Genomic DNA, 115,343 nt, shown 5'->3' with positions numbered 1-115,343 from the left:
TCAGGAACCGGTCCAGTTGGGCTTCCGGCAGCGGGTAGGTGCCTTCCTGTTCTATCGGGTTCTGGGTCGCCATGACCAGGAACAGCCGGTCCAGCGGGAAGGTGCGCATGCCGACGCTGATCTGGCGTTCACCCATGGCCTCAAGCAGCGCCGATTGCACCTTAGCGGGTGCCCGGTTGATTTCATCGGCAAGGACCAGGTTATGGAAAATCGGGCCGCGCTGGAATTCGAACTGCCCCGTCTCCGGTCGGTAGATTTCACTGCCGGTGACATCCGATGGCAGCAGGTCCGGTGTAAACTGGATCCGGTGAAAATCGCCGTCCAGGTGGTCGGCAAGGGCTTTGATGGCTGTGGTCTTGGCGAGTCCCGGAGCACCTTCAACGAGCAGGTGGCCATCGGCGAGCAGAGCGATCAGCAGACGATCCACAAGTTTTTCCTGCCCGATTATCCGTTTGGCTAACTGCTCCCGTAACTCACCGAACGTATGCTGTAACGACATTGGAAATGACTGCTCTCTCTGTCTGGGGGATTCTCCGGAGAAACCCGTATCGTGCGTAGGTAGTTGCCGAAGTTTTGGCGTCTGGCCGGCAAAAATCAAGGGTTTGACTATGCTTATGTGACGATACGCCGATTACGTTTATTTCACACTAACTGAGGTCGACCATGAATGCGCTGACAGTGGCCAGCAAGGATCAGTTCTTTGAACAGTTGGCTGACGCTTTCGCAAAGAAGATTACCAAAACCGAAGCCAAAAAAATCAGCGAGTTTGCCAAGCAACATTACGCGCATATTCCCCTTGAGGAACTGGTCAGCCGACGATTTGCCGATACCTACGGCGCCGTACTGGCGGCCTGGCAATTCCTCCAGAAGCGGTCCGCCGAAGAAACGCCGGTTGCCGTGTTCAATCCGGATCTGGAGAGCGACGGCTGGCAGTCGACCCATACCGTGGTTTTTATTCTGCATCCGAACATTCCCTTTCTGATCGATTCCCTGCGAATTGCCATCAACCAGCGGGAAATCGGTACCCACTCCATCCAGCATTCAATCCTGCAAGTGGAGAGGCAGAACGATGGCAAACTGAAAAAGCTGCATACCAGCAAAAAGACGGCGTCTGGCGCCGCCTACGAGGCCTTCATCGTTCTTGAGATTGATCGCCACAGCAACCCGGAGGACCTGAGGGAGCTGGAGGGCACCCTGCAGAACGTGCTGCATGAGGTCCGGATTGCGGTGGGCGATTTCCCGGTGGTCACTGAAAAGGTAAACGAAATCATCGGAGAGCTGGACAGTACTACCGCGGGTATCAATGACGAGCAGAAGGAGGAAGCCCGGGCGTTCCTGGAATGGCTGGCCCGGGATCATTTTACGTTTCTCGGCTATGACGAGTACGACTTCGCCAAGGATAAAAGCGGTATGGTCGTCCGGCGGGTGGAGAACTCCGAGCTGGGTATTTTGCGGGTTAACAATGAGCGCCCGGACCGGGTTCGCCTGAACGAACTACCGCAGCGCACCCGCCATGAGATGACCCGAAGCGACGATATTTTTATCTTCGCCAAATCGGCTCAACGTTCCCGGGTGCACCGTCCGGCCTACCCGGACTACATTGCGGTCAAGAAGTTCAACAGCAAGGGTGAGGTTGTCGGTGAGCGTCGTTTCCTGGGTCTTTACACGGCCCGGGTTTACAACGAACGGCCCGATGAGATTCCCCTGCTGCGGCGCAAGTTTCAGAGCGTGATGAAACGGTCCGGATTTCTTCGTGATGACTACGCCGGCAAGGAGCTGGAGCAGATCCTGACCCTGTACCCCCGGGACGAACTGTTCCAGATCGAGCCCGACGAGTTGCTCAAGGTGGCGAAGAGTATCCTTTACATCCAGGAGCGTCGCCGCATAGAGCTGTTCATGCGGGAGGATGTATACGGGCAGTTCGTCACCTGCCTGGCGTTCTTCCCCAGGGACATCTACAACACGGAACTGCGGCTGAAGGTCGAGCAGGTGTTGGTTGACCGGCTGGATGCTGAAGACGTGGAATTTGTGACGCACTTTTCCGAATCGGTACTGGCCCGTGTCCAGTTCACCATCCGGGTGCCTCAGGTCGAGAACCGGCAGCTTCCAACAGCGGAGATCCGGGAAAAAGTCATCGAACTTGCCCAATCCTGGCGGGACGGCCTTTCCGAAGCGCTGAACGAGGCCTGGGGCGAAGAGCAGGGCAACGAGCTTTATCGCCTGTGGGCTGGCGGTTTCCCGGCCAGTTACACCGACATGTTCTCACCCCGGCGCGCCGCGATTGATCTGGAACATATTGCGGCATCCGCGAACAACCAGGACCTGGCCATGAGTTTCTACAGGGCCCTGGAAGAGGATGAGAGTACGCTCCATTTCAAGCTCTTCTACCCGGACGAGCCTTTGCCGCTGTCGGATGTCATGCCGATATTCGATAATCTGGGTTTCCGGGTGATCGGTGAGCATCCCTTCGAGGTAACTGACCGGCACAACAAGACGGTCTGGATCCACGACTTCACCCTCAAGGCCCACACCGGCAACGTGGTGGATATTCACCGGATCCGGCCAATCTTTGAGGACCTCTTCCGCCGGGTCTGGTTCGGTGAGGCGGAGAATGATGCCTTCAACCGGATGCTGCTGTCGTCCTACATGAGCTGGCGGGAAATCGCTCTGTTGCGAACCTATGCCCGGTACATGCGCCAGATCCGGTTCTCCAACAGTCAGACCTTTATTTCCAACACCCTGGTGAACCATGTTGATCTGACCCGTTTGTTGCTGGAGTTCTTCGAGATCCGGTTCAACCCGGAGCGCTATCAGAGCCCTGGCAAAAGTCAGGCGGCCCAGCAGAAGCTGGAGATCGAGTTCAATGCCGGCCTCGAGAATGTTGATAATCTCAGTGAAGACCGTGTGCTTCGGCTTTACCTGGAGCTCATCCAGGCCACCCTGCGCACCAACTACTACCAGCTCGACGAAGCCGGAGGACCCAAGCCCTACATCAGTGTGAAGTTCGATCCCTCGCAGATTCCGGACATGCCGCTGCCCATGCCGATGTTCGAGATTTTCGTCTACTCACCAAGGGTTGAGGGGGTTCATCTTCGGGGCGGCAAAGTTGCCCGGGGTGGCTTGCGCTGGTCCGACCGCTTCGAGGATTACCGCACCGAGATCCTGGGGCTGGTAAAGGCCCAGCAGGTCAAGAACGCGGTCATCGTGCCTGTCGGCGCGAAGGGCGGGTTTGTTGCCAAGCGACTGCCCGATCCGTCAGACCGGGAGGCCTTTCAGGCGGAGGGTATCGAAGCCTATAAAACCTTCATCCGGGGTTTGCTGGATATCACCGACAATCTGGTGGATGCAGGGATTCAGTCGCCGGAACGGGTTATCCGTCACGATGAAGATGATCATTATCTGGTTGTCGCCGCGGACAAAGGTACTGCAACCTTCTCGGATATTGCCAACGGCCTGGCGGCAGAGTATGGCTTCTGGATGGGGGATGCCTTCGCGTCCGGTGGCAGTAATGGCTACGATCACAAGAAAATGGGTATTACCGCCCGGGGCGCCTGGGTTTCGGTGGAGCGCCATTTCCGGGAGATGGGGATCAACCCGGCCCTGGACGAATTTACCGCCATCGGTATCGGCGACATGGGTGGCGACGTTTTCGGCAACGGAATGTTGTGCTCAGAGAAAACCCGGTTAGTGGCTGCCTTCAACCACATTCATATCTTTATTGACCCGGCTCCGGACCCGGAGAGGAGTTACAAGGAGCGCAAGCGCCTGTTCGGGCTGCCTCGTTCCGCGTGGACCGATTACGACAGCAAGCTCATCTCCAAGGGGGGCGGGGTGTTCAGCCGGAATGCCAAGTCTATCCCGGTCAGCCCGGAGATGAAGAAGCTGTTGGGCATCAAATCCGACCGGGTGCCGCCAAACATGCTGATTTCACACATTCTCAAAGCCCAGGTCGACCTGCTTTGGGTGGGTGGTATCGGCACCTATGTGAAGGGCGCCAGCGAAACCCAAAGTGACGTGGGCGACAAGGCCAATGACGGATTGCGGATCAACGGCTCGGAACTGCGTTGCAAGGTGGTCGGCGAGGGCGGCAACCTTGGGCTGACCCAGCTCGGCCGGATTGAATTCGCGCTCCGGGGCGGGCGTCTCAATACCGACTTTATCGATAACTCCGGTGGCGTGGACTGTTCCGACCATGAGGTCAACATGAAGATCCTGCTCAACCGGGCCGTTGCCATGGGTGACCTCACCAACAAGCAACGCAATGTCATGCTTGAGGAGATGACCGATGATGTTGCCGAGCTTGTTCTCAAGAATAACTACCGCCAGACCCAGGCGATCAGTATTGCCAGTGAGGATGCGGCGAGCCGTCTGGAGGAGTACCGCCGGCTGATGAATACCTTCGAGAACGAGGGTAAGCTCAACCGTTCCCTGGAGTTCCTGCCCGATGACGAGACCCTGTCCGAGCGCAAGCTGGACAAAAAAGGGCTGACTCGGCCGGAATTGTCGGTTCTGATCTCTTATGTAAAAGGGGATCTGAAACAGACCCTGATTGACAGCACATTGCCGGACGATCCATTGCTCGCCGGTGAAATGTACAAGGTGTTTCCCCGTGATCTGACCCAGAAATTCTCGAAGGAACTGGGAGAGCATCAGCTACGTCGTGAAATCATCGCCACCCAGATTGCCAATGACATGGTCAACCACATGGGTATTACCTTTGTGGAGCGCCTGAACCAGTCAACCGGTGCCGATGCAGCGTCCATTGCGCTGGCCTGGATCATTTCCCGGGATGTGTTCCGCATTGATAACTGGTGGGACAGGATTGAGGATCTGGATTTTCATGTGCCGGCGCAGCTTCAGATGGAGCTTATGCAGGACCTGATGAGGTTGATGCGGCGCTCGGTTCGCTGGCTGTTGCGCAACCGCCGAGCCGAACTGAGCATCCAGAACCATATGGAGCGTTTCGCCGACAGCGTCTGGGCCATTACCGCAGGACTGCCGGAATATCTTGGCGATCAGGCCCGGACCACCTGGGAAAAACGGCACCAGGCCCTGGTGGATGCGGGCCTGCCGTCAGAATTGGCGTCCGTTGTGTCCGGTACCGGGCACCTGTACTCGTCCCTGGGTATCATCGAGGCACAGGAAGCAACCGGCATGCCCCTGAAGACCGTAGCCAACCTCTATTATGAGCTGGGTGATCGTCTGGATCTCAACTGGTTTGCCAATGCTATTGCTTCATTGACACCCGCCTCCCACTGGCAGGCTCTGGCCAGGGAGAGTTTTCGGGAGGACCTCGACTGGCAACAGCGCGCGCTGACCACCGGCGTACTCAAGCTTGCCGGGAAACCGGAAGACGTGCCCGCCTGTGTCGAGAACTGGCTCGAGCGGCACCACCAGATGATTGGTCGGTGGAAGTCCATGCTGTCGGAACTCAAGGGAGTCAGGGAACCGGAGTACGCCATGTTCTCGGTGGCGCTTCGCGAATTGCTGGATCTGGCCCAGAGCACCATGCACCAGCCACACGCAGAGGTGGACCTTCAGACCAACTGAGTATTGCTTTGGCAACCGCATTCCCGTTCAATCGGCAATCGGAAATTATTTAACGGAGCGGGATAATGGGTCAGCTTGACCATCTTCTGGAAAAAAACCGGGCCTGGGCGGATGGCATCAAGGCCCAGGATCCGCAGTTTTTTCATCGCCTGTCCAATCAGCAGGCGCCGGAATACCTCTGGATTGGCTGTGCGGACAGCCGTGTGCCGGCCAACCAGATTGTCGACCTTCTGCCCGGTGAGCTGTTTGTTCATCGGAACGTGGCCAACGTGGTTGTCCATACCGACTTCAACTGCCTGTCGGTGCTTCAGTTTGCGATCGAAGTGCTGAAAGTGAAGCACGTGCTCGTGGTCGGTCATTACGGCTGTGGCGGCGTGAGAGCCGCGTTGCTCAACGAGGGTTTTGGGCTGATCAGCAACTGGCTCCGACACGTTCAGGATGTCCGTGACCGGCATCAGCAAGTGCTGGATGCCGTGTCGAGCGTCCAGGACCGGGTGGACAGGTTGTGCGAGCTGAATGTTGTCGAGCAGGTCGGGCACGTTTGCCAGAACAACATTGTCCAGGAAGCCTGGAAACGCGGCCAGCCTCTCACTGTCCATGGCTTTGTCTATGATGTGGCCGACGGGATTCTCCGGGATATGGGGTTGTCGGTATCCAGCGAGGAAGATCACGAACGGGTCCGGCAGAACAGTATCGACGAGCTGATCCAGCGGCCGGTGCGGTCCGGGCGTCAGAAAACCGTCCAGTAAAGAATGTAAAATTGCGTCAAAGAATCGTGATGAGCGTCACTTTCTGACCCTCGGCGTCATCACAGTTGGTCACCTTCCGCTTTGATAGAGTAGATCGTGCAGTAAGCGAGGAGGTGGACCATGAAAGAACTGATGCAGAAAGCCCTGACGGCACTGAACCAGCGTAAACAGATGGCGGTCGGCTCGGAGCAGCGTGACCGGGGGCAGAAAGTGTCTGAAAACAGTCAGCCTGAAGACTGGGGTATGTCTCCTGAAGATGCCCTGCGGGTCGGTACTGTTGCCCGCTATAAATGACCCATCTGCCCAGGGCCTTTGTTTTCTGAAAGCCCTCAGAGCCTCACCTTTATAGGGGAGACTCGAGGGCGCATTCCGGTTAGAGTATCCCGTTTTCGAATAACCCACGCGGGATCAACCACGCAATGTCACTCCCAAATTCCCATGAAGCCCTTTTGCGGAACCGTCATCTCTTGCAGGGGCGGGTCGCCCTGCTGGGCGTAATCGCTGGCGAACTGCTGGCTGATCTGCCCATCGCTGGCATGGCCATGAGCGAGAATGCTGGCGTATGCGCCGGTCTTGCCGTGCGGGAAAAGTGGCAGGTCTGCTTCGGCTACGACGATCCGGCGCTGGTGGCCGGTAGCTTTGACACTCTGGTTGTGTTCCTGCCCAAGGCCCGGGCCGAGCTCGATCTTCGCCTTGCCCTGGCGCGGTGGCTCGCTTTTCCGGGTGCGCGGTTGGTGCTGGTGGGTGAAAAGAAGGAAGGCATTGCCGGTGCCGTCAAACAACTGAAGGCCGTGGCACCAGAGGCGACCAAGACCGACAGCGCCAGGCACTGTCAGGTGTGGTGTGCGGATGCTATTGAACCTCTGCCGGAGTTTACGCTTGAATCGTGGATGACCTGGACGCACATTGACTGCAAGTCGGTGGGCATTGACGTTGCCGGGCTGCCGGGCATTTTCAGTCTCGGTGAACTGGACGAGGGCACACGCCGATTGCTTGAAACCCTGGATGATTACCCGCCAGGAGCCGGCCCCATACTCGATTTTGCCTGTGGCGCCGGGGTTCTCGGTGCCTGGCTTCACCGCTGGTGCGAGCGGCAGGGCCATCCTCCCGTCACAGTGGACGGAGTCGACGTGCAATCCCAGGCAGTCATCTGCGCCAGGGCTACGTATCGGCGCAACGGGGTTTCGGGGCGTATATTGGCCTCGGATGGCCTCCCGGCGGGTGAGGGCACCTGGCCCGTCATTCTCAGCAATCCCCCCTTTCACAGCGGTGTCAGAACCGACCTGTCGATGACCGAGCGCTTTCTTCGGGAGGTGGTGCGCCATCTTGCACCGGGCGGTGAAGTGCGGCTGGTGGCAAACAGTTTCCTGCCATACGAGCCTCTGATGAAACGTTGCATAGGGCCGGTGGAGCGGCTGCAGGAAGACCGCCGCTTTACCGTGTACCGTGCTTTTCGCCGATCCTGAACGAAAAAAGCCCCTGGGGTGAGGGGCAAGAGGTTCGCGTCCAGAACAACGGAGCCAACCGGAAAAGGGATGTTCAGCGTGAACACCTACAACGTTAGGGTTAATTTCTAGAATAAACAGCCTAGAATGGCGCTTTTGTGACAAAAAGCCCCCGGGATGCCCGAAATGACAACTGCCGAACTGGTTTTTTCTCAAGGTACGCTGATCCTGAGCCGGCCGGGAGCCACCGATCCTACGCTTCGTGCCTGGGATGCGGCAGACGAGCTCCTGCTGGAGGAGGCTTTGAGTGCTGCCAGCGCCGTTAAAAAGCCTCGGGTGCTGGTGGTGGATGATCAGTTCGGCGCTCTTTCACTGGGGCTTGCCGCCGTGTCGCCAACCGTGGTTGCAGACAGCGCTGTGTTGCCGCCGGCTCTCTCGGAAAACAGCTCCCTGAATCCCGCCTTTACGGTATTGGGCCCTGTTCACAGCTGGATCAATCCGCCTCGGGGGCCGTTCGATCTGGTGGTGTTGAGAATACCGCGTCAGGCCGACTATCTGGCCTGGCTTCTGCGCTGGCTCAACGGTGTGATGGCCGATTCCGGGGTGCTGCTTGCGGGCGGAATGATCAAGCATCTGCCGGCCAAAAGTGTCGACGTGTTTGCCGAAACGGTGCAGACCGAGCAAGTGCTGCCGGCGCGGAAAAAGGCCCGGGTGATCCGTTGCCGCAAAGGCGTTGCGAATCTGGAAGATTGGTCAGGTACCTGGAAGGGATATACATTGGCCGGCCAGAATGGTGCTGTGGAGGTGGAGGCTTTGCCGGCGGTGTTTGCCCGGGAAAAGCTGGATATCGGGAGTCGCTTGCTTTTGCCCCATGTGGCCAAAGCCGTGTCGACGGCCGGTGCAGACAACTCCGTTCTCGATCTGGCTTGTGGCAACGGCGTGCTGGGGCTGGCGGCATTGGCTGCCAGGCAGGAACAGCCTGTGATGTTCAGCGACGTTTCAAGCCAGGCGGTGCTGAGTGCCCGTCATAATGCAGACATTGCCTTCCCGGACGCGCGGTTAATGTTCGCCCACAACGATGGCATTGATCCGGGCTCCGGTTCCTTCGATCTGATTCTTCTGAATCCGCCGTTCCACGAGGGTGGTGTCGTGGGCGATCACATTGCCTTGCGGTTGTTTGAACAGGCCTCTCGGCATCTGAAGCCTGCAGGCCGGTTGCTGATGGTCGGGAATCGGCATCTCGGCTATCACCGAAGCCTCCGCCGGTATTTCTCATCAGTGGAACAGTTGGATGCCAGCCCGAAATTCGTGGTGTTCCGGGCCAGCAACCGCTGACGCAACAGGCGGGTTACAGGGTTGGCGCCGGCCGGTCGTATCCCAGCCGTGCCAGGGTGTCCACAATGGTCTGGGTCTGACTGTCAATTTCAATGTTCACCCGCTGGCCCTCGGCGGCTGTGCCAAAGGTCGTGGCCCTCAGGGTTTCCGGAATGAGGTGGATGTTGAACCGGTTGCCCCGAACGTCGCCGATGGTCAGGCTGGCGCCGTTGATGGCAATGTAGCCCTTGGGAAAGAGGTAACGCGTCCACTCGTCGGGCACTTCAAACCACAGGGTGACATTGTTTTCCGGTCGCAGAATCTCGACGATCTTTGCCGTCGTGTGGATATGGCCCGAAAGCAGGTGGCCGCCAATTTCATCCCCGATCCGGGCCGCGCGCTCGAAATTCACCTGGTCTCCGGCTTTCAGGTCCCCCAGCGTCGTCAGTCTCAGGGTTTCCTGCATGGCATCGAAATAGAGCACGCTGTCTTCCTGGCGCGTCACGGTCAGACAGGTACCGTTGATCGCGACCGATGCGCCAATGGAAACGCCGTCCGCTTTGTTGGCAGGGAGCCGGATGGCAAAGGTGCTCAGACCGGGCCTGGCAGTGACGTCTTCAATGGTTGCAATGCCCTGAACAATGCCTGTGAACATAAGCCGGACCTCGTTATGTGTGGTGTGAGGGTGCCTTTCTGGCAGGTGCGCCAAGGATAGCGAGCGGACTGGCCGATGCCAAGGTGGAGGAGAGGGGAATTCAAGTATCTGACGTGACGGTCGATACTCTTAAAAACCCCGGAACCCGGACAATCTGTCATGGCGGAAAATCAGAGCAAGGCTACCCAGGCTAGCGAGCCAACGCAGGCCCCAGTGCTGCGGCCTGGCCGTGCGGCGGATCCTGTACCGGCGCCCGTAGCTGCTGATGGGGGGAATTCAGCGACGGTGCCAGCCAGGCAGGCTGAGGAAAATGCGGCAACCGGACCGGCTTCGGAGGCCGGTTCCGGGCCCGGTGCCACAGCGGGTAGCGGGGAAAACCAGAGCGAGGAAAACCAGGTTGCCGGGAGCGGCAAGCCCGAGAAAGTTTTGGCGGAATCCCGGCAACGTAAGCTCCGGCTGATGCTGCGCCAGTGTGACCGGGTACTGTTGATGGACTTCGATTTGCTGGCGATGAACGGTTGGCCGGACAACTTCGCGATGGCTGAGGCTCGCCGTAGCAGGGACCTTTGGCTGTTCAGTGCCTTGATTGCAGCGGCTATTTTTCTAAGCGGCTTAACCGGATTTGTGCCGGCCTGGATTGCCGGTGGCGGCTTCGGGGCCTTCGTGATCATACTTCTGCTCGGAATACCTGCGGTAAGGCGAGTCTACACAAACAAACCCTCGTATCTCGACCTGGTCATAACCCGCCAGCGGATGCTGCGGGAAGCACGGCAGCACGTCGCCCACCTGGAAGGCTCGGATGGCCTGATCTGGCAATGTGCGCGGATGGCTGATTTTAACCCTGCGCTTAAAAATACCCGGTTCAGTCATCTGCTGCGGTTGTCTGAAAACCGGATTCTTTCCCGTCAGCTGACGCGCCGGGAACACGTGCGTCTCTACCTGATCTATCTGATGGAAGCCGAGAAGGCGTACAGTCGGGTTCAAAAGGCTTTTTTCGAAGGCAATCAGCAGGCAATTGACCGGGGCTGGGAAGACGTGGCAGCGGCGCCAGAGCCCAGAGCTTGACATAACTGCGCTTCAAACGTATGTTTCAAACAGACGTTTGCTAGAGGCATTGATAACAAAATGGCGCAGTCTGATACCGTTGACCGGATTCTTGATGCAGCCGAAGAGCTGTTCGCCGACCGGGGTTTTTCGGAAACCTCGCTCCGAATGATTACCAGTAAGGCTAAAGTAAATCTTGCCGCTGTCAATTACCACTTTGGTTCGAAGAACGCCCTGATTCATGCCGTATTCGCGCGCTTCCTGACGCCGTTCTCAGCAACACTCGAAAATGCCTTTGACGAGCTTGAAGAACGCTGCGATGGGAAACCGCCCACACTGAATCAAACACTCTGGGCGCTCACCGAAAGCGCTGTGCGCATGCCTCAGCGTAACGAGAAGGGGATTTCCATCTTCATGCGCTTGCTCGGGCTTGCCTACACCCAGTCCCAGGGGCATTTGCGTAAATTCCTTGAGCAGGAATACAGCGAGCCCTTCAGTCGCTTCATGCGTCTGCTCAAGGAAGCGACGCCTCAACTCTCCTCGGTGGACCGTTACTGGCGGATCCAGTTCATGCTTGGAGCAACCGCGTTTACCATGTCCAGTAGCGATGCCCTTCGAGACATCCTGCAGAACAAGTTGGGTGTTGAAACCACCGTCCAGGAAATCGCTGCCCGACTGGTTCCGTTCCTCGCCGCCGGCATGCAGGCGGAAGACGCCATGCTGATCCCGCCAGCTGGCAGCAAGGTCTCGGTTGCCTGAGTTCCTCTCTCTCGGTTAGGCTTCCCCCTCAACCTTTCGGGGAGCCTGGCCGCTTTTGATTGATCCTGCATCCGTTCGCATTAACATTGATCTGACCCACCAGAGTCTTCAGCTTGAAACCACAGAAGGCCAGCTTCTTGCCGCCTATCCGATTTCCACGGGGCTCAACGGGCCTGGTGAAAACGATGGCAGTGGCTGCACCCCTCGGGGAAAGCATTATATTCGGGCCAGTATTGGTGCCGGATTCCCGGTCGGGACGGTATTTCGCGCCCGGCGTCCCACAGGCGAGACCTACAGTGCTGAACTTGCCCGGAAGCATCCGGACCGAGACTGGATACTGACCCGGATTCTGTGGCTGTGTGGCCGTGAATGGGGCAGAAACCGTGGCCCGGGTGTCGATACTTTCCGCCGCTTCATATACATTCACGGCACGCCGGACAGCGAGCCCATGGGTGTGCCGCTGTCTCACGGTTGTATCCGCATGCGTAATGCAGACATTGTTGCCCTGTTTGATCGCGTTGGGCCGGGAACGGCCGTTTTCATTCGTTAAACCTTTTGTGCAGAGGGATCCGATGATTGGGGATTTCATGGCCATTGTGAATGGCTGGATCGAAAATTTCGGACTGTTGTCTGAAGCCTGGCGCGTTGGCATTGTTGTATTTGCGCTGGTTTTTGGAACCGCCACAGTGGCGTATATCGCCAGCCATATCGTTGTTGCCCTTGAGCGTAAATTCAGCCAGACCAATAACCTCTGGGACGATGCCCTGCTCCACGCGGCCCGCAAACCGATCGTGGCGTTTGTATGGCTGCAGGGGGTCTACTGGGCTGCAGAGGTGGCTCATCATTATTCGGAAGCAGAGATCTTCAAGGTCAACGATTCGCTTCTGCAGCTCGGGTTTGTCTTCGTTCTGGTGTGGGCGGTCCTGAGACTGATCAAGGAAGCAGAGGCGATACTGGTTTCGCCTCTCAAGATGAAGCAGCCCATGGACTACACCACCGTAAACGCGGTGAGCAAGTTGCTCCGGGCTGTCGTTATTATTACCGCTACGCTGACTGCGATGCAGTCTCTGGGCTACAGTATTTCCGGGGTTCTGGCCTTCGGCGGCGTGGGTGGTATTGCCGTCGGGTTTGCCGCCAAGGATCTGCTGGCCAACTTTTTCGGCGGCTTTATCATCCATCTCGACCGGCCGTTCAAAGTGGGGGACTGGGTGCGCTCGCCGGACAGGAACATCGAGGGAACTGTTGAGCATATCGGCTGGCGTCTGACCACCATCCGTACCTTCGACAAACGCCCGCTCTATGTCCCGAATGCTGCGTTTACCACCATTGCAGTGGAGAACCCCTCCCGCATGACCAACCGCAGGATCTACGAAACGATTGGCATCCGGTATGCCGATGTCGGGCAGATGGCCACCATCGTTGCGGACATCAAGGCCATGTTGCAAGGGCATGAAGAGATTGACAGTGACGAAACCCTGATTGTGAACTTCCTGGCGTTCAACGCGTCATCGCTGGATATCATGGTTTATACCTTTACCAGGACCACCCAATGGGTCCGGTTCCACGAAGTGAAACAGGATGTGCTGCTAAAAATCAGCGACATCATAGAGGGCTATGGTGCCGAGGTTGCCTTCCCGACCCGAACTCTGCATCTTCCGGACGGTGTTCGGTTAGCGGGAGCGCAGGCGGAGGAATCCTCGGATCAGGACACCGGATCCTCCGCCGAGAAAAGCGCTGAGAAATCGAAGAATCGCCAGACGGTCGGAGATGTAGAAGATTCAGGAGATGCAGAATGATGTCACCGGAGAAGATTCACCCTGTTGGCATAATCGGCGGCACTGGCCTGACGACCCTGTCAGGCCTTGAGATAACGGGCGAGCAGGAGGTGAGGACGCCGTGGGGCATGCCCTCCGCGCCACTGGTGGAAGGACGCCTGGGTGACCAGCCGGTGATCTTCCTGTCGCGTCACGGCAACCCACACCGCATTCCGCCTCACCAGGTGAACTATCGGGCCAATCTTCGGGCCCTGTATGATGCCGGCGTAAGGACGGTGGTTGGTGTCAACGCCGTGGGCGGCATTCATCCGGACATGGGGCCCGCACACGTGGTCATACCCGACCAGATTATCGATTATACCTGGGGGCGTGCCAGTACCTTCTTCGAAGGCGACCTGGAGTCGGTAACCCACATTGACTTTACGTGGCCATATGATGAGAGCGCACGTCAGATTCTCATTGATGCCGCCGGCGCTGAAAACGTGCCATTCTCAGGCTTCGGCGTGTACGGAGCGACCCAGGGGCCGAGGCTTGAAACGTCGGCCGAGATCATCCGTATGGAGCGGGATGGCTGCGATCTGGTGGGGATGACCGGTATGCCGGAGGCGGCACTGGCGGCCGAGCTCGGGATGCGCTACGTCTGTCTCGGGCTGGTCGTAAACTGGGCGGCCGGCAAGTCCGACCACATCATTACCATGGAAGAGATCGAGGCGGCCATTGAGCAGGGGATGTCCGGCGTAAAGCGGATTCTCGAGGTTTCAATGGCCGGCCTGGGTGTGCTTACTCCGTCGCCTCAATCTTCTTGAAGAACACCAGTACACCGATGGTGGGGGAATCCAGAAAGTGGATTTCCTCACTCCGCATACGTCGCGTTTCGCGAATCCAGGTCAGCAGTTCCAGCGGCGCGGATTCCACGCTCAGGGGTAACGGTTGATCTGGCGAGTCGCCGGTGGTCGCCGAGCCGGAAGTTGAATCCGGGGAGTCAGGCTCTGGAGCTTCCGATGGCGTTGCCACGGCAATATCCGCTTCGATATCGGCAACCGGCTGTTCGATTTCGTCCCCCCGCTGCCAATGGTTCAGGTGAACGTCAACATGCAGGTAGCGTTGACGGTCGATGGTGATGTGGCCCTCGACCGAGCGGGTGCTGGCGTCGTCAATCCAGTCTCCGGCCTCGACCCGCAGGGGCGTTCCCTCGTAATCCGGTGGAAATGCTTCGTACCAGCCCGCAGCGACCAGCACCCGATACTTTCCACTGCGCTCAAGCCTTGTGGCTGCGCTGGCAAGATGGAGGTCTTCCTGGGGCGCCAGGTCCAGAGTGGTTTCCGTGGTGCCACCCTGGCCGACAGACCAGAGAATCTCCTCCGTTTCGGTGGCTTCGTCCACGGTCCGGTCAGACATCCGTTCGTTGATGGCTTCCGGCTCGATGATCCGCTCAAGAATGATAATCTCGGCCCGGTAATAGTCGTCGGGAACCGGCGCGCCCGGTTCAAGGGGCAGTTTGTCGCGGTCGGGCTGCTGGGCTGCGCCCGTGACTGAAAAGCTCAGCAGGAGGGCTGCCAGGATGGCCCGTGTCGGGTATCGGCACCAGCGAATTCCATCAATCTGCAAGGGTCGTACTCCACATGTTGATCGGCCGTTCATGAGCCGGACGCGTCGCTTTTTGCAGGCTCCAGCTCGCCAAGCATCCGGGAAATGCCGTCGAGTTTACCACCGGTTGTGGCATCCTTCAGCCGAAAACGGAAGCTGTTGGCGCCTTCAAGGCGATACTGGTCCGGTGCGGATTGCACTTTTTTAACCAGGACCAGCGGGTCCACCGGTGTCGAGCTGCCGAACTCGAGGCGCGCCCATTCCTTGCCGGCATCGACTTTTACAATGCCCAGGGCCTCCGCCTGAAGCCGCAGTTCCGTCTGTCGGATCAGATTTTTGGCCGGATCCGGTAATAATCCGAAGCGGTCAATCATCTCAACCTGAAGTTCTTTTAATGCTTCCCTGTTGTCGACACTGGCAATCCGCTTGTAAAGCATCAGTCGGTTATGGACATCGGGCAGATAGTCCTCGGGTATCAGTGCCGGGATTCTCAGGTTCATCTCGGTGCCATGGCTCAGGGGCAGGTCGGCATTGGGCGTCCGGCCCTCTCGGATGGCCTTGACGGCTTCGTCCAGCAGTTGCATGTAGAGGGTAAAGCCGATGCTTTCTATCTGGCCGCTCTGCTCTTCTCCGAGCAGCTCTCCCGCGCCCCGGATTTCCAGATCGTGGGTGGCCAGCATAAAGCCCGCCCCCAGATCCTGGGCTTCCGAAATGGCGTCCAGGCGCTTTTTCGCGTCAGACGTTATGGATTTCGGTGGTGGCGTCAGCAGGTAGGCGTAGGCCTGATGGTGTGATCGGCCCACCCGGCCCCGCAGCTGGTGCAGCTGGGCCAGGCCGAACTTGTCTGCCCGCTCGATAATAATGGTGTTGGCACTGGGGATGTCGATACCGGTTTCAATGATGGTCGTGCACACCAGTACGTTGAAACGTTTGTGGTAGAAATCCGACATGATCCTTTCCAGATCCCGCTCCCGCATCTGGCCGTGGGCCACACCCACTCGGGCTTCCGGAATCAGGTTGCGAAGATCCTGGGCGGTTTTTTCAATGGTCGCAACGTCATTGTGAAGGAAGTACACCTGCCCGCCCCTGAGGATCTCCCGGAGAATGGCTTCCTTGACCATGGCGTTGTCCCGCTGGCGGACAAAGGTTTTAACTGAAAGGCGTCGGGCCGGCGGTGTCGCAATGATGGACAGGTCCCTCAGGTGGCCCATGGCCATGTTCAGAGTTCGCGGAATTGGCGTCGCGGTCAGGTTCAGCATGTCGACTTCCGCACGAAGCGCCTTGAGTTTCTCTTTCTGCTGAACGCCGAAACGATGCTCCTCGTCAATGATGACCAGTCCGAGGTTCTTGAACCGGATATCGCCCTGCAGAAGCTTATGGGTGCCGATGACGATGTCGGCCTTGCCGTTTTCCACAGCTTCCAGGGCTTTGCTGGTCTGGCCAGCGGTGCGGAATCGGCTGAGCAGCTCTACCTGGACCGGCGTGTCCGAAAAGCGGTCCCGGAAGGATTCGTAGTGCTGCTGGGCAAGCAGGGTGGTTGGGACCAGCACGGCCACCTGTTTGCCGGACCAGGTCGCCATGAAGGCGGCCCGCATGGCCACTTCGGTTTTCCCGAAACCGACATCACCACAGACCAGGCGATCCATCGGGCGTTCGCTGGTCATGTCTTCAAAGACCGACTGGATGGCAACCTGCTGGTCGGGGGTTTCCTCGAACGGGAAGCCGGCGGCGAACGCCCGGTAGGCCTCTTTCGGATCCTCGAAGCTGAAGCCCTTGCGCGCTTCCCGGCGGGCATAGACGTCGAGCAGTTCGGCGGCGGTATCGCGGATCTTTTCCAGGGCTTTCTGTTTTGCCGTGTTCCAGCGATCGGTTCCAAGTTTGTGCAGCGGAGCGTGTTCGGTGTCGTTGCCGGCATAGCGGGAGATCAGGTGCAGGCTGGATACCGGCACATAGAGCTTGGAACCGCCGGCGTACTCAAGCATCAGGAACTCGCTGGCTTCGCCTTCAACGGTGATGGTTTCCAGGCCCAGGTAGCGGCCTACGCCATGGTCAATGTGAACCACGGGTGCCCCGATTCGCAATTCTGAAAGGTCCCGGAAACCGGCATCGTCGGTTTCGGTCGGCTTTTCCCGTCGGCGTCGTTGCAGAACCCGCTCGCCGAAAAGCGCCGTTTCGGTAATCAGTGCGATGGAATGTTCCGGAAGCACCAGGCCCTGCTCCATGGGAGCAATGGTAATGGCCAGTGGTGTCTGTTTGTCTTCAAGGAAGGCCTGCCAGCCGGGCAGGGTTTTCAAGGCAAGGCCCTGCTCGCCAAGGTTCTCCATGAGGGCCTCGCGCCGGCCGGAGGATTCGGCGCAGATCAGAACATGGCCATCGAAATCGGCGAGAAACCGCTTGAGGCGGCCGGCAGGATCAGCAGCCCGGCCGTCCATGGCGATGTCTGGCAGGGTTTGCGTCGGGCAATTGACCGATCCGGCGGCATCCGATGTATCGGTGGAGAGCGTTACCCTCGGGAAGCCCTTCAGGTGTCTGAACAGTTCTTCCTGCTGCAGGAACAGTCGGGTAGGCGGCAGGATTGGCCGGAGGCGATCGTGGCGGCGGTCTTCGTAGCGGTTCCGGGTTTCGCTGTCAAAATGGCTGACGGCATCGTTCAATCCGTCGGCCGTAAAAACATGGGTTGCCTCTGGCAGGTAGTCGAACAGCGTCGCCGTCTCGTCAAAAAACAGGGGCAGGTAGTACTCGATGCCGGGCGGGGTTATGCCGTGAGTCACATCCTGATAGATCGGTGTGTCCTTGTCGGCATCGGGGAACTGCTCGAACCAGCGGCTACGGAACCCGGAGCGCGCTTCCTTGTGCCATGGGAATTCGTAAGCGGGCAACAGCTCGATGCGTTCGATCCGGTCTATCGAACGTTGGGTTTCGGGATCGAAGGTCCGGAGGGTCTCGATCTCATCATCGAACAGGTCAATCCGGTATGGCTGGTTGGCGCCCATGGGAAAAATATCGAGTATGGCGCCCCGGACTGCATATTCGCCGTGTTCGTAGACATTTTCCGTGTGCCGGTAACCCGCCGCCTCCAATTGCATTCGCCAGCTGTCGATCTCCAGGGACTGGCCGACTTCCAGAAGCAGGGTGTTGCCCTGCAGGTAATTAACCGGCGGCAGTCTGTGCATCAGGGTTCGTGCCGGCACCACCAGCACGCCACGGCTGGTTGCGGGTAACCGGTGCAGCGTACGGATTCGCCGCGAGATGATATCCTGGTGTGGCGAAAACAGGTCGTAGGGCAGGGTTTCCCAGTCTGGCAATGAGAGCAGTTCCAGACCGTCTTCGCTGATTGCCGGGCCATCTTCCTCGGGAGGCAACCCCAGGAAGAAGCGCATGGCCTGCTCCAGCCGGATGGCGTCGTCGGTGCTTCGGGTAATGACCAGCGTCAGCCCCTTGTGGGCCCGGGCGCTCTCACAAATGGCCAGCGCGTCACTGCTACCGTGCAGCTGGCCCCATCTTTTGTGGTCGGCCGGCCGAGACGGGAACGCCGGGGCGATGATGGATTGGGGCGACGGGCGTGTGGTTGAACCTTGGCTCATGGGCAGTCTGGTTCTCCTGCTGTGGATATCCGGGCCGGGAGGCGGCGAGGCGCGTATTCTAACGCCCGCAGGTGATGCTGTCATGACGGTGATCCCGAGGGGCTGTTTCCGGGGAAAAGCCAAACCGGTTTGATACGAAGGTCATGGCCGCCGGTATTTGCGGTCGGCTGGATTAAGTTGGATAATGTGCGCCCAAATTTCCAAGTGCCAACTGCAGAGGTCCAAGCGTGAGTCACGAACAGATCAATCAGCACCTGTCCAACTGGACAGAAAGAGAATCCACCGCGGAAGCCATGATTCCGCTGATCGGCCGCCTCTACCGCAAGAACAATGTGGTTACTTCTGTCTATGGCCGCGCCATCATCAACCAGTCCGTTATTGACATCATTCGCGCCCATCGTTTCGTGCGCCAGGTTGAAGACAGCGAGCTCTCTGTTCACGACACCCTGCCGATCCTGCAGGCCATGGACACGCTTGATCTTGGTCGGGCCCATGTGGACATCGGCAAGCTTGCGGTCAAATTCAAGGAAGAAGGCGGCGATCTGACCGAATTCCTGAAGCGCGAAATCGGACCGGTAGTGGGGCAGTATGCTTCCCAGTCTGAAGAAGACGCCCATAACGACACCAAGGATGTGGTTCTGTACGGTTTTGGCCGTATCGGCCGTCTCCTGGCGCGTATCCTGATCGAGAAGGCCGGAGGTGGTAACAATCTGCGCCTCCGCGCGATTGTGGTTCGCCAGGGTGGTGCAGAGAACGATCTTGAGAAGCGTGCCAGTCTGTTGCGCCGCGATTCGGTCCATGGGCCGTTCGATGGCACCATCACGGTTGATGAGAAGGAATCTGCTCTGATCGCCAACGGCAACTACATCAAGGTGATCTACTCCGATGGGCCGGACAAGGTGGATTACACCGAGTACGGCATCAACAACGCCATCGTGATCGACAACACCGGTAAGTGGCGTGACGAAGCAGGCCTTGGGCTGCACCTGAAATCGAAAGGCGTCAGCCGCGTTATCCTGACTGCGCCGGGCAAAGGTGATATCAAGAACATCGTTTACGGCATTAACAATGACTGGATTACTGACGAAGACAAGATCCTGTCAGCTGCCTCCTGTACCACCAATGCCATCACGCCTGTGCTGAAGGCGATCGAGGATGAGTATGGTATTGAGGACGGTCACGTTGAGACGGTCCACTCCTACACAAACGACCAGAACCTGATTGATAACTATCACAAGGGCAGTCGCCGCGGACGCAGTGCCGCCCTGAACATGGTAATTACCGAGACAGGTGCAGCCAAGGCCGTGGCCAAGGCGCTCCCGGTTCTGAAAGGCAAGCTCACAGGTAACGCCATTCGCGTGCCAACGCCGAACGTTTCCATGGCGATTCTGAATCTCAATCTCAAGAACGAGGTTGATGTAGCGGGTGTGAATGACTATCTGCGGGATATGGCTCTGCACTCAGAATTGCAGAAGCAGATCGACTTCGTGAATTCCCCGGAAGTGGTCTCCACCGACTTCGTCGGTTCGCGTCACGCCGGTGTGGTTGATGCCCAGGCCACCATTGCCAGCGGCAAGCGGCTGATCCTGTACGTTTGGTACGACAACGAATTCGGCTACAGTGCCCAGGTGATTCGAGTGGTCAATCAGATGGCCGGCGTAAATTACCCGATCTTCCCCAAACGTGCGAGAGACTGATCGAATCGTACCGATTCGTTGAGGTTTCAGTCTTAAAAACCCCGGCAGCCGTCGCTGTCGGGGTTTTTTGCTTTTATGCCCGCGGGCTCGTGTGGTTTACGTTCGGGCACAATCCGATTCCGGTTTCTGGTGGAAATAGAATTCCTTAATCTCTATAATTGGCGCGATTTTGGGTACGTCTGGCATTCCGTTTCTCATAATTTTTCTGGGCCGCAGGTGTCGGGCGTTACGAATCCATTGATAAGTTTCTGATGATTGGATGAGGCTAATGATCAAGATCAAAAAAGGCCTGGATCTTCCCATCAGCGGCGCTCCCGAACAGACCATTACAGACGGCAAACCCGTTCGCCATGTGGCGTTGATCGGTTTTGACTACATCGGCATGAAGCCGACGATGGCTGTGAAAGAGGGGGACCGTGTCAAGCGCGGTACGCTGCTGTTCACGGACAAGAAGACCGAAGGCGTTCGTTATACTTCACCCGCCGCGGGCGTTGTGAAAGAGATTAACCGTGGTGAGCGTCGGGTATTCCAGTCGATCGTTATCGAAATCGATGGCGATGAGGCGGAGACCTTTGCACGTTACAGCGAAGCGGATCTTGCCGGCCTGGAACGCCAGCAGGTGGTTGATAATCTGGTGGAGTCCGGGTTGTGGACAGCGTTCAAGACGCGCCCCTACAGCAAGGTTCCCGAGATTGATTCTGCTCCCCACTCCATTTTTGTGTCGGTCATGGATACCAATCCGCTGGCGGCGGATCCGACTGTAATCATCGGCGAGAATAGCCAGGCGTTCGAAAAAGGCCTGACCATTCTCACCAAGTTGACGTCCGGCAAGGTGTTCGTTACCGGCAAGCCCGGCTCCAACGTGGCGGTTCCCAAGTCCGACGCTGTCGAAGTGCACCAGTTTGATGGTGTGCATCCGGCCGGTAACGTGGGTACCCACATCCACCATCTGGATCCGGTCTCCGGCAGCAAGACTGTCTGGAGCATCAACTACCAGGACGTTATTGATATCGCCAGGCTGTTCGAAACCGGTGAAGTGCCGGTTGAGCGGATCGTGGCGATCGGTGGCCCCAAAGCCCTCAAGCCCCGCCTTGTGCGAACCCGTCTGGGTGCCAGTCTTCCGGAACTTTTGGACGGTGAAGTTGCCACAGACTGCGAAGTGCGCGCGATTTCCGGCTCCGTTTTCGGTGGTCGCCGTGGCGATGGCCCCTGTGCTTACCTTGGCCGGTTTGCGAACCAGGTATCCGTTCTGGAGGAAGGTCATAAGCGTGAGTTCATGGGCTGGCTGTCGCCGGGTCCGAACAAGTTCTCTGTGCTGAACATCTATCTGTCCAAACTGGCTGGTGGCAAGCTGTTCAATTTCACCACCACCACCAACGGCAGTGAACGCGCGATGGTTCCGGTCGGTGCCTACGAGCAGATCATGCCCCTGGACATTCTTCCCACTCAGTTGCTGCGCTCCCTGATTGTCGGCGACACAGAGATGGCACAGAAGCTTGGTGCGCTGGAGCTTGATGAAGAAGATCTGGCGCTGTGCACCTTCGTGTGCCCGGGCAAATATGAATACGGTCCGATTCTCCGCGAGAACCTGACCCGAATCGAGATCGAGGGCTAATACGATGGCTATCAGACAGTTTCTCGATGGAATCGAGCATCACTTTGAAAAGGGTGGCAAGTACGAGCGCTGGTATGCGCTCTACGAAGCCGTGGACACCATTTTCTACACACCCGGCAAAGTAACGTCGACAACGGCTCATGTGCGTGACGGGGTAGATCTCAAGCGCATCATGATCACCGTGTGGATGTGTACCTTCCCGGCGATGTTCTTCGGTATGTGGAACATCGGTTATCAGGCCAACAGTTTCCTGGCGTCCAATCCGGATGCCATGGTCGCTGACGGAGGCCTGCGGACAGCCTTTATTCAGGCACTTGCCGTAACCGGAGCAGGCGCGGGCGCCTGGGATAACTTCGTTTATGGAATGGCCTACTTTGTACCCATCTACTTCGTGACCTTCGTGGTCGGCGGTTTCTGGGAAGTGCTGTTTGCTACCGTGCGCCGCCACGAGGTTAACGAGGGCTTCTTCGTTACGTCGGTGCTGTTCGCGCTGATTTGCCCGCCGACCATTCCGCTCTGGCAGGTCGCCCTGGGCATTACCTTCGGTGTGGTCATCGGTAAGGAAGTGTTTGGCGGTACCGGCAAGAACTTCCTGAACCCGGCCCTGACTGGCCGCGCGTTCCTGTACTTTGCCTACCCGGCGCAGATTTCCGGTGACACGGTCTGGACGGCCGTCGATGGCTTCAGCGGCGCCACGGCTCTGAGCTGGGCCGCCAGCGGTGGCCTGGAAGCCCTGGAAGCACAGATCGGCTGGATGAACGCCTTTGTGGGCACGATTCAGGGTTCCATGGGTGAGACCTCAACGGTCGCTGTGCTCATTGGTGGCCTGATCCTGCTGGCCATGAAGATTGCCAGCTACCGGATTGTCGGTGGCGTGTTGATTGGCATGATTGGAATGTCCCTGTTGTTGAACGTCATTGGTTCTGAAACCAACCCGATGTTCGCGGTGCCTGCTCACTGGCACCTGGTTATGGGTGGTTTCGCCTTCGGCATGATGTTCATGGCGACAGATCCTGTCTCCGCTGCGATGACCAATACCGGCCGTTGGTGCTTCGGCATCCTGGTTGGGGTGATGACGGTTCTGATCCGGGTGGTCAACCCGGCTTTCCCGGAAGGCATCATGCTGGCCATCCTGTTCGCTAACCTGTTTGCGCCGCTGATGGACCATTACGTGGTTCAGGCCAACATCAAACGGAGGCTTGCTCGTGGCTAAAGCTAAAGAAACCGTCTCCCGTACGCTGGTTGTTGCGCTGGTGTTGAGTATTGTGTTCTCGGTAGTGGTATCCACTGCCGCCGTAATGCTTCGTCCGGCCCAGATTCAGAACCAGAACCTGGATATCAAGACCAACATCCTTTCTGCTGCCGGCATGCTTGAGTCCGGCTCCAGTGCCGAGCAGATCGAAGAGGCGTTCTCGCGGTTCGATGTCCGGTTGGTGGATCTCGATACCGGTGAATTCGTCGAGCCTTCTGCCGTGGGCGTCGAGGATCCCATGAAGTACGACATGTACAAGGCAGCTTCGGATCCCCAGATGTCGACTAACATTCCCTCTTCGGAAGACAAGGCCGGCATCAAGCGTCGCCCTAATATCGCCAAGGTCTACACCATGAGCGAGAACGGGAAGGTCAACCGGGTGGTTCTGCCGATCCATGGCTACGGTCTCTGGTCTACGCTCTACGGCTTCATTTCACTGGAAGGTGACCTGAACACGGTTGAAGGCCTCGGATTTTATGCCCATGCAGAAACACCGGGCCTTGGTGGTGAAGTTGATAACCCGCGCTGGAAAAGGCAGTGGGTTGGCAAGGAAGTCTACGGTGAAGACCGTTCCGAGCCGCAGGTTCGCCTGGTGAAGGGTGGCGTAAGCTCAGATGCCCAGGATAAGGAGCATAAGGTTGACGCTCTATCCGGTGCTACCCTGACAAGCCGTGGCGTTGAGCAACTGGTCAACTACTGGATGGGCGACCGCGGTTACGCGACGTTCCTGAAAAAACTTCGTGAAGGGGAGGTCTGATCATGGCAGATGCATCAGCCAAACAGGTTCTCTTCGAACCGATCTTCAGTAATAACCCGATTGCCCTTCAGATCCTCGGTATCTGTTCGGCTCTGGCGGTAACCACCAGCATGAACGTCACCCTCGTTATGTGTGCGGCGGTTATTGCGGTTACCGCGTTTTCGAACCTGGCAGTATCACTGGTTCGCACACAGATTCCGGGTAGCATCCGGATCATCGTCCAGATGACCATCATTGCCTCTCTGGTTATCGTGGTAGACCAGGTGCTCAAGGCTTACGCCTACGAGATCTCCAAGCAGCTGTCGGTGTTCGTTGGTCTGATTATCACCAACTGCATCGTGATGGGTCGCGCGGAAGGCTTTGCCATGAAGAACGGCCCCTGGCTGAGCTTCCTGGATGGCGTTGGTAACGGTCTGGGCTACTCTGTGCTCCTGATCTTTGTTGCCTTCTTCCGTGAATTGCTGGGTGCCGGTTCCCTGTTCGGTATCTCTCTGATGCCGGTGGTGAACGAGGGTGGCTGGTACATTCCTAACGGTCTGCTGCTGTTGCCGCCAAGTGCGTTCTTTATTATCGGCCTGGCCATCTGGGGTCTGCGGACCTGGAAGCCGGAGCAGGTTGAAGAGCCGGATTACAAGATGTCTCGCCACGTCGCCAAGGAGGCCTTCTGATGGAACATTATATCAGCCTGATTCTCAAGGCCGTTTTCGTTGAAAACATGGCGCTGGCGTTCTTCCTGGGGATGTGTACCTTCCTTGCCATCTCCAAGAAGATCGAAGCGGCAACGGGTCTCGGTATTGCCGTTGTTGTTGTACTGACCGTCACCGTTCCGGTGAATAACCTGCTGTACAACAGCATCCTTCGCGAAGGAGCCCTGGACTGGGCGGGTTTGCCGAACGTGGACCTGAGCTTTCTTGGATTGCTGACGTATATCGGTGTAATCGCGGCACTTGTCCAGATCATGGAGATGGTACTGGATAAATATATCCCGACGCTCTATGCCGCTCTGGGTGTATTCCTGCCATTGATTACGGTGAACTGCGCCATTCTGGGTGCCTCTCTGTTCATGGTGGAGCGTGACTACACCTTCGGCGAGAGTGTGGTGTATGGCTTTGGTGCCGGCCTCGGCTGGGCCCTGGCGATCATCGCCCTGGCGGGTATCCGCGAGAAGCTCAAGTACAGTGACGTTCCGGAAGGCCTGCGGGGCCTGGGCATCACCTTCATTACTGTTGGTCTGATGTCCCTGGGCTTCATGTCCTTCTCTGGCATCTCACTGTAATTCACCCGGTGATTCGGTTTAACGAAAAGGCGAGACCATGAATACAGAAATTATTCTCGGCGTGGTCATGTTCACCGTTATCGTTCTGGCCCTGGTCGCAGTGATTCTTGCGGCCCGGTCCAGGCTGGTAAGCACCGGTGATGTGACCATTGAGATCAACGATGATCCTGAACACACGCTGAAGACCGAAGCCGGCGGCAAGCTGCTCGGTACTCTGGCAAATAGCGGTATTTTCCTGTCCTCTGCCTGTGGTGGTGGCGGCACCTGCGCCCAATGCAAGTGCAAGGTTCTGGAAGGCGGCGGTGCCATGCTGCCAACGGAAAAAACCCACTTTACCAACCGTGAAGAGAAAGAAGGCTGGCGCCTTTCCTGCCAGGTTCCTGTTAAACAGGACATGAAGGTGGAAGTGCCGGAGGAGTTCTTCGGAGTCAAGAAGTGGGAGTGCGAGGTTGTCTCCAACCACAACGTGGCCACCTTCATCAAAGAGCTGGTTCTCAAGTTGCCTGAAGGCGAGGAAGTTGACTTCCGTGCCGGCGGTTACGTTCAGCTCGAGTGCCCCCCGTACGAAATTGACTTCAAGGATTTCGATATCGAGGAAGAGTTCCACGAAGACTGGGACAAGCACAACATCTGGCGTTACAAGGCGATCAACAAGGAAGAAACCATCCGGGCCTATTCCATGGCGAATTACCCGGAAGAGAAGGGCGTTCTCAAGTTCAATATCCGTATCGCCACTCCGCCTCCGGGCACTGACCACCCGCCGGGCATCATGTCCAGCTACGTGTTCAACCTGAAGCCGGGCGACAAAGTGACCGTTATGGGGCCGTTCGGTGAGTTCTTCGCCAAGAAGACCGATGCTGAAATGGTATTCATCGGCGGTGGTGCTGGTATGGCGCCGATGCGCTCCCATATCTTTGATCAGCTCAAGCGCCTGAACTCGAAGCGCAAGATCAGCTTCTGGTACGGTGCCCGCAGTGTCCGCGAGATGTTCTACGTGGAAGACTTCGACGGACTGGCCGAAGAAAATGAGAACTTCGAGTGGCATGTTGCATTGTCGGATGCACTGCCTGAAGACAACTGGGAAGGCCCAACGGGCTTTATCCATAACGTGTTGTATGAAAACTATCTGAAGGACCATCCGGCTCCGGAAGACTGTGAATACTATATGTGTGGGCCCCCAATCATGAACGCGTCTTGCATCAAGATGCTCAAGGATCTGGGTGTTGAGGATGAAAACATCATGCTGGATGACTTCGGAGGCTAAGCAGTCCTGATGACATTCTGCATGTTGCGACCCGTCAGGGCGGCCCTGGTCAGCGCTTTTTTAGCGCTGGCCGTTGCCGCCCTGGCGGGTTGTTCGTTTGAGCCCGAAGAAAAAGTCTGGGAAATATCCGGCCCTGTTTTTGGTACCAGCTACCACATTAATGTCGTATTGACGGAGGATCCGGAAAGGCTTGAGACTCTGGCAGGCGGAATAGAAGACGTGCTCGAGGGGGTGGACGCTTCCATGTCGACCTGGCGAGACGATTCGGAGCTGTCCCGTTTCAATCAACGGGAGGACCAGTCTGACTGGTTTCCGGTCTCAGCCGGGTTGTTTGAGGTGCTTCAGAAAGCCAAAGAGGTTTCAACGCTGACTGAGGGTGCCTTTGATGTAACCATCGGCCCCGTTGTTAATCTTTGGGGGTTCGGGCCCCAGGCGAGGCCCGAGCAGACACCCTCTGAGGAGGCGCTCGCCGAGGTTCTCTCCGCAACCGGGTCTGACAAGCTTGAGCTGAAGTCAGAGCCACCTGCGGTGCGGGCAGTGCCGGCACAGTACGTTGACCTGTCGGCCATTGCCAAGGGTTATGGTGTGGACGCGGTGGCGAGGTTCCTTGAGAGGCAAGGCGTTCAGGCTTACCTGGTGGAAATAGGTGGTGAGGTTCGGGTCAACGGTCGTAAGCCGGACGGCAGCACCTGGCGACTGGCCATAGAGCAGCCGGTATCGGAGGGACGACAGGTAAACCGGGTCGTGGCACTGGAATCCCGCTCCATGGCAACATCAGGGGACTATCGTAACTATTACGAATCGGAAGGGCGACGTTATTCCCATACAATAGATCCTGAGACCGGTGAGCCAATTACACATAATCTGGCTTCAGTAACCGTGATTGCGGACGACTGCATGACCGCAGACGCCCTTGCAACCGGGTTTAATGTAATGGGCTACGAACGGGCGAATGCCCTGGCGGTAAGGGAGAATATCCCGGCCTATTTTATAGTCAGGACGGAAGAGGGTTTCGAGACGCACCAGACGCCGGCCTTTTCGTCCTACGTGACTCAATGAGGGGAGGGCAATATGGGTACCTTTCTTTTGGTTCTTTTGATCGTGGTGCTGCTGGTTGCGGCCATGTCCATTGGTGTGATCCTTGGGCGCAAGCCCATCAGCGGGACCTGTGGTGGTATTGGCGCCCTTGGTATCAGTCAGTCCTGTGATATCTGTGGTGGCAACACCCAGAAATGCGAGGAAGAAAACGAGCGGCTCGCCAAAGAAGGCAAAGAGCCCGAGGCGCTGGCCTACGACGCCAGCAAGACCAGCAAGCATTGATCTGTTTTAGTACCCGATAATTACAACCATTCTTTTCACGACGTAGATAAGGAGTCACTGCGCGCATGGCAGAACATCATTACGACGTCGTCGTTATCGGCGCCGGTCCGTCCGGCGAAGGCGCGGCGATGAATGCGACAAAACACGGCAAGCGTGTCGCGATCATCGAAGACAAGCCCATGGTCGGCGGTAACTGCACCCACTGGGGTACCATTCCATCCAAGGCGCTGCGTCACTCCGTCAAACAGATCATTACCTTCAACACCAACCAGATGTTCCGGGATATCGGTGAACCCCGGTGGTTCTCTTTCCCGCGGGTTCTTCAGAATGCCCAGAAGGTCATCGGCAAGCAGGTCAAGCTCCGGACCCAGTTCTACGCCCGCAACCGGGTGGATCTGATTAACGGCCGCGCGTTTTTCATTGACCAAAACCGGATCGAAATCCGGGGCAGCAAATCTGTGGAAACGCTGCATTTCAAACAGGCCATCATTGCGACCGGGTCCCGGCCGTATCTGCCACCGGATGTGGATTTCCGTCACCACCGGATCTATAACTCCGACACCATTCTGAACCTGTCTCACACTCCCCGGACACTGATCATCTATGGGGCCGGTGTTATCGGCTCGGAGTATGCCTCCATTTTCGCCGGGTTGGGCGTGAAAGTGGACCTGATCAATCCGGGTAGCCGACTCCTGTCTTTCCTTGACGACGAGATCTCTGATGCCCTGAGTTATCACCTCAGAAACAATGGGGTACTGGTTCGCCATAACGAGGAGTACGAATCGGTGGATGGCGACAACCACGGGGTGGTGCTTTCCCTTAAATCCGGCAAGAAGATCCGTGCCGATGCATTCCTGTGGTGTAACGGGCGTAGTGGTAATACCGAGAAGCTGGGCCTTGAGAACATTGGCCTGGTTCCCAATGGCCGCGGACAGCTGGCCGTGGATGAGCATTATCGCACCGAGGTGGACAATATTTACGCCGCCGGGGATGTCATTGGTTGGCCGAGCCTTGCCAGTGCAGCCTATGATCAGGGCCGCTCGGCATCTTCGGACATTGTCCAGGATGAATACTTCCGGTTTGTATCAGACGTGCCAACCGGGATCTACACGATTCCGGAAATCAGTTCAGTTGGTAAAACCGAACGCGAACTGACCGAAGCCAAGGTGCCCTATGAGGTTGGGCAGGCCTTCTTCAAGGATCTGGCCCGTGCGCAGATCACCGGCGAGGCTGTGGGCATGTTGAAGATCCTGTTTCATCGGGAAACACGCCAGATCCTCGGCATTCACTGCTTCGGGGACCAGGCGGCAGAGATTGTTCACATCGGTCAGGCGATCATGAATCAGGAAGGAGAGGCAAACTCCCTGAACTACTTCATCAATACCACCTTCAACTACCCAACCATGGCGGAAGCCTACCGTGTTGCGGCATTGAACGGCCTGAACCGGATTTTCTGAGGTTTACCTGAAGACCGGGTCAGATGACCGCTTTCATCTGACCCGGGTTCATGATCGCATATTCCGCATTTCACCCGGTGGACAGGGCTCCGCTGCCAGCCGACACAGTTTCGTGGCTCTGTGGTAGCGACAGCGCCGATCTGGCCCGGTTATCGAAAAACATGCGGGTGCTTGTCGGGTAATCAGTGATAATGCTGTCCACCCCCATCTCCTCCAGCTGCAACATGTCGTGAATCCGGTTCACCGTCCAGGTAGACACATGCATTCCCCTGCGGTGGGCCTGTTCAACCAGCATTTTCGAGCACAGCTTCCAGTTGATGCAGAGGTACTCGCAGCCGAGTCGGTTTGCCACGCTGAGCGGTCGTGGAAACTTTCGTTCTGTTACCAGGCCGATACGGATGTTCGTGTTGCGCCGCCGGATCTGTTTCAGGAACCAGCTATCGGAAGAGGTGATCGCCACCGTCTGGTACAGATTGCGCCGTTGTATCACCTCGGTCAGCCGATTGCTGAGAATGTTCAGCCGCTGGCGCGTGTCCTTTTTGACTTCCAGTTGCAGGTGTTCGATGTCGTCGAACTGATCAAGAAGGTCCTCGAGCGCGGGTATGCCGGTGGGTGTTGGCCAGGAGCTGGTGTTGCGCCGTGCGTCCATGGCAGCCAGCTCGGCGGCCGTGTACTGGCTGATGCTGCCCTTCTGGCTGGTTGTCCGGTCTACCGAAAGGTCATGCACCAGTACCGGCTTGCCGTCCTTTGACAGCACCAGGTCCAGCTCGAAATGCCGAATGCCATGCCGGTACGCGTGGATAAATCCCGGAAGGGTGTTTTCCGGGGCCTCTCCCTTTGCCCCTCTGTGTCCGTAGACAATCATTCCGCTGCGTCATCCTTCAGGCGTTGGTAAATGGCCTGGCGTTTCTTCCAGGTGTCATGGCAGAGACGGATGTCTGCCAGGTAAGCCGGCAATTCATGCATGAGCAGAGCCTGGGGGCCATCTACAAGCGCTTTTTCCGGTTTCGGGTGGAAGTCCACCAGTACCATGTTGGCGCCGGCAATCACGCCCTGGGCCGTCGCGTGCATGACATCAAGAATGCCTTCGGGAGATTGTTCACGGCTGCCCACCGAGTGTGACGGATCCACGCACACCGGCATACGGGTAAGGCGCTTGACCGCCGGCACATGGGCAAAATCCACCATGTTGCGGTGTGGCTGGCCCGCTTCGGTTTTCATGCCTCTGAGGCAAAAGATCACATTGGCGTTGCCTTCGCTGGCCAGGTACTCGGCGGCGTTCAGGGATTCGTTCAGGGTAATGCCGAACCCCCGTTTGAGCAGCACTGGATACGTGTTCTGGCGGCCTATCGCTTTCAGCAGCTCAAAGTTCTGGGTGTTCCGGGTACCAACCTGCAGCATCACGCCGGTTGGACGGCCGAGTTTCTCCAGACAGGTGTCGATTTCCTCAATGTGGCTCTCATGGGTGATCTCCATGGCGATCACCTTGATGCCGTGCTTGCCCGCTTTCTCGAACACCCAGGGCAGGCAGCCCTTGCCGTGGCCCTGGAAGGAGTAGGGGTTGGTACGCGGCTTATAGGCACCCATTCGGGTGCAGACTTCGCCGTTGTCCTCGAGGGCCTGCATCATCATGTCGACATGCTCGGGCACATCGACGGCGCAAAGGCCGGCAAAAATGTTCAAATTGGACTGATTGAACTCGACGCCGTTGTAGGTGAAGCCGCTTTGCCGGCGATCGTCCCGGTGGCGACCGAGAATGCGGTAGTCGTCCGAGATGCGAATGGCCCGTTCAACCGCAGGCAGGGCTTCGATTTCTTCCTTGTTCAGGGGCTTGGTATCCCCGAGAAGATAGATTTCGGTCAGCCTCTGGGTGGCACCCTGAACCTCATGAACCCGAACCGACACGTTGGGAAGATTCTCGAGGTAGTGCATGGTCTGTCTATATTCTTCGCTGTCCAGAGCGGTATTCGGATGAAGAATCGCTAGCATGCTGTCTCCTTTTAAGAACCGGCGTCTTGCGCCCGGTGCCGCGCCTGCATGAACTCCCGGTGATTAAGATGCAGCAGGTCTGCCATGCGGCGAATAAGGTGTTCTTCGTACTTGTCGATACGTCCGTCCGCAAAGGCCACGCGCCAGATACTCTCAAGCAGTGCCTGTTTGCCTTCCTGGTCCAGCTGGTCGTTGATCTGGCCGGTAAATTCATAGAGCGATGTTGCATCGTCTGCGTGGCTCAGGGCGTCCTGCAGAATCTCTTCTGCTTCGGCCCGGGTAACCTGGTGCGCTTTCACGGCCCCATCGACAATGGCCTGCAACTCTCGCTCGTCTTCATGCTGGTCGATCCGTGAAACCTGAACCATCAAAGCGGTTGCAGCCACGGCCAATTGGTGAAAATCCGGTTTCTCGCTCTCAGCTTCCGGTGCCGCAAACAGTTTTTTCAGGCTTTCGATCATGATCGGACAGTCCTACTCCTGTGTTTGGTTTGGGGCTTGACGTCAGGCGGCCGTGGCCAGCTGCCTGACCCGGTTCTCCAACTCTATCTGGTCTGCCGTGAACCGGCGAATGCCGTCAGCCAGCTTCTCGGTAGCCATGGCGTCTTCGTTGGACTCCCAGCGGAACAGCTTCTCGTCAATAGTGCCGAAACGATCCGGTGAGCTGGCGGTGTCGGCGACGAGTCGGCGCGGCAAATCGCCCTGGTCGTCCTGCAATTCCTGCAGCAGGGCCGGGCTGATGGTCAGACGGTCACAGCCTGCCAGCATTTCGATTTCGCCGGTATTTCTGAAGCTGGCGCCCATCACCACCGTGTCAAAGCCGTTGGCCTTGTAGTAATTGTAGATGCGAGAGACCGAAAGCACCCCCGGATCTTCTGCGGCCGGGTAGCTATCGCGGCCAGTGCTGGCAAGGTGCCAGTCCAGAATGCGACCGACAAAGGGCGAAATCAGGAACGCACCTGCCTGGGCGCAGGCGGCAGCCTGGATGAAGGAAAACAGCAGCGTAAGGTTGCAGCGAATCCCTTCCTTCTCCAGTTGCTCCGCGGCCCGGATGCCTTCCCAGGTGGAAGCAATCTTGATCAGCACGCGACTGGTGTCGACACCCTGCTTGTCGTACAGCTCAACCAGGCGGCGGGCGCGCTCCAGGGTGCCGGCAGTGTCGAAGGACAACCGGGCATCAACCTCGGTGGACACCACGCCGGGAATCAGATTCAGGATTTCACGCCCGGCAAGCACGGCAAGCATGTCCGTGGCCATGGTCAGCTGCTCGGCATCAGAGCCGCCCTGCCGGCGAGCCTCGGCCACAGCCTTGTCCAGCATGGGTCGATACGCGTCAGAGGCTGCCGCCTTGAGCAGCAGGGATGGATTGGTGGTGGCATCTTCCGGCCGCCACTTCGCAATAGCCTCGATATCGCCGGTATCCGCCACTACCGTGGTCATGGTCTTCAATTGGTCGAGCTTGCTGGTCATTCGTCCTGTCGTCCCGGTTGATTTGTTATTGACGCGCCCGAATCCCGGGCACTGGCTATACGCCTACAATAACGGGCCACTCTGACAGGAACAAGACAACAAAAGGTATGGTGGCGATTAACGGTGATTAAGCTTCAGCCATATCCGGGGTTGCAGGTTCGTGCACCCTCTCCAGCGCTGTCTCGATAACGTCGAGACCGGCCCCGGATTTGTGGGCGTTTTCGCTGATGTAGCGGCGGAATTGCCGACCGCCAGGCTGGCCGTGGAACAGGCCCAACAGATGCCTGGACATGTGGGTGAGGAACACGCCCCGATCAAGCTCGCTCTGGATAAACGGGAGCATGGCCCGGAGCGCCTGATGCCGGCTCTGCACCGGCGCAGACTGCCCGAAAAACTCCGGGTCAACGCCCGCCAGCAGCCAGGGGTTGTGGTACGCCTCCCGGCCAAGCATCACGCCGTCGGTGTGCTGGAGATGCTCGTGACATTCCTCGAACGTCTTGATGCCGCCGTTGATGATAATTTCCAGATGCGGGTATTTTGCTTTCAGCCGGTACACCCAGTCGTATTTCAACGGTGGGACCTCCCGGTTCTCCTTGGGGCTCAGGCCCTCAAGAATCGCGATCCGGGCGTGCACGATAAACGTCCGGCAACCAGCGTCCGACACTTTTTCCACGAACTCACAGAGATCGTCCCAGGATTCCCGCCCATCAATACCGATCCGATGCTTCACGGTGACCGGCAGATCGGTGGCCTCAATCATGGCGCGCACGCCCTCGGCTACTTTGTCCGGGTGGCCCATCAGGCAGGCGCCGATCATGTTGTTCTGAACCCGATCGCTGGGGCAACCGACATTCAGGTTGACCTCATCAAACCCGTATTGCCGGGCCAGCCTGGCGCAGTGGGCAAGTTCGCCGGCATCGCTGCCGCCCAGCTGCAGGGCCAGCGGGTACTCGGCCTCGTCATGGCGCAGAAAACGTGCCGTATCGCCATGGATCAGCGCGCCGGTGGTGACCATCTCGGTGTAGAGCAGGGTATGCCTGCTAAGCTGGCGCGCCAGATAACGGTAATGACTGGTGGTCCAGTCCATCATCGGGGCCACGCAGAAGCGGCGGGAGGGGCCGGATTCGTTCTTTGCGGCGGCGTGTGATGGTAGTGCTGGCATTACGGTTACCTGATTGGCTGAAAAAAGCGTGTACGACGAACGTTTCTGAGTGAACGATAGTTTAACAGGGTTGGCCGGTTGATTTCCGTAGGGCTTTGGCGAAACGGCTAAGCCATGTCCTCGAGCAGCGCTTCGCACACCGCAAATCCGGAGTGATCAAAGGAATCCGGATGGAGAAGGAAGTTACCCGCTGTCAGTCTCACAACAAAGAAGAATGAGTCTCCCCCTGATCCCCCCAGAACCCGCTCTGGAATGTTGGCATCACGGCGAACGAGGGTGCCAGTAAACTGAACAGTTTGGTCTTCGAGAGGAAGGTTGTCGTTCAGGATATCGATATCGAAAATTGAGCCATGAAAACCATGGCGCAACGCGAGAATGGCGTCCATGCCCTCGCTCTTCGGATCTGCCATAACAATGAACAGTTCGCCGTTGGGGGTAAGATCAAGAAGTTCACTGCTCAGAAGAGTCAACGCCTCTGTACAATCTGGATAGATTTCCATATGCGAATTTAACCAGCCAGCGGAGCTGGTCGCTGAAAATGCCAGGGAGGTTGAGAGTGCAGCGGCCTTTACAGGCCATGTATAGTTCATAACGCGTTCCTTGCGTTGGAGTATTCAAACAACGGGTGTGATCAACGCAATGTACAGATAACGTTGATCGGATTCATCTGGCAGTGATCTCGAAGGAAAAGTAACTTTGATCAAATCGATATTCGTAACCGGTGCAGGAGCCGGAATCGGCCTTGAAACAGCACGTCTGTTCGCCTCAAAAGGTTGGATTGTCGGCGCAGCAGACCGGGATCAAAAAGCGCTCGAGAGTCTGCAGACAGAACTGGGTCAGAGAGTATGCTCTGCTCATGTCGTCGATGTGACTGATGAAAAGGCTGTCGCTGGGGCCCTGTCAGAATTCGCTGAATTAACCGGGGGAACCATAGATGCACTGCACAACAACGCCGGCATTTTGAGAGTAGGTCCCTTTGAAAGCATTGATATTCAGGAGCATCGCGCGATCATTGAAATCAATGTGATTGGCCTGATGAATGTTCTGTACGCTGCCTTTCCTTACCTCAAGGCTGCCTCCGGTGCGGTGGTTGTGAACATGAGTTCGGCCTCAGCAGCATATGGAACTCCGGATTTCGCCTCCTATTCGGCCAGCAAGCACGCGGTTCGAGCCATGACAGAGGCCCTGGATATCGAATGGGAAGAGTATGGCATTCGCGTCTGCGACCTGATGCCGCCCTTTGTGAATACGGGTATGGTTCAGGCCAATGCCGGAGCGTCGCGTTTGTTCGATAGCCTGGGAGTTAACCTGGCGCCTTCTGAGGTTGCCGCTGAGGTCTGGAAGCAGGTGTGCTCACCGCAACTTCACAGGCCGGTTTCCAATCAGTTCAAAATCCTTTGGCCGATTGCCCGCTCGTCGCCCACGGCAGTGACTCGTGCCGTTATGAAAAAACTGCGTCGGAGTTAATAACTATGCCCCTGATGATACAGGCCCTGTTGCCCGTATTTGTCCTGATCATGCTCGGGCATGTGTTTCGCCGGATTGACTTTCCAGGTGGCGATTTCTGGCCCCAGGCGGAGCGGTTTACCTACTACGTGCTGTTTCCGGCCATGCTGGTTTTCAAGCTGGGGCAGGCCCGGTTGCCAGCGTCCGCCTATGGCGATATTGCCGTGCTGATCTGTGCCATGCTGATCGCGATGACGCTGCTCCTCGCATTTGCACAGTGGTTCTGGCGTTGGCCTGGCCCGGTGTTTTCTTCGGTTTACCAGGGGGCTATCCGGTTCAATTCCTATGTGGGTCTGGCAGCGGGTGGCATGTTGCTGGGGGATCAGGGCTTGTCGCTGACGGCGATTGCGGTGGCCATTATGGTGCCGTTGCTGAACCTGCTTTGCATACTGATGTTTTCCCTGGTGGCCACGGAAGGGCCGGTGAGGTTGGTGCCGGTGTTCAAGGCGATTGTCACCAACCCTCTGATCGTTGGCTCGGTGATCGGGGTGGTCTGGAGTTTTTTCGAGATCGGGTTTCATCCGCTGATCGGTGGTATTCTCGAGCCTCTCAGCAATCTGGCGTTGCCGATGGGGCTGATGACGGTCGGTGCGGGTCTTCAGCTTAAAGCCCTGCGAGGGGCATCCATGCCTTTTATCGTCTCGTCAGTACTGAAGCTGGTAGGGTTTCCGGTGATGACTGCGGGGCTGGCAATGTTGCTGGGCCTTGAGGGGCTGATGGTGCAGGTTGCGGTTCTGCTGGCGGCGCTTCCCACGGCCACGTCTGCCTACATTCTTGCCCGGCAGTTGGGCGGTGATGCCCCCCTCATGGCGGGCATCATCAGTGGCCAGACCTTGCTGGCCATCGTCACCATTCCGTTAATGCTCAGCATCCTCTGGTAGGCACTTGAGCACTGCGTCGACAATGCTTTGCTGGAAGTTGTTGTAACCGTCCGGTGTTACCTCGATGTCCGTGGCCAGAGGGTCCCAGGTGCTGAAGGTAACGTCCAGGTCTTCGGTGATTGAGCGCCACCACTGTCGGTTAAACTGGGGTTCGGTCAACAGGCAGGGGTGGTTGGCATTGCGCAGTTTTTCCTGAACCTCGGCAATATGGCGTGCCCCCGGCGAGAGCTCGGGGTTTAGCGTGAGAACGCCGTCCAGTTTCAGGTCGTAATGTTCGGCAAACCGGGTAAAGGCGTCGTGGTAGGCGAACAGGCTGATTTCATGGGCTGGCGCCAGGCGGTCGCGAATGACCCCGTCGGTCTTCCGAACGCTGTCTTTGAACTTCCGGAAGTTCTCGTTCAGGGCTGCAGTGTCTACGCCGTCCAATGCCGAGAGGGCATCACGGATGGTTTCAGCCATGTCGATGGCCAGTTCCGGGTCCAGCCAGATGTGAGGGTCCTCGCCGTCGCCGTGATCATGGCCGTGTCCGTGGTCGTGGCGCTCTTCTTTTCTGGTCTCCTCCTCGGGATCATGCTCGTGGCCATGATGGTCCTGAGCGTGCTCGTTGTGATCGTGACCGGTTTCCTCGCTTTCGTGTTCAGCGTCCATCAGGGCGACTGTTCGGCTGCTGAATTCCTGTCCGGCCAGAAGGCGATTGAGGAAGGTTTCCATGTCGGGCCCGACCCAGAAAATCACATCGGCATTTTCCAGTGCCCGACGCTGGGACGGCTTCATGGTGTAGTTGTGGGGACTTGAGCCGGGCGGGACCAGGCTGGTTGTCTCCATATTATCCGTGGCGATTGCTTTGACAATCAGCTCTATCGGTTTGATGGAGGTAACAATTCGGGATTCGGCCTGCAGAGCGCCGCTGGCAAGAAGGCTGGCACCCAGTGCCAATGCAAGTGCTTTTCCGGGAACGCGCATGGGTAAGGAGGTCCTGCGATGAGTTTTGTAATGTTATAATGTACCAAATGTTGGGTGTGTCAGCAAAAGAAACTTCCGGTTGGAGGTTTGCTTGGCTCTGATCATGCGAAACACGGCGATGGCCGGTATAATGCCGGCTTTATCAAACGGCCACCGATTTTTCAGGAAGGTTTCATGACTGTACGTACCCGAATTGCTCCGTCACCGACGGGTGACCCACACGTTGGTACCGCCTACGTGGCCCTGTTTAACCTGTGTTTTGCCCGTCAACACGGCGGCCAGTTCATCCTGCGGATTGAAGACACCGACCAGGCCCGGAGCACAGCGGAATCTGAACAGGATATCCTCAAGGCCCTGCGCTGGCTCGGCCTGAATTGGGACGAAGGACCCGATGTAGGCGGCCCTCACGGCCCCTATCGCCAGTCTGAACGCAAACATTCCTACCGACAGTATGCCGAGGATCTCGTTACGGCCGGGCACGCCTTTTATTGCTTTCGCACGCCGGAAGAGCTGGATGCGATTCGGGAAGAGCGAAAGGCCCAGGGGCTGAATCCTGGCATCAAAGGCGATCTGGAACTGCCTGAGGACGAAGTGAAGCGTCGCCTGGACGATGGTGAGCCGTACGTAATTCGCATGAAAGTGCCCGATGAGGGCGTTTGCGAGATTGACGACATGCTCCGTGGCACCATCGAGATCGACTGGGCCCAGGTGGATTGCCAGATCCTGCTCAAGTCCGACGGCATGCCCACCTATCATCTGGCCAACGTGGTTGATGATCACCTGATGGAGATCACCCACGTTCTGCGGGGCGAGGAGTGGATCAACTCGGCGCCCAAACACAAATTGCTGTACCAGTACTTTGGCTGGGATATGCCGGTGCTGTGTCATCTTCCGCTGCTGCGCAATCCGGACAAGAGCAAGCTGTCCAAGCGCAAGAACCCTACCAGCATCAATTTCTATGAGCGCATGGGCTTCCTGCCGGAAGCCGTCACCAACTATCTCGGGCGCATGGGCTGGTCCATGCCTGACGAGCGGGAGAAGTTCACCCTGGATGAGATGATCGAGAACTTCGACATCCAGCGTGTGTCTCTCGGTGGCCCGGTCTTCGATGTGGAGAAACTTCGTTGGCTCAATGGCCAGTGGCTGCGTGAGGAGCTCACCGAAGAGCAGTTCATGGAGCGAATGCGCCAGTGGTGGTTCAATGAGGACGCTTTGAGCGCACTGATACCGCACATCAAGGGCAGGGCAGAGGTGTTTTCGGATGTGGCGCCCATGGCCCAGTTCATGTTCTCCGGCATGCTCAACCTCAAGCCGGAGGACTTTGCCCATAACAAACTTGAAGAGGCCCAGGTCAAGCGGGTTCTGCAGTTTACGCTTTGGAAGCTTGAAGCCCAGCGTCACTGGAGCAAGGAGACCATCTTCGCGGACATTAAGGCCCTGGCCAAAGCCATGGACCTGAAAATGGGCGACTTCATGTTTTCCATCTTCGTGGCCATCGCTGGTACCCCCAACTCCTGGTCTGTGATGGACTCTATGGCGCTACTCGGCCCGGACATGACCCGTTCTCGTCTTCGGCATGCGCTGGAAGTGATGGGTGGCTTCTCCAAGAAGGAAACCAAGAAAGTGGAAAAGGAATACGCCGCTCTGGGTGTTCAGTAACCGCTTTGGTGAATTAATAAACGGCCTGGACAGGGATGTTCAGAAAACTGAAAAAAAGTGTGTTCAAAAGGTTGACGCCCATAGGGCGGATCCTTAATATACGCAGCCGTTGAGGGGCCATAGCTCAGCTGGGAGAGCGCAACACTGGCAGTGTTGAGGTCAGCGGTTCGATCCCGCTTGGCTCCACCAATTTCTAGTCCCCTTCGTCTAGTGGCCTAGGACTCCGCCCTTTCACGGCGGCAACAGGGGTTCGAACCCCCTAGGGGACGCCAATACGGCTTGTCGGTTTAGTCCACCGGAAAGCCATCAAAAAAACCGCCTTCCGGCGGTTTTTTTGTGCCTGTAAGCAAGGGGCAGATGAAAACGGGACTAGATCAGAAGAACTTTTCTTCTGACCCCGTTTTCATGGTTTCAATCAGCGCTCGGCAATGGCCCCTTTGCCAACGCCTTCATAAGCCTTCACCCGAATCGTGTCCGTCGCAAACTCCACCTTGAGTTTGTCGGCCATGTGCGCTGCAATCAGTTCCACCGTAGTGTCGGTGTCCAGCATGTACACCCGCTCCTCGGGCAGGGTCAGCGCAAACTCCCCCTGGTTGGCCTCGTATTCGAAGGTCACGTAGCGAACGCCGTCTTCGCCCACATGACGCCGCACCACATCCTCCTCGGAACCCACGTAAATATCCCGCCAGAGCTTCGCCCAGCGGCGCTCCAGATCGTAATCACGGTGGCCGTTCCGATCGATGCGAATCGGTGAGCGGTGGCCGTGGGCAATGCGCTGGCAGTTGCCGAGGTGCTTTTTCAGGCCGTGCACGTAGTGATAATAGGCACCGTCAATCTCCTCCTCCCGGAGGCTGATCTCCACGGAAATCACGTTGGCCGGAAGTACCGCCTTGATCTCCTGTTCCAGTAAGGCGGCAACGGCCGAGGGCACAACCCGGTCTGCAGACAGCCAGACAATGGCCTCGTCCGGCGAGCGGTGAACGATCTGGCTGCCATCGGTGAGCGCCCAGGTAAAGGTGTCTGGTTGTTCCTCGCTCCAGGATAGCCCCTGGTAGCCACGGGGAATCACCAGCCGATGGTCGACACGCTCATCGATTACCCTCTTGATGGTGCGTTTTACGTTACTGAAGTCGAACACCATGCCCTGTTCGTCCAGCTCCCCGCCAAGCACCACATCCGCAATCCAGCTTTCACCCACCAGCCCCCGGGTCGGATCCAGGTAGGCGAAATCGATAACGGTCAGGTTGTCTACAAACAGATGGTTCATCAAATTTCCAGGCGGGTATGGTTGATTGATGGCCGAATTCTAGCAAAAATCACCGAATACAGCAGTCTGGCTGCGTGCCAGCGTTCCATTTCTTTTCTGCGATCGGACTCATCATCTTAAACTTCGACAAGCGCAACGATCAGCAATTCCCGGTACTGATACTGGCAGCCGGGGCCTCACGCCGGTTTGGTCGGCCCAAAGCGCTGTTGCCACTGGTTTCCGGCAACAGAAATGGTCCGGATGGGCGCAATCGTGTGCTGCTGGATGCCGCTATCGGTCAGGGTCGGCTTCTGAGCCCGGATGTCAGGGTGGTGTGCGGGGCCTGGTACCCACTCATCCGCTTTCGAAGCCGGCGACAGCCGTCGGCATGGTTGAGAGTGCCGGATTGGCAGGAGGGAATGTCGGCGTCTCTGTCTGCAGGGCTCCGCAGTCTGGGGCCAGCGGTAAAAGGCGTTTTCGTACTGGTGGCGGATCAGCCGTTGCTGGACCTGAGCGCCCTTGAGGCCTTTGGTGAAGCTGCTCGCTGCGTTCCCAACCAGCCTATTGCAGCGGATTACGGGGGTAGGCCCGGCGTGCCCGCCTATCTGCCGAGATGGCTCTGGCCCCTGGTGCTGGATCTGGAAGGCGACCGGGGTGCCGGTCGTGTCCTGGCGGAAGTGAGGGCGACACGGGTAGACATTCCGGGGGTCCATGATGATGTGGACACCCCGGCAGACTGGTCCAGGATCCGGGAGTTACTCAGCCAAACAGGCCCGACAGCCAGGCAATCCCGACGCTGAAGATGCCCAGGCTCACAGCAAGCCCGATGGTGTAGACCCGGGACGAGGCAGAGCGCTGCTGGGCAACGAACAGGTCGATTGTGCGTTGGGCAATGTCTTCGGCGGTTTCCCGTGAAATCTCATGGGCCTGTTGGATGGCTTCGGATTGCAGGGTCTGCCAGAACTCGGTATCAATCGTCTGTACGCTGGTGATGTGGTCCTTCAGCTCTGCCATGTGTTCGCTGGTGAATCCGGAGTTCTTTTTCAGCTCCTTCTTCAGAACCGCCAGCTCACTTCCCAGGTTGAGGTTCACCTCGGCGGCAACCTCGTCGCGCAGATGTTTGGTGCGTTCCTGGACCAGCTCGGTAACGGTATTCAGGCGCTCTTCAATTGCCGCTTCCTGCTTGCTGCGGGATTCGTCGAGGGCCCGCTTGAGGTGGTCGAACTGTTCGTCGAAGAGGGAGCTGAGCAGCTCGTGCAGACGGTTGTTGATGTGGGTTTTGACCGCCGAACGGGCAATCTGCTCGATCAGTTCACTGGTAAGGGGTACCACATTGGCCTGGGGGTTTGCTCGTGTCGCAGAATCACCGGTCTTGGGGGACAGTTCCACCGAGGCATCCGCCGGAACATTCAGTAGCTCGTCGTCGTCCGCGGGTGAGGCCGAAGGTTCCGCAGGTGGTTCCGGCAAGGTTCCCTCGGTGACATCGCTGGCCAGCTGATCCAGAACCGCTTTGAGTCCCTCGGTCTGGGGCGGTTTGGTGAGAATATTGTAAACACCGAAATTCTTTGCCTCCTCCATGAAGGAGGACGATTTCTTGGATGTGCACATGATGATGGGTATGCCAGCCGTCTCGGGGTTGCCCTTGATTGCTTTGGTGGCCTCGACACCATTCATGCCAGGCATCAGGTGATCCATGAAGATGACATCCGGGCGGCCATGGCTGTTCAGGAAATCCAGGGCCTCTTCGGCCGAGCCAGCCATGTTGACTTCCATATCGCGACTCTCCAGAAGTTTGCTCAGGGCAAATCGTGCCACTTTGGAGTCGTCTACCAGCAGAGCGTTCTTGATCGCCATGTCACTACCTCAATCGTTTACTGCAAACGCGTTTGTTATCGGGCTGTCTTGATTACCAGCCTTCCAGTTTCGGGCATTCTGTGGCCCGGTAGCTCTTGTCCCGATAACAGACACCGGGTTCAGTGGTTCGGGCAGTGAAAATTTCCCCTGCCGCCGTGGTCAGGCGCACCTGTCCATAAGGCTCACCATGTCGGAAAGTGGCTTCGATCGAGCTGCCGTTGGGGTTCTTGAGCAGCCCTTTGCCGTGAAACTTCCCTTCGATGTACTCGCCCTCGTATTTCTTGCCACTGGCAAAGACTTCGGCCCCCGTTCCGTGGAAGTCGCCGTTGGAAAATTCACCTTCGTAATGACGACCGTCCGGGAAGGTCAGGGTGCCACTGCCGTGGAACTCGTCGTTCCGGAAGCCGCCTACATAAAGCATGCCATCGGCGGTGGTCAGGGAGCCGTGGCCATTCAGCTGACCGTCCTGCCAGTGTCCTGTCAGGATGTCTCCGTTTGCCAGGGTCAGCGTGCCCTTGCCGTTGAACTGGTCAGCCCGGAACTCTCCGGAGTAACGCGATCCGTCTGCGCTGCGCCACTCACCTTCGCCCTCTCGCCTGCCAGCCGACCATTCGCCTTCGTAGCGGCTACCGTCGGGGTACCATGCAGTGCCCTGGCCATGGAATTCACCATCCACAAAATGGCCCTCATAGCGCAGGCCATCGGCGTCCTGATAGGTGCCATCCCCGGTTTTTACACCGCCAATCCAGTCGCCGTCCCTGAAATTCACGGTGGTAAAGGCTTCCAGCTTGCCCACCAGCGTCATTTCGTTGCCGGCTTCCAGGGCAACGGAGCGGCTCCAGGGTTTGAAGCCCGGTTTGCTGATGGTGACGTCGTAGCGGCCCGGATCGAGTTTGAGATCGAGCCGGGTGGCGCCATATTCCTTGCCATTGATGGTGACCTTGTCGCCCACAACATTCGAACGGAGCACCAGAAGAGCCTGCGTGGGCGGCTCTGGTTGCTGTTGTTTTTCTGTCGGTTCTTCCTGAGTTAGTGGTACTGCATCTGTTCGGGTTGCCATCGCTCCCGCCGGTTCAGCCACTGCCAGAACCTCCGGGTTCTCCGGCATGGGGTGAATGGTAAACGGGGTAGTATCAACCACGGGTGAGCGGGAAACCGGGGCAGGCGCCTCGGCCTTGGTGGATGCAGGTGCGGCAGGTTCGGCGGGCGCGCTGGTTTCGGGCTCAGTGGGATTCGAAGCAGCAACCTGATCGGCGGCGGGCGGTTCAAAGGCTTCCGTCATCCGCAGGTCGTCCCGGACCGATGCGAACCCGGCGGTGACCAGCAACATAAGCGCCAGGGCGTTAATGAACAGAAGTGGTCTGAAATCGACCATGGCGGAACCTCTTAATCCTGCATTCTTGAAATTCTGTTTATGGCTTCATCTTAACCAGTGAGTGCAACGTTATGTAACAGAAAGTGTCTGGAGTTAACGAGAATGCAGGCCAAATCACACTTTATCCGGAAGCTGGTCATGGTTGAGTTGCTCCCATGATCTCATGTACACATCCGCTTCGTATTCATAGGGTGACTTGAACGGGGTTAGCACAAAATCAAACACCAGGAAGAAAAAGCCGATAGAGGCCCAGGCAATGACCAGTGTACTCATGGTGGTGGCCTGCACTTCCGGGTTGGAATTGACGAAATCCTGCAACAATGGAATCAGATCCGAGGCCATGACAACCGGATTGAAGCTGGCCATCACGAACGGGACCCAGAAAGCGATAAAGACCGGAAAGAATCCGAACGACCAGAGCAAACGGCGAAGCAGATAAACGGCAACTTCCCGCCAGAAACGTTGTCTGATTTCCGGGACTTTCCGGATTCGGTCAAGGTAACGGCGGCGTTCCGCCCACCAGGCGGCAACTTCCGGGGCGTCAACAGCCTTTGATTGAGGTGCGGGTGTTGTCATGGACGGGCGGGGTACCTTATGGCTACGGGAGTGATGCATGATAATCGATACTACGTGTTACCCTACAGTTCTCCAATTGTTTAACGACAGGATAGTTTGAATGGCTGCAGTGATCGACAACGCAACCCATCCGGCCTTTGAGAAGCTTCGCAGTCACCGGATCGACACACTCAACCTCGAGGTTGAGGAGTATCGTCACAAAAAAACCGGGGCCCGGCATCTCCATCTGGCTGCAGATAACGACGAGAATGTGTTCTTCGTGGCCCTGCGAACCTTCCCGATGGATTCCACCGGCGTGGCCCATATTCTCGAACACACCGCGCTGTGCGGGAGCGAGCGTTATCCGGTCCGTGACCCGTTCTTCATGATGATCCGGCGGTCACTGAACACCTTCATGAATGCTTTTACCAGCAGCGACTGGACTGCCTATCCCTTCGCCAGCATGAACCGGAAAGACTTTGACAATCTTTTGTCGGTCTACCTGGACTGCGTGTTCTTCTCCAAGCTGGATCCGCTGGATTTCGCCCAGGAAGGTCACCGCCTGGAGTTCGATAAACCGGAAGATCCCTCTACCGATCTGGTCTATCGCGGTGTCGTCTATAACGAAATGAAGGGCGCCATGAGTTCGCCCACGTCGCAGTTGTGGCAAAACCTCAGCAGTCACCTGTTCCCGACCACCACCTATCACTACAACAGTGGTGGTGAGCCAGACCATATTGTCGATCTAACCTACGAAGACCTGTTGAAGTTCTACCGCCACCATTATCATCCCAGCAATGCGATCTTTGCCACCTACGGTGATATTCCTGCCCACGAGCACCATGCAAAGTTCGAGGAGCTGGCGCTCAAACGGTTTGACCGGCTGAACATCGAGCTGCCGGTTCGGGACGAAAAGCGCATGTTTGCCCCGGTAAGGGTGGAGCAGGGATACGCTGTCAATGAAGGTGAGGGTACCGACAACAAGACCCACATTGTGGTTGGCTGGCTGCTGGGACACAGTTTTGACCTGCAGGAAAACCTTGAAGGCCAGCTGTTGTCAGCGGTGCTTCTGGAAAACAGCGCCTCGCCGCTGATGCGGGCCCTGGAGACGACGGAGCTGGGGCACTCGCCATCACCCATGTGTGGCCTGGAGGACTCCAACCGCGAGATGACCTTTGTCTGCGGTATCGAAGGCAGTGAGCCGGAGAAGCACAAGGAGCTGGAGACGCTGATCGAATCCACCCTGCTCAAGGTGGTGGAAGACGGTGTCAGCGAGGAGCGACTGGAAGCCATCTTGCACCAGCTCGAACTGCACCAGCGTGAAATTGCCGGCGACCAGTTCCCCTATGGCCTGCAGCTGATCATGAGTGCGATCGCGCCCATGGTGCACGGTGGCGACCCTGTGGAATTACTGGATCTTGAGCCGGTACTGGCATCGCTCCGGGAAAAAATCCGGGACCCGCAGTACGTACCCGATCTGATCCGCAGGAAGCTTCTGGAGAATCCTCATCGGGTCACTCTGACGTTGCGGCCGGATGAAAAGCTTGAGTCCCATCGGCAGGAGGCCATCCGTGAAGCCCTGGCCCGCCGTAAGGCTGAGTTGACCGACGATGAAGTCCGGATGATTGTTGATCGGGCAAAGGCACTGGAAGAGCGCCAGATGCAGAAGGACGATGACTCCATTCTGCCAAAAGTGGATCTGTCTGATGTGCCCCTGCAAATGCCAGAGCCGGAAGGCCGGTATGACGGCGATATCTCCGCAACGGTGTATGCCCGTGGCACCAACGGTCTGGTTTACGAACAGGTTGTTGTGCCGGTCCCGGCGCTCACCGAAGAGGAACTGCTGCTGGTGCCTTACTACACCACCCTGATCTCTGAGGTGGGCTGCGGTGAGCTGGATTATTTGCAGATGCAGGACCGCATTTCCGCGGAGTCCGGTGGCATTGGTGCGGCGTTCAGTGCCAAGGGCCGTATCGACGATGTCCAGGATCTGTCCGGATATATTATCTTTAACGGCAAGGCACTGGCCCGGAACAGAAGCGCACTGACCCGCCTGCTGCGGGACGTCTACACCGACGCCCGTTTCGATGAGAAAGAGCGGATCCGGGAGATCATTGCCCAGATCCGTGCCCGCCGCGAGCAGGCAGTAACCGGCAGTGGTCATGCCCTCGCGATGGGGGCCGCCTCCCAGGGCATGAGCCCGGGCGCCTGGCTATCCTTCCGTCTGGGTGGTCTTGCCGGTATCCGCGGCACCAAGCAGTTGGATCAGGCCCTGAAAGATCCGGAAGAATTGACTGCCCTGTGCGAAAAACTGGCCGCACTGCACGAGAAAATCCGCAACCAGGGCCGTGAGTTCCTGGTGATTGGCGAGGAAGAGCAGCTCCCGGCGATGGTCGATGACCTGAAGTCCTGCTGGCGTGACGCTTGTGATGCGTCCGTCGCAGGCTGGAAGATGGAGCCGGTCAACTACACCACCCGGGAGGCCTGGCTCACATCGACCCAGGTGAACTTCTGCTCCAAAGCCTACAGCACCGTGCCCGTGGATCATCCGGATGCGGCGGCATTGACTGTGCTGGGTGGCTTCCTGCGTAACGGTTACCTGCACCGGGCGATCCGGGAAAAGGGCGGTGCCTACGGTGGCGGTGCCGGACAGGATAGTGTAAACGGCACCTTCCGGTTCTTCTCTTACCGGGATCCGCGGTTGGAGGAAACGCTGGATGATTTCGACCAGGCGCTGGCGTGGCTGCAGGACAATGACCACGAGTATCAGGAGCTGGAGGAGTCGATTCTTGGCGTCATTGGCCAACTCGACAGACCACGGTCGCCGGCAGGAGCCGCTCGTCATGCCTTCCACAACAAGCTGTTTGGCCGTACGCCAGAGCAACGGGCGAGGTTCCGTGAGCGGGTGCTTGCTGTCACCCTGGAAGATCTCAAACGCGTTGCCAGAACCTGGCTGGTGCCGGATAAGGCCAGCACCGCCGTGGTAACCAGCCCGGAAAACCGGGCAAGAGCCGAGAAGCTGGGCCTGGAGATTCAGGAGCTATAAAGCAGGTCTTGAAGCTGGGGTCAGATGAATTTTTCATCTGACCCCTTTTTCATCTGACCCCAATCTAGCGATTTCGCTTCAGCCCCGTGGTTACCATGATCCGGGTGGAAATTTCCTCCACAGAGTAGGCTGTGGTGTTCAGGTAGGGAATCCGCTCCCGCCGGTACATCAGCTCGATTTCCTCGATTTCATGCATGCACTGCTTTATGGACGAGTACCGCGAATTGGGTCGACGTTCGTTGCGTATGGTGGCAAGCCGCTCCGGATCGATGGTCAGCCCGAAAATCTTCTCTTTGTGAGGTTTCAGGGCGGCCGGTATCTGCTGATCCTCCAGATCCTCTTCCGTGATCGGGTAGTTTGCCGCCTTGACGCCGTATTGCAGTGCCAGATAGAGGCACGTGGGGGTTTTACCGCTTCGGGAGGCACCCACCAGGATCAGGTCGGCTTCGTCGTAGTGTCGTGTGCGGGCTCCATCGTCGTTGTCGAGCGCGAAATTGACGGCCTTGATACGGCGCTCGTAGCTTCCTTCATTGTTGATGGCGTGAGATTTGCCAACGGTGTACGAGGATGACGACTGGAGCTCCTGCTCCAGAGGATTGAGGAAGGTGCCGAAAATATCCACCATAAAACCTTCTGCGGTGGCGATGATGTCCCGGACATCACTGTTCACAATGGTGTCGAACACCAGTGGGCGGGCACCATCGGTCTCGGCCGCCTTGTTGATCCGTTTCACCATTTCCCGGGCTTTTTCTTCGTCCGCAATGTAGGGAACGGTGATCCGTTCAAATTCGATCTTCTCGAACTGGGCCAGAAGGCTGTGGCCCAGTGCCTCGGCGGTGAGGCCTGTGCCATCCGAAATGAAAAAAGCAGTGCGTTTCATGCTGTATCGTCCGGTTCCTTGGTTCCTTTATTCCCCGAGCTTGGTGGCCTAGGTAATTTCCGCAGGTTACAGTATCATACACGCCAAGTTCGAGACTCCGCAGTGGATTTTACCGCTTGATACCGCTGGCCCGGTTTTGCTCTTTGCTTCACAGACTCAAGGGAGACATGCTTTGGAAGATTACATTATCTGGTTTGATCACCTGGGAATGTCCGATGTCGATCGGGTAGGCGGCAAGAACGCCTCACTCGGCGAAATGATCAGTAATCTCGCCAACGCAGGTGTTACCGTTCCGGGTGGCTTTGCCACCACCGCACATGCCTATCGTGAATTCCTGGCCACAGACGGTCTGAAAGGACGCATCGATGAGGCTCTGGATGCCCTGGACATCAACGATGTCAATGAGCTGGCCCGGGTTGGTGCAATGATCCGCCAGTGGATCATTGAAACGCCCTTTCCGGACGTTCTGGAAAATGCCCTGAAAGAATCCTTTGCCGCCCTGCAGGATGGCAATGAGCACATGGCGGTTGCGGTTCGTTCGTCTGCTACTGCCGAAGATCTGCCGGATGCGTCGTTCGCCGGCCAGCAGGAAACCTTCCTGAACGTAGTGGGTCTTGAACAGGTCCGCACGTCGGTGAAGGAGGTATTCGCCTCCCTGTTCAATGACCGAGCAATTTCCTACCGTGTGCATCATGGCTTCGACCACAAGATGGTCGCGCTCTCGGCCGGCATCCAGAAAATGGTGCGCAGTGAAACTGCAGCCAGTGGCGTTATGTTCACCCTGGATACTGAATCCGGCTTCCGTGATGTGGTGTTTGTGACCGCCTCCTACGGTCTGGGCGAGACGGTCGTTCAGGGTGCTGTTAACCCCGATGAATTTTACGTGCACAAGCCCACTTTGGAAGCTAATCGGCCGGCTGTCCTGCGTCGCAACCTGGGTAGCAAGGCCATCAAGATGGTCTATCACACCAAACCGGGTGAGGGTGAGTTTGTAGAAACGGTAAAGGTCGAGCAGGAAGACCGTAACCGTTTCTGCATCACCGATGCCGAGGTGGAAGACCTGGCCCGCCAGGCCATGATTATCGAGAAACACTACCAGCGCCCCATGGACATCGAGTGGGCGAAAGATGGTGACGACGGCAAGATCTACATCGTTCAGGCCCGTCCAGAGACGGTGAAGAGCCGCGCCTCGGCCAACGTGATGGAGCGTTACCTGTTGAACGAAACCGGCAAGGTGCTGGTTGAGGGTCGAAGTATTGGCCACAAGATTGGCAGCGGCCCGGTAAAGATCATTACCAGCATCAAGGAAATGGATCGCGTTCAGGCCGGTGATGTCCTGGTAACGGACATGACGGATCCTGACTGGGAACCGGTAATGAAGCGGGCCTCCGCCATTGTCACCGATCGTGGCGGGCGTACCTGCCACGCAGCCATTATTGCCCGGGAGCTTGGTATTCCGGCGGTTGTTGGTTGCGGTGATGCGACCGAGGTTTTGAAGGATGGCCAGGAAGTGACGGTTTCCTGTGCCGAGGGCGACACCGGCATGATCTATGAGGGTGCCCTGGATTTCGAGCTTCGGGAAAACACCGTGGATTCCATGCCCAATATTCCGTTCAAGATCATGATGAACGTGGGCAACCCGGACCGGGCCTTTGATTTCCAGGCACTGCCCAACGAGGGTGTTGGTCTGGCGCGGCTGGAGTTCATCATTAACCGGATGATCGGTGTGCATCCCAAGGCGCTGCTGAATTTCGACGGGCTGCCGCGGGATATCAAGCAGACCGTTGAAAAGCGGATCTCCGGCTACAGCTCGCCGGTGGACTTCTACGTCGACAAGCTGGTGGAGGGTATTTCTACCCTGGCCGCAGCGTTCGCACCGAAGAAGGTGATTGTGCGGCTGTCGGATTTCAAATCCAACGAGTACGCGAACCTGATCGGCGGCACTCTGTACGAGCCGGATGAAGAAAACCCGATGCTCGGCTTCCGGGGGGCTTCCCGCTACATTTCCGAAACCTTCCGGGATTGTTTCGAGCTCGAGTGCCGCGCCCTGAAAAAGGTGCGTAATGAAATGGGCCTGACCAATGTCGAAGTCATGGTTCCGTTCGTGCGCACCGTGGGTGAAGCTGAACAGGTGGTGAGCCTGCTGGCCGAGAACGGCTTGAAGCGAGGTGACAACGGCCTCCGTGTCATCATGATGTGCGAGCTGCCGGCGAACGCCATTCTGGCCGATCAGTTCCTGGAGCATTTCGACGGCTTTTCAATCGGCTCAAACGACCTGACCCAGCTCACCCTCGGCCTGGACCGTGATTCCGGGATCATTGCCCATCTGTTTGACGAGCGCAACGATGCGGTCAAGGCGCTGTTGTCCAATGCTATTCAGGCCTGTAAGAAGGCCGGCAAGTACATCGGCATTTGTGGTCAGGGACCGTCGGATCATCCGGATCTCGCCAAATGGCTGATGGATCAGGGTATTGATACCGTTTCCCTCAACCCGGATTCGGTACTGGACACCTGGTTCTTCCTGGCCGACGAAAAAATCGACTGAGTTCATTTCCAGGATTAGGAGAACGACAACGTGACGACGATTATTACCCCGGACCTGTGCGACGAATTTCCGGAAGTGCTGGTTGCAGAGCCTGGTTTCAATAACTATGGCGGCAACAAGGCGTTTGGCGGTGAGATTGTTACCGTAAAGTGCTTCGAAGACAATTCCGTGGTGAAAGAGCAGGTCGGCCAGCCCGGAAACGGACGTGTGATGGTTGTGGATGGTGGTGCTTCAAAACGCCATGCGCTGCTGGGCGATATGCTGGCAGAAAAGGCCGCCAGCAACGGCTGGGCCGGCCTGATCATTTATGGCTGCGTGCGGGACGTGGATGAAATTGGTAACACCGCGTTGGGTGTTCAGGCTCTGGGCACTCATCCGAGGAAGAGCGAGAAACGAGGCCTTGGCGACCTGAACGTACCGGTCACCTTCCACGGTGTGACCTTTCACCCAGGACAGTATGTCTACGCGGATAACAACGGCATCATTGTCTCCGAGAAGCCTCTGGTCTGAGGCTTTGTTCCGGAGATCCCACGAAAACAAAAACGGCGGCCAGTGGCCGCCGTTTTTCGTTCAGCGAGTCACTTCGCTGATGTTTGTCCCTAACAGGAATCCGTCGCCCTCAGGCTCACACCGAATGACTTCACAGACCGTTTCCAATGGTGGGAACTGATCACTGCTGGGGTGAAGGACCGTTTGAAGCTCCTCGCCCACAGCCACTTCCTGCTCGACGAAAAGCTGCATGCCTGTGGCACTCAGGTCCCGGCAGAGCCCTTTGAAGCGGTTGCCCCGGCTGTCGGTAATTTCAATCTCAGAGTTTACCTGCATGCGGTGAAAATCGCGTTTTTCCGAATAATCCTTCATGGTGTCAGGCCCAGTTGTCGGTTTTTCTTGTTGGTTTGAGCATCGGAATAATCAGAGCCAGCAGCACGCCACCGAGAACCAGGCCGGCTCCCAGCAACATGAAGTCGTATTCCTTACTGGCTTCGAGACGTTCGTTTTCCGCCGTGAGTACCTCAAGATCATTGCGAAGCTTCTGGTTCTCCTCACGAAGTTCGCCATTGCGGCGTTCCAGGTTAATGGAATCGGACGCGATACTTTTGATCCGCTGAAGTTCCTCCTGAAGCTCCTCGGAACGACTTGAGAGAGAGGACTCCGAGTTTTCCAGAGCGTCCCGTTCGCTGGTGACCTTGGCCAGCTCCTCTTTCACGCTGGCCAGCTCGGCACGGGTTTCTTCCAGCTGGCGGTTGGCTGTTCTGAGCTGGTCTGCAGCAATGGGCGTTTCGCTCAGGTACTGGCTGGAGACCCATCCCTCGTTGCCTTTTGGAGTGCGCACACGGGTATACCCGGAATCGGATGCCTCCAGGACTTCGAGAGGAGTCCCGCTTGGAACCGCGTTTTCGACGATCCTGTACTGGGAGCCTGCGCCGGATCTGAGCGGCAGGTACAGCTGGTCGTCTACCCAGACGGTCTTGGCCTGGGCAACGGCGATGGACGACACTGCAAACAATACACTGATGGCGAGACGAAAAAGCGTCACTGGTTACGTTCCCTGAAATTCCGCGGTTGAAATCTGAGCCTGATTAAAAGCGCAATTTTGTCACAGATGCCCCGCCGTGCAAGCAAGCCATCATTACAATAACCTCATGGTGCCCCGAGGTTCCACTCACGGCAGAACCGCTTTGAAGGGCTTTACAACGACTTTCTGGTAAACCCCGGCGTCTATGTATGGATCGGCATCAGCCCAGGCCTGGGCCGCCTCCAGCGAATCAAACTCCGCAACAACCAGGCTGCCGGTAAAGCCAGCATCGCCGGGTTCCGGGGTATCAAGCGCTGGATGAGGTCCGGCAACCAGTAGTCGGCCCTCGGCTTTCAGTGCCTGGAGGCGTTCGATGTGTGCAGGCCTCGCAGACTGACGCAACGGCAGGCTGTTCTCGACATCTTCACTGATAATGGCGTAATACATTCAGCTCTCCGGAATGGCATTGACTAGGTACTCAGGCAGGCAATCAGCGGTCGTGTCGCGCAAGGGTTGGCTGGTACACTGTAACGCAATGGCATGCCGCCAGTTATCTGATGATTCAGGATATTCCGTGACTATACCGCAAGACCCGGATTTGTGCATTGATCTGCATTGCCACAGTACCGCCTCTGACGGCGCGCTATCACCAGCGGCGCTGGTTGAACGTGCGGCCGGGCACGGAGTCAGTCATTTGTCGTTGACCGACCATGACACCGTCGCCGGACTTGCTGAAGCAGAAAGTGCCGCCCGCGAGTGTGGTGTAGTGCTGATTCCCGGGGTCGAACTCTCCTGTCTCTGGAAAAGCCGGACCATTCACATTGTTGGCCTGGATTTCGACCCTGAAGCGCCCGATTTTCGGCGGGCCCTGCAGGGGCAGAACGAGAATCGCTGGGCACGCGCACGAATGATTGCCGAGCGCCTGGGGAAACTCGGTATCGATGATCTTCTGGGAAAAGCCACTGAGGTTGCCGGTGGTGACGTTCCGGGTCGACCTCACTTCGCCGCGGTTCTGACAGAGGCCGGTGTTGTCCGCAATGCTGCCCAGGCTTTCAAGCGTTATCTGGGTAACGGCAAGACTGGTGATGTGAAGGCCTATTGGCCGGAGCTTTCCGAGGTTGTCCGTTGGATCAACGAGGCTGGCGGTATTGCGGTGCTTGCTCATCCGCGAAAATATCAGCTCACCGCGACCAAGCTCCGCGAACTGACGGCCGACTTCCGCCGGGCAGGCGGCAGGGCAATTGAAGTGTCGACGTCCGGGCAGTCCAGTGGCGATCTGGGGTTTCTGGCTGAGCTGTGCCGGAAAGAGAAACTGCTGGCTTCACAGGGTAGCGACTTTCATTTTCCAGGCGCTCCCTGGTGTGAACTCGGGCGTATCATGAAAATGCCAGACGGGCTTGAGCCGGTCTGGCATTCATTCAGGCAACCCATTCTGAGACCTGCGCCGGTTTAATCCGGTGCGTGAAACAGCAGGTACAGATCTGTCAGTGACTCCGGTATGGCGTCGGCCATCTGCCGGGACAGTTTGTCACTGTTGCGAACCTTCTGGAAATCCTCGTCATCGAACAGGCCTGAGAGGGTCAGCATAGGCAGCATCAGATCCGCGGTTTCTTCCTCGCTGGCGGCTTCCAGCCACTCCTCCTCGTGCTCGAGGAAGGTGTCCACGAACCCGGCGCACCAGTTTTCCAGAGCGTTCATCGGATCGCCGTCTTCAGGTTCCGGTAGTTCCAGAGCCTGCCCCAGGTCCAGGGCATGGATCATGTCATTGGCCAACTGGCCAGCACAGCGTCTGAACACCTCGGGGATCCCGGTGTCGGGCACCTGATCGGCGCCCGTAGCGAGGCGGAAGATTTCTTCCGCGCTCAGTTCAGCCGGGCCGACAACGCTGGCACAGACCACCCCGTGGAAACCGAAGAAGTCCAGGGCATCATCGCCCCAGGGCTCCGCAAAGAGGATGTCTTCCAGCGCTTCAATGTCGGAATTCGATAGCATCAGTTAGTTACTCCCGGCCTTTTTGGCCTCTTCCGCAGCCTTCTGGCGCTTGCGGACTTCTCTTGGGTCATTGTAGGCGCGTCCCGGGGTGACCGGAACATCAACTGCCGGTGCTTCGGCAGGCTTGTCCTTCGCTGATGCCTCGGTTGCTGAGGTCTTCTCGGTTTTCTCAGTCTCGGCCTTCTCAGGTTCGGCTGCCACAGAGGCGGTCTCCTGGCTGGCTTTTGACGCGTCTTTATCTTTCGCTGCAGTCTTGGCCTCAGCGGTCTCTGCCTGTTTGACAGGTTCTGCTTTGGGCGTCTGATCGGCACTCTCGGCTGCCGGTTTTGGCTCTTCCGCTTTGGCATCGCCCGTTTTGGCGGTGTCTTTTTCAACGGCTGGTTTCTGAGCTTTCTCGGGCGCTTTTTCAGGCTTCGCTTCAGTCTGCTGACGGGTTTCGGCCATTTTGTCAGTCTTGGCCGGCTCGGCTTTTTCAGACTTTTCGGCTTCAGGCTTTTCAGCGGCTTTGTCAGCGGCTTTTGCTGACTCTTCCGGCTTTGCCTGGGGCTTGCTATCCGAAGATGCCTTATCTGCAACAGCCTGCTCGGGCTTCTGCGCCTTCTTTGCTTCCGGTTTTGGCTCTTGCCCGGCTGCAGGGGCCTTGGGCTCTTCCTTCGCTGCAGGCGTTGTTTCAGTCCGGGTTTCGGCCTTTTCCGGTGCCTTGTTGCCGGCGTCCTTCGGTTGTTCGGCTTTTACTTCCGGCTTGGCATCTTCACGAGTTTGCTCCGGCTGGGTGTCTTTCTGATGCTTCTCGCTACGAGCCGCTTTGCGATCCGCGGGCGTGGATGCCGCAGCTTCAGACGGCGAGCCGTCACGGTTGCGCTGGCGACGTGGCTTGCGTCGTTTCTCATCAGAGCCGGGTTTGTCGGCAGCGCCGGATTTGGCTGCATTATCCTGCGGGCCCTGGTCTTTCTGTTCCTTCTGATCGCGGTTGTCCTTCTGGTCCCGCTGGGGCTTGTTGCGGCCACGACCCTGGTTGTCGCGACGGTTGTCACGGCGATTGTCAGCGCCTTTGTTGTCACTGCCCTTGTTATCGCCTCCGCGATTATCGGAGCCTTTGTTGTCTGCGCCCTGGCGATTCTGGTTGCCACGGTTCTGCTCATCATTACGGTTGCGCCCGCGACCACCACGGTTGTCATCTCCGCGGCTCTGCTGGCCACCCTGACGGCGATCGTTGCCACTGCGATTGCCACCTGAACGCTGGTCATCGCCACGGGCCACCCGTGATTTGCGACGATCCTGGCGACCCTGGTTGCGCCGGTCCTCGCGCTGGTTCTTACCCTGATCACGATTCTCGGTCTGTTGCTCTTCCTCGCCGCTGAAGAAGCAGGCTATCTTGCGGCCAAGCCGGCGGAACAGGCCTTCTTCCTGATCGGCTGATTCGACAGCCTTGGGCGCTGCCGGAGTGGGCGCAGGCGCGCTGGGCCGAATGGCCTTCACTGCGGCCTGTTCGCGAACCGGCTTTTCAGCGGCAGGGGCTTCGAAGATTTCCTCTTCACGCTCGCTATACTCCTGGGCCACCTGGTGGCTGGAGATATGCTCGGGCGTGGTTTCATCCTGACGCATCCGGACGATTTCAAAATGTGGGGTTTCCATGTGTGGAACCGGAACCACCACCACGCTGACTTCCTGTCGGGCCTCAATGTCGGCCAGCTGCTTGCGCTTCTCATTGAGCAGGAAGGTGGCAACAGAAACCGGCACGACAGCCCGGACTTCGCCGGTCTTGTCTTTCGAGGATTCCTCGTAGATCAGGCGCATGATGCTCAGGGCAAGAGATTCGATGCCACGAATCGTGCCCTGGCCTTCACAGCGGGGGCATACTTCGCTGCGGGTCTCACCGAGGGAGGGGCGCAGGCGCTGACGGGACATTTCCAACAGGCCAAACCGGGAGATCTTGCCTACCTGAACCCGGGCCCGGTCGATTTCCAGGGCCTCTCGCATCTTCTGTTCAACTTCCCGCTGGTGTTTGGCGGGCGTCATATCGATGAAGTCGATGACAATCAGGCCGCCCATGTCGCGCAGGCGAAGCTGGCGTGCGATTTCCTCGGCCGCTTCCAGGTTGGTCTGGAGCGCGGTCTCTTCGATGTCCTGGCCCTTGGTGGCGCGGGAGGAGTTGATATCGATGGAGACCAGGGCCTCGGTCGGGTCGATCACGATGGAGCCGCCCGAGGGCAGTTTCACTTCCCGCTGGAACGCGGTTTCGATCTGCCCTTCAATCTGATAGCGGCTGAACAGCGGGATTTCATCCTTGTATAGCTTGATCTTGTTTTCGAAGGTGGGCATCACCGCACGAACGAAATTCAGAACATCTTCATAGACCCCGTTCGAATCAATCAGAACCTCGCCGATGTCCTGGCGAAGGTAGTCTCGAACCGCACGGATGATCACATTGCTTTCCTGGTGGATCAGGAAGGGCGCCTTGCGCTCGCCTGCGGCCTGGGTGATGGCTTCCCAGAACTGAACCAGGTAATCAAGATCCCACTGGAGCTCTTCTGTACTACGGCCGATTCCGGCGGTGCGAACAATAATGCCCATGGATTTCGGTACCTGGACATCGTTCATGGCTTCCTTGAGCTGGGCCCGCTCGTCACCTTCGATACGGCGGGAGATGCCGCCGGCACGGGGGTTGTTGGGCATGAGCACGAGGTAGCGGCCGGCCAGGGAAATAAAGGTGGTGAGGGCTGCGCCCTTGTTGCCACGCTCTTCCTTGTCGACTTGTATGATGACTTCCTGGCCTTCGGAGACAACATCCTTGATGTTGATCTTGCCTTCAATCTGGCCGGGGGACTTCTTGAAGTACTCCTTGGAAATTTCCTTCAGCGGCAGAAAGCCATGGCGCTCGGCACCGAAATCCACAAAGGCGGCCTCTAGGCTGGGCTCAACGCGGGTAATGCGGCCTTTGTAGATGTTGGCTTTTTTCTGCTCGCGGGAGCTGGATTCGATATCAAGATCAAACAGACGCTGGCCGTCAACCAGAGCGACGCGCAACTCTTCAGGATGAGTTGCATTAATAAGCATTCTTTTCATGGAAAGAAAAAGTTCCTGTCGTTTAATTTGACAGAAAACCGGAGGGGATCGCACCAGCGAAGCAGGATGTGCGTGCCGCGGGCCCTGTTACATCAAGGGCGGACCGGCGGCCAGACGAATCAGACCCTTCTGGGGTTTGATCCTTTCGGTCTGAGACCAACGCCGACGATCCAGCTGCCTGTGGGCAGGGAGTGGTCGTGTAAGGTTCGTGTCTGTTGACGCATGTTATCCGTTTTTCAGGTTCACTCAGGTGCCTGGGTCTCACGTCGTATTCGTATGCTGGACGGCCCGGCCCTGGGTGGCAGTGATTCTTCGCGATGTCGCCCGCGGTTTTCCGCGCGGTTTTTCTTTCTCCCGGGTACAGGATGCAGCCTTTTTAAGATCTGTCCTGGTCCTCCGGGAGCATTTCTGTCGCCGTTCCCGGTAGTGATTGGGTGCACGGCGTTCAAACTCTCGAATAGTGTCGGTATACTTCTGCCGCTCCGGCTTCTGACTTGAGTTGGTCAGGCCGTAGACAAACGGCAGAGCACGCCGGAATATAACAGTATTCATGCAGTCGTTCAATCCTGCAGTCACTCCATCGTCCAAGGAACTTCATGTCCCGCAAGTCTGCGAGTAAAAAGCCAGCCCAAGCCAGGCCCGTAAGGCCGGTCAAGACGAGTCAGGCAAGCGGTGACAGCGCGGCTGAGCGTGGAGAGGTCCGTCAGGGAGTGCAGTGGGTGACTGTGGATGAGGACAACGACGGCCAGAGAGTCGACAACTTCCTTCTGGCTCAGCTCCGCGGGGTTCCCAAAAGTATTATCTATCGGGTGATCCGGAAGGGCGAAGTGCGGGTCAACAAAGGCCGGGTAAAACCGGACAGCCGTGTGAGAACCGGGGATCAGGTGCGCATACCGCCCGTAATCCGCAAGGAAAAGCCCCGGCAGGTAGCCCCGGGGTCCCGGGTTCAGGGCGTGATGGAGGCTGCGGTTGTCTTCGAAAACGACCAGATGCTGGTGGTCAATAAACCCTCCGGCATTGCAGTTCACGGTGGTAGTGGTCTGAGTTTCGGGTTGATCGAGGTGCTGCGGTCGGCTCGCCCGGCGGCAAAGTTTCTGGAGCTGGTGCATCGTCTGGATCGCGATACATCCGGATTGGTGATGGTGGCCAAGAAGCGATCTGCATTGCGCTATCTGCAGGATGAGCTGCGACAGAAACGCATCCGCAAGCATTATCACGCGCTGGTAGCCGGTGACTGGCCCGGGCGGGTCGATCGGGTTGATGTGCCTCTGTTGCGGTACGAAATGCCCAACGGTGAGCGCCGGGTGAAGGTAGACGAGGCGGGAAAGGCGTCACTGACGACCTTCCGCTGTCTTGAGCGCTATGCCGGGTACAGTCTGGTGGAGGCGTCCCCGATCACCGGGCGGACGCACCAGATCCGGGTTCACAGTGCCTGGGCCGGTCATCCGATTGCGGGTGACGACAAGTATATGGATGATGTCAGCCTCAAAGCGTTCCGGTCCATTGGTGGTCAGCGACTGATGCTGCATGCCCGCGCCCTGGAGTTCACTTTGCCGGTCTCCGGTGAGGCCATGCGCCTGGAGGCGCCCTACGACGATGCATTCAATGACGTGCTCAGAAAGCTTTCTGAACGTCTCAAAGGAACCGATCAATGAACGTCAGAGTGGTTATTTTTGACTGGGACGGGACCCTGGTGGACTCGGTTGAGCACATTGCCGACAGCCTGCATCAGGCAGCAACCGATCTGGGCTACCCCGAACTGGAGCGAGAGGCCTACCGGGATATCATCGGTCTTGGCATGGTCGAGGCGTTGGAAAAGCTTTATCCGGGCATCAGCCGGGAAGAAATGAACCGTATCCGTGAAGGTTACGCAGGCTATTTCTTCAGCAAGGTGACAACGCCCCAGAATGTGTTCAAGGGGATGGCCGATGTGGTTGCGGATCTGCGCGGGTCAGGGCGCAGCTGCTCCGTAGCCACAGGCAAGAGCCGTCGCGGGCTGGATTTTGCGCTGGTTTCCAGTGGCCTTGGCGACCACTTCGAAATAACCCGGTGCGCCGATGAGACGCGCTCCAAGCCTGATCCCGCCATGCTTGAGGAAATTCTCCGTTTCTATCGAATTGAGCCTGAGGATGCGGTGATGATCGGTGATACCCGTTATGACCTGGAAATGGCTCAGCGTATTGGTATGCCCTCTATCGGGGTTGAATGGGGTGTGCACAAGCGGGATGTGCTGGGTGATTACTCCCCGCATGCGATTGTTGATTCCGTGCCGGATCTCCGGCGGGTGCTGGGGCTGTAGTCGGGCCAAATTCATCGATGTTGCTGACAGGGTGTGTGCATGAGTGACTGGGAATCTGATAAGTCCCCGGAGTGGGGAGACAAGCCGGTGGAGCCGGAAAAGGAGAGCAGGCCATTGTTCGGGCGCCGATCACCGAAGCTTCCGCCGGAATCCGGGCGTGACTGGAAGCTTATCGAAAAACTGGTCATGTCGCTTCAGGCGGAGCAGCGCAGAAGCCGCCGTTGGGGGATCTTTTTCAAGTTCCTGACGTTCGGCTATCTGATTGCCTTGCTGTTCATGCTCAAGTTTCCCCTGGGTGACTCGCTGGAGGGCGTGGCAGGTGAACACACGGCTCTGGTTGAGATTAATGGCCCGATAGCCGCGGATGAGCTGGCCAGCGCAGATAATATCGTTGGCTCCCTCCGTGCAGCCTTCGAGGAGTCCAAGTCGGTTGCTGTAATTCTGCGAATCAACAGTCCGGGTGGTAGTCCGGTTCAGGCAGGATACGTCTACGACGAGATCAAACGCCTGCGGGAAGAGTACCCGGAGAAAAAGGTCTATGCCGTTATTTCCGATATTGGTGCCTCCGGGGCCTATTACATTGCCGCTGCTGCGGATGAAATCTACGCCAACCGTGCCAGCCTCGTCGGTTCCATCGGTGTTGTTGCCGGCGGCTTCGGTTTTACCGGGGTGATGGAGAAAATCGGCGTCGATCGCCGCCTGTATACTGCAGGCGAGAACAAGGCTTTTCTGGATCCTTTCTCTCCCGAGGAAGAAAGCGAGGTGACCTTCTGGCAGAGTGTTCTGGAAAACACCCATCAGCAGTTTATTGACGCGGTCAAGCAGGGTAGGGGTGATCGCCTGGCGGATGACGAGCGCCTGTTCAGTGGGTTGGTCTGGAGTGGCGAGCAGGCTGTGGAGCTGGGGTTGGCTGATGGTCTTGGCAGTGCATCACACGTGGCCCGGCAGATTATCGGGCAGGAGGAACTGGTGGACTACAGCCGTCGCAAGTCACCGTTCCGGGATATTGTTGACCAGCTTGGGGTTGCCGTTGGAGCAGGCTTCGCCAGTCAACTGGTTGAGTCCCGCCTGGAGCTTCGCTAGATCTGGCTGGTACCAGGCCGGTCCTCCAGCAGGGGGTTCCGGCCCCAGCGTCGCAGTAAGTCGCTCAGGGCGATCAGGGGTAATCCCACCAGACTGTTCGGGTCACGGCCCTCCAGCGCGTCGAACAATGCGATGCCCAGGCCTTCCATCTTGAAACTGCCTGCGCAGTCATAGGGCTGCTCCCGTTGCAGGTAGGCCTCTATCTCTTCGTTGCTCAGGTCCCGGAACCATACGCTGTAGGGTTCGCAAACGCGGTCGAGTTTTCCGGAATCAGCGTCCAGCAGGGCAAGGCCCGTGAGAAACAGTACCCGATGCCCGCTACTCCGGCGGAGCTGTCTTGCTGCCTGTTCATGGCTGCCGGGCTTGTTCAGCAAGGAGCCATCGGGCAGGCAGGCCACCTGGTCCGAGCCGATGATCCAGTGGCCGGGGAATCGGTCCGCCAGTGCGCGGGCCTTGGTTTCCGCTAATCGTGTAGCCAGCGACTCTCCGGATTCACCCCGGTACGGTGTCTCATCTATGTCTGGGCTGGCGCAGGTAAACGGCAGGGTCAGCCTGTCCAGTAGTGCCTTTCGATAGGGTGATGAGGACGCCAGCAGGAGCGGTTTTCGGGTCATGAATTGAATCCTCTGAAAGTCAGGGCAGTGTATCGGCCGTGTCGTTATCGTAAATTACACCTATCTGCACGGGAACCCTTGTGCAAAAAGCAACGAAGTCTTTGACAGCAGCGAGCTGCGCCCCTAAAATTGCGCGCCTATGTCAAACGCGTCCAACGCCGAGTTGCCTAAATCTGTTGATCCTTACCGGTTGGCGGAACAAAACAGCACACTGGAGGGAATTATTCCCATCAGCGGGCTTGGCCGTTTTCGTGAAGCCGTACTCGGGTTTTCCGAAGGGGCGGCGTGCCGGGTGAAGCTGTCCTTTTTCATGGATGGCGAGCGTCGTCGCGTTGTTTCAGGTGAGCTGGAAGCGCCGGTGGATCTCGAGTGTCAGCGGTGCATGGGTGCCATGAACGAGACACTGGTTTCCCGATTCACCCTGGGGCTGGTAACAAGCGACGAACAGGCGCAACAGTTGCCGAGAGAGCTCGAACCTTTTCTGACCGATGACTTCACGGCAGATTTGTGGTCGATGGTGGAAGATGAGCTCTTGCTGGTGCTGCCGCCGTTCCCGCTTCACGACCGGAACGACTGTCCGGCCCGGGAAGATCTGGAAGCTTATGAGCCTGACAGCTCTGCGGCAGAGCCGGTGAGAAAGTCGGGCGAGAATCCGTTCAGTGTCCTGGCGGATCTCAAGAAAACAAAGCATTAACCGGGCGCGGGTGTCCTTTCGGGAAGCCGGCGCACATTCAACGAACAGACGTTACTTATTCAGTAAGACAAAGTTTACGTTAACAGGTCAGGAGCATAATCATGGCTGTACAGCAAAATCGAAAGACTCGTTCCAAGCGTGGCATGCGCCGTTCCCACGATGCTCTGAGCACCGCTGCTCTGAGCACCGACGCGACCACCGGTGAAGTTCATCGTCGTCACCACGTGTCCCCGGACGGTTTTTACCGTGGCAAGCAGGTAATCGAAGCACGCGACGAGTAATCTCGTTGCCATCATGCACCGCCCCGAATCGGATGGCAGAACGGTGAAACCGGTCACCATCGCGATTGACGCCATGAGTGGCGACCGCGGAGCAGCCATTGTGGTTGCCGCGTCGCTACAGGCGGTGCGCGAAAACGAAGCCTTGAGCATCGTTCTGGTCGGAATCCGGAGCGAGCTTGAGGCTTTGTTGCGTGAAGGGCATGCACGAATTCGCATCGTTGAAGCGGCGGATGTGGTTCGTATGAACGAGCGCCCGTCCCATGCCCTCCGCCATAAAAAGAATTCCTCCATGGCCATCGCGCTGAGCCTCGTCCGTGACGGCGAGGCCCAGGGTTGTGTCAGTGCCGGGAACACCGGCGCACTGATGGCGTTCGGTCGCACCCTTATTCGCATGTATCCGGGTATCGAGCGTCCGGCCATTGCCAAGCTTATTCCCTCGTTGCGGGGGCGGTGCCACGTCCTCGATCTGGGCGCCAACGTTGATTCAACCGCTGAAAACCTATATCAGTATGCCCTGATGGGTTCCCTGATGGCGTCGGCTATTTGCAGTCAGGCCGAGCCGCGGGTCGCCTTGCTGAACGTCGGCGAAGAAGAGATCAAGGGCAACGAACAGGTCCGGCTGGCCTCCCACATGTTGGCCCAGTGTGACACCATCAACTATATCGGTTACGTGGAGGGCAGTGACCTGTTCCGGGACGTGGCCGATGTCGTTGTCTGCGACGGTTTTGTCGGCAATATCGCCCTGAAAACCGGCGAAGGCGTTGCCGGTCTGCTGATTGAGTTGATGGAGCAGGCGTTTACCAGGAATCTCTATGGCAGGCTGGTTGGCCTGCTCGCCCGGCCGATTATCGGTCGGCTTCTGCAATTAATGGATCCTTCCAGGCACAACGGTGCCAGTTTGCTCGGGCTGCAAGGCGTGGTCATCAAGAGCCACGGTAACGCCAATGAGCGAGCCATGCTTTCGGCCATCAGGCAGGCGGTCAGGGAAGTTGAGCTGGAAGTGCCCCGCCGTATCAATGAGCGCCTCGACGATCTCATGCTTTGAGTGCCTGAGACTAAAGTCTGTCCCTGTCTGGTCCTGCATTCGCGGATAATTGGCCTAACTTGTACTATTGGCTAATCTCACGTAACCCCTCAATGACGATAAGATTCCGCTTATGAAATCAGCCTTTATTTTTCCAGGACAAGGGTCGCAATCTGTAGGCATGCTTTCTGCAGCCGCTGAAGCCTGGCCCATTATCGACAGAACCTTCGCAGAAGCCTCCAATGTGCTTGGTTACGACCTCTGGCAGCTTTGCCAGAAGGGGCCAGCTGAGGAGCTCAACAAAACCATGGTTACCCAGCCTGCGCTGCTGACCGCCAGTGTTGCCCTGTGGCGTCAGTGGTTTGTGGCCGGTGGCAGCAAGCCGGATTTCCTTGCCGGGCACAGTCTGGGAGAGTACAGCGCCCTGGTCGCTTCCGAGAGTCTCGACTTTGTGGAAGCGGTAAAGCTGGTTCGCCTGCGCGGTGAGCTCATGCAGGACGCCGTGCCCGCCGGGGAAGGGAAGATGGCGGCGATTCTCGGACTGGAGGACGACGATGTGGTTGCGGCCTGCGAAGCCGCAGCGCAGGATGATGTTGTTTCTGCAGTGAATTTTAACGCGCCCGGCCAGGTTGTCATTGCCGGTTCTGCGGCGGCCGTTGAGCGCGCTATCGAAGCCTGTAAGGAAAAAGGCGCACGCAAGGCCATGCCATTGCCGGTGAGCGTGCCCTCCCACTGTGCCCTGATGAAAGGCGCCGCTGAGGAGTTGGCGAAAGCGCTGGAAGATGTACGCTTTAACGATGCTGTCATCCCGGTTATACAAAATGTTAACGCCGCCGCCGAGACAGAATCCGCTACACTGAAGGCCAATCTGCTCAAGCAGCTGTATTCGCCGGTGCTCTGGACGGACTCGGTTCGTACCCTGGTTGGCAACGGTGTGGAGGTTGCGGTCGAATGTGGCACCGGAAAGGTGCTGGCAGGGCTCGCGAAACGTATCGACCGGGCTCTGGCGGTTCACAGTATTGAAGATCCGGATTCGCTGGCGAAGGCGTTGGACGCCTTCGGCCAGTCCTGAAACGAAAGGGAGTTATTCATGTCTCTGGAAGGCAAAACTGCACTGGTAACCGGTGCAACCCGTGGTATTGGCCAGGCGATTGCCCGTGCGCTTGCCGCGCAGGGTGCCGAAGTTGTCGGCACGGCCACCAGCGCTGCCGGTGCCGAAGCCATCACCAATGATCTTCAGTCAGCCGGCTACAAGGGCTACGGTATGGTCATGAACGTGGCGGATCCGGCCAGTATTGAAGCTGGTCTGAAGGAGTTGACGGAGAAATCCGGTGCGCCGCTGATTCTGGTCAACAATGCCGGCATTACCCGTGATAACCTGCTGATGCGTTTGAAAGACGACGACTGGGCATCGGTTCTGGAAACCAACCTGTCCAGCGTATACCGCACCAGCAAGGCAGTGCTTCGCGGCATGGCCAAGGCCAGGTGGGGGCGGATTATTAACATCAGTTCCGTGGTTGCTGGAATGGGCAACCCGGGGCAGGGTAATTACTGCGCCGCCAAGGCGGGCGTTGAAGGGTTTACCCGCAGCCTTGCCAAGGAAATGTCAAACCGTGGTATCACCGCAAATTGCGTGGCTCCGGGATTTATTGACACGGATATGACAAAAAAACTGGACGACAAGCAGCGCGAGGCTATGCTGGAAATCATACCCGCGGGTCGTCTGGGTGAGCCGGAAGAAGTGGCAGCCGTGGTTGCCTTCCTGGCTTCAGATGCAGCCGGATACGTGACGGGCGAAACCATCAACGTAAACGGCGGAATGTACATGGGATAAGCCCCGGTCGGGGTTTGTGCGCAACTCCTTGTCGCACAACATGTTTAACTGAATCCCTGCTTGTTTGCAGGTAGGGTTTAAACTAAACTGGCAGCACTAGAGTTGCTTGGTTGACACACAAAGTGAGGACATTATGAGTACAGTTGAAGAGCGCGTGAAGAAGATCGTTTGTGAACAGTTGGGCGTTAAAGAGTCCGAAGTTCAGAACTCATCTTCTTTTGTAGAGGATCTTGGCGCTGACTCACTGGACACCGTTGAGCTGGTTATGGCACTGGAAGAGGAATTTGAAACCGAGATTCCTGATGAGGAAGCCGAGAAGCTGACAAGTGTTCAGGACGCGATCGACTACATCGTCGCGCACACCTGATACTCTGCATTTAAGTAAGCCAGGCAAAAAGCCGTCCTTGTGAAACATCGGGGGACGGCTTTTTTATTGCCTGAAAATCAGGTTCAATCTGCGTTCAGATTCATTCGGACAAGATCAGGTGCAAGGGGTTATGACTAAACGGCGAGTTGTCATTACAGGTATGGGCATGCTGTCTCCGGTCGGCAATAGCGTGGCGTCGTCCTGGGAAGCGATCAAGGCCGGGCGTAGCGGGATCAGTATGATCGACCGCTTTGACGCGTCTGCCTATAACACCCGGATTGGTGGAGCCATCCGGGATCTGGATATGGAGCCCTACCTCTCCCCTAAAGACGCCAGAAAGCTGGATGCGTTTATCCATTATGGTCTGATTGCCGCCCAACAGGCGGTGGATGACAGTGGTCTGGAATCGTTTGGCAGACTTGATCGGGAACGGGTGGGCATCGCCATTGGCTCCGGTATCGGTGGCCTTGAGTACATTGAGAAAAGTGTACTCACCATGGATAAATCCGGGCCGCGTAAAGTTTCGCCATTCTTTGTGCCGGCCTCTGTGATCAACATGATCTCCGGTAATGCCGCTATCCGTTTCGGCTATCGCGGCCCCAACATTGCTATTGTCACCGCCTGCACCACCGGGACCCATAACATCGGCTATGCTGCCCGGACCATTGCCTATGGCGATGCCGAGGTGATGTTGGCCGGCGGATCGGAAATGGCGACTACCCGCACCGGTATGGCTGCCTTTTCGGCCGCCCGGGCATTGTCCACCCGTAATGACGAACCGGAAAAGGCCAGCAGACCGTGGGATAAAGACCGGGACGGCTTTGTACTCAGTGACGGTGCGGGCGTGGTGGTTCTTGAGGAACTTGAACACGCCAGGCAGCGAGGTGCCACCATCTACGGCGAAGTCGTTGGCTTCGGTATGAGTGACGATGCCCACCACATCACTGCGCCGCCGGAAGATGGCGAGGGCGCTGCCCGCTCTATGGTCAATGCAGTCCGTGATGCAGGCTTGAAGCCAGAAGAAATCGACTATATCAATGCCCACGGCACGTCCACCCAGGTAGGGGATGTTGCCGAGGTTGCTGCTGTTCGGCGGGTGTTTGGCGGGCATGCCGAAAAGCTGGCTATGAGCAGTACCAAATCCATGACCGGTCATCTGCTTGGCGCCGCCGGTGCCGTGGAGGCGATCTTTTCGGTCCTCGCGATCCGCGATGGCGTGCTGCCGCCAACCATCAATCTGGACAACCCTGACGAGGGATGCGATCTGGATCTCGTTGCCCACAAGAGCCGGCAGGCCGATGTGCGGGTGGCGCTGTCCAATTCGTTCGGGTTTGGTGGTACCAATGGAACCCTGATATTCCGTCGCTACGAAGGCTGACAGTGACTGCGTTTCGTCTGTTCTGGGCCGATGAGGGCGGTCTGCCCGCCGATGACCGGGGCGTGGCCTATGGTGATGGGCTGTTTGAAACCATCCGGATGGCTGGCCAGAAAGGGGTTTTGCTTTCCCGTCACCTGGAGCGCATGGTTCGGGATGCCCAACGACTGGGCATCAACGTTACGCGGAAGGATCTGGCCAATGTTTGCCTCGAGGCGACGCAGCGTTTCGGCGAACGTTTCGGGGAGGAGGGCTGGATTCTGAAACTGGTTCTGACCCGCGGTAGCGGTGGGCGGGGCTACCGGCCCGATCCCGGGATGGAGCCTCACCTTCTGGTTGCCGGATCCCCTTTACCGCCAATGCCGGATAACAGTGGGGTGGTTGTCGATTTCTCGAAGGTGCCGCTTTCTGTCAATCCGCTCCTTGCAGGAATCAAGTCTCTGAACCGGATGGAGCAGGTCCTGGCGGCCGCTGAGCTTGGGCCCTCGCTGTTCGAGGTCGTTATGGCCGATCGTGACGGGAATCTTGTCGAAGGCACCCGTGCTAATCTCCTGCTCCGGCAGGGGGGTAGCTGGGTGACGCCGCCGGCATCGAGCCTTGCGGTGGCCGGAGTTCTCAGGCAGTGGGTACTGGAGCGTCTCAGGCAACGGGGAGAGCCGGTTGTAGAACGCCCGGTCACTGTCGAAGACGTGCTGGGTCCGGACTGCCAGGGGCTGTTTCTTATGAACAGTGTCCTCGGAATTGTTCCGGTTCGCACTATTGCTGGCCATGATTTGCCTGTCGATACCGGACTTGCGACAATCTTCAATCCTCTCGAAACACTGGAATAAATCGTTTGCTCAAGAAGTTATTGCTTGCGTGTGTTTGTGTCGCCGTCCTGGCCTCAGCGGGAACCGGTCTGTGGGTATGGCAGGGGCTGCAAGGCTTGAAAAAGCCGGTGACCCTCGAAGAGCCGTTGCTGTTCAATGTTCCCCAGGGCGCCTCTTTTGCAGAAGTGGTTGGCCGGCTGGAAGCGGAAGGTCTGGTCTCTGATCGCCTGTGGCTCCGGGTCTATGGTCGTCTGGACCCCGAACAGACCAGAATCAGGGCTGGCGAGTACGAGTTTTTCGATGGCATGAGTCCCAGTGACATGGTTGCCAAGATGGTGTCGGGTGATACCAAACACTGGTATGTACAGTTTATCGAGGGCTGGACCTTCAAGGATATGAGAGCGGCTCTGGCCCGCGCAGAGAAGTTGCAGAAGGTGACCGGCGAGTGGACCAGTGAGCAGATTATGGCGGCTGTTGGCGCCGAGGGAGAGCATCCCGAAGGACGATTTTTTCCCGATACCTACGCCTTTACCAGCAATGAGTCCGATCTGGATCTGCTCAAACGAGCCTTCAACCGCATGGAAACCGTATTGGCCGAGGAGTGGGCTGAGCGGGAAGAAGGCTTGCCTTACAAGACGCCCTACGAAGCGCTGATCATGGCATCTATTGTGGAACGCGAGACCGGCGCACCCCATGAGCGGGGCCAGGTCGCCGGTGTATTTGTCCGGCGCCTGCAGAAGGGGATGCGGCTGCAAACCGATCCCACGGTGATCTATGGTATGGGCGACAGCTACCAGGGGCGGATCGGGCGCAAGGACCTGCGGACCTATACGCCCTATAATACATACAGAATCAATGGGTTGCCTCCAACCCCCATCGCCTTGCCTGGCCGCGAGTCCATTCACGCCTCACTGCACCCCGAGGACGGCGACGCGCTTTATTTTGTTGCCCGGGGCGATGGTACCCACAAGTTCTCACGCACACTGGCCGAGCACCAGAAGGCCGTGCGTGAATTCCAGCTCAATCGTCGCAAGGATTACCGTTCCTCTCCGGCGCCGGTAGAGCCCCCTCCGGGCGATGGCGGGGGCGAGGGATGACGGCAAAAGGACAGTTCATTACCTTCGAAGGCACCGAGGGTGTCGGCAAGTCCACGCAGCTGGCAAATGCCGCCGAAACCCTCAGGAACCTCGGTGTCGAAGTGCTGGTAACGCGCGAGCCGGGCGGTACGCCCATGGCAGAGGCTATTCGCGAGCTGCTGTTGGCGCCCCGGGATGAGCCTGTGCATGAAATCACCGAGTTGCTTCTGATGTTCGCGGCTCGGGCCCAACATCTGCATACGCGAATATTGCCGGCACTCAACGCTGGCCAGTGGGTGTTGTGCGACCGGTTTACCGATGCCACATTCGCCTACCAGGGTGGTGGCCGGGGTGTTCCTGAGGACCGGATAGCGTTGCTGGAGAATCTTGTCCAGGGTGACGTCCGACCGGATCACGTTATTGTGCTGGATGCTCCCGTGGACACAGGAATGGCCAGGGCACGCAGGAGAGGCGAGCTTGATCGCTTTGAGCAGGAAGATCTGGATTTCTTTCAGCGAATCAGGAATGTCTATCTTGCCCGGGCGATGGCGCAGCCCTCCCGGTATCATATGGTCGATGCAGCACGTCCTCTGGCTCAGGTTTCTGGGCATGTTTCGGGGTTGTTGCGCCAGTGGGTAAGTGGTTCAGAGGTCCTCTGAGAGGCATTTGTTCACCCGGTGATTTCGTTCCATTCGTGCACTTTCTGTAATGTTCTGCTTTAATTGAGGAACATTCTCAGTTAAACGCTGGCAGTTTTAATGGTTAACGCGAAACTTCTAAAGCTTCCCATAGCCGCGCATCAGCACCGGCATGAACACCACCAGATTGTCATCGGTGTACGGGGCGAAGCCGAGTTGAGCGTCGATGGAGCAGGGGCTCATCTGGACACCTGGAGGGCCTATTTCGTGCCCACCGAAGCCCGACACGATTATTGCGGGAACGACAATAATCATGTGCTGGTTATTAATCTTGATCCCCTCACGCCAGCCGTGAACACGCCAGCCCACAACGATTACGAGCGCATGATGCGGGTTTTCGAAAGGCCGCGCACCTTGCAGATGGACAGCCGTTTGCACGGGCTCGTCCAGTTCGCCGCTGCCGAGTTTGACCGCGCGCCCGACCATATCACGCTTCAGCAGCATCTTGCGTCAAGCATTCTGTACTGCATGGCTGACCGGATAACGGATGGCCAGCCCTTCACTTCAAACCGGAACTCCATCAGCCCGGATGCAGTCCGACACTTTATCCTCAGAAATCTCCACAAGAAAATCACCGTTGAAGATATGGCAGGAGAGGCTTGCCTGAGTGTCAGCCGTTTCCACGAGGTGTTCAGGGAGGCCGCAGGCATTACGCCCCACCAGTTCCTGTTACAGACACGCCTTGATCAAGCTGCCAATCTCCTCGCAACAACGACCCTCACGGTGTCCGAAATCAGTTATCGAACCGGTTTCTCGTCTCAAAGCGCTCTGACAAATGCATTGCGGAAATACAAAGGGACTACGCCATCGAGACTACAGGTTGGTGAGCGGGTGGCCTGATTCGGCTCGCCGGTTTCATAGTCCCGTAGGATTGTGCAAAAGAATCGTAGGATTTCGTAAGCCTGGAGTCCGTACTAATACTAAGTTATAGCGACTGGAGCCCGGCCTCACGCATGTGTGCGGGGCGTGAGTCGCAAGCGTTAATTGCGCGCTCAGATTCAGGAACAAAAGAAGAACAGTGCAGCGAGTTGGCATGAGGTCAGCCATGTGCTTTGCGAGCGGATCTATTCCGACTCATTAAACCGGAGGAGCCCCTATGGCTATTGGTGTTTGGATCAGTCTATTTGCTTACTTTGCGCTCATGATTGCCATCGGCGTTTATGCCATGCGCAGAGCGACGTCTTCATCCGAGGACTATATGTTGGGTGGCCGAGCCCTCAGTCCGAAGGTGGCTGCGCTTTCGGCAGGTGCTTCTGATATGAGTGGCTGGCTGCTTCTGGGTCTGCCGGGCGCGCTGTTTGCCTCGGGTCTGGGATCTGCCTGGATTGGTATTGGCCTGCTCGTGGGGGCATTCTTTAACTGGACGCTGGTTGCGCCCCGTCTCCGTGAACAAACCGTTCACTATGGCAATGCAATCACCATCCCGTCTTTCCTGGCAAATCGATTCCCGACACAGGCCCTGTCGCTGCGCACCGTCTCGGCGATCGTTATTGTCATTTTCTTCGCGGTCTATACAGCCTCGGGCCTGGTGGCCGGCGGAAAGCTGTTTGAGAGCGCATTCTCCGGAATTTTCAACATCGGTGGCATGAGTGATTACGCAGCCGGCATTGTCATTACGCTGGGTGTGGTTCTGGCTTACACCGTTGTGGGTGGGTTCCTGGCCGTGAGTATGACGGACTTTGTGCAGGGCTGCATCATGATGCTGGCTCTGGTGATCATGCCCGCGGTTGTGCTGTTTGGTGAAGGTGGCGGAGGTTTCGCCCAGGCCTCTCAAACCCTGAATGAGGTTGATCCCACGCTACTTTCCTGGACGGAGGGGCTAACCTTCATTGGTTGGTTGTCTGCCGTTACCTGGGGGCTGGGTTATTTTGGTCAGCCCCATATCATCGTGCGCTTCATGGCAATCCGCACTCTTAAGGATGTGCCCATTGCCAGAAATATCGGTATGAGCTGGATGCTGATTTCCCTGATTGGCGCGATTTCTCTGGGCGTATTCGGCCGTGCCTACGCCATCCGTAATGGCATGGACGTACAGGATCCGGAAACCATCTTCATTATCCTGTCAGACATGCTGTTCCATCCGCTGATCACCGGCTTCCTGTATGCAGCCCTGCTGGCGGCGGTGATGAGTACCATCTCCAGTCAGTTGCTGGTGTCTTCCTCTTCGCTGACAGAGGATTTCTATCGTCTGTTCCTGCGTAAGGAAGCAACTGACAAGGAATGCGTAAATGTCGGCCGTGTGTGTGTTGTTATTGTCGGTCTGGTGGCAGCGGTTATCGCCTCCGATCCCGATTCTCAGGTTCTGGCGCTGGTCGCAAACGCCTGGGCCGGCTTTGGTGCCGCATTTGGTCCGCTGATTATCCTCTCGCTTATGTGGTCGCGTACCAATGGCGCTGGAGCCATCGCGGGTATGGTTGTTGGCGCAGCCACCGTTATGATCTGGATCTCACTGGGTTGGAACGGCGAGTTCATGGGTGGTCCCGGTGTCTATGAGATCATTCCAGGCTTCATTGCCTCCATGATTGCGATACTGGTAGTGAGCAGTGTCACGGCCGATGCCGGCGAGTATCAGCATATCGAGCGGTAAAGCAAAACAGCCGCAAGGCAGTCTGGGAAACAAGCCCGGGCATTTGCCCGGGTTCTCACCGGACCCAAAAAGGCTCCCTGTTTCGGCAGGGAGTTTTTTTATGCCAATTCGTGTAGGTGGTGGTCAACAAGGTACAAGGGTATCCGGCCACAAAAAAACGCCAGCCCGAGGGCTGGCGTTTTTGGAGCTAAACCTCAGAAGTTACTGCTCAGGCAACGTTCGCCTCAGAGGCCTTCTTGGTGTAGTTCTCCATCTGGTCGAAGTTGAGATACTTGTAGATCTCTTTCGACATGCTGTTGAGGTCTTTGGCGTACTCCATGTACTCCGCCGGAGTCGGGAGTTTGCCCAGTACTGCGCCCACAGCTGCCAGTTCCGCAGAGGTCAGGTACACGTTGGCACCATCGCCCAGGCGGTTCGGGAAGTTACGGGTAGACGTGGACAGAACGGTAGACTTCGCAGCAACCCGCGCCTGGTTGCCCATGCACAGGGAGCAGCCTGGCATCTCGGTACGAACACCGGCGGTGCCATAGGTGTTGAAGTAGCCCTCTTCCATCAGCTGGGCCTGATCCATCTTGGTGGGCGGAGACATCCACAGGCGGGTCTTCAGCGGTTCCTTGTTCATCTCCAGCAGCTTGCCGGCTGCGCGGAAGTGACCGATGTTGGTCATGCAGGAGCCGATGAATACTTCGTCGACTTTGTCGCCAGCCACTTCGGACAGGAACTTGGCATCGTCCGGGTCGTTCGGGCAGCACACGATCGGCTCTTTGATATCGGCCAGGTCGATTTCGACCACGTGAGCATACTCGGCGTCTTTGTCAGCACGCATCAGCTTAGGATCGGCCAGCCACTCTTCCATCTGCTGGGCACGACGCTCCAGGGTGCGAGGATCGCCGTAACCTTCGGCAATCATCCAGCGCAGCATGGTGATGTTGGAGCGCAGGTACTCGGCCACGGACTCTTCGGACAGGTTGATGGTGCAACCAGCGGCGGAGCGTTCGGCAGAGGCGTCGGAGAGTTCGAACGCCTGCTCAACGGTCAGGTGCTCGAGGCCTTCGATTTCCAGGATGCGACCGGAGAACTCGTTGATCTTGCCTTTCTTTTCAACGGTCAGCAGGCCCTGTTTGATGCCGTACAGCGGGATGGCGTGTACCAGGTCACGGAGGGTGATGCCCGGCTGCATTTCGCCCTTGAAGCGAACCAGAACGGATTCCGGCATGTCCAGCGGCATAACGCCGGTAGCGGCAGCAAACGCCACCAGACCGGAACCGGCCGGGAAGGAGATGCCCATCGGGAAACGGGTGTGAGAGTCACCACCGGTGCCCACGGTGTCTGGCAGCAGCATGCGGTTCAGCCAGGAGTGGATGATGCCGTCACCCGGACGCAGGGCGACACCACCACGGGTCTGGATGAAGTCCGGCATGGTGTGCTGCATTTCGACGTCTACCGGCTTCGGATAAGCGGCGGTGTGACAGAAGGACTGCATGACCAGGTCTGCCTGGAAACCCAGACACGCCAGGTCTTTCAGTTCGTCCCGGGTCATCGGGCCAGTGGTGTCCTGGGAGCCGACGGTGGTCATGTGCGGTTCGCAGTAGGTGTTTGGACGAACGCCTTTGCCTTCTTCCAGGCCACAGGCCTTGCCCACCATCTTCTGGGCCAGGGTGAAGCCCTTGGTGCCCGCTTCCGGATCTTTCGGCAGACGGAACAGGTCAGTCGGGCCCATGCCCAGAGCGGTACGTGCCTTTGCGGTCAGGCCACGGCCGATGATCAGCGGGATACGACCGCCGGCCTGAACTTCGTCCAGGATCACATCTGACTTGAACTTGAACTCGGAAATGGTTTCTCCGGCTTCGTTCAGGATCTTGCCTTCGTACGGGCGGATTTCGATCACGTCGCCCATGTTCATGTTGTCGACGGGTGCTTCGAAAACCAGAGCACCGGCGTCTTCCATGGTGTTAAAGAAGATCGGGGCAACCTTGTTACCGATACAGACACCACCGGCACGCTTGTTCGGAACGCCCGGGATGTCCTCACCGAAGAACCACAGAACAGAGTTGGTGGCAGACTTACGGGAAGAACCGGTACCTACGACGTCACCGACGAAGGCAACGGGCAGGCCCTTGGACTTGATTTCGTCGATCTGGCTCATCGGGCCGGTTACGCCGGGTTCTTCCGGCTTCAGACCGTCGCGCTCCATTTTATAGGCAGCGCGGGCGTGCAGCGGAATGTCCGGGCGGGACCAGGCATCGGGAGCCGGGGACAGATCGTCGGTGTTGGTTTCGCCGGTGACCTTGAACACCACCATCTTGGTGCTCTCAGGAACCTTCTTCTTGTTGGTGAACCACTCGCCGTTGGCCCAGGATTCGATGACCGCCTTGGCCACGGGGTTTCCTGCGTCCATTTTTTCCTTCACATCGTTGAAGGCATCGAACATGAGCAGGGTGCGCTTGAGCTGCTCGCCGGCCAGTTCGGCCAGTTCGGAGTCATCCAGAAGGTCGACCAGGGTCGCAATGTTGTAGCCACCCTGCATCATGCCCAGCAGCTGCACCGCTTTCTGTTTGTCCAGCAGCGGCGAGGACGCTTCGCCTTTAACAATGGCGGTCAGAAAGGCAGCCTTCACATAGGCGGCTTCATCGACGCCTGGCGGAATGCGGTTTTCCAGAAGATACACCAGGGTATCTTCCTCACCAGCCGGCGGGTTCTTCAGAAGATCGACCAGAGCAGCGGTCTGCTCGGCGTTCAGGGGCTTGGGAGGAATACCCAGGGCTTCACGTTCAGCAACGTGTTCACGGTAAGCTTCTAACACGATATGGACCCTCATCAGTTGGAATGTCCCGCGCCATTGGCATCATGCCTTGGCGGGAGGTTTTTGGCGGAAAGGCCGCAGGAGCCTCTGAATAATGCCTCAAATCACCGATGGGGTTTCAGGGTTTATTCAGAGACTCCTTAATCTGGCGCTGCATTCTATAGGAAACCCCTTATAAAGTTAAGTTGGACAGAGGTCGGAGGAATCTGTTAAGTGCGCTATACTCGCCGGCCGCAAATCAACCAATATACAGAGCCATGAACGACGCCCTGCAAGAGATTCACAATTTCCTGCCATGCCGGACTCCGCAACAATGGATCGATAATGCCCTGGCGAACCAGGATCTGATGCTGATCGATCACGCCCATTGCGAGAAAAAAGCCGCCTCCACCGCGCTCAGCCTGATGTACCGATACGTTGACAACACGGATCTGTTGAACAAGATGTCACGGCTGGCCAGGGAAGAGCTCCGGCACTTTGAGCAGGTGCTTGCCATCATGAACAAGCGGGGCGTGGACTATTGCCACCTGACACCGGCTCGCTACGCTGCCGGTTTGAGACAGCAAGTCCGCTCGGAAGATCCCGGCCGCCTTGTTGATGTGCTGATTGTGGGTGCCATTATCGAGGCGCGCTCCTGTGAACGGTTTGCCGCGCTGGCGCCGTTTCTGGACGACAAGCTGGCGGATTTCTACACCAGTCTGCTGAAATCCGAGGCCCGGCACTATCAGGACTATCTGTCGCTGGCTGAGCAGGCCGCGGGTGGTTCGATAGAAGCGCGCGTTTCGGAGTTCCTGGCGATTGAAAAAGCGTTGATCGAGGACCCGGACACGGAGTTCCGGTTCCACAGTGGGCCGGTATCAGCGTAGCTGCCGGCAAAGCTCTATCCAGGCGTCGATGCCTGCGCTGCGGTATTTCTGTTTGTGGAGGATAAAGTAGAACTGTCGGTCAAACCGGCGATGGTCAGGGACAGTCAGTGGCACCAGACTGCCGCGTTTGAAGGCATCGGCTAACACGACTTCAGACAGGCAGCCTATGCCCAGGTCTGCTTCTACCGCCCGCTTGATGGCCTCCGTGTGCTCCAGTTCCAGCAACACGTTCAGATCCGGCAGCAGGCCGTGCATACCTCGCTCGAAGCTTTGCCGGGTTCCCGAGCCAGGTTCCCGCATGATCCAGGTGGCGTTGCGCAGATCCTCATCGGAGAGTGAAGTTTTGCGTGCCAGGGGATGGCTGGGTGAGCAGAACACCACCAGCTCATCGCCGCGCCAGGGCAGGACGTCCAGTTCAGGTGATTGCAGTTCCCCCTCAATCAGCCCTATATCGAGTTCGAAATCTTTGACCCGTCTGGCGATGGTGCTTGTGTTGGCCACCTCCAGGGAAACACGGGGGTGGGTAGGGGTATTCATGTATTGGGCCATGACCCCCACGGCCAGATAGTTCCCGATAGTCAATGTGGCACCCACCTTCAGAGCACCCACTTCAGTGTGTTCGCTGAAGGCCTGCTCCAGCTCATTGGCCTGGGCGAGGACGGCTTCCACCTTCGGCCGGTACAGTCGTCCGAGTTCGTTAAGCTGGAGCCGTTTGCCAACGCGGTCGAACAGCTGGATATCGAACTGGTTTTCCAGCTCCTTGAGGGCACTGCTGGCAGCGGATTGCGACATGGCGAGCGATTCCGCTGCCCGGGTAATGTTCTGAAAATGCGCCGCTGCGAGGAAAACCTCCAGTTGTCGGAAACTGTATTTCATAACGTTTGGCTCTTAATCGGCTCGCTCGAATAAGGTTATGAGAATATCCCATTTTCCCGATAGGTTAGTGGCGGGTTACACTGAGCGCAATCCAAAGTTAAGACATTCGCCGTAAAAAGCGTAACGAACAGGCAAGAGGTTTTCATGAGCAACCTGATCAAAGAGAAAGTTACCAGCGTCCATCACTGGAACGACACCCTGTTCAGCTTTACTACAAGCCGGGATCCGGGGTTTCGTTTCAAGAACGGTCATTTTGTCATGATCGGTCTGGAAACCGATGGCAAACCATTGATGCGTGCCTACAGTATTGCCAGTGCTAACTACGAGGAAGAGCTTGAGTTTTTCTCGATCAAGGTCCAGGACGGTCCACTGACATCCCGCCTGCAGAAGATCCAGGTCGGTGACGAGATTCTGGTGAGCCGCAAACCGACGGGTACCCTGATTCTGGACAACCTTCTGCCTGGCAAGAACCTGTGGCTGATCAGCACCGGTACCGGATTGGCTCCGTTTATGAGCATCATCAAGGACCCCGAGGTTTATGAGGCGTTCGACAAGGTAATCCTGACTCACGGCGTTCGCTACGTGTCGGAGCTGGCCTACCAGAAGGAGATAGAGGAACTGCCGGAGAACGAATATTTCGGAGAGATGGTGAAGGGCAAGCTGGTCTACTACCCCACGGTGACCCGGGAAGAGTTCCGCAACAAGGGGCGGCTGACAGATGCCATGGAAACCGGGAAGATTACCCGGGATCTCGGTCTGCCGGATTTCGATCCTGAGCACGACCGGTTCATGATCTGCGGGAGTCCCAGCATGCTCAAGGACACCTGCGCCATTTTGAACAACATGGGCTTCAAGGAAGCCCGTGGCGGTGACATGGGCCATTACGTGATTGAGCGGGCCTTTGTGGAGCAGTAATCCCCGGCTGTAACGGCTTAAGAAAAACCGGAGTGTGATGCTCCGGTTTTTTTGTGCTTGTATCTGACAGAATGGCTCGTATAAACAGACATCAGTTTTGAGGGCGGCATCAATGGCAGGTAGGCAGGGAAATCTGAAAAGCGTTTCGGGGTTTGTGGTTGCGCTGGTAATCGGCGTGGTTTCTGGATCTGTGGTTCAGACTCAGTTCAACCTGTTGGCCCTTCAGGATATGGGTGTAGCGGTCGGACCTGACGCTCGCCTGTCCGCAACGATTCATGATCTGGGCTCCTTCGCCCCCCTTTACGGAATCCTTTTTGGTGTGAGTTTTCTCGCGTCGCAGAGCATTGCTGCGGTGGTGTCGCGTTTCGTGGGTCTTGGATGGCGAGCCCCGCTGTTCGCCCTCGCCGGTGGGGCCGGCCTTTGGCTTGCGCTAACGGTGGTGAATGCTCTTGCACCAATGCCGACGCTGATTGCGGCGACCCGCTCCACGGGGGGGTTGCTCGCAATGTTATTGACGGCGGCGTTTGCTGGTGCAGTGTTCGCCCGCATGGCGGCCAAACCCCGGGCAGGTGGTAGTGGCTCCGCCTCAACAGCCGTGTTGGCCTGTTGCCTGGCAGTTGGCCTTGGATGGCTGCCGGGTCCGGTTCAGGCTCAACCCTCCAGCGACTACACCGTCGAGACCCTTGCCTCGGGGCTCGAGCATCCATGGTCTCTGGCATTTCTTCCCGACGGTGGTGCCCTGGTAACCGAGCGGGCAGGGCGGTTGCGGCACATCTCCGGGGACGGACAGTTAGCCGGGGAAGCCATCACCGGGGTACCACCGGTTTTCAACGACGCCCAGGCAGGCCTTTTTGATGTCCTGTTGTCGCCAGACTTCGAGACCAGCCAGCAGGTTTTTCTTGCCTACGCCTGCGGTTCCGCCTCTGCCAATCATCTTTGCGTCGCCCGGGGCAAGCTGCAGGGCATGGCATTGGTTGACGTAGTCGAGATATTCCGGGCCGAACCTGCGAAGCGAGGCAGTGCCCATTACGGCGGGCGAATGGCCTGGCTCCCGGATGGTACGTTGATCGTGACCCTGGGAGACGGGTTCGACTACCGTGAGCAGGCGCAGGACTTGTCCAGTCATCTTGGCAAGATCGTTCGTCTGAATCCTGATGGCACTGCCCCGGCCGATAACCCCTATGTTGGTCGGGAGGGGGTGTTGCCGGAGATATACAGCTATGGGCACCGGAATGTTCAGGGCCTGTTTTACGATTCCGTCGAGGGTGTTCTGATTGCCCATGAGCATGGCCCGCGCGGTGGCGATGAGATCAATATCATCGAGCCTGGCAAGAATTATGGCTGGCCAGTCATCACCCATGGCGTCGACTACACCGGCGCCATGGTTACGCCTTTTGTCGAGAAAGAGGGGATGGAGCAGCCTGTACTCCACTGGACGCCTTCGATCGCCCCCTCAGGAATGACCCGGTACCGGGGTCATTTGTTCCCGGGCTGGCAGGGCAACTTGCTTGTTGGCGCACTGGCCGACAAAAGCGTGCACCGGGTGACGCTTGACGGCCGCCAGGCAATCGACGCCGAGACGATGTTTGAAGGGCTTGGTGAACGCATTCGTGACGTGGACACCGGGCCGGATGGCGCCGTGTATCTGCTCACCGACAGCGCGGATGGGCGGGTGCTCCGGATCCTCCCTTAGTCGCAGGCCTGGGGGCTTTGCGTTCGGCCGGTGTATAGTAGGCGGTTTTCAACAAAGGGAAGCCGCTATGTTTCATCTGGAACTGGAACCACGTTTCAGCGATACCGATGCCCTCGGGCATATCAGCAACACCACTTTGCCGGTCTGGTTTGAACAGGCCCGAACGCCGATTTTCCGGATTTTTCATCCTACGTTGGAAGTGGACACCTGGCCGCTGATTATCGCCCGGCTGGAAATTGATCTGATGGCCCAGAGCTACTGGCACATTCCAGTCAGAATCAAAACGGGCATTGGCAAGATCGGTAATTCTTCTTTCCATGTCATCCAGGAAGCCTGGCAGGGCGATAAGCAGATTGCCCGTGGTGTCGCCGTATTGATCCATTTCGATTATGAAAACGAGAAAGCCCTGCCGATTCCCGAGGACATCAAAGCACGGCTTGCCGAACATGTTGTAGAGTAGCCAGAACATTTCTGACTTTCCCGGAGGCGCTCATGTTTGGTAAACCGCTTGCAGTGTTCTGTCTGGTCAGTGTTCTCATGGTGGCCGGCTGTGATTCTGATGAAACTCAACCGGCCAGCAGCTCCGGAAGTGAGGTAAAAGAGAAGTCCGACTCACCCGCTGGCGATATTTCCCTGGCACTAAGCCCTGCTCAGCTGGACTGGGTCGGTCAGCAGATTTTCCACAACGAGTGCGCTGGTCGTTTTGACTGCCTGGTTCACTGGAATGAGGGCGAAGCTTTCCCGTCTCTGGGGATTGGTCACTTTATCTGGTATCCAGAGGGCGTGGACGGACGCTTCGTTGAGAGTTTTCCCGCTCTGATCGAATACATGCGCCAGCGCCAGGTGAGCATCCCCGAGTGGTTGAGAGCGATCGAGCCATTTGACGCCCCCTGGGACAACAGGGAGTCCTTTATGGCGGTGCTTGATTCGCCGGAAATGGCAGAGCTCAGGGAGTTTCTGGCGGGGACCCAGGGTATGCAGGCAGAGTTCATCTTTCGTCGAGCCAGGCAATCATTGGCGGATGTTATTGAAGCGGCGCCGGATCAAAAACAGGATGATATCGCGGAGCGCCTAAAGGCGCTCAGTCAGACCCCCGGTGGTGTCTACGCCATCATTGATTACGTCAATTTCAAAGGAGAAGGGCTTGCGCAAACGGAACGCTACAAGGGGGAAGGCTGGGGCCTGTTGCAGGTGTTGATGGCCATGTCTGGTGATCCGGAGGATGCAAGCCTTGAGCAATTCCGGAAGGCGGCTGTAATGGTGCTGACAAACAGGGCGGAGAATGCCGCCGACCCGATTGAACGGGAACGTTGGCTGCCGGGCTGGTTGAAGCGCCTTGAGACCTACAAGGAGCCTGCTGACTTCCGGATTTCTGATTAATTCCGCATAAAAACTAGTTCATTTCCCGAACCTTGTTCTACTTTTAAGGAGCACAGCCCAAACGTTGCCTCTTTTCGGCGCGCCGGGCTGCAGTGATGGCACTGTATCAGTGCATGAAGCAGCGCCACCTCGTGCCAGATCTTTCTGTAATGCTGGGGTGGTGGATAAAAACAAGATAAATCATTGGTTTACGGTGTGTGGCTCGCAAATTGCTGTGGACACTCGTCGCAAAAAAACCAACTGATGTTCGGAGAAAAGACAATGAGAAAGACGAAATCGATTGCCCTGGGGATCGCTTTGGCGGTGGGCTCTTTTGCAGCCACCAACACCATGGCTGCAACCACTCTGGAGAACGTCAAGGAAAAAGGCCACCTTCAGTGTGGGGTAACCACGGGTTTGCCTGGCTTCTCACAGCCTGATGATAAAGGTAACTGGACCGGTATCGATGTGGATACCTGTCGTGCGGTTGCCGCCGCCATCTTTGGTGACGCTGGCGCGGTTGAATTCACTCCGCTGACTGCCAAGGAGCGTTTCACAGCGCTGCAGTCCGGTGAGATCGATATGCTCTCGCGGAACACGACCTGGACCTTGACCCGGGATGCCTCTCTGGGCCTGAACTTTGCGGGCACAAACTACTACGATGGACAGGGCTTCCTGATCAACAAGGACATCGGGGTAGACGATGCCACCCAGCTTGACGGGGCCACCATCTGTATCCAGGCGGGCACCACCACCGAACTGAACCTGTCCGACTACTTCCGTGCCGAGGGCATGGAGTTCAAGCCGATCGTTTTCGATACCTCAGAACAGACCGTTCAGGGCTTCTCGGCTGGTCGCTGCGACGTACTGACCTCAGACCGTTCACAGCTGGCGGCACTGCGTTCAAAGCTGTCTGACCCGAGCTCCGCCAAGATTCTGCCGAATACGATTTCCAAAGAGCCTCTTGGCCCGGTTGTGCGTCAGGGCGATGACCAGTGGTTCAACATCGTCAAGTGGGTGCTCTCTGTTCAGATCAACGCAGAGGAACTGGGTATCACCAGTGCTAACGCAGACGACATGCTGAAATCCGACAACCCCAATGTTCAGCGTCTGCTCGGAACAGACGGCGATATGGGTGCCAAGCTTGGATTGCCCGATGACTTCGGTCACAAAGTGGTGAAACTGGTCGGAAACTACGGTGAAATGTACGATCGCAACGTAGGGCCGGATACCCCGCTGGGTCTGGACCGCGGTCTGAACGCGCTGTGGACCGAAGGCGGCATCCTCTATGCGCCGCCGGTTCGTTAAGACCTGAAGGCATATGGCAGAGTCTCCCCGGCGGAGGCTCTGCCGTAATCTCTGATGCAGTACACCACAGGGAAGCGCTTCAGGACATTTCATGAAAAAACAGACAGTTGATACCCGACCTGCAGGGCCAAAGCCCTGGTATGACCCCAGGGTCCGTGCTCTCTTCTTTCAGGCGATAGCCATATCCCTTGTGTTTTGGGGTGGCTGGGTCCTCGTTGATAACACACTTTCCAATATGGAAAGCCGTGGCATCAGCACCGGTTTCGGCTTTCTCAATGAGTCAGCCGGCTTTGGCATCATCATGAGTCTGGTGCCCTATGATTCAACCATGTCCTATGGCCGAACGTTCTGGGTCGGTCTGACAAATACCCTTCTTGTTTCCGCGATGGGTGTCGTCACCGCCACCATTCTCGGGTTCATCATTGGTATTGCGAGGCTTTCCAGTAACTGGCTGGTTGCCAAGATGGCGCTGGTCTACATCGAAGTTATTCGCAATATACCGCTGCTTCTGCAGATTTTCTTCTGGTATTTCGCCGTATTGAGCAATCTTCCGGCCCCACGCCAGAGCGTGGATGTCGGTGGGGCCATGTTCCTCAATAATAGAGGCCTCTATCTGCCCGAACCGCTCACACAGGATGGCTTTGGCCTCGTGTGGGGAGGCATCCTGCTCGCCATCGCTGCCGTGGTTGCCATCCGGACGTGGGCCAAACGACGGCAACTGGCGACGGGCCAGATCTTCCCCACATTCAAGGTGGGTGTTGCCATTCTGGTGCTGGTTCCGGTGGTTTCTTATGTGATCGCCGGTCGCCCCCTGGAATGGGATGTTCCGGCTCTCAGGGGCTTCAACTTTGGCGGGGGAATTACCATCATCCCCGAGTTGGCGGCTTTGTGGATTGCATTGTCGCTGTACACGGCCAGTTTTATCGCCGAGATCGTGCGCTCCGGTATTCTCTCGGTAAGCAAGGGGCAGACCGAGGCTTCTCAGGCACTGGGGCTTCCGCATGGCCTTACCCTCAGGTTGGTGGTTATTCCCCAGGCCATGCGGGTCATTATCCCACCGCTGACCAGTCAGTACCTGAATCTGGTCAAGAACTCATCGCTTGCAACGGCGATCGGTTATCCGGATCTGGTCGCCGTCTTCATGGGTACCACCCTGAACCAGACGGGACAGGCCGTTGAGGTTGTTGCCATAACCATGGCGGTGTATCTCACCATCAGTCTGTTGATCTCGCTGTTCATGAACATCTACAACCGGGCTGTGGCCATTAAGGAGCGATGATGACCGAGTCAACCATGAAAGCACCCAAAAAAGCGCTCAGGCCGGTCAAATGGATGCGGGAAAACCTGTTTTCCAACTGGTTCAACACCTTGCTGACAGTGGGGGTAGCCTACCTGATCGTCACCAGTGTCGGGCCATTACTGAACTGGTTCTTCCTCGATGCCAACTTTCTCGGCAGCGATCCAAGTGACTGCACGGGGGCAGGCGCTTGTTGGTTGTTCATCAGCCAGCGTCTGAACTTTTTCATCTACGGCTTCTATCCCGATGAGCTGCAATGGCGGGTCGACATCATGTTCCTGCTGTTGGCCGTTGCCTTTGTGCCGCAGTTTATCGAGCGGTTCCCGGGCCGGAAATGGCTGGGCATCTTCGGCATCTTCGGGTTGCCTGTGGTGGGGTATTTCCTGATTCCGGGTGGTTCGTTCGGGCTTGAGGCCGTGCAAAGTTCGAAATGGGGAGGCCTGATGCTGACCCTGATCCTGGCCTACATCGGCATCATTGCTTCCTTGCCGATCGGCATACTGCTGGCACTGGGTCGGCGTTCGGAGATGCCCATCATCCGTGGGATCTGTGTAATCTTTATCGAAGTCTGGCGGGCGGTGCCATTGATCACCGTGCTGTTCATGGCCTCGGTGATGCTACCGCTGTTTCTTCCGGATGGTGTGAATTTCGAGAAGCTGGCACGGGCGTTGATCGGCATCACACTCTGGCAGTCCGCTTACATGGCGGAAGTGATTCGCGGTGGCCTGCAGGCGATTCCTCGAGGCCAATATGAAGCTGCTGATGCTCTTGGGTTGGGGTACTGGCGGAAGATGGGGCTGGTCATCCTCCCGCAGGCTCTGAAGATGGTGATTCCGGGTATCGTGAACACCTTCATTTCCCTGTTCAAGGACACCACGCTGGTGCTGATTATCGGCCTGTTCGATGTGCTCGGGACGGTTCAGTCAACGGTGACCGATCCGGCCTGGCAGAATGTGGCCATAGAGGGCTATGTGTTTGTGGCGTTCTGTTTCTGGGTATTCTGCTTTGGTATTTCCAGATACAGCCAAAACCTTGAACGAAAACTCGACACCGGTCACAAGACCTGATGGGTAACTCTATGACAGACCAAACTCAAACTTCTGAAATGCAGATCCCACCGCAAGCCCAGCCGGATAAAAAGCCCGGCATTATACGGGTTGAGGCAATGCATAAGTGGTATGGGGATTTTCATGTCCTCAAGGATCTCAACCTGGCCGTTGATCAAGGTGAGAGAATTGTGATCTGTGGGCCGTCCGGTTCGGGAAAATCCACCTTCATCCGTTGCATCAACCGCCTGGAGGAGCATCAGCAAGGCAAGATCATTGTTGATGAGGTGGAGCTGACCGACGATGTTCGCCATATTGACACGGTTCGACGGGAAGTGGGCATGGTGTTCCAGCACTTCAACCTGTTTCCGCATCTGACCGTTCTCGAGAACTGTTGCCTGTCGCCGATCTGGGTCCGGAAACTGCCCCGGAAGGAGGCGGAGGCCACGGCGATGGAGTATCTGGAGCGGGTGAGAATCCCGGACCAGGCCAATAAGTACCCGGGTCAGTTGTCAGGCGGGCAGCAACAGCGTGTTGCGATCGCCAGGGCCTTGTGCATGAAGCCAAAGATCATGCTGTTTGACGAGCCAACCTCGGCACTCGATCCGGAGATGATCAAGGAGGTGCTGGACGTGATGATCGAGTTGGCGGGCAGCGGTATGACCATGCTATGTGTCACCCATGAAATGGGTTTCGCCAAGACGGTGGCGGATCGTGTGATTTTTATGGATGGGGGAGAAATCGTGGAACAGGCACCGCCGCACGAGTTTTTCTCGAACCCGAGAGAGCCGCGAACCCAGAAATTCCTTCAGCAGATACTGCAACACTAGGGGAGCGCTTGCGTTCCAGGGCAAGCTGCGTGGGAGAACCGGTGTTCGCTTCTTCTCCCATCAGCGCAGCCAGTTACGGACTTTCCATGCCAGAAGTTCGCCATCGGACATCCTGGAGCGCCGGTTCAGGATGTCCCTGAGCACATCGGGGCGGTCGGTGATGATATTGTCCACCCCCATGTCGATGAATCGCTCCATGTCTTCTGGCTGGTTTACCGTCCAGACATGTAATTCCCGGCCATTCTGGTGAGCGCGCGCAACCGCGGCGGACGTAACCCGGTTGAATCGGAGGCCGAGTATGTCCTGCTGCTCACGCCAGACCGGGCCAATAATAAACTGGGCCAGAAGCGCAGTTTGCACTTCCGGGCTCTGTTCCCGGACTCGACTGAGGGTGGCCCAATCCGCGGCAGCGACAATTGTGCCGTCGAGGGCATTTTGCTCCCGTAGAACATTGATCACTTCGGTGACAAGCTCCGGAGAGTTCCTGTCGGGTTTCAGATCAACAAACAGGTTCGCCCGGTCAGCCACCAGAGCAATCACCTCCTCAAGAGTCGCAATGCGTTGGTCCGAGAAATCCTCGCCAAACCAGCTCCCGGCATCCAGCGTGGCGATATCCGGGTAGTAGACGTCGCTGATCCGCTCCGTACGGCCGAAAATTCGCTGCATATCGGTGTCATGCCAGAGCACTGGTACATGGTCACGGGTTAGTTGAACGTCAATTTCAATGAAATCGGCACCGTCATCAATGGCCTGGTCTACTGCCGCGAGGGTGTTTTCAGGCGATTTGAAGGCGCTGCCCCGGTGCGCCGTGATGCTGACCGTGTCTTCAAGTTCGATATTGTGGATCAGCGCAGCCGCCTGGAATATGGCAAGACATACAAAGGTCACTTCGGCTATGGAGATCCTCGACCCGGTCATTAATGACGGGGGCTGATCGTCAGGCTGCGGGTGATCAGAATGGTTGGATACTCTCTGGAATACGCTGTAGACCAAGGTGCTGTATGCCGCCATCGTGAAAATGGTAACGGCCAGGCCGAGTAGCAGATAGCTGGCGACAAACAGCAGAACCACGGGTAAAAGGATGTCTTTTCTGGGGGGCAGGAGAGAAAACAGCAGTTCCCCGATCAAATCGAAGAAAAATGTGATGGCTACGGGCGTCAGGACCACGACCAGCAGCCCTGGTACTAGAATGCCGATCAACTGCCTCCGATGCCCGCGAATCAATGCTCGACTCTCAGACAACGCTCTTGATGCCGGTAACTTTTCCACGACCAGCAGTGGTACCGCCAGTGCCCAGTGCAGATATAGCCGCCCGTTGCAAAACAGAACGCCCACCATGGCTGGTACTGCGACTGCCATAAACAGCCAGAGATCAGCCGGCATGGTGGAAAGAAGATAGTGGCTGTCGTAATCCGACAGCAGAACCTGCCATGCCAGAGCCACTGCGGCAAGAAACGGTGTTGCAATAAGCAGATGGCCAAGGACCTTGATAACGGCCAGCTGGCAGAGGCCGCCGAGGTTACGAACACAGCTCCAGATGGCTGAAATCGCCCGTCGGTAATCCTTTCCTGGCGCAGTTGACGCAATCAGGGTCATCCCTGCTTGCTGAAGCAGGAGCAAGAGCACAGATAAGGTGACGGTGACCAGGACCCACGCCAACCCCCCGGCTGAGAGGATGAACGTCAGGATGCCGCCGGTGGTAATGGCGGCGTCGCCGGTGAGTGGTTCGATCAGTGAGAGAGCCACTGAAATGGCGGGCAAAACGACGACGACGGCCAACCCGGAAAAAAACAGATAGAAGCTGAGCATGCTTCGCCGATGGCGATGCAGGGTTTCCAGTGTCATGGTAAGCAGAGACTTCATCGTTCTCCTTTTCGGGGTCAGATGTGGCCGTCCTGTTTCCGGTGGCTGGGCACCTTCGGGCTATTCCGAAGGAAGCTGGCGAGTGGCGCTCTCGAACAGGGCCAGCCTTTCCTGGAGTGTCAGAAAAGGATCATCATTCTGTTCTTTCAGCGAGCCGAACAACCGCTTTGGCTCGAATGACCAGCTTGTGCAACGGGTCATTAACTCCGTGCAGGAAAGCAGAGAACCGGATTCATTCAGAAAATACTTCAGACCGGTATAGGTGTCCGCCAGGAGCAGGCCCCTCCGGTCGGGGTCGGTTCTGGCCTGCAGGCTCCGACCGACCATCTGGCCGGCCTGGCTGCCCAGGCCGGCGGCGTCCAGGATGGTCAGGGGAATGTCCAGTTGCGCCACCAGGGCATCCTGGTCGGCATAGCGCTCAAGGGAATCGTTCTCGGGCGGTCTGATCGCAAGGGCGCCGAGATTATTGTTCAAGGGCAGGTTTTCGTGGTCTTCACGGACGAAGCCTCCGGATTCATCGGAGGTCAGTATGATCAGGGTGTTATCAAGTACCCCGTCCGCGTCAAGTTCATCAAGAAACCGGGTCAGCGATTCGGCCATGGTTTCCATGGCTTTTCGTCGTGCCTTCTGGGGATCCAACGTTATCTCATTATTCTGCGCAGGCAGTGGTTTCTCTCCGGTATCGAAGGGATGGTGAGTTCCAACGTTCAACAGTGTCACAAACCAGGGGGTGTGTAAGCGGTGAAGGTTTCTTAACCGGACCGTGATCTGGGGGAAGAAGACCGGGTCTGCGGGCCCCCACCCGGAAAAATCCTGTCGTTTATCAAAGGCTTCAGCGCCGGTAACCTCCATGAAGCCTGCGTTGGGCATGAATTTGTCCTTGCCCATGTACTGGATTGGCGCGGCCTGCCAGTAAGCCGTGTGATATCCGTGGTCGCGGAGCTTGCCCGGCAGGCAGCCCGCGGTCTTGCCATTGCTTGCGACGTCGAGGAGTTTTCTGGATTCCCTTCGGAAATCGGGATACTGGCCGCAGATGATGGTGAAAGTGCCTCTGTCTGTTTGGCGCTCCATGCTGACCGTATTCCTGTAGAGGCGGAAGCCCCGGGCCTTCAGGGTGGCTTCCAGGTCATCAAGACTTACGGCAGGATCGAGGTCATGGTGCTGGCGGATATCCGGAAAATAACCACCGGAAAGGCCCTCAATCAAGATCAGTAGAACATTGGGTGGCGACTCCACCGGCCGGCTGGTGATCTTCTGGTGGAAGAAGTTCACCTGTTGGCTGATTATTTCGTCTTCCTCGATGACTTCGTCAGTGAGCGATGTGCCAAGGGGGGTGACGATAGCGCCGGGAATTTGGGCGAGGGTACTCGCAACAACATTGTTTGCCGGAGTGGTCAGGCTGTTAAACCCTGCTGTGTAGGCCAGCAGGGTGAGGGATACCGCGATCGCGGCCATGGAACCTGGGGCAGGCGGCTCCGGTACCAGGGCCCTGTGAAGCCAGTGAAGCAGCCAGGCCATTCCAGTGTACAGAGGCAGCAACAGGAGATATTTGTTCAGCAGGCTCCCGGTAATGAAGGTGCTGTCCATTCCCTTTCCGGCAAATGCCAGCTGGAACAGCGTGCCATGGGTGGTCAGATGCATGCCCGCAACGTATAGCGCACAACCAAGAGTGACAATCAGAATAGCTCTGGCCGGGCCGTGGGTCAGATTAAGCAGCACTGACAGGACGAGCGCTCCGGCAAGGTCGCTTGGAACCACAACCCAGGGCGTGGGCCAGACACCACTCTGGAGTACCAGGCCGAACCTGATTGCCAACAGCCATAGGAAAGCAAGTATGAAGGTTAGAACATGTCGGCGGTCAGGCCAGCCGGGCAGCCCCCTCATAAAGCCCCGTACTTGAGTTCCGGCGGATTGTCTCCTGTTGCTTCAATCCACCAGATCCGCTCGCTCCAGTCACCGAGAACCAGTCGGTAGGCAGGCTGTCCGTTGATGGAAAGCTTGTGTACTGCGGGGCGATGGGTGTGGCCATGGATCAGCCTCTGAACCCCGTGCTTTTTCATGTCCGTCACGACTTCCTCGGGCGTTACGTCCATGATGAACTCTTCCTTGCCCTGATTCTTCGCCATGCTGATTTCCCGAAGCTGGCGGGCCATCTGCTGGCGGTCTTCCAGGGGGCGCTGGAGTATCATCTGCTGCCACTGCGGGTTGCGCATATTGGCGCGGAATTTCTGGTACTCCACATCGGCGGTACACAGGCTGTCACCATGCATGAGCAGGGTAGGGGTGCCGTACAGATCAATCACCGTCGGGTCTTCCAGAAGCGTTGCGCCTGCCCGGTCGCAGAAATCCTGACCGATCAGGAAATCCCGGTTGCCGTGCATCAGGTAGATCTCGGTGCCACTCTCGTGCAACGAGCGCAGAGCAGCAGCAATCTGTTCCTGAAGCGGTGTGCGTTCGTCATCGCCGATCCAGGCCTCGAAGAAATCGCCGAGGATATAGAGCTGATCAGCACCGCTGGCTTTCCCGTTGAGAAAGCCCAGAAATGCCTCAGTGATATCCGGGCGGGATTCTTCGAGGTGAAGGTCTGAAATAAACAGCGTCGTCACGCGTCCTCCAGAACCTCGGCCTTCTCGATAACCACGTCATCCGCGGGCACATCCTGGTGGCCGTCGCGCATGGTGGTGCGTACGGCACGAATGGCGTTCACCGTCTCCATGCCTTCGACCACTTTGCCGAACACGCAATAGCCCCAGCCTTCGGCGTTCTTGGCGGTGTGGTCCAGGAAGCCGTTGTTCTCAACGTTGATAAAGAACTGCGCCGTTGCAGAATGCGGGTCCATGGTGCGTGCCATGGCGATGGTTCCCTGCATGTTGCTCAGGCCGTTATCGGCTTCGTTCTGGATGGAATCGCGGGTTTTGCGCGGTGTCATCCCCGGCTCGAACCCGCCGCCCTGAATCATGAAATTGCTGATCACACGGTGAAAAATGAGGCCATCGTAGAAACCTTCGCGAACGTACTGTTCAAAGTTTTTGGCGGTTTCCGGTGCTTTGTCGTAGTCCAGTTCCAGCTTGATGTCACCGTAGTTGGTTGTCAGCAGAATCATCAGGTTTTCCTGTTCAGAAAGGTTAGGTACGTTACGGGGACCATTGTACTCAAGACTTTCCCGCTATGCATGAGTCCGGCAAGGATTTGTGAGTATAATACGCGGTTTAAGATTCACTCCCCTTTTAACAGAGATTGTATGAGCGCCGAGTCGAAGAAAGCCCACAACTTTATCCAGAGCCTGATCGAAGACGCCATCGCCAGCGGAGAGCATACCGGCAAGGTGGTCACCCGTTTCCCGCCGGAGCCCAATGGCTACCTGCATATTGGTCACGCTAAATCGATCTGCCTGAACTTTGGCATCGCCGAGACTTTTTCCGGCGACTGTAACCTTCGGTTTGACGACACCAACCCGGAAAAGGAAAACCAGGAATACATCGACGCCATCAAGCAGGATGTGGAGTGGCTTGGCTACGAGTGGGCAGGGGACGTGCGTTACGCCTCCGATTACTTTGACGTCCTTTATGAATTTGCCGAGGAGCTGATTACCCGGGACAAGGCCTACGTCTGCGCCCTGACCGCTGACGAAATGGCCGAGTACCGGGGCAGCCTGAAAGAGCCCGGCAGAAACAGCCCCTACCGGGACCGCCCGGTGGAAGAAAGTCTGCAGCTGTTCCGTGATATGCGGGACGGCAAGTACCAGAACGGCGAGCTGGTGCTGCGGGCCAAGATCGATATGGCTTCTCCCAACATCAACATGCGGGATCCGATTCTGTATCGCATCCGTTACGCCGAACACCATCAGACCGGCAACAAGTGGTGCATTTACCCGATGTACGACTTCACGCATCCGATTTCCGATGCCATGGAGGGAATAACCCATTCCCTGTGCACGCTGGAATTTGAGGACCACCGGCCTTTGTATGACTGGGTGCTGGATAACATCTCCGGCCCGTGCCACCCGCGCCAGATCGAGTTTGCCCGGCTGAACCTGAACTACACCATCACCTCGAAGCGTAAGCTCAAGCGCCTGGTGGATGAAGGCGTTGTTGATGGCTGGAATGATCCGCGGATGCCAACCATTTCCGGCATGCGCCGGCGCGGTTATACGCCGGAATCCATCCGCACTTTCTGCGACATGATTGGCGTGAACAAGGCCGGCGGTACCGTGGACGTGGGCATGCTGGAGCACGCCATTCGGGAAGACCTCAACACTCGTGCGCCAAGGGCCATGTGTGTGATGCGGCCGCTGAAAGTGACGCTGACCAACTATCCGGCCGACAAAAGTGAAATCCTGACGCTGCCAGTCCACCCCCAGAACCCCGACATGGGTGAGCGCGAAGTGCCCTGGACCCAGACCTTGTACATCGATCGGGAAGACTTCGAGGTGGAGCCGCCGCGCAAGTGGAAAAGACTGGCACCGGATCAGGCAGTGCGCCTGCGAGGCGGTTACGTGATGACCTGCCGGGAAGTGGTCCGTGACGACAACGGTGAGATCGTCGAGCTCAAGTGTGAGTACGATCCCAACACCCTGGGCGTCAATCCTGAAGGCTACAAGCCCAATGGCGTGATTCACTGGGTTTCGGCCACTGACAGCGTTGAGGCTGATATCAATCTATACGACCGTCTGTTCAATCACGAATCCCCGGACAGCGACAAGGACGGTGATTTGATGGATCACCTGAACCCGGAATCGCTGGTGGTTCTGAAAGGTGCGCGGGTCGAGAAAAGCCTGGCGTCCCCCCGTACGGATCTTCCGTATCAGTTCGAGCGGGAAGGCTACTTTTTCTGTGATCCGGCCCATACCCAGGCCGCCGGCCGCCCGGTATTCAACCGCACGGTAACGCTCAGGGATTCCTGGGGTAAGGGGGGCAAGTGATCCGTATTTACAACACGCTTACCCAGCAGAAGGAAGAGTTCCGGCCGATTGAGCCGGGCAAGGTCCGCATGTATGTCTGCGGCATGACGGTTTACGACTACTGCCACCTGGGACATGCCCGGGTATTGGTGGCCTTTGATGTCATTACCCGGTACCTGCGTCACCGCGGCTACGACGTGAATTATGTTCGTAACATCACCGATATTGACGACAAGATCCTGCGTCGTGCCGACGAAAACGGTGAGGCCTACACAGAGCTCACGGACCGGATGATCAAGGCCATGCACGAGGACGAAGCCCGCCTGGGCGTGCTGTCTCCAGACGAGGAGCCCCGGGCCACGGCGTTCATCGATGAAATCATCGCGATGATCCACAAGCTGATTGCCGGTGGCCACGCCTACGCGGCGGACAATGGCGATGTCTACTTTGCTGTGGATTCCTTCGATGAGTACGGCAAGCTCAGCAAGAAAAAGCTGGAGGATCTTCTGGCGGGTGCACGAGTGGATGTCCAAGAAGCCAAGCGCAGCCCGGCGGATTTTGCCTTATGGAAGGCGGCAAAGGCAGGGGAGGTCAGCTGGCCTTCGCCCTGGGGTGATGGTCGTCCCGGCTGGCATATCGAGTGTTCGGCCATGTCTACCTGCTGCCTGGGCGATACCTTTGATATTCACGGAGGTGGTCCGGATCTGCTGTTCCCTCATCATGAGAACGAGATTGCCCAGTCTGAATGTGCCACTGGCCATACCTTCGTGAACACCTGGATGCATGCGGGTGCCATCCGGGTGAACAAGGAAAAGATGTCCAAGTCCCTGGGTAACTTCTTTACCATCCGTGAAATCATGGAGAAGTACCCGGCAGAAGTGGTCCGTTACTTCCTGGTATCCAGCCATTATCGCAGCCAGGTGGACTATTCGGAAGAGAATCTGGCCGAGGCGGGCCGCACACTCACCCGGCTCTATCATGCCCTGCGGGGTATTGTGCCTGCCAAGGCGGCGGATGTGCCGGAGTCCGAGCACGATCAGCGGTTTGCGGAGGCGATGGACGATGACTTCAATACCGCGGGCGCCATTGCGGTGCTGCATGCGGTCGCCAACGAGATCAATCAGCATCGTCGGGACGGTCGCGAAGAAGACGCTAAGCACAGCGCGGCGATTCTGGTGAGGCTCGGTGGTGTCCTTGGCCTGTTGCAGCAGGACCCCGAGGCGTTCTTCCAGTCCGACACGGGAAGTGAGCTCAGCGCCGAAGACATTGAGGCGTTGATCCAGGCTCGGGCCGATGCCCGCAAGGCGAAGGATTTTGCCGAGGCCGACCGGATACGCGACGAGCTCCTCGAGAAAGGTATTATCCTGGACGATTCCCGAGAGGGCACAACCTGGCGTAAAGCCTGAATTTCCGGGAACTGTTGGTTGGTCTTACCAGTTTTGCGCGTGCAGGAATGATCTTGTAAGGATTTTCCCTTACAATGCGGCGCTCAAATTAGAATGCCCCCGTCAGAGACGAAGGGGGAGTCGGGAAACGTAACCCACTGAGGCAGACAACGATGACAGAACGCGTACAAGTCGGCGGCATTCAGGTCGCAAAGAATCTGTATGATTTCGTGAACAACGAAGCGATCCCGGGCACCGGGATTGATGCCGATAAATTCTGGGCAGAATTTGACAAGATCGTAAACGAACTTGCGCCACGCAACCGCGAGCTGCTGGCCAAACGTGATGCTATCCAGGAAAAAATGGACAGCTGGAACCGTGACCACAAGGGCCAGAAGCTGGACATGGCCGAGTACAAGTCTTTCCTGAAAGACATCGGTTACCTGGTTGACGAGCCTTCCGAATTCAAGATCTCCACCTCCAATGTGGATCCGGAAGTGGCCACCATGGCGGGCCCGCAGCTGGTGGTTCCTATCATGAACGCCCGCTTTGCGCTCAACGCGGCGAACGCGCGCTGGGGCAGCCTGTACGATGCCCTTTACGGCACCGATGCCATTTCTGAGGAAGACGGCGCTGAGAAAGGCCGTGGTTATAACCCGGTGCGCGGTGCGAAAGTGATCGAGTGGGCCCGCAACCTCCTCGACAGCTCAGCGCCATTGGCCTCTGGCAGTCACAAAGATGCCGCCAGGTATCTGGTTGAAGGTGGCAAGCTGGTCGTCAAGCTGCAGAACGGGGAATCCACCGGTCTGAAAGACGAAGCCGGCTTTGTTGGCTATACCGGTGCTGCCGATGCGCCTACCGGCGTGCTGCTGGTCAAGAACGGCATGCACTTCGAGATCCAGATTGACGCCAGCCACCCGATTGGCAAGGACGACGGTGCCAACGTGAAAGACGTTCTGATGGAGTCTGCGCTGACCACCATCATGGACTGCGAAGACTCGGTAGCGGCGGTAGACGCTGACGACAAGGCACTGGCTTACCGCAACTGGCTGGGCCTGATGAAGGGCGATCTCCAGGAAACCTTCGAAAAAGGTGGCGAGCAGCTGACACGTAAGATGAACGCAGACCGCACTTACACCGCGGCAGACGGCAGTGAGCTCAGCCTGAAAGGTCGCAGCCTGATGTTTATCCGCAACGTTGGCCATCTGATGACTAACCCGGCCATTCTGCTGAAAGATGGTAATGAAGTGCCGGAAGGCCTGATGGATGGTCTGATCACATCGCTGATCGCCATTCACGACATGAAGGGTAACGGCAAGTTCCAGAACAGCACCAAAGGCTCCATGTACATTGTGAAGCCGAAAATGCACGGTCCGGAAGAAGTGGCGTTCACCAACGAATTCTTCGGGCGCGTTGAAGATGCGCTTGGCCTGCCGCGCTTCACCCTGAAAGTAGGCATCATGGACGAGGAGCGCCGCACCACGGTTAACCTCAAAGCCTGTATCCACGCGGCCAAAGAGCGTGCTGTGTTCATCAACACCGGCTTCCTGGACCGCACTGGCGACGAAATCCACACCTCCATGGAGCTGGGTCCGTTCATCCGGAAAGGTCCGATGAAGCAAGCGACCTGGATCAACGCCTATGAGCAGTGGAACGTGGACATCGGCCTGGAAACCGGTTTCCGTGGCGTTGCCCAGATCGGTAAGGGTATGTGGGCCATGCCTGACCTGATGGCTGGCATGCTGGAGGCGAAAATCGGCCATCCGAAGGCTGGCGCCAACACTGCGTGGGTTCCGTCCCCCACTGCCGCCACGCTGCATGCCACACATTACCACCAGGTGAACGTGGCTGATGTACAGAAGCAGCTGGAAAGCCGCACCCGTGCTGCGCTGGAAGACATCCTGACGGTACCGGTGATGGATGACCCGGCGTCCCTGGGTGCCGAAGAGATCCAGCAGGAACTGGACAACAACGCCCAGGGTATCCTCGGTTATGTTGTGCGCTGGATCGACCAGGGCGTTGGCTGCTCCAAGGTCCCTGACATCAATGATGTGGGCCTGATGGAAGACCGTGCGACCCTGCGTATTGCCTCTCAGCTGCTGGCCAACTGGCTGCACCACGGTATCTGCTCCGAAGAGCAGATCATGGAGACCATGAAGCGCATGGCTGCGGTGGTCGACAAGCAGAATGCCGGTGATTCGGCCTATCGCCCGATGGCCGGGAACTTTGACGATAGCGTCGCCTTCCAGGCAGCGCTGGATCTGGTTCTCAAGGGTCGCGAGCAGCCGAACGGCTACACCGAGCCGCTGCTGCACGCCTACCGTCTGAAGGCGAAAGCCAAGTACGGGCAGTAAGCGATGCGCATAAAAAACCCCGCTCCGGCGGGGTTTTTTGTGGCTTGTCGGATTACGGCTTCGCCTAATCCGACCTACCTGACAGACTGCTCCCTTCCGTAGGTTGGATTAGGCGAAGCCGTAATCCAACAGAAGTCGAATTCAGTCCTTGTGCAGCACGTCAGCGGCGTAGAGGGTATTCTGCAGCAGGGTCGCGATGGTCATCGGCCCTACGCCGCCGGGAACCGGCGTGATGTAGGCTGCCCGCTCAGAGGCGGCTGTGAAATCCACATCACCATGCAGTTTCCCGTCTTCCATCCGGTTGATGCCCACGTCAATGACGGTTGCCCCGGGTTTTACCCAGTCTCCCTTGATCAGGCCGGGTTTGCCGACGGCAGCCACCAGTATGTCGGCTTCCCGCACAAACTTTTCCAGGTTCGGTGTGAACCGGTGGCACACCGTTGTGGTGGCGCCCTTGAGCAACAGTTCCATGCTCATGGGACGACCGACAATGTTGGAGGCACCGACAATGACGGCATGCTGGCCCTTGTACGGGGTGTTGATGCTGTCGAGCAGGGTGATGACACCCGCAGGGGTGCAGGGGCGCAGGGTGGGCTTGCGCTGCATCAGGCGGCCAATGTTGTAGGGGTGAAAACCGTCAACGTCTTTGTCCGGGCGAATCTTGACCAGAATGGGGTCCGCATCCAGGTGATCGGGCAGCGGCAGCTGGACCAGTATTCCGTCCACGGCCGGGTTTTCATTCAGCTCATCAATCAGGGCTTCCAGGGCTTCCTGAGAGGTGTCTTCCGGCAGATCGTATGAGAGGGAGAGAATGCCTGCCTGGTCGCAGGCCTTGCGTTTGTTGCCTACGTAAACCTGGGATGCAGGATCGTTGCCGACCAGCACCACGGCCAGTCCTGGGGCGCGCAGTCCCTGCTGTGTGCGTGCTTCTACCCCGGCGGCGACCTGCTGTCTTACTTCGGCGGCAATTTCTTTTCCGTTGATCAGTTTGGCGGTCATGTCTCGTCTTGTCGGTTGGGCATCGGTAAATTGGAGGGCGGGCATTGTCTCATGCTTCCGTCGGAACTCCAATTGGACGGATGGTCGGCAGGCTTCAGAGGAACTTTCGTCCAGAGGGGATGTCACTGAAGAGTCTGTTGTTTCAGGGAATTTGGAAATCCGTGTTGACGGAACCCTCCGGCGCCGGTAATATGCGCGCCAACTTTGCTGAGGCACTTGTTGTTCAGTTCAAACGGGGTATAGCGCAGTCTGGTAGCGCGCCTGCTTTGGGAGCAGGATGTCGGGAGTTCGAATCTCTCTACCCCGACCATTTTCTGGATATTCAGGTGGGCGAACGGTCAAGCGCCCGTAGCTCAGCTGGATAGAGCATCCGCCTTCTAAGCGGATGGTCGCAGGTTCGAGTCCTGCCGGGCGCGCCATCAAGTCGTCGGCTTGGTCCGCGCCGGAGCGACCGTAACCAGCAAAGTTGAAAAGTAAAGGCATGTCCCGATGTGGTGGACGTAGCTCAGTTGGTAGAGCTCAGGATTGTGACTCCTGCGGTCGAGGGTTCGAACCCCTTCGTCCACCCCACTTTTCTTTCAGAGTTGATTCCGCGTTTGTTGAATAGATTGATGGCATCCTTGCCATCGGGCATTCTTCATTCTGTTGTGCGCGAGTGGCGGAACTGGTAGACGCGCTGGATTTAGGTTCCAGTGGGGCAACCCGTGAGAGTTCGAGTCTCTCCTCGCGCACCACCCCTTTCTTTTTTCTGTTTCGTCCCCATCTTTGTTTCCACACAATTTGCTGTCCTTGTTTTCACAGGGTGTCAAACTGCGCAGCAGGGTGATTCTCTCGGCGGGGCAAAGCATGATAAACTACCGGCTTTTAATTTTCGGTCCTTTTGCGGGAGTTTCCCCGGAAGCGGACTTTTAGTTTTAATTTCATTCACATACCGAACCTGTAATTTGAGGATCTTCCATGCAAGTGTCTGTTGAAACGACCTCCAACATCGAGCGTCGCATGACGATTGGTGTGCCCGCCCAGGAAATCGACCAGGCGGTCCAGAAACGCCTGCAGGAAACCGCGCGTACCGTGCGCCTGAACGGTTTCCGCCCGGGTAGGGTGCCCATGAGCGTCGTCAAGCGTCGTTTCGGTGACAGCGTCCGCCAGGAAATCGTTGGCGAGGTTATGCGCGACAACTACATCAAGGCACTGCAGGAACAGGATATCAACCCGGCAGGCTGGCCGAAGTTCGAGCCGAAGACCATGGAAGAGGGCAAGGACCTGGAGTTCGTTGCCATCTTTGAAGTGCTGCCTGAAATCGAACTGGGTGATCTGAGCAAGATCTCCGTCGAGAAGCTGACCTCCGAGATCACCGACAAAGATGTCGACAATATGATCGATAACCTGCGTCGTCAGCAGGCCACCATGAAGGAAGTCAAACGCAAGTCCAAGAACAAGGACGTGCTGACTATTGATTTCAAGGGCTTCATCGACGGTGAAGAGTTTGAGGGCGGCGCCGCTGAAGGTCACCGTCTGACTCTGGGTTCCGGTCAGATGATTCCTGGCTTTGAGAAAGCCATTGTTGGTGGTAAGGCCGGTGAAGACATGGAGATCGAGGTCACCTTCCCGGAGGATTACCACAACGAGGACCTGGCGGGTAAGCCGGCCAAGTTCGAGATCAAGATTCACAAGGTTGAAGAGCCGCAGTTGCCGGAACTCGACACCGAATTCTTCAAGAAGTTCGGTATTGATGCCGAAGACGAAGCCACCTTCCGTGATGAAGTGAAAAAGAATATGGAGCGGGAGCTCAAGCAGGCCGTTTCCAACAAGGTCAAGAACGACGTTGTTGATGGTCTTCTGGAAACCACTGAGCTGGATATTCCGGCCGCCCTGGTGGACCAGGAAATTGATCGCCTGCGTCAGGACGCCGTTCAGCGTTTCGGTGGCCAGGTGGATTTCCAGCAGCTGCCCAAGGAAATTTTCCAGGAGCAGGCGGAGCGCCGCGTGAAGACCGGCCTGCTGTTCCAGGAAGTCGTCAAGAAAAATGACCTGAAGGCAGACCCTGCGAAGGTAGACGAAAAGATCCAGGAGATCGCGTCTACGTATGAACAGCCTGAAGAGGTTGTTGCGCACTTCAACAGCAATCCGGAGCAGAAGGCCCAGATCGAGTCCTCAGTTCTGGAAGATGCGGTGGTTGACCACGTGCTGGAACAGGCCAAGGTCAAAGAGAAGAAGGTCAAGTACGAAGAGGCCGTGCAGGCCGGTCAGCCCCAACGCTGATTTGCCCGGGGCCGGAGTAGATTCCGGTCCTGCTGGCCGCACCCCTGAGAACAGCCGGCATGCCCGGCTGTTTTCATCTGGGGCCGCTGCTGGCAAAGTATGGGGTGCAACATCACAGAAACTGCCGTGGCGCGAGTCCACGACCCATTGTCCATAAGGAGTTCAGGCGCATCATGACGCAGAAACCAATTGATGGTCCCGCAATGGTTACCAATTCCGGACTGGTACCGATTGTTATCGAGCAGACAGCTCGCGGCGAGCGGTCGTTCGACATTTATTCCCGTCTGCTCAAAGAGCGGGTGATCTTCATGGTGGGCCCGGTAGAGGACCACATGGCAAACCTGATTGTGGCCCAGCTTCTGTTCCTGGAGTCTGAGAATCCGGACAAGGACATTCACCTCTACATCAACAGCCCGGGCGGCTCGGTAACTGCAGGCATGTCTATCTATGACACCATGCAGTTCATCAAGCCGGACGTCGCGACCCTGTGCGTGGGCCAGGCGGCCAGCATGGGCGCATTCCTGCTGGCTGGCGGTGCTGCCGGCAAACGCGCCTGTCTGCCCAATTCCCGGGTGATGATTCACCAACCACTGGGTGGTTACCAGGGGCAGGCGACGGATATCGAGATTCATACCCGTGAGATCCTGAAAATCCGGCACACCCTGAATTCAATTCTGGCGCATCATACCGGGCAGGATCTGGAGACCATCGCCAAGGATACGGACCGTGACAATTTCATGGATCCGACCCAGGCGAAAGAGTATGGCCTGATTGATTCAATACTTGATAAGCGCGTACCGAATAAATAATACTGGAAGTAATCGCATCATACTTGGCCGGCGTATCAGGCTGTGGCGCCGGCAAAACGAGATCAGAGGTATTTCAATGGCAGATGAAAGAAACGGCAGAGGCGACGATAACGGCAAGTTGCTCTACTGCTCGTTTTGTGGAAAGAGCCAGCATGAAGTCCGAAAGCTCATTGCAGGGCCCTCGGTGTTCATCTGCGACGAGTGCGTAGACCTGTGCAATGACATCATCCGGGAGGAAATCCAGGAGAGTGAGCAGGAAGAGCCGAGTGATCGCCTTCCGACTCCGGCCGAAATTCGTATTACCCTTGATGAATACGTTATTGGCCAGGATCGCGCCAAGGTGGTCTTGTCGGTCGCTGTCTACAACCATTACAAACGCCTTCGTTATGGTGAAGGTAAAGGTGATGTCGAGTTGGGCAAAAGCAATATCCTGCTGATTGGCCCGACCGGTAGCGGCAAAACCCTGCTGGCTGAGACCCTGGCGCGGATGCTGAACGTGCCCTTTACCATTGCTGATGCCACCACGCTGACCGAAGCCGGTTACGTGGGCGAGGATGTTGAAAACATCATTCAGAAGCTGCTGCAGAAATGCGACTACGATGTCGATAAGGCCCAACGGGGCATCGTCTATATCGATGAGATCGACAAGATTTCTCGCAAGTCTGACAACCCTTCGATCACCCGCGACGTTTCGGGCGAGGGTGTTCAGCAGGCGCTGCTGAAGCTGATAGAAGGTACCGTTGCCTCGGTTCCGCCCCAGGGTGGCCGCAAGCATCCACAGCAGGAGTTTCTGCAGGTGGATACCGGGAACATGCTGTTCATCTGCGGTGGCGCGTTTGCCGGGCTCGACAAGGTGATTCGTGAGCGTACCGAGAAAAACAGTATTGGTTTTTCTGCCTCTGTGGCCAGTCAGGACGATGCCAAGAACACCGGCGATGTCATCAAGGACGTGGAGACCGAAGATCTGGTTAAATACGGTCTGATTCCTGAGTTCGTTGGCCGTTTGCCGGTGGTGGCAACACTGAACGAACTGGATGAGGAAGCGCTGGTGCAGATTCTGACCGAGCCCAAGAACTCCCTCACCAAGCAGTATCAGAAGCTGTTTGATATGGAAGGGGTTGAGCTTGATTTCCGTGAAGATGCGTTGCGGGCCGTTGCCCGGAAGGCCATGGAGCGCAAGACCGGCGCCCGGGGTTTGCGCTCTATCATGGAAGCCACGCTGCTGGACACCATGTACCAGATTCCCTCTGAGCATGACGTCACCAAGGTTGTGATCGATGAGAGCGTAATCAGCGGGGATTCCGAGCCCTTCAAGATCTATGCGAGCAGTGATCACGCCAAGGCTGTGCCCGAGGATTGAGCGTGGCTCAGCGGTTGAATTGAAAAGGGGCGGCGACGCCCCTTTTCGCGTTTTGTATCCCGATATTCCTGCCCTGTTTCGTTTGGTAAAAATATTGCAATTTTTGCGGGCGCCCCAATGAAGGGTGATATGCTGAAGAAAATACCGTCAGAGGATTCCCAATGACCCGTATACCCGAGAATGCCGTGCAAGAGTACCCGCTGCTTCCGCTGCGTGACGTAGTGGTGTTCCCGCACATGGTGGTCCCGTTGTTCGTGGGCCGAGAAAAATCCATTCAGGCTCTGGAAGCCGCAATGGAAGGAAGCAAGGAAATCCTCCTGGTTGCCCAGAAAGACGCTTCCACCGATGAGCCCGGTCCCAAGGATGTGTTCGAGATGGGCACCCTGGCGACGGTGCTGCAGATGCTCCGTCTGCCCGACGGCACCGTCAAGGTCCTCGTGGAAGGCAACGCCCGTGCCACGATCAGCGATATCACCGAGGGCGAATATCTGTCAGGTGGTGCGGTCCTTATGGATGAGGAAGGCCTGCCCGAGCGTGAGCAGGATGTGCTCGTGAAGACGCTCATGGACGAGTTCGAGAAGTACGTAAAGCTGTCCAAGAAGGTACCCTCCGAAGTCTCCAATGCCCTGACTGGCATTGAGGAGCTGGAGCGCCTCGCCGACACCATGGCCGCTCACCTGGAAATGCGTATTCCCGAAAAGCAGGAGCTCCTTGAGGCGCTGGATATCCGCAAGCGCGTGGACCTGCTGCTGGGCAAGCTCGATGGCGAGATCGACCTGATTGAGGTCGAGAAGCGCATTCGTGGTCGCGTGAAGAAGCAGATGGAGCGTAGCCAGCGCGAGTATTACCTGAACGAACAGATGAAGGCTATCCAGAAGGAAATGGGTAACCTGGGCGAAGGCAACAACGACTTCGAGGAGCTTGAACAGAAGCTGGAGGAAGCCGGACTGCCTGAAGAAGCCCGCAAGAAGACCGAAACGGAACTGAACAAGCTCAAGATGATGTCGCCGATGTCTGCCGAGGCGACCGTTGTGCGTGGCTACATCGACTGGATGCTGGCCGTGCCATGGAAAAAGCGCAGCCGGGTGCGCCATGACATCGAGAAAGCCCGTGAAATCCTCGACAGGGACCACTACGGCCTGGATGAGGTGAAGAAGCGCATTCTGGAGTATCTGGCTGTCCAGAGTCGTGTGAAGAAGGTGAAAGGCCCTGTACTGTGTCTGGTTGGTCCTCCCGGTGTTGGCAAGACGTCGCTGGGGCAGTCCATTGCCCGTGCCACCAACCGGAAGTACACCCGCATGGCTCTCGGCGGCGTGCGTGATGAAGCCGAGATTCGTGGCCACCGCAAAACCTACATCGGTGCGCTGCCGGGTAAGCTTCTGCAGAAGCTGTCCAAGGTAGGCGTGAAAAACCCTCTGTTCCTGTTCGATGAAATCGACAAGATGGGCATGGATCACCGCGGTGACCCCGCCTCAGCCCTGCTTGAGGTTCTGGATCCGGAGCAGAATCACACGTTCAACGATCACTATCTGGAAGTGGATTACGATCTATCCGATGTGATGTTCGTGTGCACCTCCAACTCCATGGACATTCCGCCGGCCCTGCTGGATCGGATGGAAATCATCCGGATCCCAGGTTATACCGAGGACGAGAAGGTCAACATTGCCCTGCGGTATCTGTTGCCCAAGCAGATCAAGGCAAACGGTTTGCGCAAGGATGAATTGAAGCTGCCAGAGGACACCCTCCGGGACCTGATCCGCTACTACACCCGTGAAGCCGGTGTGCGTGGTCTGGAGCGCGAGATCGCAAAGATCTGCCGTAAGGTGGTACGCGACCACGTAGAGAGTGGCGAGAAGGCGTCTGTGACTCTCACGAAGGAAATGCTTGAGGACTACTCGGGAGTCAAGAAGTTCAAGTACGGCCTGGCCGAGGAAAAGAACGAGATTGGTCAAGTGACCGGTCTGGCGTGGACCCAGGTTGGCGGCGAGTTGCTGCATATTGAATGCGCGCTCACACCAGGCAAGGGCCGCGTGGTCAAGACCGGCTCTCTGGGCGACGTTATGCAGGAGTCCATTCAGACGGCCTTGACCGTGGTACGCAGCCGCGCACCCGGTCTGGGTATTGCGGATGATTTCCACGAGAAACACGATCTGCACGTCCATGTACCGGAGGGTGCAACACCGAAAGACGGTCCGAGTGCCGGTATCGGCATGTGCACGGCGCTGGTTTCTTCACTGACCAAGATTCCCGTCCGTGCCGACGTTGCCATGACTGGTGAGATTACTCTGCGCGGGCGTGTGCTGGCCATCGGCGGCTTGAAAGAAAAGCTTCTGGCAGCGCATCGCGGTGGCATCAAGACGGTGGTTATCCCGGATGAGAATGTCAGGGATCTCAAGGAGATACCGGACAACATCAAGGAATCGCTGGAGATTCGCCCGGTGAAATGGATTGACGAAGTGCTGGATATTGCGCTGGCTTATCCGCCCGAGCCTCGGACCGAGGATTCTTCCCCGGAAACCGGATCCGGCAAGCCGCGTGATGAGGAAGGTGACACGTCAGAACGCATAAATACACATTAAAGCCTTGATGAGTTGTTGACATGCCTGAGAGCCCGTTGGTATAACTGTTTCGCCGTGAAGCAGCCAATACCAAGGGCTCCCGCGCAGTAAGTGCCTATTCCGAATGCCGGTATAAAGCCGAAAGGAATAAGAAAACTGAAGAATGGAATTCTCCGACCGCTTATGCGATAGTCGAGAACGTCCGAGAAAAAACAAACCAACCTATAACATCTTCAACCTGAAATCGAAGGGGTTTAGTGTGAACAAGTCCGAACTTATCGATGCAATTGCAGAGTCCGCAGATATCTCCAAAGCCGCCGCTGGCCGTGCTCTGGACGCAATGACCAACTCCATCACCGGTGCCCTTAAAAAAGGCGATCAGGTAACTCTGATCGGTTTTGGTACCTTCTCAGTTAAAGAGCGTGCTGCTCGTACCGGTCGTAACCCGCAGACTGGTGCCGAGATCAAGATTCCGGCCTCCAAAGTGCCTGGGTTCAAAGCAGGCAAGGCCCTGAAAGACGCCGTTAAGTAACGGTTCTTTCTCCGGTGGCTCCTGTCACAGGGAGCCACCCACGAAGAATTCAAGGCGCATTCCGAACCGGGTGCGCCTTTTTACGTTAAGTCCGCCTGTACCAGCGCGCTGAAACGAATAACACTGCACGACCTTGAACAGGGATCCGGGAGAAACATGCTTCAAGATATTCGGAACAATGCCCAGGGCACGATTGCCAAGATCATCATTGGTCTTTTGATTGTGTCGCTATCCATCTGGGGAATGGACGCCATTGTTGGCGGATTCTCCGGCGAGCCTGAAGTGGCAACGGTCAATGGCGAGGATATTACTGAGCGGGAGTTTCTCCGCGTGGTTCAGATGGAGAGCCAGCGCCGGCTGTCCAGGATGGACAACCCGGATCCCTCCATGCTCGACGAAGATCAGATCCGGAAAGAGGTTCTCGATTCCCTGATCCAGGAAGAAGTTCTGATTCAGGACGCCAATGCCCAGGGCCTGGAGCTTAATGATGCCGATATCGATTCATTGATTACCCAGATGCCGCAGTTCCAGGTCGATGGTCAGTTCAATCGGGACCGTTTCGTCTCCACCGTGCGCAACATGGGTATGGGCGTTGGCGAATTCCGCGAAACCATGCGTAAGCAGTATGTGGTCAATCAGATACGCGCCGGTATTATCGAGAGCGGTCTGGTGGCCGATGAAAACGCCACCCAGCTTCTGCAGATCCAGAACCAGACCCGAAGCTTCCGGGTACTGGACATCCCCGCCAGCTCAGTAGCGGATGCCGTTACCGTAACGGACGCCGATGTCGAGGCATTCTACGAGGAGAACTCAGACGCGTTCCAGCAGTCAGAACGTGTCGATGCCGCCTACATCACGCTGTCGCTTGGAGCCCTCGCCGAGAGCATTGAAGTGGACGATGCGGAGCTGCAGGACTATTACGAACGCCGGGCGGCAGATCTGGCCAGCGAAGAGCGTCGCGCGTCTCACATCCTGATCGAAGAGGGTAGTGACGCAGACGAGACCATGGAGACAATCCAGGAGCGTTTGTCAGCTGGTGAGTCGTTCGCCGATCTGGCCCGGGAGTATTCCATCGATACCGTTTCCGCCGAGGAAGGTGGCGATCTGGGTTATGCCGGTCGTGGTATTTACGCTGAGGCCTTCGAAGAGGCATTGTTTGGTCTGGAGGAAGGCGACATCTCCGAGCCGGTTCGTACGTCGTTCGGGGTTCATCTGATTCGCCTGGACGATGTGCGGGAATCGGACGTTCCGTCTCTGGCCGAAATGGAAGGGCAGCTCCGTCGCGAGCTTGCGCGTGAACAGGCCAGGGAGCGCTTTGCGGAAGTTCGTGCCGAGCTCGCCGACTCTGCCTATGCAGCCGATGATCTGGCCGGACCGGCGGAAGAGCTGGGGCTTGAGGTGCGCGAGGCCACCGACATTACCCGCGATGGTGGCCAGGCCCCGTTTGATCATGCCGGTCTGGTTCGGCAGCTGTTTTCAGAAGATGTCCTGGAGGCCGGCTATAACACCGAGCTGATCGACGTTGGAGACAGCGTATCGGTTGTCGCCAGGGTCCGTGAGTATCATCAGGCTGAACAGCTGCCTCTGGATGAAGTCCGTGATGACATCCGTGCCACGTTGGAGCAGCGCAGGATCCGGGAAGCACTTGCTGAAAGGGCGGATACCATTATCGCCGGGCTTGAGGCTGGCGAGGCCCCGGAAGGTGTCGGTGAGTGGCAAAGTTATGAGGGACTTGCCCGGAATGCCTCCGAGGCGGGGCCTGCCATTCTCCAGCAGGTGTTCTCCCTGGCGCGTCCGGGCGAGGGCGAAACGCGCTTTGGTAAAGCGGTTACAGCAGACTCTGCCTCTGTGATCGCACTCGATGAGGTTGCCGACGGCGAAGTTGCCGAAGAGAGTACTGAACTGAACCAGCTTCGTGAGTTCCTGGCTTCGCTCGAGGGCCAGCGGGAGTATGCCGCTTACCAGCAGTTCCTGAGGAACCGGGCGGAAGTCGAGCGCCCGTAAGCTTCACGAAAAAAAGAGGGCGCCCTCTGGCGCCCCGTACCAGCTTAAAAGCCCGGTGCCTTGTGCCCGGGCTTTTCTGTTAGTCAGCCTTTTTGATATAGACCTGTGGCACTTCCCCGGATGTGTCAAAGTAAAAGCCGTACACCGCCGTTTCAGGTGGTGTGAAACGGAAGTTTTCGAACACTGCCGAACAGTTGGCGTTTACCGGTTTTTCCAGTTCTACCTCCTTGTCTTCTTTCTCTGAAAGATAACCACAATTGGTGCCGCTGCTCCAGTTGGCATCGCCAAACTTGAATTCATAGGGCTGACCATCTGCCTTCAGTTCCACCTCGGTGCGGTATAGTCCGCTGTCGATTTTTTTCACTTTGTATTCCGGCAGCGCGTCCCACCAGGCAAACTGGCCCCTGAGATAAAGTGAGTCGCTGTAGTCCCGCTCGCCACCGGTCGAGGCGCAGCCCGTGACGGCCAGAGCGGAGACCAGTGCGAGGGTGCTGAGTTTCATGTTCATGGTGTTCTCCTTCTTTTTGTAGAAGCCACCGGAAGGCCCGGTGGCTGAGTGGTTGTCTATGGTTTCGCCCATCAGCGGGCAAAGACGGCAACGGACAGGGCGGGTACGGAGAAATCGCCGCCTGCTGCGCTGGCATTGCCGGTTGGCGGCGTGTCCGCTTTAACGGCAAAGGTGCCCGTCAGCGTCGTGCTGAGGGTTTGCGGGGTGTTGCTAGCGTTGATAACGACAACAAGCTCGTCATTGGCTGCGTCCAGATCTGCCAGCCCGGCACTTTGATCATCCAGCAGGCTGAAGGCGATCATCCCGGGAATCTGTCCGGAGCCGGTATTCAGGAAGCGAAGGCGGTTCTGGATATCTTCGGCCGTCTGCAGTCGGAACAGCGGGCTGTCCCTGCGCACTGACAGAAGCTTCCGGATCTGTTCACTGGTGTAGGCAATCGCCCCGGGTGTCGGCTCGGCATTCGCGCCTGCGGATTGAATGACTTCGGTGATCAGATCCCAGTTCGAGCCATCCTTGTCCTGTCTGGGCAGCCCCCGGTTCCAGGCAGAGCCCTGGTAGCTGAAGTCCACTTCGTTGTACCAGTCGCCGGAGTCATAGCTGTCCCGTTCCATGGACTTCGAACGCAGCAGTTCCGAGCCCATATGCAGGAAGGGAATTCCCTGGCTGAGGATCGGTACGGCCAGGCTGACTACCTGCATTTGCGCCCGCTCCTGCGTGGTTGCGGCGAAATCAGCCTTGTACTGGTTGTTGTCCCACAGGGTCTGGTTGTCGTGTTTCGACACATAGTTGATGATTTCCTGGGGATCGTCGGTGTAGCCGGCACTCTGCCCGTTGTAGTCGATTTCGGCGCCGCTGAGGATCTCGTCATTGGCAGCTTCAAAGGTGTAATCCTTCAGACTGCCGGCAATGCCGATACGCACCCAGTCACTGACCTGCAGCAGTCGATTCTTTTCATCTTCGCTGCCGCTGTTGCGATCATTCGGGAAGGTGAAAAGACCGTTACCGAAACCCTGGTTGGCGCGGATGGCGTCACCGCCGTCAAAGGGCCCTCCGCCCCGGACAGCATCCCGGAGTCGGTCGTTGAAAGAGCCAATGCCGGTGCCTGCCATATTGGCCTGGATGGCATTGCGCCCCCGGGCATTATTGGCCACTTCTCCAAAGTTCCAGGCTTCACCATAGAAGTAGGTGTCCGGATCAACTGTCTGTACGGCCGCCAATGCTTTTTCCATATTGCTCAGCATATGGTGGCCCATGAGGTCGAAGCGGAAACCGGAGATCTTGTACTGCTCGGCCCAGGTCACCAGTGAGTCCACCATGAGCTTTTCCATCATGGCGTGTTCGCTGGCGGTATTCTCGCAGCAGGTGGATTGCTCAACCGCTCCGGTCTCCGGATTCCGGCGGTGGTAATAACCCGGGACCAGCTTGTCCAGGACGGAATTCTCGGCAATCCCGGATGAGTTGGTGTGGTTGTAGACCACATCCATGACTACGTTCAGGCCAAGTGCTGTCGCCGCCTGCACCATTTCCCGAAACTCCAGAATACGCTGGGTGCCGTCTGTATCGGAGGCATAGCTGCCCTCCGGAACGGTGAAGTGGACCGGGTCGTACCCCCAGTTGAAGCTGTCCAGGTCCCGGAAGGTGTTGTACAGAGCCTGGGCGTCGCCGGTCAGCGGATCAAATTCACCCAGCACCTGACGAATGGTTTTGCCACTGGCGCAGTGGGCCTGATAGGCACTGGCAGCCTCGTCGGACAGATCGCAAAGACGACCGAAGTCATCATTGATGTCGACCACCTCGGCGGGGTCCTCGTTGACGGTGGCAATGTCGAACGCGGGCAGCAAGTGCAGGTGAGTGACACCGGCATCGGCCAGGGATTTCAGGTGTGCGACACTGTTGACGCTACCGTCTGCCGGCGCGGTGAATGCACGGTATTTGCCCCTCAGTGCCGGAGCCAGGGTTTCATCGGTGGCGCTGAAATCACGAATGTGGGTCTCATAGACAACCACGTCCTCCGGAGCCAGCATGGCCGGCGTTGACAAAGAATCCCAGCCTGCCGGCTTGTGGTTGCTCTCAAGATCCACAACCTGTGCATACTGGCCATTGGTTGAGAGGCTAAGCGCATAGGGATCGGAAACCATGGTGGTTTCGATGGCCCCCGTTCTCGGATGGTAGACAGTCACTTCATATTGGTAGAACTGCTGATCCAGTTCCGCAAAGCTTCCGCTATGGGTCCAGACACCATCGGTTTCTGTCATGCTGACCGGATAGCCCGGGAGCAGGTTGCCCGAATCGTCGAAAGCGTGGAGGCGCAGAGACTGTGCTGTTGGTGCCCAGACCGCGAAGTCCACGTCTGTTCCGTTGATCACAGCGCCCAGCTTTCCATCGTAGCTGAGCAGGTCGTCCAGAACGCCGGGAATCTGCACTCCGGTCGCCATGACCAGATCGTCATTGCTGTTGAAGCCGGCCGCGACCAGCTGTCCTTTCAGCGCCGCTTTGATATCAGCGGTGTCTGCCCGGACCTCGAAGGCCGGCCAGGCACTCAGGTGCGGGAATTTTTCCGCAAGGGCAGGAGCAAGGGAAGTCGCTGAGAGTGCCAGGGGCTGTCCCCCGTCGAGCGTTTCGCTTTCGGTAACATTAATCTGCGCATTCTGGTCGTGCCGTAGTTCAACCCGGGCCAGGCTACCTGCGTCCTTGATCACAACCGTGGTTTCATCAAGCCAGTGAGCCTTCGCTCCGGCGATGGTGACGGCCTCTGCCTCAATCGGATTTTGTGACAATTCCTGGCTTCCGCTGAGGGTAAAGATGCGGTCGCCAAGGGCGCCGAAATGCCAGCGGTGGTCAAGGCCGCCCAGATCTTTTTCGTCGCCCTTGTGCAGGATGAAGTTCATGCACTCTCCGGCTTCACGCATCGGGATCAGGTACCAGGCTCCGTAAGTGTCGCTAACACCATCGGGCAACCGGGGACTGCTCCATTCTGTTGGAACCCCCTCTGCAAGGCCGTCGCAGCCATCTGCGGGGTTGTTCCAGAGGTGCAGACCCCAGCCGCTGTAATTTTCATCAGGTCGTTTGTAATAGAGCAGTGCTTCGTTCTCACCCGGCTCCAGCAGTGTGTCGGTCTGGCCGCCGCCACCACCGGTGCCGTCGTCCGGCGCAGGGCTGTCGCTTCCGGAATTGCAGCCGGCCAGCGCCAGCGAAAACGCCAGTGCCAGGCTGCCTGCAACCAGTTTTTGCTCAGGCATGGGAAATCCCCTTTTCCATTGTTTTTGTTTGGCTTTGAACCCTTCTGGGTCAGTTTCATAGTTGCGTGATAAAGCCGGAAGAACATCCTTCGGCGGGCAATTTTTCGGGGCGTAGATGGAATGGTGCTGGGGTAGTAGAAGCGGTTCAGCAGGCAAAAAAAGGGGCCAGCAAAAGCCGGCCCAGAGGAGGTCCAACGAGAGTGTGGGTTTTAGAGCCTTACCACCAGGCTTCGATCTGGGCGCCGATCTGGATATCTCCATCGACACCTTCGCCACCGCGCGCTCCTTCAGCTTCATCACCAAAGAAAGTTGCGGCGTAGGCACGGATAACCGGGCGCGCCCAGTATCCGGGGCCTGCTTGCCACTGCTGGGCGATCGCGAATTTACCGAGGTCCTGGGATTCGGTGAACCAGGGACGGTCGGTGTCGCTGTAGCCCACTTCGATTGCGGTGCTCATGACTGGCGACCAGTTGTAGATCGGGCGGGCAACAATGCTCAGGCGTTCGCCGTCTTTGGCGGACGGGTCATGAGACTCGGCCTGCTCGTAGACAACGGAGTGGCCGAGATCCCAACCTTTGCCAAGCTTGATCACACCGTGGTTGAGCACGCGCCAGCTCGATTCGAAATAGCCGGCTACGTTGCCATTGTCCACCCGGCCACCGCTGGCATTCTCCGCCAGGGCAAAGCCCATGGAATCGGCACCGTACTGAACCGCAAACTTGTTGAAACCGCCCATGACGCCGGAAGAGAATTCAGCAGTGAAGAAATAGCCATTCTCATCATTAACACCAGCGTCCTCCTGGGCGTCGGTCAGGTCGGCCATGGCATAGATACCGATCAGCTCCAGGTTATTACCGCCCGCCAGGGGGAAGGAGTAGCGAACGTCGACCTTGTTGTTCTGAACAAAGTTGTCACCGTCGCTGGTATCGGAATTGGTATAGGCCAGAGAGAGTTGGCCCGGACCGGCGGTGATGTTCTCAATACCGGCGCCGTAGCCGGCATTGCTGACATAGAACAGATCCAGCTGATGGATATCTTTCCGCTTATAGAATCGCTTGCCGGCCCAGAGGGTGGAACCGGGCAGTGATTCGATAACGTTATTGGCGGAAACATAGAGCTGGCGAAGGGCGATATCGCCACCCCCGTAGGGATCAGAACTGTTCGACGTCGTTTCCTGATTGCCGAAGTCTACACTGTTGATGTTGTTGAAACCGTTCAGGGCCTGATAGTCGTTACCCTGACGGTTGGCGCTGTAAGCCAGCATGGAATCAAACCGGAAGGTTTTGCCGTCCTGACTGAACAGTTCGTCGCCAAGAGATAGCTCAGAATAGGTGTCGCACTCATCGGCCAGCCGACCAACGTAGTGGCCAGTGGAGCCGCTGCCAAAACAGGTTTGTTCGCCACCGCTGCCGATGTTGGTGGACACGCCTGCCCGGGCATAGCCGTGGAAGTCAACGGCAACGGCCGGCGTTGCCAGCACTGCAGCGGTGATTGCTGCAGCCAGGGGAAGCTTGTTTGCAGTAAAGCGCTTTTTGTTTTGCATCATCTGTGTCCTGTGCTTTTTGTCATTTTTTGAATGTCAGGGAAGCGGAATCTCCGGTTTGCGAACTCAGGTCGGCAATGGCCGGATCAGGCTTCCGGTTCCCGCGATTGCAGCTTCTGCCAATCAGACATTGGGAAACCGGATTTCATAGTGTTGTAACGTAGGGGTTAGTACATCATCCGCCCCGAAGAATTTGGGGGGTGAGTTTTCAGGGGGAGGAGGGGCGTAGGAGGATGAGCCCCTCTGTTATTCGTTTTGCTATTTTTCCTGAAGTGGTTCTCAGTTCGGCGGGAAGCGGGTGGGCTTGAGGCTTTCCTTGATCTTTTTGAGATGGCCGAGGAAGTCCGCGCCGCGTTTCAGGGTTACGCCGGTTGCCAGAATGTCGATAACGCTCAGGTGAATGATGCGTGAGGACATTGGCATATACACCTCGGTGTCCTCCGGCGCTGTGACGCCAAGCACCACCGTGCAGCTTTCTGCCAGCGGGGAGTCGGGATTGGTGATGCCAATGACGGTAGCACCGTTGGCGCGCGCCAGTTGCGCGATATCCACGGTTTCCCGGGTGCGGCCGGTATAGGAGATGAGCACGATGACATCACCCACGTTGGCACCGGCTGCAACCATACGCTGCATCAAGGCATCGTCGTAGGACATGACCGGTATATTGAAGCGGAAAAACTTGTGCTGGGCATCCATAGCCACAGCAGCAGAGCCTCCCATACCAAAGAAATTGATCTGCTTGGCCTGGATCAGGTAATCGATGGCCGTGGCCAGGGCTTTCGGATCCAGCGCTTGCCGTGCCTTGTCCAGGCTGGCAATGGTGCTGAGCATGATCTTGTCGGCAAATTCGGCGACGGTGTCGTCCGGCTCCACGTTCTGGCCGATATAGGGGGTGCCGGTGGCAATGCTCTGGGCCAGTCGGATCTTGAAATCCGGGAAGCCTGTGGCCGAAAAGCCCCTGCAGAAACGGTTAACCGTCGGCTCGCTGACGTCAGCGGCTCTGGCCAGGGCAGCTATGCTGTAACGAGTGGCCGCGCTTGGATCACGGAGAATGGCTTCGGCCACTTTCCGCTCGGATTTGTTAAGGGTCTCCAGCCTGGACTGGATGTCCTCAAGCAGATTGTCGTCACGGTGCGCCTGGTTCGCGGCCATCAATGGTACTCCCTGAATCATGGGCGGTCGTTGTCTTGAAAACGCGGTGATTATACCGCTTTTTTACCGGTTTTGGGGTAGTAAAAGTATCACGAAATGCAGTTTTTTCTTGGAAAATCGATTTTTGGATGTCATTATTTGTTTAAAATTACTACATTGAGTCCTGTCGTGGAGTTTTTGCGACGGACTGCCCACCAGAGAGAAGGAACCAATGGTCAACCAGATCAATACCCGTTGTGACCTGATGCTATTCGGAGCGTTGGGTGACCTTGCCCAGCGAAAACTGTTTCCGGCCCTGTACCAGCTGGAGCGCGCCAACCTCCTGGCCGACGGTAGCCGGGTGCTGGCCATTGCTCGTACAGAGGCCGATACCGAGACCGTGCGCCAGCAGTTGTTTGACAAGCTGAAGCAGCATGTAAAGCCGGAAGAGTTCGATGCCGAACTGGCCAAGTCCTTTCTTCAGCGGGTTGATTACCAGATTCTGGATTTTAATGAACCCGACGCATTCGATGTGCTCAACGAGTGGCGTGATGACGCCAATAACCAGCTTATTGTCTATATGGCAACTCCGCCAGCCATGTATGGCGTCATCGCCCGCAATCTTCGGGCCGCCAGTTGCTGTACCGAGAAGACGCGGGTGGTGGTAGAGAAACCGATCGGTCACGACCTGGAGTCGTCGAAGGTGATCAACGATGAGCTTGGTGAGGTCTACAACGAGAACCAGCTGTTCCGGATTGATCACTACCTGGGCAAGGAAACCGTCCAGAACCTGATCGCGCTGCGATTCGCCAACAATCTGTTTGCCTCCCAGTGGGACCAGAATCACATCTCCCATGTCGAGATTACGGTGGCGGAGAGTGTCGGCATCGAAGGGCGCTGGGGTTACTTCGACAAGGCTGGCCAGATCCGCGATATGATCCAGAACCACTTGTTGCAGCTGCTGTGCCTGATTGCCATGGATCCGCCTTCGGATTTGTCCGCGGACAGCATTCGCGATGAAAAGGTAAAAGTACTCAAGGCGCTGAAGCAGATAACGCCGGATATGATGGACAGCTACGTTGTGCGTGGCCAGTACACCGCCGGCACCAGCAACGGCAAACCGGTGCCCGGTTACCTCGAAGAAGAGGGGGCGAACAAGGGCAGTGCCACCGAAACCTTTGTTGCACTGAAGGCCGAGATCGACAACTGGCGCTGGTCCGGTGTTCCGTTTTACATCCGCACCGGCAAGCGCCTGCCCGAAAAGCTGTCGCAGATTATCATTCACTTCAAGCCGGCGCCGCACTACATCTTTGATCCGGACCAGAAGCACCTGGCTAACAACAAGCTGATTATCCGCCTTCAGCCGGATGAAGGTATGGCCCTCAAGATCCTCACCAAGGACCAGGGTCTGGACAAGGGCATGCGCCTTCGCCAGGGCCCGCTGGAGCTGACGTTTTCGGAGACGTTTGCCACTGATCGTATTCCCGACGCTTACGAGCGCCTGCTGTGGGAGGTGATGAAGGGCAACCAGTACCTGTTTGTCCGCCGCGACGAGGTGGAATACGCCTGGCGCTGGGTAGACCAGGTTATCCGGAACTGGAAAGACAGTGGTGAGCCGCCCAAGCGGTATGCCGCTGGAACCTGGGGGCCGGTTGCCTCCATTGCCATGATTACCCGGGACGGAAGGAGCTGGTATGAAGATGTCTGATCTTCGCTTGCCCGAGGGAGTTAACGACCGTTCAGGTGAAACGCCGGAGGAAGTGGCCCTGAATCTTGCGGATGCGGTCGCCGGGTTCCTGAATGCCCGCCTTAGAGAGGCGCCCAGGGCGAGCCTGGTGGTATCCGGCGGCTCCACGCCGCTGCCATTTTTCAAGGCGCTTTCCGGCAAGGATCTGGAATGGGGCAGGGTAGATGTGCTGCTGGCGGATGAACGTTGGGTGGATGAAACCGACGACGCCAGCAATACCCGCCTGGTTCGCGAGCATCTGCTGCAGAACAAAGCTGCCTCGGCCCGATTCCTGTCCCTCAAACAGCCCGGCGCCACGCCTGCCGAGGGCCTGGAGCGGGTGAAGGCCGAGCTGGCGGATCTGGCCCTGCCTATCGACGTGCTGATTCTGGGCATGGGTAACGACGGCCACACGGCGTCGCTGTTCCCGGACGCACTGGAGCTGGAGGGCGCCATGGATCCTGAGTGTCAGGAAATCGTTGCCGCCGCCACGCCCGCGTCGCAACCCCAGAAACGCATCACCCTGACCTGGCCACCCCTGAGAGATGCCCGCTTCACCGCCTTGCATCTGAAGGGCGAGGACAAGCTGCAGACGCTCGAGCGGGCCATGTCCGAACCGGAAAAGGTGCTCGAGATGCCCATCAGAGCGTTCCTGAAGCCTGGCCTCCAGGTGTTCTGGAGCCCCTGAAACGCCCGACCTTTGTTTTGGAGAAGATCATGAACCAACTATCCGACTACCATCGCGAGCGCGTCAGGGCCGTACTGCAATCCTCACCCCTGGTGCCTGTCATCGCTATTCAAGATCTCGAAGACGCCGTGCCACTTTGCCAGGCGCTGGTTGATGGCGGTATCACCGTCCTGGAAATCACCCTGCGCACCGAGCATGGCCTCAAAGCCATCGAACAAGTCCGCAAAGCCATCCCGGATGCCTGGGTGGGTGCGGGCACTGTCACCAGCATTGCCCAGTACCGTCAGGTGGAAGCCGCGGGCGCCCAGTTTGTTATCACCCCGGGCGTGACCGAAGCCATCCTGGAATTCGGCGTGACCTCCGAAGCCCCGCTATTGCCGGGCATTGCCACCATCTCTGAACTGATGGTCGGCTACAATCTCGGCTACCGCGAATTCAAATTCTTCCCCGCCGAAGTCGCCGGCGGCATCGAGGCCCTAAAAGCCTTCAACGGGCCGTTCCCGGACGTCACCTTCTGCCCCACAGGGGGCATCCGCCGCAACACCGCGGCAGATTACCTGGCCCTGGGCAACGTCCAGGCCGTTGGTGGCACCTGGTTGACCCCTGCGGATGTGGTGGCGGCCAAAGACTGGGCTCAGATTACGGAGATTGCGCGTGGGAGTTTGGCGGACCTCTGACTTCGGTTCTGTTCTCGCAGCCTGAGGGTTTTGGAGTTTGCGCGCTTCGGGGCAGGGCTTCCGGGAAACGCTACGAGCACCCCTTCGGGGTCCAGCCAGCAATCACAGATTGCTGTCGTTCGTCTGTCGCATGAAGCTTCGCTTCATAAACGCTCCGCCTCACCCATTTGCGCTTGGCGCTGGCCATCCATGGCCAGCGACATTCCCGGAAGCCCTGCCCCAAAGCGCTAGTTAAACCTTCCGATAACGCCGGTAGTCACCATGATT

97 protein-coding genes and 6 tRNA genes (1 of these 103 running past the window's edge) are annotated in these 115,343 nt (G+C 57.4%); 70 read left to right on the top strand and 33 right to left on the bottom strand.

What is annotated here, in order from left to right; all coding sequences use genetic code 11:
* Positions 1-499 carry the 5' portion of an AAA family ATPase gene (locus ACESMK_RS07705; RefSeq protein ID WP_372996897.1) on the bottom strand. Its footprint begins 464 nt before the window's first position, so 499 of the gene's 963 nt are visible here — the first part of the coding sequence; it begins with the start codon at positions 497-499; its stop codon lies beyond the left edge, outside the window.
* Positions 500-663: 164 nt separating this feature from the next.
* Here ACESMK_RS07705 and ACESMK_RS07700 point away from each other — a divergent pair, with 164 nt between their 5' ends.
* From ACESMK_RS07700 to ACESMK_RS07680, 5 genes are all read left to right on the top strand, one after another.
* Positions 664-5,550 (top strand): NAD-glutamate dehydrogenase, encoded by a 4,887-nt coding sequence (locus ACESMK_RS07700; protein ID WP_372996895.1) that lies wholly within the window; start codon positions 664-666, stop codon positions 5,548-5,550.
* Positions 5,551-5,615: 65 nt separating this feature from the next.
* Complete coding sequence (can, locus tag ACESMK_RS07695) at positions 5,616-6,299, top strand: carbonate dehydratase (protein WP_372996893.1); 684 nt, start codon at positions 5,616-5,618, stop codon at positions 6,297-6,299.
* Between the two features lie 120 nt (positions 6,300-6,419).
* Entirely contained in the window at positions 6,420-6,593 is a 174-nt protein-coding gene (locus ACESMK_RS07690; protein ID WP_372996891.1) for a hypothetical protein, read from the top strand.
* Positions 6,594-6,718: 125 nt separating this feature from the next.
* Entirely contained in the window at positions 6,719-7,765 is a 1,047-nt protein-coding gene (locus tag ACESMK_RS07685; protein WP_372996889.1) for a methyltransferase, read from the top strand.
* 165 nt (positions 7,766-7,930) lie between these two features.
* Positions 7,931-9,079 (top strand): class I SAM-dependent methyltransferase, encoded by a 1,149-nt coding sequence (locus ACESMK_RS07680; protein ID WP_372996887.1) that lies wholly within the window; start codon positions 7,931-7,933, stop codon positions 9,077-9,079.
* Between the two features lie 13 nt (positions 9,080-9,092).
* Here ACESMK_RS07680 and ACESMK_RS07675 read toward each other — a convergent pair whose 3' ends face one another.
* On the bottom strand, positions 9,093-9,713 hold the full coding sequence (locus ACESMK_RS07675) for a riboflavin synthase subunit alpha (RefSeq protein ID WP_372996885.1): 621 nt from the start codon (positions 9,711-9,713) through the stop codon (positions 9,093-9,095).
* A gap of 159 nt (positions 9,714-9,872) precedes the next feature.
* On the opposite strand from ACESMK_RS07675, the gene ACESMK_RS07670 reads away from it, so the two are divergent.
* From ACESMK_RS07670 to ACESMK_RS07650, 5 genes are read left to right on the top strand one after another with little or no spacing between them, the layout of a single operon-like run.
* On the top strand, positions 9,873-10,778 hold the full coding sequence (locus ACESMK_RS07670) for a hypothetical protein (protein ID WP_372996883.1): 906 nt from the start codon (positions 9,873-9,875) through the stop codon (positions 10,776-10,778).
* Between the two features lie 60 nt (positions 10,779-10,838).
* Positions 10,839-11,516 (top strand): TetR/AcrR family transcriptional regulator, encoded by a 678-nt coding sequence (locus ACESMK_RS07665; RefSeq protein ID WP_104320387.1) that lies wholly within the window; start codon positions 10,839-10,841, stop codon positions 11,514-11,516.
* Between the two features lie 55 nt (positions 11,517-11,571).
* Positions 11,572-12,066, top strand: coding sequence for a L,D-transpeptidase family protein (locus ACESMK_RS07660; RefSeq protein WP_372996880.1), 495 nt, complete (start codon positions 11,572-11,574; stop codon positions 12,064-12,066).
* 22 nt (positions 12,067-12,088) lie between these two features.
* Complete coding sequence (locus tag ACESMK_RS07655; RefSeq protein ID WP_372996878.1) at positions 12,089-13,312, top strand: mechanosensitive ion channel family protein; 1,224 nt, start codon at positions 12,089-12,091, stop codon at positions 13,310-13,312.
* A complete protein-coding gene (locus tag ACESMK_RS07650; RefSeq protein ID WP_372996876.1) occupies positions 13,309-14,097 on the top strand; it encodes an S-methyl-5'-thioinosine phosphorylase in 789 nt (262 codons plus the stop codon). The genes ACESMK_RS07655 and ACESMK_RS07650 overlap by 4 nt, the downstream gene beginning before the upstream one ends.
* On the opposite strand, the gene ACESMK_RS07645 is transcribed toward ACESMK_RS07650, so the two are convergent.
* Together ACESMK_RS07645 and mfd are read right to left on the bottom strand one after the other, a co-directional pair.
* The gene (locus ACESMK_RS07645; RefSeq protein WP_372996874.1) at positions 14,072-14,899 is read right to left on the bottom strand and encodes a CsiV family protein; all 828 of its coding nucleotides are present in this window, start codon (positions 14,897-14,899) and stop codon (positions 14,072-14,074) included. The genes ACESMK_RS07650 and ACESMK_RS07645 overlap by 26 nt on opposite strands.
* Positions 14,900-14,928: 29 nt before the next feature.
* Complete coding sequence (gene mfd / locus ACESMK_RS07640) at positions 14,929-18,462, bottom strand: transcription-repair coupling factor (RefSeq protein WP_372996872.1); 3,534 nt, start codon at positions 18,460-18,462, stop codon at positions 14,929-14,931.
* 242 nt (positions 18,463-18,704) lie between these two features.
* On the opposite strand from mfd, the gene ACESMK_RS07635 reads away from it, so the two are divergent.
* The 10 genes from ACESMK_RS07635 (at position 18,705) to sthA (ending at position 29,100) form a co-directional block, all read left to right on the top strand.
* Positions 18,705-20,159, top strand: coding sequence for a glyceraldehyde-3-phosphate dehydrogenase (locus ACESMK_RS07635; RefSeq protein ID WP_372997211.1), 1,455 nt, complete (start codon positions 18,705-18,707; stop codon positions 20,157-20,159).
* Positions 20,160-20,427: 268 nt separating this feature from the next.
* Positions 20,428-21,774, top strand: coding sequence for a Na(+)-translocating NADH-quinone reductase subunit A (locus ACESMK_RS07630; RefSeq protein ID WP_372996870.1), 1,347 nt, complete (start codon positions 20,428-20,430; stop codon positions 21,772-21,774).
* Between the two features lie 4 nt (positions 21,775-21,778).
* Positions 21,779-22,987: an NADH:ubiquinone reductase (Na(+)-transporting) subunit B gene (locus ACESMK_RS07625; RefSeq protein ID WP_372996868.1), complete on the top strand. Its 1,209-nt coding sequence runs from the start codon at positions 21,779-21,781 to the stop codon at positions 22,985-22,987.
* Positions 22,980-23,783 (top strand): Na(+)-translocating NADH-quinone reductase subunit C, encoded by an 804-nt coding sequence (locus ACESMK_RS07620; protein WP_372996866.1) that lies wholly within the window; start codon positions 22,980-22,982, stop codon positions 23,781-23,783. The genes ACESMK_RS07625 and ACESMK_RS07620 overlap by 8 nt, the downstream gene beginning before the upstream one ends.
* Positions 23,784-23,785: 2 nt before the next feature.
* On the top strand, positions 23,786-24,451 hold the full coding sequence (locus tag ACESMK_RS07615; protein WP_372996864.1) for an NADH:ubiquinone reductase (Na(+)-transporting) subunit D: 666 nt from the start codon (positions 23,786-23,788) through the stop codon (positions 24,449-24,451).
* On the top strand, positions 24,451-25,059 hold the full coding sequence (gene nqrE, locus ACESMK_RS07610; RefSeq protein WP_372996862.1) for an NADH:ubiquinone reductase (Na(+)-transporting) subunit E: 609 nt from the start codon (positions 24,451-24,453) through the stop codon (positions 25,057-25,059). The genes ACESMK_RS07615 and nqrE overlap by 1 nt, the downstream gene beginning before the upstream one ends.
* Positions 25,060-25,096: 37 nt before the next feature.
* On the top strand, positions 25,097-26,323 hold the full coding sequence (gene nqrF, locus ACESMK_RS07605) for an NADH:ubiquinone reductase (Na(+)-transporting) subunit F (RefSeq protein ID WP_372996860.1): 1,227 nt from the start codon (positions 25,097-25,099) through the stop codon (positions 26,321-26,323).
* 9 nt (positions 26,324-26,332) lie between these two features.
* Complete coding sequence (locus ACESMK_RS07600) at positions 26,333-27,382, top strand: FAD:protein FMN transferase (RefSeq protein ID WP_372996858.1); 1,050 nt, start codon at positions 26,333-26,335, stop codon at positions 27,380-27,382.
* 12 nt (positions 27,383-27,394) lie between these two features.
* Complete coding sequence (nqrM, locus tag ACESMK_RS07595; protein WP_372996856.1) at positions 27,395-27,643, top strand: (Na+)-NQR maturation NqrM; 249 nt, start codon at positions 27,395-27,397, stop codon at positions 27,641-27,643.
* 65 nt (positions 27,644-27,708) lie between these two features.
* Positions 27,709-29,100 (top strand): Si-specific NAD(P)(+) transhydrogenase, encoded by a 1,392-nt coding sequence (sthA, locus tag ACESMK_RS07590; RefSeq protein WP_372996854.1) that lies wholly within the window; start codon positions 27,709-27,711, stop codon positions 29,098-29,100.
* Positions 29,101-29,170: 70 nt separating this feature from the next.
* Here the strand turns inward: sthA and ACESMK_RS07585 are convergent, their stop codons facing one another.
* From ACESMK_RS07585 to ACESMK_RS07560, 6 genes are all read right to left on the bottom strand, one after another.
* Positions 29,171-29,965 carry a glycerophosphodiester phosphodiesterase gene (locus tag ACESMK_RS07585; protein ID WP_372996852.1) on the bottom strand — a complete coding sequence of 265 codons (795 nt, stop codon included), beginning with the start codon at positions 29,963-29,965 and terminating at the stop codon, positions 29,171-29,173.
* A complete protein-coding gene (locus ACESMK_RS07580; protein ID WP_372996850.1) occupies positions 29,962-31,089 on the bottom strand; it encodes a 3-deoxy-7-phosphoheptulonate synthase in 1,128 nt (375 codons plus the stop codon). Before ACESMK_RS07580 ends, ACESMK_RS07585 begins: the two co-directional genes overlap by 4 nt.
* An 11-nt stretch (positions 31,090-31,100) precedes the next feature.
* On the bottom strand, positions 31,101-31,550 hold the full coding sequence (locus tag ACESMK_RS07575) for a TerB family tellurite resistance protein (RefSeq protein WP_372996848.1): 450 nt from the start codon (positions 31,548-31,550) through the stop codon (positions 31,101-31,103).
* Positions 31,551-31,592: 42 nt separating this feature from the next.
* Complete coding sequence (gene tal, locus ACESMK_RS07570; RefSeq protein ID WP_372996846.1) at positions 31,593-32,558, bottom strand: transaldolase; 966 nt, start codon at positions 32,556-32,558, stop codon at positions 31,593-31,595.
* Positions 32,559-32,685: 127 nt separating this feature from the next.
* Entirely contained in the window at positions 32,686-33,720 is a 1,035-nt protein-coding gene (dusA, locus tag ACESMK_RS07565; protein WP_372996844.1) for a tRNA dihydrouridine(20/20a) synthase DusA, read from the bottom strand.
* Positions 33,721-33,827: 107 nt separating this feature from the next.
* The gene (locus ACESMK_RS07560) at positions 33,828-34,310 is read right to left on the bottom strand and encodes a hypothetical protein (protein WP_372996842.1); all 483 of its coding nucleotides are present in this window, start codon (positions 34,308-34,310) and stop codon (positions 33,828-33,830) included.
* Between the two features lie 106 nt (positions 34,311-34,416).
* Here ACESMK_RS07560 and ACESMK_RS07555 point away from each other — a divergent pair, with 106 nt between their 5' ends.
* Positions 34,417-35,187 carry an SDR family oxidoreductase gene (locus ACESMK_RS07555; protein ID WP_372996840.1) on the top strand — a complete coding sequence of 257 codons (771 nt, stop codon included), beginning with the start codon at positions 34,417-34,419 and terminating at the stop codon, positions 35,185-35,187.
* A gap of 5 nt (positions 35,188-35,192) precedes the next feature.
* Entirely contained in the window at positions 35,193-36,107 is a 915-nt protein-coding gene (locus ACESMK_RS07550; protein WP_372996838.1) for an AEC family transporter, read from the top strand.
* On the opposite strand, the gene ACESMK_RS07545 is transcribed toward ACESMK_RS07550, so the two are convergent.
* Positions 36,084-37,070: a zinc ABC transporter substrate-binding protein gene (locus ACESMK_RS07545; protein ID WP_372996836.1), complete on the bottom strand. Its 987-nt coding sequence runs from the start codon at positions 37,068-37,070 to the stop codon at positions 36,084-36,086. The genes ACESMK_RS07550 and ACESMK_RS07545 overlap by 24 nt on opposite strands.
* 174 nt (positions 37,071-37,244) lie before the next feature.
* On the opposite strand from ACESMK_RS07545, the gene gltX reads away from it, so the two are divergent.
* The 3 genes from gltX (at position 37,245) to ACESMK_RS07530 (ending at position 39,001) form a co-directional block, all read left to right on the top strand.
* Complete coding sequence (gene gltX / locus ACESMK_RS07540; RefSeq protein ID WP_372996834.1) at positions 37,245-38,729, top strand: glutamate--tRNA ligase; 1,485 nt, start codon at positions 37,245-37,247, stop codon at positions 38,727-38,729.
* A gap of 113 nt (positions 38,730-38,842) precedes the next feature.
* Positions 38,843-38,918 (top strand) — tRNA-Ala (locus tag ACESMK_RS07535).
* A gap of 7 nt (positions 38,919-38,925) precedes the next feature.
* Positions 38,926-39,001: transfer RNA gene (locus ACESMK_RS07530), tRNA-Glu, on the top strand.
* Between the two features lie 143 nt (positions 39,002-39,144).
* Here the strand turns inward: ACESMK_RS07530 and ACESMK_RS07525 are convergent.
* Positions 39,145-39,996, bottom strand: coding sequence for a 6-carboxytetrahydropterin synthase (locus ACESMK_RS07525; protein WP_372996832.1), 852 nt, complete (start codon positions 39,994-39,996; stop codon positions 39,145-39,147).
* A gap of 74 nt (positions 39,997-40,070) precedes the next feature.
* Between ACESMK_RS07525 and ACESMK_RS07520 the strand changes: the two genes are divergently transcribed.
* The gene (locus ACESMK_RS07520; RefSeq protein WP_372996830.1) at positions 40,071-40,775 is read left to right on the top strand and encodes an NTP transferase domain-containing protein; all 705 of its coding nucleotides are present in this window, start codon (positions 40,071-40,073) and stop codon (positions 40,773-40,775) included.
* On the opposite strand, the gene ACESMK_RS07515 is transcribed toward ACESMK_RS07520, so the two are convergent.
* The 3 genes from ACESMK_RS07515 to ACESMK_RS07505 all read right to left on the bottom strand — a co-directional run bounded on the left by ACESMK_RS07515 (position 40,735) and on the right by ACESMK_RS07505 (position 43,780).
* Positions 40,735-41,829 (bottom strand): response regulator, encoded by a 1,095-nt coding sequence (locus tag ACESMK_RS07515; protein WP_372996828.1) that lies wholly within the window; start codon positions 41,827-41,829, stop codon positions 40,735-40,737. The two genes, ACESMK_RS07520 and ACESMK_RS07515, sit on opposite strands and share 41 nt — an antisense overlap.
* 52 nt (positions 41,830-41,881) lie before the next feature.
* Positions 41,882-43,204 (bottom strand): MORN repeat-containing protein, encoded by a 1,323-nt coding sequence (locus ACESMK_RS07510; RefSeq protein WP_372996826.1) that lies wholly within the window; start codon positions 43,202-43,204, stop codon positions 41,882-41,884.
* Between the two features lie 114 nt (positions 43,205-43,318).
* Positions 43,319-43,780, bottom strand: a complete 462-nt coding sequence (locus ACESMK_RS07505; protein WP_372996824.1) for a hypothetical protein — start codon at positions 43,778-43,780, stop codon at positions 43,319-43,321.
* A 100-nt stretch (positions 43,781-43,880) separates the two neighbouring features.
* Between ACESMK_RS07505 and ACESMK_RS07500 the strand changes: the two genes are divergently transcribed.
* Entirely contained in the window at positions 43,881-46,805 is a 2,925-nt protein-coding gene (locus tag ACESMK_RS07500; protein WP_372996822.1) for an insulinase family protein, read from the top strand.
* A gap of 64 nt (positions 46,806-46,869) precedes the next feature.
* On the opposite strand, the gene ACESMK_RS07495 is transcribed toward ACESMK_RS07500, so the two are convergent.
* Complete coding sequence (locus ACESMK_RS07495; protein ID WP_372996820.1) at positions 46,870-47,685, bottom strand: pyruvate, water dikinase regulatory protein; 816 nt, start codon at positions 47,683-47,685, stop codon at positions 46,870-46,872.
* 208 nt (positions 47,686-47,893) lie between these two features.
* Between ACESMK_RS07495 and ppsA the strand changes: the two genes are divergently transcribed.
* Both ppsA and rraA read left to right on the top strand, forming a co-directional pair.
* Positions 47,894-50,230, top strand: coding sequence for a phosphoenolpyruvate synthase (gene ppsA / locus ACESMK_RS07490; protein WP_372997209.1), 2,337 nt, complete (start codon positions 47,894-47,896; stop codon positions 50,228-50,230).
* Positions 50,231-50,260: 30 nt separating this feature from the next.
* Positions 50,261-50,740, top strand: a complete 480-nt coding sequence (gene rraA, locus ACESMK_RS07485) for a ribonuclease E activity regulator RraA (protein ID WP_372996818.1) — start codon at positions 50,261-50,263, stop codon at positions 50,738-50,740.
* A 60-nt stretch (positions 50,741-50,800) separates the two neighbouring features.
* On the opposite strand, the gene ACESMK_RS07480 is transcribed toward rraA, so the two are convergent.
* The 3 genes from ACESMK_RS07480 to ACESMK_RS07470 all read right to left on the bottom strand — a co-directional run bounded on the left by ACESMK_RS07480 (position 50,801) and on the right by ACESMK_RS07470 (position 52,193).
* Complete coding sequence (locus ACESMK_RS07480) at positions 50,801-51,091, bottom strand: PilZ domain-containing protein (protein ID WP_372996816.1); 291 nt, start codon at positions 51,089-51,091, stop codon at positions 50,801-50,803.
* Between the two features lie 4 nt (positions 51,092-51,095).
* Positions 51,096-51,767 carry a TIGR04211 family SH3 domain-containing protein gene (locus ACESMK_RS07475; protein ID WP_372996814.1) on the bottom strand — a complete coding sequence of 224 codons (672 nt, stop codon included), beginning with the start codon at positions 51,765-51,767 and terminating at the stop codon, positions 51,096-51,098.
* Positions 51,768-51,893: 126 nt separating this feature from the next.
* Complete coding sequence (locus tag ACESMK_RS07470; protein ID WP_372996812.1) at positions 51,894-52,193, bottom strand: YciI family protein; 300 nt, start codon at positions 52,191-52,193, stop codon at positions 51,894-51,896.
* Positions 52,194-52,320: 127 nt separating this feature from the next.
* On the opposite strand from ACESMK_RS07470, the gene ACESMK_RS07465 reads away from it, so the two are divergent.
* Positions 52,321-53,199: a PHP domain-containing protein gene (locus ACESMK_RS07465; RefSeq protein WP_372996810.1), complete on the top strand. Its 879-nt coding sequence runs from the start codon at positions 52,321-52,323 to the stop codon at positions 53,197-53,199.
* Here ACESMK_RS07465 and ACESMK_RS07460 read toward each other — a convergent pair.
* Positions 53,196-53,738, bottom strand: coding sequence for a YecA family protein (locus tag ACESMK_RS07460; RefSeq protein WP_372996808.1), 543 nt, complete (start codon positions 53,736-53,738; stop codon positions 53,196-53,198). The genes ACESMK_RS07465 and ACESMK_RS07460 overlap by 4 nt on opposite strands.
* 3 nt (positions 53,739-53,741) lie before the next feature.
* Positions 53,742-56,804, bottom strand: a complete 3,063-nt coding sequence (gene rne, locus ACESMK_RS07455) for a ribonuclease E (RefSeq protein ID WP_372996806.1) — start codon at positions 56,802-56,804, stop codon at positions 53,742-53,744.
* 596 nt (positions 56,805-57,400) lie between these two features.
* Here rne and rluC point away from each other — a divergent pair.
* Genes rluC through ACESMK_RS07440 form a run of 3 tightly spaced genes read left to right on the top strand, consistent with a single transcriptional unit; the run spans position 57,401 to position 60,186 of the window.
* Positions 57,401-58,459, top strand: coding sequence for a 23S rRNA pseudouridine(955/2504/2580) synthase RluC (rluC, locus tag ACESMK_RS07450; RefSeq protein ID WP_372996804.1), 1,059 nt, complete (start codon positions 57,401-57,403; stop codon positions 58,457-58,459).
* Positions 58,456-59,103, top strand: a complete 648-nt coding sequence (locus ACESMK_RS07445; protein WP_372996802.1) for an HAD family hydrolase — start codon at positions 58,456-58,458, stop codon at positions 59,101-59,103. Before rluC ends, ACESMK_RS07445 begins: the two co-directional genes overlap by 4 nt.
* Before the next feature lie 39 nt (positions 59,104-59,142).
* Positions 59,143-60,186 (top strand): S49 family peptidase, encoded by a 1,044-nt coding sequence (locus ACESMK_RS07440; RefSeq protein ID WP_372996800.1) that lies wholly within the window; start codon positions 59,143-59,145, stop codon positions 60,184-60,186.
* Here ACESMK_RS07440 and ACESMK_RS07435 read toward each other — a convergent pair.
* Positions 60,183-60,800, bottom strand: a complete 618-nt coding sequence (locus tag ACESMK_RS07435) for a Maf family protein (protein ID WP_372996798.1) — start codon at positions 60,798-60,800, stop codon at positions 60,183-60,185. The genes ACESMK_RS07440 and ACESMK_RS07435 overlap by 4 nt on opposite strands.
* Before the next feature lie 139 nt (positions 60,801-60,939).
* Between ACESMK_RS07435 and ACESMK_RS07430 the strand changes: the two genes are divergently transcribed.
* From ACESMK_RS07430 to putP, 12 genes are all read left to right on the top strand, one after another.
* Entirely contained in the window at positions 60,940-61,494 is a 555-nt protein-coding gene (locus ACESMK_RS07430) for a YceD family protein (RefSeq protein ID WP_372996796.1), read from the top strand.
* Positions 61,495-61,595: 101 nt separating this feature from the next.
* Complete coding sequence (rpmF, locus tag ACESMK_RS07425; RefSeq protein WP_048495018.1) at positions 61,596-61,775, top strand: 50S ribosomal protein L32; 180 nt, start codon at positions 61,596-61,598, stop codon at positions 61,773-61,775.
* A gap of 43 nt (positions 61,776-61,818) precedes the next feature.
* Positions 61,819-62,820 (top strand): phosphate acyltransferase PlsX, encoded by a 1,002-nt coding sequence (gene plsX, locus ACESMK_RS07420; RefSeq protein ID WP_372997207.1) that lies wholly within the window; start codon positions 61,819-61,821, stop codon positions 62,818-62,820.
* 112 nt (positions 62,821-62,932) lie between these two features.
* A complete protein-coding gene (gene fabD, locus ACESMK_RS07415; protein ID WP_372996794.1) occupies positions 62,933-63,871 on the top strand; it encodes an ACP S-malonyltransferase in 939 nt (312 codons plus the stop codon).
* Between the two features lie 18 nt (positions 63,872-63,889).
* A complete protein-coding gene (fabG, locus tag ACESMK_RS07410; protein ID WP_372996792.1) occupies positions 63,890-64,633 on the top strand; it encodes a 3-oxoacyl-ACP reductase FabG in 744 nt (247 codons plus the stop codon).
* A 133-nt stretch (positions 64,634-64,766) separates the two neighbouring features.
* Positions 64,767-65,000 (top strand): acyl carrier protein, encoded by a 234-nt coding sequence (gene acpP / locus ACESMK_RS07405; protein WP_008174976.1) that lies wholly within the window; start codon positions 64,767-64,769, stop codon positions 64,998-65,000.
* Positions 65,001-65,130: 130 nt separating this feature from the next.
* On the top strand, positions 65,131-66,378 hold the full coding sequence (gene fabF, locus ACESMK_RS07400) for a beta-ketoacyl-ACP synthase II (protein ID WP_372996789.1): 1,248 nt from the start codon (positions 65,131-65,133) through the stop codon (positions 66,376-66,378).
* Between the two features lie 2 nt (positions 66,379-66,380).
* Positions 66,381-67,205 carry an aminodeoxychorismate lyase gene (gene pabC / locus ACESMK_RS07395; RefSeq protein ID WP_372996787.1) on the top strand — a complete coding sequence of 275 codons (825 nt, stop codon included), beginning with the start codon at positions 66,381-66,383 and terminating at the stop codon, positions 67,203-67,205.
* 5 nt (positions 67,206-67,210) lie between these two features.
* Positions 67,211-68,281, top strand: a complete 1,071-nt coding sequence (gene mltG, locus ACESMK_RS07390; RefSeq protein WP_372996785.1) for an endolytic transglycosylase MltG — start codon at positions 67,211-67,213, stop codon at positions 68,279-68,281.
* Positions 68,278-68,919, top strand: a complete 642-nt coding sequence (gene tmk / locus ACESMK_RS07385; RefSeq protein WP_372996783.1) for a dTMP kinase — start codon at positions 68,278-68,280, stop codon at positions 68,917-68,919. The genes mltG and tmk overlap by 4 nt, the downstream gene beginning before the upstream one ends.
* 99 nt (positions 68,920-69,018) lie before the next feature.
* On the top strand, positions 69,019-69,798 hold the full coding sequence (locus ACESMK_RS07380) for a helix-turn-helix transcriptional regulator (protein ID WP_372996781.1): 780 nt from the start codon (positions 69,019-69,021) through the stop codon (positions 69,796-69,798).
* A 256-nt stretch (positions 69,799-70,054) separates the two neighbouring features.
* Entirely contained in the window at positions 70,055-71,545 is a 1,491-nt protein-coding gene (gene putP / locus ACESMK_RS07375; RefSeq protein WP_372996779.1) for a sodium/proline symporter PutP, read from the top strand.
* A 208-nt stretch (positions 71,546-71,753) separates the two neighbouring features.
* Here the strand turns inward: putP and ACESMK_RS07370 are convergent, their stop codons facing one another.
* Positions 71,754-74,348: a bifunctional aconitate hydratase 2/2-methylisocitrate dehydratase gene (locus ACESMK_RS07370; protein ID WP_372996777.1), complete on the bottom strand. Its 2,595-nt coding sequence runs from the start codon at positions 74,346-74,348 to the stop codon at positions 71,754-71,756.
* Between the two features lie 257 nt (positions 74,349-74,605).
* Here ACESMK_RS07370 and ACESMK_RS07365 point away from each other — a divergent pair, with 257 nt between their 5' ends.
* On the top strand, positions 74,606-75,214 hold the full coding sequence (locus ACESMK_RS07365) for a tRNA-(ms[2]io[6]A)-hydroxylase (protein ID WP_372996775.1): 609 nt from the start codon (positions 74,606-74,608) through the stop codon (positions 75,212-75,214).
* Here the strand turns inward: ACESMK_RS07365 and ACESMK_RS07360 are convergent.
* On the bottom strand, positions 75,206-76,090 hold the full coding sequence (locus ACESMK_RS07360; RefSeq protein ID WP_372996773.1) for a LysR family transcriptional regulator: 885 nt from the start codon (positions 76,088-76,090) through the stop codon (positions 75,206-75,208). The genes ACESMK_RS07365 and ACESMK_RS07360 overlap by 9 nt on opposite strands.
* Positions 76,091-76,234: 144 nt before the next feature.
* Between ACESMK_RS07360 and ACESMK_RS07355 the strand changes: the two genes are divergently transcribed.
* The 8 genes from ACESMK_RS07355 (at position 76,235) to ACESMK_RS07320 (ending at position 84,538) form a co-directional block, all read left to right on the top strand.
* Entirely contained in the window at positions 76,235-77,005 is a 771-nt protein-coding gene (locus ACESMK_RS07355) for a ferredoxin--NADP reductase (protein ID WP_372996771.1), read from the top strand.
* A gap of 112 nt (positions 77,006-77,117) precedes the next feature.
* Complete coding sequence (locus tag ACESMK_RS07350; protein WP_372996769.1) at positions 77,118-78,698, top strand: PQQ-dependent sugar dehydrogenase; 1,581 nt, start codon at positions 77,118-77,120, stop codon at positions 78,696-78,698.
* Between the two features lie 67 nt (positions 78,699-78,765).
* On the top strand, positions 78,766-79,158 hold the full coding sequence (locus ACESMK_RS07345) for an acyl-CoA thioesterase (RefSeq protein WP_372996767.1): 393 nt from the start codon (positions 78,766-78,768) through the stop codon (positions 79,156-79,158).
* 32 nt (positions 79,159-79,190) lie between these two features.
* Positions 79,191-80,078, top strand: coding sequence for a hypothetical protein (locus ACESMK_RS07340; protein WP_372996766.1), 888 nt, complete (start codon positions 79,191-79,193; stop codon positions 80,076-80,078).
* Positions 80,079-80,339: 261 nt separating this feature from the next.
* A complete protein-coding gene (locus ACESMK_RS07335; protein ID WP_372996764.1) occupies positions 80,340-81,365 on the top strand; it encodes an amino acid ABC transporter substrate-binding protein in 1,026 nt (341 codons plus the stop codon).
* Between the two features lie 91 nt (positions 81,366-81,456).
* The gene (locus ACESMK_RS07330; RefSeq protein ID WP_372996762.1) at positions 81,457-82,644 is read left to right on the top strand and encodes an amino acid ABC transporter permease; all 1,188 of its coding nucleotides are present in this window, start codon (positions 81,457-81,459) and stop codon (positions 82,642-82,644) included.
* Complete coding sequence (locus tag ACESMK_RS07325) at positions 82,644-83,729, top strand: amino acid ABC transporter permease (protein ID WP_372996760.1); 1,086 nt, start codon at positions 82,644-82,646, stop codon at positions 83,727-83,729. The genes ACESMK_RS07330 and ACESMK_RS07325 overlap by 1 nt, the downstream gene beginning before the upstream one ends.
* A gap of 38 nt (positions 83,730-83,767) precedes the next feature.
* Entirely contained in the window at positions 83,768-84,538 is a 771-nt protein-coding gene (locus ACESMK_RS07320) for an amino acid ABC transporter ATP-binding protein (protein WP_372997205.1), read from the top strand.
* 60 nt (positions 84,539-84,598) lie between these two features.
* Here ACESMK_RS07320 and ACESMK_RS07315 read toward each other — a convergent pair whose 3' ends face one another.
* From ACESMK_RS07315 to ACESMK_RS07300, 4 genes are all read right to left on the bottom strand, one after another.
* Positions 84,599-86,401, bottom strand: a complete 1,803-nt coding sequence (locus ACESMK_RS07315) for a glycerophosphodiester phosphodiesterase (protein WP_372996758.1) — start codon at positions 86,399-86,401, stop codon at positions 84,599-84,601.
* 60 nt (positions 86,402-86,461) lie between these two features.
* Positions 86,462-88,216 (bottom strand): LTA synthase family protein, encoded by a 1,755-nt coding sequence (locus tag ACESMK_RS07310; protein WP_372996756.1) that lies wholly within the window; start codon positions 88,214-88,216, stop codon positions 86,462-86,464.
* Positions 88,217-88,281: 65 nt separating this feature from the next.
* A complete protein-coding gene (locus ACESMK_RS07305; protein ID WP_372996754.1) occupies positions 88,282-89,007 on the bottom strand; it encodes a UDP-2,3-diacylglucosamine diphosphatase in 726 nt (241 codons plus the stop codon).
* The gene (locus ACESMK_RS07300) at positions 89,004-89,504 is read right to left on the bottom strand and encodes a peptidylprolyl isomerase (RefSeq protein ID WP_372996752.1); all 501 of its coding nucleotides are present in this window, start codon (positions 89,502-89,504) and stop codon (positions 89,004-89,006) included. The genes ACESMK_RS07305 and ACESMK_RS07300 overlap by 4 nt, the downstream gene beginning before the upstream one ends.
* A 138-nt stretch (positions 89,505-89,642) precedes the next feature.
* On the opposite strand from ACESMK_RS07300, the gene ACESMK_RS07295 reads away from it, so the two are divergent.
* The 3 genes from ACESMK_RS07295 (at position 89,643) to ACESMK_RS07285 (ending at position 95,040) form a co-directional block, all read left to right on the top strand.
* Positions 89,643-91,322, top strand: a complete 1,680-nt coding sequence (locus ACESMK_RS07295; RefSeq protein WP_372996750.1) for a glutamine--tRNA ligase/YqeY domain fusion protein — start codon at positions 89,643-89,645, stop codon at positions 91,320-91,322.
* The gene (cysS, locus tag ACESMK_RS07290; protein WP_372996748.1) at positions 91,319-92,707 is read left to right on the top strand and encodes a cysteine--tRNA ligase; all 1,389 of its coding nucleotides are present in this window, start codon (positions 91,319-91,321) and stop codon (positions 92,705-92,707) included. The genes ACESMK_RS07295 and cysS overlap by 4 nt, the downstream gene beginning before the upstream one ends.
* 152 nt (positions 92,708-92,859) lie before the next feature.
* A complete protein-coding gene (locus ACESMK_RS07285; protein WP_372996746.1) occupies positions 92,860-95,040 on the top strand; it encodes a malate synthase G in 2,181 nt (726 codons plus the stop codon).
* A 141-nt stretch (positions 95,041-95,181) separates the two neighbouring features.
* Here the strand turns inward: ACESMK_RS07285 and folD are convergent, their stop codons facing one another.
* The gene (gene folD, locus ACESMK_RS07280; RefSeq protein ID WP_372996744.1) at positions 95,182-96,039 is read right to left on the bottom strand and encodes a bifunctional methylenetetrahydrofolate dehydrogenase/methenyltetrahydrofolate cyclohydrolase FolD; all 858 of its coding nucleotides are present in this window, start codon (positions 96,037-96,039) and stop codon (positions 95,182-95,184) included.
* A 233-nt stretch (positions 96,040-96,272) separates the two neighbouring features.
* Between folD and ACESMK_RS07275 the strand changes: the two genes are divergently transcribed.
* The 10 genes from ACESMK_RS07275 (at position 96,273) to ACESMK_RS07230 (ending at position 105,564) form a co-directional block, all read left to right on the top strand.
* Positions 96,273-96,349 (top strand) — tRNA-Pro (locus ACESMK_RS07275).
* 32 nt (positions 96,350-96,381) lie between these two features.
* Positions 96,382-96,458, top strand: a tRNA-Arg gene (locus ACESMK_RS07270).
* A gap of 75 nt (positions 96,459-96,533) precedes the next feature.
* Positions 96,534-96,609, top strand: a tRNA-His gene (locus ACESMK_RS07265).
* Between the two features lie 79 nt (positions 96,610-96,688).
* Positions 96,689-96,773 (top strand) — tRNA-Leu (locus ACESMK_RS07260).
* A gap of 223 nt (positions 96,774-96,996) precedes the next feature.
* Complete coding sequence (gene tig / locus ACESMK_RS07255) at positions 96,997-98,301, top strand: trigger factor (protein ID WP_372996742.1); 1,305 nt, start codon at positions 96,997-96,999, stop codon at positions 98,299-98,301.
* Between the two features lie 173 nt (positions 98,302-98,474).
* Entirely contained in the window at positions 98,475-99,110 is a 636-nt protein-coding gene (gene clpP, locus ACESMK_RS07250) for an ATP-dependent Clp endopeptidase proteolytic subunit ClpP (protein ID WP_372996740.1), read from the top strand.
* A 76-nt stretch (positions 99,111-99,186) separates the two neighbouring features.
* On the top strand, positions 99,187-100,470 hold the full coding sequence (gene clpX / locus ACESMK_RS07245; protein ID WP_372996738.1) for an ATP-dependent Clp protease ATP-binding subunit ClpX: 1,284 nt from the start codon (positions 99,187-99,189) through the stop codon (positions 100,468-100,470).
* Between the two features lie 161 nt (positions 100,471-100,631).
* Positions 100,632-103,049, top strand: coding sequence for an endopeptidase La (gene lon, locus ACESMK_RS07240; protein WP_372996736.1), 2,418 nt, complete (start codon positions 100,632-100,634; stop codon positions 103,047-103,049).
* 238 nt (positions 103,050-103,287) lie between these two features.
* Entirely contained in the window at positions 103,288-103,560 is a 273-nt protein-coding gene (locus ACESMK_RS07235; RefSeq protein WP_008174603.1) for an HU family DNA-binding protein, read from the top strand.
* Between the two features lie 156 nt (positions 103,561-103,716).
* A complete protein-coding gene (locus ACESMK_RS07230; protein WP_372996734.1) occupies positions 103,717-105,564 on the top strand; it encodes a SurA N-terminal domain-containing protein in 1,848 nt (615 codons plus the stop codon).
* Between the two features lie 79 nt (positions 105,565-105,643).
* On the opposite strand, the gene ACESMK_RS07225 is transcribed toward ACESMK_RS07230, so the two are convergent.
* The 4 genes from ACESMK_RS07225 to ACESMK_RS07210 form a co-directional block, all read right to left on the bottom strand.
* Positions 105,644-106,072, bottom strand: a complete 429-nt coding sequence (locus ACESMK_RS07225) for a hypothetical protein (protein WP_372996732.1) — start codon at positions 106,070-106,072, stop codon at positions 105,644-105,646.
* A gap of 71 nt (positions 106,073-106,143) precedes the next feature.
* A complete protein-coding gene (gene pulA / locus ACESMK_RS07220; RefSeq protein WP_372996730.1) occupies positions 106,144-109,311 on the bottom strand; it encodes a pullulanase-type alpha-1,6-glucosidase in 3,168 nt (1,055 codons plus the stop codon).
* Positions 109,312-109,528: 217 nt separating this feature from the next.
* Entirely contained in the window at positions 109,529-110,857 is a 1,329-nt protein-coding gene (locus tag ACESMK_RS07215; protein WP_372996728.1) for a carbohydrate porin, read from the bottom strand.
* Positions 110,858-111,133: 276 nt separating this feature from the next.
* Complete coding sequence (locus ACESMK_RS07210) at positions 111,134-112,006, bottom strand: MurR/RpiR family transcriptional regulator (protein WP_064228920.1); 873 nt, start codon at positions 112,004-112,006, stop codon at positions 111,134-111,136.
* Between the two features lie 211 nt (positions 112,007-112,217).
* Between ACESMK_RS07210 and zwf the strand changes: the two genes are divergently transcribed.
* From zwf to ACESMK_RS07195, 3 genes are read left to right on the top strand one after another with little or no spacing between them, the layout of a single operon-like run.
* On the top strand, positions 112,218-113,693 hold the full coding sequence (gene zwf, locus ACESMK_RS07205) for a glucose-6-phosphate dehydrogenase (protein ID WP_372996726.1): 1,476 nt from the start codon (positions 112,218-112,220) through the stop codon (positions 113,691-113,693).
* Entirely contained in the window at positions 113,686-114,399 is a 714-nt protein-coding gene (gene pgl / locus ACESMK_RS07200) for a 6-phosphogluconolactonase (protein WP_372997202.1), read from the top strand. The genes zwf and pgl overlap by 8 nt, the downstream gene beginning before the upstream one ends.
* Before the next feature lie 29 nt (positions 114,400-114,428).
* Complete coding sequence (locus ACESMK_RS07195) at positions 114,429-115,076, top strand: bifunctional 4-hydroxy-2-oxoglutarate aldolase/2-dehydro-3-deoxy-phosphogluconate aldolase (RefSeq protein WP_372996724.1); 648 nt, start codon at positions 114,429-114,431, stop codon at positions 115,074-115,076.
* The last annotated feature ends 267 nt before the right edge of the window (positions 115,077-115,343 follow it).

It is taken from the genome of Marinobacter sp. (genome assembly GCF_041687235.1).
In the GTDB taxonomy this organism is placed as follows: Bacteria; Pseudomonadota; Gammaproteobacteria; order Pseudomonadales; family Oleiphilaceae; genus Marinobacter.
This window is presented reverse-complemented; position numbering and strand designations above follow the sequence as displayed.

Coding starts and splice junctions, on each gene's coding strand:
- ACESMK_RS07675 (WP_372996885.1), bottom strand. CDS start 9,713: ATGTTCACAGGCATTGTTCAGGGCATTGCAACCATTGAAGACGTCACT.
- ACESMK_RS07505 (WP_372996824.1), bottom strand. CDS start 43,780: ATGACAACACCCGCACCTCAATCAAAGGCTGTTGACGCCCCGGAAGTT.
- fabG (WP_372996792.1), top strand. CDS start 63,890: ATGTCTCTGGAAGGCAAAACTGCACTGGTAACCGGTGCAACCCGTGGT.
- can (WP_372996893.1), top strand. CDS start 5,616: ATGGGTCAGCTTGACCATCTTCTGGAAAAAAACCGGGCCTGGGCGGAT.
- tmk (WP_372996783.1), top strand. CDS start 68,278: ATGACGGCAAAAGGACAGTTCATTACCTTCGAAGGCACCGAGGGTGTC.
- ACESMK_RS07380 (WP_372996781.1), top strand. CDS start 69,019: ATGGTTAACGCGAAACTTCTAAAGCTTCCCATAGCCGCGCATCAGCAC.
- ACESMK_RS07295 (WP_372996750.1), top strand. CDS start 89,643: ATGAGCGCCGAGTCGAAGAAAGCCCACAACTTTATCCAGAGCCTGATC.
- pulA (WP_372996730.1), bottom strand. CDS start 109,311: ATGCCTGAGCAAAAACTGGTTGCAGGCAGCCTGGCACTGGCGTTTTCG.
- ACESMK_RS07470 (WP_372996812.1), bottom strand. CDS start 52,193: ATGTATTACGCCATTATCAGTGAAGATGTCGAGAACAGCCTGCCGTTG.
- rne (WP_372996806.1), bottom strand. CDS start 56,804: ATGAAAAGAATGCTTATTAATGCAACTCATCCTGAAGAGTTGCGCGTC.
- ACESMK_RS07315 (WP_372996758.1), bottom strand. CDS start 86,401: ATGAAGTCTCTGCTTACCATGACACTGGAAACCCTGCATCGCCATCGG.
- sthA (WP_372996854.1), top strand. CDS start 27,709: ATGGCAGAACATCATTACGACGTCGTCGTTATCGGCGCCGGTCCGTCC.
- rluC (WP_372996804.1), top strand. CDS start 57,401: ATGTCCCGCAAGTCTGCGAGTAAAAAGCCAGCCCAAGCCAGGCCCGTA.
- ACESMK_RS07225 (WP_372996732.1), bottom strand. CDS start 106,072: ATGAACATGAAACTCAGCACCCTCGCACTGGTCTCCGCTCTGGCCGTC.
- ACESMK_RS07585 (WP_372996852.1), bottom strand. CDS start 29,965: ATGATTGTCTACGGACACAGAGGGGCAAAGGGAGAGGCCCCGGAAAAC.
- ACESMK_RS07345 (WP_372996767.1), top strand. CDS start 78,766: ATGTTTCATCTGGAACTGGAACCACGTTTCAGCGATACCGATGCCCTC.
- ACESMK_RS07685 (WP_372996889.1), top strand. CDS start 6,719: ATGTCACTCCCAAATTCCCATGAAGCCCTTTTGCGGAACCGTCATCTC.
- ACESMK_RS07195 (WP_372996724.1), top strand. CDS start 114,429: ATGAACCAACTATCCGACTACCATCGCGAGCGCGTCAGGGCCGTACTG.
- ACESMK_RS07525 (WP_372996832.1), bottom strand. CDS start 39,996: ATGAACCATCTGTTTGTAGACAACCTGACCGTTATCGATTTCGCCTAC.
- ACESMK_RS07340 (WP_372996766.1), top strand. CDS start 79,191: ATGTTTGGTAAACCGCTTGCAGTGTTCTGTCTGGTCAGTGTTCTCATG.
- ACESMK_RS07625 (WP_372996868.1), top strand. CDS start 21,779: ATGGCTATCAGACAGTTTCTCGATGGAATCGAGCATCACTTTGAAAAG.
- ACESMK_RS07435 (WP_372996798.1), bottom strand. CDS start 60,800: ATGACCCGAAAACCGCTCCTGCTGGCGTCCTCATCACCCTATCGAAAG.
- nqrM (WP_372996856.1), top strand. CDS start 27,395: ATGGGTACCTTTCTTTTGGTTCTTTTGATCGTGGTGCTGCTGGTTGCG.
- ACESMK_RS07615 (WP_372996864.1), top strand. CDS start 23,786: ATGGCAGATGCATCAGCCAAACAGGTTCTCTTCGAACCGATCTTCAGT.
- ACESMK_RS07325 (WP_372996760.1), top strand. CDS start 82,644: ATGACCGAGTCAACCATGAAAGCACCCAAAAAAGCGCTCAGGCCGGTC.
- ACESMK_RS07545 (WP_372996836.1), bottom strand. CDS start 37,070: ATGCGCGTTCCCGGAAAAGCACTTGCATTGGCACTGGGTGCCAGCCTT.
- ACESMK_RS07665 (WP_104320387.1), top strand. CDS start 10,839: ATGGCGCAGTCTGATACCGTTGACCGGATTCTTGATGCAGCCGAAGAG.
- acpP (WP_008174976.1), top strand. CDS start 64,767: ATGAGTACAGTTGAAGAGCGCGTGAAGAAGATCGTTTGTGAACAGTTG.
- ACESMK_RS07580 (WP_372996850.1), bottom strand. CDS start 31,089: ATGCTAGCGATTCTTCATCCGAATACCGCTCTGGACAGCGAAGAATAT.
- ACESMK_RS07430 (WP_372996796.1), top strand. CDS start 60,940: ATGTCAAACGCGTCCAACGCCGAGTTGCCTAAATCTGTTGATCCTTAC.
- putP (WP_372996779.1), top strand. CDS start 70,055: ATGGCTATTGGTGTTTGGATCAGTCTATTTGCTTACTTTGCGCTCATG.
- nqrF (WP_372996860.1), top strand. CDS start 25,097: ATGAATACAGAAATTATTCTCGGCGTGGTCATGTTCACCGTTATCGTT.
- ACESMK_RS07690 (WP_372996891.1), top strand. CDS start 6,420: ATGAAAGAACTGATGCAGAAAGCCCTGACGGCACTGAACCAGCGTAAA.
- ACESMK_RS07670 (WP_372996883.1), top strand. CDS start 9,873: ATGGCGGAAAATCAGAGCAAGGCTACCCAGGCTAGCGAGCCAACGCAG.
- ACESMK_RS07210 (WP_064228920.1), bottom strand. CDS start 112,006: ATGGCCGCGAACCAGGCGCACCGTGACGACAATCTGCTTGAGGACATC.
- ACESMK_RS07445 (WP_372996802.1), top strand. CDS start 58,456: ATGAACGTCAGAGTGGTTATTTTTGACTGGGACGGGACCCTGGTGGAC.
- ACESMK_RS07360 (WP_372996773.1), bottom strand. CDS start 76,090: ATGAAATACAGTTTCCGACAACTGGAGGTTTTCCTCGCAGCGGCGCAT.
- ACESMK_RS07215 (WP_372996728.1), bottom strand. CDS start 110,857: ATGATGCAAAACAAAAAGCGCTTTACTGCAAACAAGCTTCCCCTGGCT.
- ACESMK_RS07680 (WP_372996887.1), top strand. CDS start 7,931: ATGACAACTGCCGAACTGGTTTTTTCTCAAGGTACGCTGATCCTGAGC.
- ACESMK_RS07320 (WP_372997205.1), top strand. CDS start 83,768: ATGCAGATCCCACCGCAAGCCCAGCCGGATAAAAAGCCCGGCATTATA.
- ACESMK_RS07515 (WP_372996828.1), bottom strand. CDS start 41,829: ATGGCGATCAAGAACGCTCTGCTGGTAGACGACTCCAAAGTGGCACGA.
- ACESMK_RS07600 (WP_372996858.1), top strand. CDS start 26,333: ATGACATTCTGCATGTTGCGACCCGTCAGGGCGGCCCTGGTCAGCGCT.
- pgl (WP_372997202.1), top strand. CDS start 113,686: ATGTCTGATCTTCGCTTGCCCGAGGGAGTTAACGACCGTTCAGGTGAA.
- ACESMK_RS07700 (WP_372996895.1), top strand. CDS start 664: ATGAATGCGCTGACAGTGGCCAGCAAGGATCAGTTCTTTGAACAGTTG.
- ACESMK_RS07655 (WP_372996878.1), top strand. CDS start 12,089: ATGATTGGGGATTTCATGGCCATTGTGAATGGCTGGATCGAAAATTTC.
- ACESMK_RS07285 (WP_372996746.1), top strand. CDS start 92,860: ATGACAGAACGCGTACAAGTCGGCGGCATTCAGGTCGCAAAGAATCTG.
- clpP (WP_372996740.1), top strand. CDS start 98,475: ATGACGCAGAAACCAATTGATGGTCCCGCAATGGTTACCAATTCCGGA.
- fabF (WP_372996789.1), top strand. CDS start 65,131: ATGACTAAACGGCGAGTTGTCATTACAGGTATGGGCATGCTGTCTCCG.
- gltX (WP_372996834.1), top strand. CDS start 37,245: ATGACTGTACGTACCCGAATTGCTCCGTCACCGACGGGTGACCCACAC.
- ACESMK_RS07500 (WP_372996822.1), top strand. CDS start 43,881: ATGGCTGCAGTGATCGACAACGCAACCCATCCGGCCTTTGAGAAGCTT.
- fabD (WP_372996794.1), top strand. CDS start 62,933: ATGAAATCAGCCTTTATTTTTCCAGGACAAGGGTCGCAATCTGTAGGC.
- nqrE (WP_372996862.1), top strand. CDS start 24,451: ATGGAACATTATATCAGCCTGATTCTCAAGGCCGTTTTCGTTGAAAAC.
- zwf (WP_372996726.1), top strand. CDS start 112,218: ATGGTCAACCAGATCAATACCCGTTGTGACCTGATGCTATTCGGAGCG.
- ppsA (WP_372997209.1), top strand. CDS start 47,894: ATGTCCGATGTCGATCGGGTAGGCGGCAAGAACGCCTCACTCGGCGAA.
- tal (WP_372996846.1), bottom strand. CDS start 32,558: ATGACCAGCAAGCTCGACCAATTGAAGACCATGACCACGGTAGTGGCG.
- folD (WP_372996744.1), bottom strand. CDS start 96,039: ATGACCGCCAAACTGATCAACGGAAAAGAAATTGCCGCCGAAGTAAGA.
- ACESMK_RS07650 (WP_372996876.1), top strand. CDS start 13,309: ATGATGTCACCGGAGAAGATTCACCCTGTTGGCATAATCGGCGGCACT.
- ACESMK_RS07335 (WP_372996764.1), top strand. CDS start 80,340: ATGAGAAAGACGAAATCGATTGCCCTGGGGATCGCTTTGGCGGTGGGC.
- clpX (WP_372996738.1), top strand. CDS start 99,187: ATGGCAGATGAAAGAAACGGCAGAGGCGACGATAACGGCAAGTTGCTC.
- ACESMK_RS07480 (WP_372996816.1), bottom strand. CDS start 51,091: ATGAAGGATTATTCGGAAAAACGCGATTTTCACCGCATGCAGGTAAAC.
- ACESMK_RS07550 (WP_372996838.1), top strand. CDS start 35,193: ATGCCCCTGATGATACAGGCCCTGTTGCCCGTATTTGTCCTGATCATG.
- tig (WP_372996742.1), top strand. CDS start 96,997: ATGCAAGTGTCTGTTGAAACGACCTCCAACATCGAGCGTCGCATGACG.
- ACESMK_RS07630 (WP_372996870.1), top strand. CDS start 20,428: ATGATCAAGATCAAAAAAGGCCTGGATCTTCCCATCAGCGGCGCTCCC.
- ACESMK_RS07355 (WP_372996771.1), top strand. CDS start 76,235: ATGAGCAACCTGATCAAAGAGAAAGTTACCAGCGTCCATCACTGGAAC.
- ACESMK_RS07440 (WP_372996800.1), top strand. CDS start 59,143: ATGAGTGACTGGGAATCTGATAAGTCCCCGGAGTGGGGAGACAAGCCG.
- ACESMK_RS07365 (WP_372996775.1), top strand. CDS start 74,606: ATGAACGACGCCCTGCAAGAGATTCACAATTTCCTGCCATGCCGGACT.
- ACESMK_RS07230 (WP_372996734.1), top strand. CDS start 103,717: ATGCTTCAAGATATTCGGAACAATGCCCAGGGCACGATTGCCAAGATC.
- ACESMK_RS07575 (WP_372996848.1), bottom strand. CDS start 31,550: ATGATCGAAAGCCTGAAAAAACTGTTTGCGGCACCGGAAGCTGAGAGC.
- ACESMK_RS07300 (WP_372996752.1), bottom strand. CDS start 89,504: ATGATTCTGCTGACAACCAACTACGGTGACATCAAGCTGGAACTGGAC.
- ACESMK_RS07460 (WP_372996808.1), bottom strand. CDS start 53,738: ATGCTATCGAATTCCGACATTGAAGCGCTGGAAGACATCCTCTTTGCG.
- ACESMK_RS07350 (WP_372996769.1), top strand. CDS start 77,118: ATGGCAGGTAGGCAGGGAAATCTGAAAAGCGTTTCGGGGTTTGTGGTT.
- ACESMK_RS07510 (WP_372996826.1), bottom strand. CDS start 43,204: ATGGTCGATTTCAGACCACTTCTGTTCATTAACGCCCTGGCGCTTATG.
- lon (WP_372996736.1), top strand. CDS start 100,632: ATGACCCGTATACCCGAGAATGCCGTGCAAGAGTACCCGCTGCTTCCG.
- mfd (WP_372996872.1), bottom strand. CDS start 18,462: ATGAGCCAAGGTTCAACCACACGCCCGTCGCCCCAATCCATCATCGCC.
- rpmF (WP_048495018.1), top strand. CDS start 61,596: ATGGCTGTACAGCAAAATCGAAAGACTCGTTCCAAGCGTGGCATGCGC.
- ACESMK_RS07495 (WP_372996820.1), bottom strand. CDS start 47,685: ATGAAACGCACTGCTTTTTTCATTTCGGATGGCACAGGCCTCACCGCC.
- dusA (WP_372996844.1), bottom strand. CDS start 33,720: ATGCCAGCACTACCATCACACGCCGCCGCAAAGAACGAATCCGGCCCC.
- ACESMK_RS07560 (WP_372996842.1), bottom strand. CDS start 34,310: ATGAACTATACATGGCCTGTAAAGGCCGCTGCACTCTCAACCTCCCTG.
- ACESMK_RS07330 (WP_372996762.1), top strand. CDS start 81,457: ATGAAAAAACAGACAGTTGATACCCGACCTGCAGGGCCAAAGCCCTGG.